Origin of the sequence: Klebsiella oxytoca NBRC 105695, assembly GCF_001598695.1 — a bacterium.
Lineage (GTDB): Bacteria > Pseudomonadota > Gammaproteobacteria > Enterobacterales > Enterobacteriaceae > Klebsiella > Klebsiella oxytoca.
The window spans coordinates 1-115,343 of record NZ_BCZK01000006.1 but is presented as its reverse complement, the minus strand read 5'-3'; the positions used below and the strand labels follow the sequence as shown (position 1 = coordinate 115,343).

The following is a 115,343-nucleotide window of genomic DNA, read 5'->3' as shown; positions in this document are numbered from 1 at the left end:
TAATGCCCCTGTTACGCAGATATTCCACCGCGTTGCGGCCTAATCCGCTGGTCGCACCGGTAACCAGTACCTTCATATCGATCCACTGTTTAACAAAAGAATTTCGTGCGCATTTTTCCGTGATTCTGACTACGATGCAATGAGAATCATGAAAGAATTCTGTACCTATACTCTATTTGATGGTGATTTGCTCCGCCAGGTGCGCGATGCGTCGGGCCATACCGCGAAAAATAAACAGATGCGCCGGGATCATCAGCAACCAGTAGCAGAGTCCCGGCATACCGTGCGGGTGCCACCAGGCGCGGACGTCCAGTTCGCGATGGTCGCCTTTATCGCGCAGGGTAAAGCTCAGGCGGCCAAGGCCGGGCGCTTTCATGCCGAATAACAGCGTCAACTGCTTTTCCGGCTCGACGATAATCACCTTCCAGCTGTCCACCGCATCGCGGGTCTGCAGATATTCATTTTCCGGGCGACCTTTTGCCAGCCGGTGACCGACCAGCAGATCCATCGCCCCGCGAGTTTTCCACAGAGCGTTGCCGAAGAAATAGCCCTCTTTGCCGCCAATTTGGTTGACCACCTTCCACAGCGCAGCAAGGCTGGCGGAAGTGTTAACGGTGCAGCCCGCCTGTTTCGGGTAGTAACCGTACTCTGGGCGCCAGCGGGCAAAGGCCTGCGCATCGTAGCCCCAGTCGCTGGAGTTCACCAGTTGCTCCTCTTCCTTTAGCGTGCGGCGCACCGCTTCATCAAAAGCGATGAGAGGTTGCGGGATGAGCGCCCGCAGGGCGCGGTCGTCGGCGATCAGATCGTGCTTTAGCCCCTGAATTAGCGCCCTGGCCGTGGTTGACGGCACTGAAGTAATGATGTTGAGAAACCACACCGAAATCCAACGGGTCGGAAAAGGAATGGGGATCAACGGCCGACGTTTGCCGCTGACTGCCATAAAGCGGATAAACTGCTGCTGATAGCTCAAAATTTCCGGCCCGGCGGCTTCAAAAATGCGATGCTCTGCCGCAGGATGGTTCAGCAGCAGCAGCAGATAATAGAGTAAGTTTTCCAGCGCAATCGGCGTGGTGCGCGAGCGCACCCAGCGCGGCGGCGTCAGTACCGGCAGGTTGTAAACCATATCGCGCATCACTTCGAACGCGGCGGAACCGGCGCCGACGATAATGCCGGCGCGAACTTCCGCTACCGGTACGCCCGATTCGCGCAGCAGATCGCCGGTGATCTGGCGGGCGCGCAGATGATCGGATTGCTCCTCTTCTGCAACCTGTAACGAACTGAGAAAAATGACTTCGTTCACCGGCGTCTTGCGCAGCGCGTCGCGGACGTTAAGGGCGACCTGCCGCTCGTGGCGGATAAAGTCGCCGCCTTCGCCCATCCCGTGTACCAGATAATAAACGGTGTCAACCTGCGCCAGCAGGGCGGGTAGCGCGTCAGGCTGGTTTAAATCGAGCGAATAGCACTCGACGCCGGGGAGATGCTGCTTCTTGAGTCTGTCGATCTGGCGTGCCGCCGCCAGCACGGTGAAGCCCTGCTCGCTGAGCCTTGTCACCAGATGCTGGCCGATATAACCGCTGGCGCCAAGCACCAGAATTCGCTGCGACACGCCGGACTCCTTAGCGATTTAAAAATGTCTGCCAGTGGCTAACCACCTCGGCAAGCTGCTGACGGTTCACGTCAATATGCGTCACCAGGCGCACGATGGGCGAGGCGTTGATCAGCACTCCGCGTTCGCGCAGATACTCGCCCAGGGCGGCGGCGCGCGCTTCACCGACGCGAACAAACAGCATATTGGTGTCATGACGCATCACATCCGCGCCGGCGGCGCGCAGCTGTTCTGCCATCCATGCGGCGTTATCATGATCCTCTTTTAAACGCTCGACGTTGTTCTGCAAAGCATACAGGCCCGCCGCGGCCAGAATCCCGGCCTGACGCATCCCGCCGCCGACCATTTTCCGCCAGCGGATGGCGCGGCGAATATACGCTTCGCTCCCCACCAGCAGCGAGCCTACCGGCGCGCCGAGACCTTTAGACAGACAGATGGTGAAAGAGTCGCAGTAGCGGGTGATCTCACCCAGCGCGCAGCCGTATTCCACGACGGCGTTAAAGATACGCGCCCCGTCGACGTGCAGCCCCAGGCCGCGCTGACGCGTAAACTCCCAGGCATCTTTAAGATATTCACGCGGCAGCACTTTGCCGTTGTGGGTGTTTTCCAGCGACAGTAGCCGGGTAGGGGCGAAATGGATATCGTCCGGTTTGATTTTGGCTGCGACTTTATCGAGCGGCAGGGAACCGTCAGCTGCGGCGTCGATAGGCTGCGGCTGGATACTGCCGAGCACCGCCGCGCCGCCGGCTTCGTAGAGATAATTATGCGCGCCCTGGCCGACAATATACTCTTCGCCGCGCTGGCAGTGGCTGAGCAGCGCGACCAGGTTGGCCTGAGTGCCGGTCGGCAAGAAGATAGCGGCCTCTTTGCCCGCCAGGTCGGCGGCAAAGCGCTGGAGTTCGTTAACGGTCGGGTCATCGCCATACACGTCATCCCCGACCGGGGCGGCCATCATCGCTTCCCGCATGGCGCGGCCCGGGCGGGTGACGGTATCACTGCGTAAATCTATCATGACATATCCTTATACACTTCATCCTTCGCGCTGCCTCTGCGTTGGCTGCACCCTCAAACCCCGGTCACATCGTTATTTCTGCTTCCGGGGATTTTCGGGCTTGCCGCCTTAATGCGACACGAATGTTTTTGCGTATGAATTGAAAAGGATATTTTTACCTTAGCCAGTTAGTTTTCGCCAGTTCGATAACCTCATCGCCGCGGCCGCTAATAATCGCGCGCAGCATGTAAAGGCTGAAACCTTTGGCCTGCTCCAGTTTGATCTGCGGCGGCATCGCCAGTTCTTCACTGGCGACCACCACATCCACCAGGACCGGGCCGTCGGTACTGAAGGCGGTTTGCAACGCCTGGTCTACGTCAGCCGCTTTTTCGACACGGATGCCCTTAATGCCGCAGGCCTCGGCGATGCGGGCAAAGTTGGTCGCATGCAGCTCGGTGCCGTCTGTCAGATAGCCGCCGGCCTTCATCTCCATCGCGACAAAGCCCAGGACGCTGTTATTGAAGATAACGATCTTGACCGGCAGCTTCATTTGCGCCAGCGAGAGAAAATCCCCCATCAGCATACTAAAGCCGCCGTCGCCGCACATTGCCACGACCTGACGGTCGGGGGCGGTGGCCTTCGCGCCGATGGCCTGCGGCATGGCGTTAGCCATCGAACCGTGGTTGAACGATCCGATCAGGCGGCGCTTGCCGTTCATCTGTAAATAGCGCGCAGCCCACACGGTTGGCGTTCCGACGTCACAGGTAAAAATGGCGTCGTCGTCGGCAAAGTGGCTGATCCGCTGCGCCAGATACTGCGGATGAAGGGTTTTATCGCTTGGCTTCGCCAGGTCATCGAGCCCCTTGCGCGCGTCGCGATAGTGTTCCAGGGCTTTGTCGAGGAACTTGCGGTCGGTTTTCTCTTCCAGATGCGGCAGCAGCGCGCTGAGGGTGGATTTGATATCGCCGATCAGCGCCATGTCCACTTTACTGTGCGCGCCGATACTGCCGGGGTTGATATCGATCTGAATAATTTTTGCGTCCGTCGGGTAGAAGGCGCGATAGGGGAACTGGGTGCCGAGCAGCACCAGGGTGTCAGCGTTCATCATGGTATGGAAACCGGAGGAGAAGCCTATCAGCCCGGTCATCCCAACATCATAAGGGTTATCGTATTCAACGTGCTCTTTGCCGCGCAGCGCGTGAACGATAGGCGCTTTCAGCTTCGCGGCGAACTCTACCAGCTCTTTATGCGCTCCGGCGCAGCCGCTGCCGCACATCAGCGCGATATTGCTCGAATAGCGCAGCAGCTGGGCCAGTTTTTTCAGTTCTTCTTCTGCCGGCGTCACCTGCGGCAGCGGGGCGTGGTACCAGTGGCTGCTGGCGCTTTCCGGCGCGGGTTTTAGCGCAACGTCGCCGGGGAGCACCACTACCGAGACGCCGCGGTTAATCACCGCTTTGCGCATAGCGATGGCCAGCACCTGCGGGATCTGCTCCGGCGAGGAGACCAGTTCGCAGTAGTGGCTGCATTCGCGAAACAGCTCCTGCGGATGCGTTTCCTGAAAGTAACCGCTGCCGATTTCGCTGGAAGGAATATGGGCGGCGATGGCCAGCACCGGAACATGGTTGCGGTGGCAGTCGAAAAGACCGTTAATAAGATGCAGGTTGCCCGGCCCGCAGGAACCGGCGCACACCGCCAGTTCGCCGGTAAGCTGCGCTTCCGCTCCGGCGGCGAAGGCGGCAACTTCTTCATGGCGCGTGGGCATCCAGTCGATGGTCCCCATGCGGTTCAGGCTGTCGCTTAAGCCATTAAGAGAATCCCCAGTCACGCCCCAAATACGTTTAACGCCAGCCTGTTCTAGAGTTTTGGCAATGTATGCCGCCACGGTCTGTTTCATGGTTTTCCATCTCCTTAAGTGATAACGCTTACAAGCTTAGATGAAAATGACCATTACGCCCGCCGTTTGCCCCTCATTTTCAGCTGCTTTTATTCGTCGGACATTGCGCATACGCTGTGTTGACCTTCGGTGGTAAACAGGAATCATTTCAAATGGTTAAATCTCTGTTAAATGGTGTTAATAAACTGCTGTCGCATGATGATTTTGGCAAACTTTTGTTACGACTTGCCGTTGGCGGCCTGATGCTGTTTCACGGATTACACAAGCTATTCGATGGCGTGGGGGGCATCAGCAGCATGCTGGTGGCGAAAGGTCTGCCAGGCTTTATCGCTTATGGGGTTTTAGCTGGAGAAGTGGTTGCGCCATGTCTGCTGATTGTGGGGATCCTGACGCGCCCTGCGGCGCTGGTGCTGGCATTCACGATGGTTGTGGCCTGGCTAATGGTCGGGACGGGTAAAACCTTCGCGCTGGATGCGGTAGGCGCGTGGGCGATTGAGAGTCTGGTCTATTTCTTTGTTGGCGCGCTGGCGATTGCCTTCCTCGGGGCAGGCCGATATTCCATTGGTGGAAACTCGGCCTTGCGGTAAGTGCACCAGTGTTTTCTGCCTCACCCTGGCCACATCCTGTTTGCCGGGGTGTCGCCGCTCGTTTTTCAGACCCTTTTTTTGGGGGTTATTTTAAGATATTGATTTTTTAAAATTTTTATTCTTGCCTAAAAAAGGGTAAAAGGGCCTTTTATTGATTATTGCATGATAAAACAATAAGGCAGGTGCGCCGGGCTAGTGTTCACTGCCGTACAGGCAGCTTAGAAAGGATGACCGATCGCATCGGCATTTTTGAATTGGTTCACTGCCGTTCCGGCAGTTCAGTAAGAGCCATGCTACCCGACGATTACCGCGTAGCATGGCCAGCAACAACATTAAGCCAGTACCAAATCTCCCTGCGGCTGGCAGGAGCAGGCCAGCACGTAGCCTTCAGCGATTTCCGCATCGGTTAACGTCATGGTGCTGCTGACGGTATATTCACCGGAAACCACTTTCGTTTTGCAGCAGCCGCAAACGCCCGCGCGGCAGGCGACGGTAACCGGCACCTTATTGCTTTCCAGCGCTTCGAGCAGCGTGGTGCCGACCGGGGCATAAAACGTTTTCGCCGGCTGCAGTTTGGTGAACTTCAGACCGCTGGTGGCCGCGACGGCGACTGGCGTAAAGAACTGCTCTTTAAAGAAGCGCGTCGCGCCCAGCGCTTTCACTTCCTGCTCGACGAGATCCATATACGGCGCCGGACCGCAGGTCATCACGGTGCGCGATGCCAGATCCGGCACGCTTTGCAGTAGTTCAGTCGTTAAACGTCCTGCCACGAAACCGTGGGTAGCGTTATTTTCCGCCACCAGCGTCACCGGATACTGACGCCACTCCTCAGCGAAAATCACATCCTGCGGCGAACGAACGTTAAAAATCACCTGCACATCAGCCTGCGGGCGATATTTTGCCAGCCAGCGGCGCATCGACATGATCGGCGTGACGCCGCAGCCTGCGGCCAGCATCAGGAACTTATCGTCCGCTTTATCATCGCAGGTGAAATCCCCCATCGCGTCGGACAGCCAGATATAGTCGCCGCGCTTTACGTCGCGGGTGAGCCACTGTGATCCCGCGCCATCGTCAATACGGCGAACGGTCAACGTAATATATTCGCTGACGCCCGGCGTGGACGAAATAGTGTAAGCGCGCAGGGTCTCTGCCGAATTACGCACGCTCACCAGCGCGTACTGCCCGGCACGGTACGGATAATAGTCATGGCAGAGCAATGAAATGGTCCACACATCCGGCGTTTCCTGATGGATGTGATGCACCTGCATCCGCCACGGGCATTGTGAGGTTGGCATGGTCATGGATAGCTCCTTACGCGCTCAGCAGTTGCTTCATGTCTTCTTCTACGGTGGTCACAGAGCGCAGACCGAATTTCTCATTGAGCACGGCCAGCAGATCCGGGGTGAAGAAGCCTGGCGCGGTCGGGCCGGTTACGATGTTTTTCACGCCCAGTGAGAGCAGGGTCAGCAGAATGACAATCGCTTTCTGCTCGAACCAGGAAAGCACCAGCGATAGCGGCAGATCATTGACGCCGCAGCCCAGTTTTTCCGCCAGGGTCACCGCCAGGATAATCGCCGAGTAAGCGTCGTTGCACTGACCGGCATCGACCAGACGCGGCAGGCCTTCAATATCGCCGAAATCGAGTTTATTGAAGCGGTATTTACCGCAGGCCAGGGTCAGGATCAGGCAGTCGTCCGGTACGCTGGTGGCAAAATCGGTGAAGTAATTACGCTCGCCCCGCGCGCCGTCGCAGCCGCCAACCAGGAAGATGTGGCGCAGTTTTTCCCGGCTCACCAGATCGATAAGGGTATCAGCAGCGCCCAGAAGGGTCTGACGGCCGAAACCTACGGTGATGAGATGCGGGATCTCGCTGTACGGGAAGCCTGCCATCTGCTGCGCCTGGGCGATAACCGGGGCGAAATCTTCGCCTTCCAGATGGTTCACGCCCGGCCAGCCAACGATGCTGCGGGTCCAGATACGATCGTCATAGGCGCCGACGGTTGGGTCGATGATGCAGTTAGAGGTCATGACGATCGGCCCCGGGAAACGGGCGAACTCCACCTGCTGGTTCTGCCAGCCGCTGCCGTAGTTCCCAATCAGGTGTTTGAATTTACGCAGCTCCGGATAGCCGTGCGCCGGCAGCATTTCCCCGTGGGTGTAGACGTTAACGCCGGTGCCTTCGGTCTGCTCCAGCAGGTTATAGAGATCTTTCAGGTCATGGCCGGAGATCAGGATGCACTTGCCCTCGGTCGCTTTAACGTTGACCTGGGTTGGGGTCGGATGACCGTATTTGGTGGTCTCACCGGCGTCCAGAATGCTCATGACTTTGAAGTTCATCTGGCCGATTTCCATTGAGCGCTCCAGCAGAGCGTTCATATCGTCAGGCCAGGTACCCAGCCATGCCATGATTTTATGGTACTGGGCGTAGATGTCGTTGTCGTACTGGCCCAGAACGTGCGCGTGCTCCATATAGGCCGCAGCGCCTTTCAGGCCGTACAGGCACAGCAGGCGCAGGCCGAGAATGTTCTCGCCGATGGCCGCTTTGTCTTTGTTCGGAGTAAATTCCGCCGCCTGACGCTGCAGGTCGCCCAGATCGTCGCTAGCCAGTTGCACAGCGGCCATCGGATTGTTAACCGTCGCGTGGGCATCAATGCTCAGGCACTGGGCTTTAAGCGCTTCACGCATGGCGATAGCCTGACGCGCATAGCCAACGATACGCGGGGAGTCGAAGTTAACGTTAGTCAGCGTAGAGAAAAAAGCGCGCGGCGCAAAGCTATCGACGTCGTGGTCGATGATGCCATATTCACGAGCTTTAAGCGCCCAGGCGGAGAGGCCCTGCAGAGAGGCAATCAGCAGATCCTGCAGATCGGACGTTTCGGCCGTTTTCCCGCACATACCCTGCGCGTAAGAGCAGCCGTTTCCTGCCGGAGTACGGATGGTTTGTTCACATTGCACACAAAACATGGTCACACCTTTTAAAGTTATATTTAATATACATGTTTAAGGTTATGCCCGAGCGCGTGAGGAGAAAAGGTATTTCTGATACAACTTACAGGGAGATTGATTTAGCGCAAAATTGGCGGCAGAGGGCTACCGCCTGAGAGGTATTAAGCGGAGAAAAAGGCCATCAGGATGGGCACCAGCAGGCTGAGAATGAAGCCATGAACAATAGCTGCCGGCACGATCTCCACGCCGCCTGAGCGCTGCAGCACCGGCAGCGTAAAATCCATCGATGTTGCGCCGCACAGGCCTAGCGCCGTTGAACGGCTGCGGCGTACCAGCCCCGGGATCAGCATAATCGCCAGCAGCTCTCGTGCCAGATCGTTAAAGAAGGCGGCGCTACCAATCACCGGGCCATAGGATTCTGTTAACAGGATGCCGGAAAGCGAATACCAGCCAAAGCCGGAGGCCATGGCCAGGCCGGTTTTTAGCGGCAGGTCGAGAATAAAGGCATTAATGATTCCGCCCAGCAGTGAGCTCACCATCACCACCACCGCAACCATCATTCCGCGGCGATTCAGAACGATTTGCCGCAGGGTCATGCCATTATTACGCAGCTGAATACCGATCAGGAACAGCAGGAAAATCAGCGTATATTCACTGGCCTCGGTGGCGTGTTGTAAAAAAGGCAGGCCGCTCAGGCCAATAAGAAAACCAATAAGGACTACGCCGCATAGCTGAAGGGATTCCAGCGCCATTGCCAGACGCGAGGGTAATTTTTCCTGGCGATGATGATTTTGCCAGGGCATTTTCTGCTCAAGCCACATCAGAGCCGCAATATTACACAGCAGGATAATGACGACGCTGACCGCTGCGTAATGAAGTATCGACAACAGGTTGCTGGCCAGATTATCGAGGAACGCCAGGCTAATTCCCATAAAAAAGAGAATAACGTAAACGATCCAGCTCAGAAGTCGTGCGATAAGTTTAAGGGCTGACGGCCGATGGAGAGGAATAAGGTAGCCTGCGATTAACGGCAGCAGAATGATTAATAGTCCCGAAAACATGAACGACGTGGTCCTTGCAGAGTGAAAATAGCGTCCCTGACACTACCCAAATCGCCGGACTGAGTAAAGTAGTCGAAAAAAAGAAAGGCCCGGGAAACCGGGCCTTCAGAGAAGCGAGGGTGCTTAACTGCGTTTTTCCAGCAGAGTACGGTAGAGCACGCCGCCGAGAATACCGCCGATAATCGGCATCACCCAGAATAGCCACAGCTGCTGCAGCGCCCAGCCGCCCTGGAAAATCGCTACCGCGGTGCTACGAGCCGGGTTGACAGAAGTGTTGGTGACCGGAATGCTGATCAGGTGAATAAGGGTCAGCGCCAGGCCAATGGCGATAGGGGCGAAGCCCGCCGGAGCGTTTTTATCGGTGGCGCCGTGGATGACCAACAGGAAGCCGCAGGTCAGGACAATCTCAATCACAATTGCGGAGAGCATGGAGAAACCGCCCGGTGAGTGTTCGCCGTAACCGTTCGACGCGAACCCGCTGGCGGCGGCGTCAAAGCCCGCTTTACCGCTGGCGACGATATACAGAATAGCGGCGGCAATAATACCGCCGACAACCTGGGCGATAATATAGCCAATCACCTCTTTAGCCGGGAAACGACCGCCGGCCCACAGGCCTAAAGTGACTGCCGGGTTAAAGTGGCCGCCGGAAATATGACCGACGGCAAACGCCATGGTTAATACCGTTAAGCCGAAGGCTAACGCGACGCCGGCAAAACCAATACCTAATTCCGGGAAGGCCGCCGCCAGAACGGCGCTGCCGCAACCACCAAACACCAGCCAGAATGTACCAAAGCATTCTGCTGCTAATTTTCTAAACATAACCACCTCAATAAAATAATGTTACGAGCGCGGAAAACCGCGCCGGTCTTTATTTATCGATATAAATAACGACGATAAAAATAAAGCGCCGCTATTTTATGGACGTTCAACATTGTCGCACTAGCAATATAAATCGAGGTAACTTGATTTAGGGCAAGGTGATGTGATTCCTTCAGTAATGTCTACCGAGTTGAAGTGTAGAACAGAACAAATTAAAAAACTGGCAACCCGGTAAGTAATTTGCAAGCTGAATAGTCACCGTGCGGATACATACGCTTAAGATTTATCCTGCAGCGCGGAGTAGCGGGTGTGTCATGTTCCTCCCCACCTCGCTATACTGCTGATAACTGAAGGAGAAAGTAGCCACCGAGCGGAGGGGATATGCATCTTGAGCGCGTCGAAATAGTAGGCTTTCGCGGCATCAACCGGTTATCGTTGATGCTGGAGCAAAATAACGTGCTGATTGGCGAAAATGCATGGGGTAAATCCAGCCTGCTGGATGCCCTGACGCTGCTCCTGTCGCCTGAGTTCGATCTCTATCATTTTGTTCGGGAAGATTTTTGGTTTCCGCCCGGGGATGTTCAGGGGCGCGAGCGTCATCTGCATATTATTCTGACCTTCCGTGAAAATGAACCGGGCCGCCATCGGGTCCGCCGCTATCGGCCGCTCAGCAATTGCTGGGTACCCTGCGACGATGGCTATCAGCGAGTGTTCTACCGCCTGGAGGGGGAGCTTGCCGATGATGATAGCGTGATGACTCTGCGCAGCTTTATTAACGGCGAAGGGGAAGCGCTGGAGGTTGAAAATATTGATGAGCTCGCCCGTCACCTGGTGCGGCTGATGCCGGTGCTGCGCCTGCGCGATGCCCGTTTTATGCGGCGGATCCACAACGGTACCGTGCCGCATTCGCCGCAGATCGAAATTACCGCCCGCCAGCTCGATTTTCTCTCCCGTGAGCTGGTGCACCATCCGCAAAATTTAACCGACGGGCAAATCAGACAGGGGCTGTCGGCCATGGTGCAGCTGTTGGAGCACTATTTTGCCGAGCAGAGCAGCGCGCAATCTCGTCACCGCCTGATGCGCCGCCATTCACATGATGAACAGCGCAGCTGGCGCTATCTGGACATCATCAACCGTATGATCGACAAACCCGGCGGCCGTAGCCATCGGGTGATTTTATTGGGGCTCTTTTCCACGTTGTTGCAGGCGAAAGGGACCGTCAGACTCGATCGCGATGCGCGGCCGCTGCTGTTAATTGAGGATCCGGAAACCCGACTGCACCCCATTATGCTATCCGTGGCCTGGCATTTGCTCAATTTGCTGCCGCTGCAGCGGGTGACGACGACGAACTCCGGCGAGCTGCTGTCGCTAACGCCCGTCGAGCATGTGTGCCGACTGGTGCGTGAATCGTCACGGGTGTCGGCCTGGCGGCTGGGGCCTGGTGGAATGAATGCAGAAGACAGTCGACGCATCGCATTTCATATTCGTTTTAACCGCGCTTCATCGCTGTTTGCCCGCTGCTGGCTGCTGGTGGAAGGCGAGACGGAAACCTGGGTTATCAACGAACTGGCCCGCCAGTGCGGCCATCACTTTGATGCGGAAGGGGTGAAGGTGATCGAGTTTGCCCAGTCGGGTTTAAAACCGCTGATTAAGTTCGCCCGGCGAATGGGCATTGAGTGGCACGTGCTGGTGGATGGCGATGAAGCCGGGAAGAAATACGCCGCCACCGTTCGCAGTTTGTTGAATGACGATAAAATGCTGGAGCGAGACCATCTCACCGCGCTACCGGCGATGGATATGGAACATTTTATGTATCGTCAGGGATTCGATGATGTTTATCATCGGGTCGCGCAGCTGCCGATGAATATTCCTATGAATATGCGGCGGGTGATCACCAAAGCGATTCATCGCTCGTCTAAGCCTGACCTGGCGATTGAAGTGGCGATGGAGGCCGGACGTCGCGGCGTTGACGCCATTCCGACGCTGTTGAAAAAAATGTTTTCTCGCGTGCTATGGCTGGCGCGCGGGCGGGCGGATTAGCGGCGACCAACGTTTATCTCTTCGTGCCGGGAGCGATTCCGGCGCGTCTGCATCTGCACGTCACTCAACCTCAGTTAAACAAAAATTAAGCGCAGCTAAAAATGAACGTTATTCTGTTACCGCATTTAGATAGAATTGACGCGGGTTCTGCGGATTAAAACATCAGGAATGGTTATGAAATTAAATGGAAAGCGCAGGAAAATTTGGTGGCTGCTGGCGATTGTCGTGCTGGCCCTCGCCGTCTGGGGATGGCGAATACTGAATGCGCCGCTGCCGCAATATCAGACGCTGGTGGTGCGTAAAGGGGATCTGCAGCAGAGCGTGCTGGCGACCGGTAAGCTGGATGCGTTAAAAAAAGTGGATGTCGGGGCGCAGGTGAGCGGACAGCTCAAAACGCTGCGCGTCGAGATTGGCGACAAAGTGAAAAAAGACCAGCTGCTGGGGGTTATTGACCCGGAGCAGGCGGAAAACCAGATTAAGGAAGTTGAAGCGACGCTGATGGAGCTGCGGGCGCAGCTCAACCAGGCGCGCGCGGAGCGTAAACTCTCTGCGGCGACTTTAGCTCGCCAGCAGCAGCTGGCGCAGCGTCAGCTGGTCTCCCGGCAGGACCTGGACACCGCCGCGACCGACCTGGCGGTGAAAGAGGCGCAAATCGGCACGATTGAAGCGCAGGTCAAACGCAATCAGGCCACCCTGGATACGGCTAAAACCAACCTCGACTACACCAAAATTCTGGCGCCGATGTCCGGGGAAGTGACGCAAATCACCACCCTGCAGGGGCAGACGGTGATTGCCGCCCAGCAGGCGCCGAATATTTTGACCCTGGCCGATCTCAGCACCATGCTGGTGAAGGCGCAGGTTTCGGAAGCGGACGTCATCCATCTCAAGCCGGGGCAAAAGGCCTGGTTTACGGTGTTGGGCGATCCGCTGACGCGCTATGAAGGGACGCTGAAGGATATTCTACCGACGCCTGAAAAGGTTAACGACGCCATCTTCTACTACGCCCGCTTTGAGGTACCGAACCCGCAGGGCATCCTGCGCCTGGAGATGACCGCCCAGGTGCATATTCAGCTTTCGGAAGTCAAAAACGTCATCACCATCCCGCTGAGCGCGCTGGGGGAGGCCATCGGCGATAACCGCTATCACGTGCGTCTGCTACGTACCGGTGAAGTTAAAGAGCGTGAAATCGTTATCGGTGCGCGGAATGACACCGATGTGGCGGTGGTGAAAGGGCTGGAAGAGGGGGATGAAGTCATTATCGGCGAAGGTGCGGCCGGAGCAGCGAAATGACGGCGTTACTTGAACTGCGTGATATTCGCCGCAGCTACCCCTCCGGCGATGGCAACGTTGAGGTGCTGAAAGGTATTACGTTGAGCATTGCCGCCGGCGAGATGGTGGCTATTGTCGGGGCCTCCGGCTCAGGGAAATCCACGCTGATGAATATTCTCGGCTGTCTGGATAAACCCACCAGCGGCACCTATCGGGTTGCCGGAACCGACGTGGCACGTCTCAACGGCGATGAGCTGGCGCGCCTGCGGCGGGAACATTTCGGTTTTATTTTTCAGCGCTATCATCTGCTATCGCATCTCACCGCGGCGCAGAACGTGGAAGTGCCGGCGGTCTATGCCGGAGCGGAGCGCAAAGCGCGGCTGGCCCGCGCCCATGAGCTGCTGGTACGACTGGGGCTTGGCGACCGGGCAGAATATCAACCTTCACAGCTCTCCGGCGGCCAACAGCAGCGGGTGAGTATCGCCCGCGCCCTGATGAACGGCGGGGAAGTGATTCTGGCGGATGAGCCTACCGGTGCGCTGGACAGCCGCTCCGGCGAAGAGGTCATGGGGATCCTTCACCAGCTGAAAGCGCAGGGACATACGGTCATTATCGTCACCCATGACCCGCAGGTGGCGGCTCAGGCTGAGCGGGTCATTGAGATACACGACGGTGAGATCGTGCGTAACCCGCCCGCGTTGAGCTCCGCGCAAGGCGGCGCGCTGCGCCAGCGCACGGCGGCCGAACCGTCGGCATGGCGTCAGTTCAGTAGCGGTTTTCGCGAGGCGCTGGTCATGGCCTGGCGCGCCATGGCGGCGAATAAAATGCGCACGCTGCTGACGATGCTCGGGATCATTATCGGCATTGCATCGGTGGTGTCGATTGTGGTGGTGGGCGATGCCGCGAAGCAAATGGTGCTGGCCGATATCCGCGCCATCGGCACCAATACCATTGATGTTTATCCCGGTAAGGATTTCGGCGATGACGATCCCCGCTATCAGCAGTCGCTGAAGTACGACGATCTGCTTGCTATTCAGAAACAGCTCTGGGTCAGCTCGGCGACCCCTGCGGTCTCCAAAAGCCTGCGTCTGCGGGCGGATAATATCGACGTTGCCGCTAGCGCTGAGGGCGTGGGGGCGCAGTACTTTAACGTTTACGGTATGACTTTTAGCGAAGGCAACACCTTCAACGAACTCCAGCTAAATAGCCGCGCGCAGGTGGTGGTGCTCGATAGCAACGCGCGTCGACAGCTGTTTCCGCACAAAGCGCGGGTCGTTGGCGAAGTGATTCTTGTCGGCAACATGCCCGCGACGGTCATCGGCGTTGCCGATGAAAAACAGTCGATGTTTGGCAGCAGCAAAATTCTGCGCGTCTGGTTACCCTATACCACGATGGCCGGCCGGGTTATGGGGCAGTCGTGGCTGAACTCCATCACCGTCCGGGTCAATGAAGGTTACGACAGCGCGCTTGCCGAGCAGCAGCTGTTACGTCTCCTGGAACTGCGCCACGGTAAGAAAGATGTTTTCACCTGGAATATGGACAGCATCTTGAAAACGGCGGAACGGACCACACATACACTACAGCTATTTCTGACCCTGGTGGCGGTGATTGCGCTGGTGGTCGGCGGGATTGGCGTGATGAATATTATGCTGGTCTCTGTTACCGAACGCACGCGAGAGATCGGTATCCGTATGGCTGTCGGGGCGCGGGCCAGCGACGTACTGCAGCAGTTTTTGATTGAGGCGGTGCTGGTTTGCCTGGTCGGCGGGGCGCTGGGCGTGACGCTTTCGTTGCTGATTGCCTTCGTGCTGCAGCTGTTTTTGCCCGGCTGGGAAATCGGCTTTTCGCCGCTGGCGCTGCTGACCGCATTTTTATGCTCGACGCTGACCGGAGTGTTGTTTGGCTGGCTCCCGGCGCGCAATGCGGCTCGTCTGGACCCGGTCGACGCCCTGGCACGGGAGTAGCGATAAAAAAATGCCAGTCAGAAGGACTGGCATTTTACTGGCAGGATGTACACAATGAAGCAAAAGAGTTATGCGGCTGTTTCTGTTTCTTCCGCTTCAACAGGGACGATCACGCTGGCGTGATTACCTTTTGGCCCCTGGTGAACATCAAACCGAACCGCTTGTCCGGCTTTTAGCGTTCTGTAACCATCCATCTGGATGGTCGAGTAATGGGCGAAAATGTCTTCGCCGCCGCCCTCAGGGCAGATAAAACCGAACCCTTTGGCATTGTTGAACCACTTAACAGTACCCATTTCCATACTTCGACATCCTTCGTAAATCTTATAAGTAAGATGGAATGAACCGGTAGTGGAGTGACGAGTTGTTCATTTGCTCGCCAACTCTCGCCACTACAATTTAGAGAAATCAGGAAATGCGTCAAGCGATTGACGACCGGGGACGGTGAAAAATGCGTCAAAATTTGAAGCAGTTAACGCTATTGCCGGGGAATGTGACAGACATCGCGGATGGAAGTAATAGATGATAATTATCTATGATCTATTGTAGATTTGTGATGTGCATAGCCTCTGGTCATCGACAGGCCACCGCCTGTTGGCAACAGCAACCGATGATGAACACTGACGATGAGTAAGAGAGACTGGTTGGACTTCGATCAGCTAATCGAGGACGAAGTTAAAGATGCGCTAAAACCGCCATCTATGTATAAAGTGATATTAGTCAATGATGACTACACTCCAATGGAGTTTGTTATTGACGTGTTACAAAAATTCTTTTCTTATGATGTTGAACGTGCAACGCAACTGATGCTGACGGTTCACTATCAAGGTAAAGCGATTTGCGGGGTGTTTACCGCTGAAGTCGCGGAAACCAAAGTATCGATGGTGAACCAATATGCGAGGGAGAACGAACATCCGTTGTTGTGTACGCTAGAAAAAGCCTGAATGCAGGCAATAAACTTGGGGGAGGTGCCTATGCTCAATCAAGAACTGGAACTCAGTTTAAACATGGCTTTCGCCAGAGCGCGCGAGCACCGTCATGAGTTCATGACCGTCGAGCACTTGTTGCTGGCGCTGCTTAGCAACCCTTCGGCCCGCGAAGCGCTTGAAGCGTGTTCAGTGGACCTGGTCGCGCTGCGTCAGGAACTTGAAGCCTTCATCGAACAGACCACACCCGTACTGCCTGCAACGGAAGAAGAGCGCGACACTCAGCCGACGCTGAGCTTCCAGCGCGTGTTGCAACGTGCTGTTTTCCACGTCCAGTCATCCGGTCGCAGCGAAGTGACCGGCGCCAACGTTCTGGTCGCGATTTTCAGCGAACAGGAGTCTCAGGCGGCATACCTGCTGCGTAAACATGAAGTCAGCCGACTTGATGTGGTGAACTTCATCTCTCACGGTACGCGCAAAGACGAGCCGAGCCAGTCTTCCGATAACAGCGGAAGCCAGCCTGGCAGCAGTGAAGAGCAAGCAGGCGGGGAGGATCGTATGGAAAACTTCACCACCAACCTCAACCAGCTTGCCCGCGTAGGCGGTATCGATCCGCTGATCGGCCGCGAGAAAGAGCTGGAACGTGCTATTCAGGTTCTGTGCCGCCGTCGCAAGAACAACCCGCTGCTGGTGGGGGAATCCGGCGTCGGTAAGACCGCAATTGCCGAAGGTCTCGCCTGGCGTATCGTGCAGGGCGACGTACCGGAAGTGATGGCCGACTGCACTATCTATTCACTGGATATTGGCTCGCTGCTGGCTGGCACTAAATACCGCGGCGATTTTGAAAAACGCTTTAAAGCGCTGCTTAAGCAGCTGGAGCAGGATACCAACAGTATTCTGTTCATTGATGAGATCCACACTATCATTGGTGCGGGCGCGGCTTCCGGCGGGCAGGTCGATGCCGCTAACCTGATTAAGCCGCTGCTTTCCAGCGGTAAAATCCGGGTTATCGGTTCGACGACCTACCAGGAGTTCAGCAACATCTTTGAAAAAGATCGCGCGCTGGCGCGTCGTTTCCAGAAAATTGATATCACCGAACCTTCCGTGGAAGAGACGGTGCAGATTATTAACGGTCTGAAGCCGAAGTATGAAGCGCACCACGACGTGCGTTACACCGCGAAAGCGGTACGTGCGGCGGTGGAACTGGCGGTGAAATACATTAACGATCGTCATCTGCCGGATAAGGCGATTGACGTGATTGACGAAGCCGGGGCGCGCGCGCGCTTGATGCCGGTGAGCAAACGTAAGAAAACGGTCAACGTGGCGGATATTGAGTCCGTGGTGGCGCGAATTGCGCGTATTCCTGAGAAGAGCGTTTCCCGCAGCGACCGCGATACGCTGAAGAACCTTGGCGATCGCCTGAAAATGCTGGTCTTTGGCCAGGATAAAGCGATTGAGGCCTTAACCGAAGCGATCAAGATGGCGCGCGCCGGGCTTGGCCATGAGCACAAACCTGTCGGCTCTTTCCTGTTTGCCGGGCCTACCGGGGTGGGTAAAACCGAGGTTACTGTACAGCTGGCGAAGTCGCTGGGTATTGAGCTGCTGCGTTTTGATATGTCCGAATATATGGAACGTCATACCGTCAGCCGCTTAATTGGTGCGCCTCCGGGATACGTCGGTTTCGATCAGGGCGGGCTGCTGACCGATGCGGTTATTAAGCATCCGCACGCGGTACTGCTGCTCGATGAAATTGAAAAAGCGCATCCGGACGTCTTTAACCTGCTGTTGCAGGTAATGGATAACGGTACGCTGACCGATAACAACGGCCGCAAAGCGGATTTCCGCAACGTGGTGCTGGTGATGACCACCAACGCCGGCGTGCGTGAAACCGAGCGTAAATCGATTGGCCTTATCCATCAGGACAACAGTCCGGATGCGATGGATGAGATCAAAAAGATCTTTACGCCGGAGTTCCGTAACCGCCTCGACAACATTATCTGGTTCGATCACCTGTCCACGACGGTTATCCACCAGGTGGTGGATAAGTTTATCGTTGAGCTGCAGGTCCAGCTGGATCAGAAAGGCGTCTCTTTGGAAGTAAGCCAGGAAGCCCGCGATTGGCTGGCCGAGAAAGGCTACGACCGGGCCATGGGCGCGCGTCCGATGGCGAGGGTGATTCAGGACAACCTGAAAAAACCGCTGGCCAACGAGCTGCTGTTTGGCTCACTGGTTGACGGCGGTCAGGTGATCGTTGAGCTGGATAAAGAGAAAAATGCGCTGACCTACGCCTTCCAGAGCGCGCAAAAGCACAAACCGGAAGCGGCACATTAAGTCGCTTACGTGAAACGTCAAAACCGGCCTCAGGGCCGGTTTTTTTATGCCTCTCTTCTGAATCCTTTTATTCGTTTTTTTAACATGTTGATTTTAAATAAAAAAAACCGGTTAAAAATAATATGGCAGAGGAGGTTTATTATTTAATTTCAATAATAACAATATGATGGGGTGCGGTTTGCCCAGTTCACTGCCGTAAAAGCAGCATTCCATCCTTAAATTTCCTGACTTACCGCATAGTCACTCAGCATTTTCACAAAACGCTCAACGGACCACTCTTTGATATCCGATACCTGGCCGTCACCCATCTCGACGAGCCTCAAAGCACCAGCTTCATCATTGATAACATCTATAGAGTAAAAAGGGCTGTTTATACGTGCGGCGATTTCGCTAACCCTGGCAGGAATATCGCCGTTTGCGGCATGAACTTTGCCATCGAGAACAAAGAATCGCCTTTCGCTGGATGTATCAAATTTCTCCACGCGTCTCAGGCAAACTCCTCCTTCAATTTCACCGCGAAACTGTTTAAGCAATGTGATGATTTCATCAATTTCTTGCGCATTGCGAGCGATTGAGCCGCGGGAGGTTGTGAGCGACTTTACATAGTCCTTCACAAAATAAGCAGGCCAACCATATTCCTTAGTGAGGGCAGCAAAGTCAGCATCTTCGCTAGTCACGATGGTTTCTGGCGTGAGATCCCGACAACTTTCATACCAGCCCGGCAAATGGTGGCATTGAAGATATTGCTGGCATGACGTTAATAAGCGAGCGCCTCGCTTTTCCACCGCTCGGGATAAACTTTCGTACTCATCCGGGTGCAGCATCCATCCGCGCCACAGTACCGGCATATTGGCTGAAAAACTGGATGAAAAGCGGTAGTCGCCCAGCGCCACAGCCTCTGATGAGAGTAACAGGCAGGTAATACTGCTTTGGCAGGCATAAGTGTACTCAGCTAAAAACATCTCGTCAGGTTGTGACGGATGAAGCATATCGTTGGGATAGATAATTTGCAGGGCGCTCATTGGGTATCCTTTCTCGCCAGGACAATCCAGCTATTATTTTACGGGCGCAGAGACAGGGCCGTCAAAGCCGAAGAGGGAAACGGCGTGAGAATAAAAGAAATGAAAAGACCGGGAATTATCCCGGCCTTCAGCATCTGGCGCGTTAAGCGCGAAAACGATCAGCGACTACGGAAGACAATGCGGCCTTTGCTCAGGTCGTACGGGGTCAGCTCAACAGTCACTTTGTCGCCCGTCAGAATGCGGATGTAGTTTTTACGCATTTTACCGGAAATATGCGCAGTTACCACGTGACCGTTTTCCAGTTCTACGCGGAACATAGTGTTAGGCAGCGTATCAAGTACGGTGCCCTGCATTTCAATATTGTCTTCTTTGGCCATCTAGTCCTCTGGGGTATCACTACCGTAGTTTTGAACCGGCAAGATAATGCCGAAGTTCAGCAAGTATGTAAAGTTTTACGTCAAATCGCCGAAGTAGTTTTGGCGCATTGCCCGTAATTCACGCGGATAAACCGGGCGACAGGCGCAAACGTAAAGGGGGAGTGACAGAACGATGGGCGTTATCTGACTCTTATTATTCCCAAACGGCGGCGGGGCAACGGGCAGAAGCTACTCTACCGCGCAATTATAACATCCCGACAAAAAATGTGCTGAAAACATTTATGCTTCTCCTGCAAATAGCACCCTTGGCACCCAGAACCGCTCCGGCAGACGATACGTCCGCAGTACGGAGAGATAGTCGAGATAATCGCGGCGAGGAATTTCCACTGCGCCCAACGAAGCCGTATGCTTGTTTAGCACCTGGCAATCGATTAATTTTCCACCATCGTGCATAAACGCCTGGCTAAAGACCAACAGTGCGGTTTTGGAGGCATTTTCGGCTCGGCTGAACATTGATTCTCCGCAAAACAGCGCCCCCTGTGCAACACCGTACATGCCACCCACTAATTCCTCTCCCTGCCACACTTCAACAGAATGAGCGTGCCCCAGCTCATGTAGCTGATGGTATGCCTGAACAATACCCTGCGTTATCCATGTTCCTTCATCACGATGATCGGCGCAGCCTTCAATAACCTGACCGAAGGCGTGATTCAACGTTACGCGATACGGGGAGCGCTGATGAAAACGCTTCATACTGCGGCTGAGATGGAATTTCTCCGGCCACAGTACCGCTCGCGGGTCGGGGGACCACCAGAGAATTGGGTCACCGGGCGAAAACCATGGAAAAATACCGCGCTGATAGGCCATCAGTAACCGCGCCGGGCTAAGATCGCCGCCCAGCGCTAACAGACCATTAGGTTCGCGCAAAGCGCCTTCCGGGGAGGGGAAGGCGATGGAATGATGAGAGAGCTGAACCAGCCGCATTTTTACCTCAACGCATCAGGCAATGATTCAATAGTAGCCTACAGACGCTGCTTAAACTGGTAGTAACGCCCCTGTTCAGCCAGCAATTCTGCGTGACTACCTTGCTCAATAATCTTTCCGTTGTCCATGACTATTATCTGATTAAACCGCGCCAGCCCGCGCAGACGATGAGTTACCATCAGCACGGTTTTTTCACGCATAACTTCAGCAAGTAAATCAAGTATTTGGCTTTCGGTCGTCGCATCAAGGCCTTCAGTAGGTTCGTCCAGCAGCATCAGCGGCGCATCGTGAAGCAGGGCGCGAGCGATAGCCAGCCTGCGCAGCTCGCCGCCGGAAAGCTGACGACCACCTTCTCCCAGCCAGCTATTCAGGCCGCTATCTTCCAGCAACCTGGCTAAACCGACGCGTTTAAGCGTTTCTGCAAGCCGGGCATCGCTGGCCCCCGGGGAAGCCAGCAGCAGGTTGTCGCGCAGGGTCGCGCTGAACAGATGTACGCGCTGTGGCACGACGCTCATCGCCTGGCGCAACGTCGCTTCGTTAAGCTGCGTCAGCGGCTGATCATTGAGTAATATCTCTCCCTCCGCCGGATCCCAGGCACGGGTCAGCAGCTGTAACAGCGTCGATTTACCGCAGCCTGTTCGTCCCAGGATGGCGATATGCTCTCCGGCCTCGATCTGCAATGATATTTTCTCCAGCGCAGGGGAGGGCTGCTGCGGATAGCTGAAGGTAACCTGATTTAAGCTCAACGAAACGCGATCCAGCTTTTGGCTTTCGCCCTGAGTGAAGGCGACTTCCGGCTCTTGTTCGGTAATTTGCGTGATGCGCTTTGCGGAAGCGATCACCTGCCCCAGATGCTGAAATGCGCCGGTTACCGGCGCCAGCGCTTCAAACGCCGCCAGCGCGCAGAAGACAAACAACGCGATCAGCGCGCCCGGTTGAGTATCGCCGCCAACGCCTGCTGAGGCGAGCCACAGCATAGTAATAACCGCCACTCCGCCAATCAGCAGCATCAGCGCCTGGGAGAGGGCCGTCAGTTCCGCCTGGCGACGCTGCGCATCCAGCCAATGCGCTTCGGTTTTTACCATTTGCTGCCGGTAACGATCGCTGGCGTTGAACAGCATCAGCTCCGCCTGCCCCTGCAGCCATGAGGTCAACTGCTGGCGATACTGCCCGCGGAAATGAGTCATGCTTTCACCGGCGGGCTTACCGGCGCGATAGAACAGCGGCGGCATCACCAGCAGGGTAAGTAGCATAATACCGCCCAGGGTCAGAGCCAGAGTAACGTCCAGTACGCTCAGCCCCACGGTGACGACGAGAATTACCACCAGCGCGCCTACCAGCGGCGATATGACGCGCAGATAGAGATGATCCAGGGTATCGACATCTGCAACCACCCGGTTAAGCAGTTCACCCTGACGAAAACGCGCCAGCCCGGCGGGGGAGAGCGGTAGCAGTTTGCTGAAGGTAAATACTCGCAGATGCTGCAGGACGCGAAAGGTTGCGTCATGGCTGACCAGACGCTCAAAATAACGGCCAGCGGTGCGAATGATCGCCGCGCCGCGTACGCCCGCGGCTGGCAACATATAGTTAAAGCTGTAGATGCCCGCTACGCCAACAACGGCCGATGCCGACAGGAACCAGCCGGATAACGTTAATAAGCCAATGCTGGCCAGCAGCGTAACGATCGCCAGCACGATACCGAGCAGCAGCAGCCATTTGTGTCGTTTGTACAGCGCCAGGTAAGGCCATAATGCGCGCATTTAAATCTCCTCCTGACGATGAGCAAGCAGGGTTGCAAAAGGGCCGCCTGCGGTCGCCAGTTGCGAATAACTGCCTTGTTCAACAATTTGACCATCCTGCATCACCCAGATTGCATCCCAGTTCGCAAGGCCTTCCAGCTGGTGGGTAACCATTAGCGTGGTTTGCTGCGTTGATGCATTGGTCAGCGCCTGCATCACGCGCTGCTCACTATGGGCATCCAGGCTGGCTGCGGGTTCGTCCAGCAGCAGCAGGCGGCAGGGTACCAACAGCGCCCGCGCGACGGCGACACGCTGAGCCTGCCCGACCGACAGGCGACCGGCCTGATCGCCGACAGGCGTGTTAATACCCTGCGGCAGAAGGGAGAGGAACTCGCTGACCCACGCTTTATCCAGCGCAAGCTGTAGCTGTGCTTCGGTGGCATCAGGGCAGGACAGCAGGACGTTGTCACGCAGCGTTGCCGCCGGCAGCTGCGGATTTTGCCCTACCCAGCTCAGGAGACGGCGCCAGCGGTCGGCATCCAGACTCTTTAACTCAACGCCATTGACCTTGAGCGAGCCCTCGTAGGGAAGAAAACCCGTTAGCGTATTCAGTAGCGAGCTTTTGCCGGAGCCGCTTTGCCCAACCAGCACCACGCGCTCGCCAGCGCGTAGGGAAAAATTCAGCGGCCCGGCCAGCACTTTACCCTCAGGGGATTTGATCAGCAGGTCGCGGGCTTCGATGCTAATCATTTCATTATCGCTTAATACTTTTTCCCCACGTTCTGGCTGCGCCAGCGGCGTTTCCATAAAGGTCTTCAGGCTATCAGCGGCGCCAATAGCCTGCGCTTTTGCATGATAAAAGGTGCCTAAATCGCGCAGCGGCTGGAAAAACTCGGGGGCCAGAATCAGCGCGAGGAAACCGGCCATCAACGTCACACCGGCGCCGTAGTGGCCAAAGTTGAGCTCTCCCAGATAGGAAAAGCCAAAGTAAACGGCTACCAGCGCAATCGAGAGCGAGGTGAAAAATTCCAGCACGCCGGAGGAGAGAAACGCCAGACGCAGCACTTCCATTGTTCGCTGACGGAAATCCTGAGAAGCCTCGCGTATGTTTTCCGTCTCTGCTTGACCGCGATGAAAAATTCTCAGCGTCTCCATACCGCGCAGGCGGTCGAGAAAATGGCCGCTTAACCGCGCCAGAGCGAGAAAGTTACGTCGGTTGGCATCGGCCGCTCCCATGCCAACCAGCGCCATAAATAGAGGAATAAGCGGCGCTGTGCCCAACAGAATCAGCGCTGCGGCCCAGTTGATGGGGAAAATAGTGATGACGATCAGTAAGGGAATGCTGGCCGCCAGCGTCATCTGCGGTAAATAGCGAGCATAGTAGTCATGCATATCGTCGATCTGCTCAAGGATCAGCGTGGCCCAGCTGCCTGCGGGTTTCCCCTGTATCCAGGCAGGCCCCGCCTGCTGTAAGCGATCCAGAACCTGGCGGCGAATCTCAACGCGGATATGCTGGCCCGCCTGAAAACCCACTCTTTCACGCAACCAGACAACCCAGGCGCGCAGCACAAAGACCAGCACCAGTAACACAAAAGGCAGCAGCAGCGCCGTGGCGGGAATATTTTCCATAATCATGCGATGAAGGATCCGCGCCAGGAACCAGGCCTGAGCAACGATGAGCAGGCCGCTAACGACGCCCAGGAGACGGGAAATCATCAACCAGCGACGGGAGATAATGCTTTGATCTTTTAACCAACGGGTTAAATCTTGTTGACGGGTTTTATTCATTGCGCGCTTAGCAGGTGTAGTTATGAGTTTTTTGGGCACGGCAATGTTACAACGGGGCAAAAATAAAGGCGACTTTTCGTCGCCTTCTTTACCTTTGTTACTGACTTGTAAAGATTATTTGCAAGCGTCGGCTAAACCATCCAGATAACGCTCTGCATCCAGCGCAGCCATACAGCCTGTTCCGGCAGAGGTAATCGCCTGACGATAGATATGGTCCATCACGTCACCCGCAGCGAAGACGCCAGGAATGCTGGTCTGGGTGGCGTTGCCGTGGATGCCGGACTGAACTTTAATGTAGCCGTTTTCCAGCTCCAGTTGACCGGCAAAAATCGCCGTGTTCGGGCTATGCCCGATAGCAACGAACAGCCCGGCAACCTCCAGGGATTCAACATTGTCAGCATTCTGCGTATCGCGCAAGCGCAGGCCGCTCACGCCCATCTGATCGCCGGTTACTTCTTCGAGGGTGCGGTTGGTATGCAGCACGATGTTGCCGCTTTCCACTTTATCCATCAGGCGTTTGATGAGGATTTTTTCCGCGCGGAAGCCGTCACGACGGTGGATCAGATGGACTTCGGAAGCGATGTTGGACAGATACAGCGCCTCTTCAACAGCCGTATTGCCGCCGCCGATGACGGCGACTTTCTGGTTACGATAGAAGAAACCGTCGCAGGTGGCGCAGGCAGAAACGCCGCGGCCTTTAAATGCCTCTTCTGATGGAAGCCCCAGATAACGCGCTGATGCGCCGGTGGCGATAATCAGGGCGTCACAGGTGTATTCACCGCTGTCGCCAGTCAGGCGGAACGGACGGTTTTGTAGATTGACGCTGTTGATATGATCGAAAATAATTTCGGTCTCAAACTTGGTGGCATGTTCGTGCATGCGCTCCATCAGCAGCGGTCCGGTCAGATCGTTAGGATCGCCTGGCCAGTTTTCCACTTCAGTGGTGGTGGTCAGCTGACCGCCTTTTTCCATTCCGGTAATCAGTACCGGCTGCAGATTTGCGCGCGCTGCGTAGACCGCAGCGGTATATCCCGCAGGTCCAGAACCAAGAATAAGCAGTTTACTGTGTTTGGCCGTGCCCATGAGATCCTCGTAATTTATTGGCATACATGCGCTGGATTGTAGGGAATTTGTGGACGTAAAAAAAGAGCGTGGCAGTTTTGTTAACGATATGTGTAATAGAAGCTGCCGATTAATTGGCGATTTAACGAACGAAGAATATAATTAATTCTACTGTCAGGGGGACAATTATAAGAGGAAAACATGAGAATCAACGGGGGAGGATAATGAATATCTGGCATCTTGTACTAAAAATCGATGTTTTGCTTTGACAATCCCCTGTGCTTTTGCGAAAACATTCATGGAAGAAGAAAAGCAGTGTTTAGCGTGTGGCGAATTTTAATGCACGCAAATGCCATTTTTATCCGGGTTAGCGAAATCTACGCATGGTGTGGACAGACGCCATGCGTGATGTCGGTGACTGCCGTCAGGCAACGGGCTTCTCACGTACCCCTGGGTTACCCATCGTCGTAAGGGTAATGACAGGATGGACTCTGGCAGTGAAGGCTCAGAGTCGGAACAGGAGTAGGGAAGGAATACAGAGAGACAATAATAATGGTAGATAGCAAGAAGCGCCCTGGCAAAGATCTCGACCGCATTGATCGTAATATTTTGAATGAATTGCAAAAAGACGGGCGTATTTCCAACGTCGAGCTTTCTAAACGGGTGGGACTTTCTCCGACGCCTTGCCTTGAGCGCGTGCGTCGACTGGAAAGACAGGGTTTTATTCAGGGCTATACAGCGCTGCTCAACCCGCATTATCTGGATGCATCACTTCTGGTATTTGTTGAGATTACTCTGAATCGTGGCGCGCCGGATGTGTTTGAGCAATTTAACTCCGCTGTGCAAAAACTTGAAGAAATTCAAGAGTGTCATCTGGTTTCCGGGGATTTCGATTACCTGTTGAAAACCCGCGTGCCGGATATGTCTGCGTATCGTAAACTACTGGGCGAGACCTTGCTGCGCCTGCCGGGCGTAAACGACACCCGTACCTATGTGGTGATGGAAGAAGTCAAGCAAAGTAATCGTCTGGTAATTAAGACGCGCTAACACGGAACAGGTGCAAAATCGACGTAGTTTGATTACACTCCTGTTAATCCATACAGCAACAGTGCCGGGGAGACCCGGCACTGTTGTCCGTTTTAGCTGAAGGCAGGAAACAGCCTGATACCTGGAGAGCCTTTCTTGAGCCAGGAATACACCGAAGACAAAGAAGTCAAGTTCACAAAGCTGAGTAGCGGGCGCCGTCTCCTTGAGGCATTACTCATTCTTTGCTCCCTTTTTGCCATCTGGTTGATGGCGGCCTTACTCAGCTTTAATCCCTCGGATCCTAGCTGGTCGCAAACGGCGTGGCACGAGCCTATTCATAACATAGGCGGTACGCCCGGAGCATGGCTAGCCGATACGCTATTTTTCATTTTTGGCGTAATGGCTTACACCATTCCGGTCATTATTATCGGCGGCTGCTGGTTTGCCTGGCGTCATCAGGAAAACGACGAGTACATCGATTATTTCGCCGTCTCGCTGCGTTTGATCGGTGCGCTGGCGCTGATTCTCACGTCCTGTGGGCTGGCGGCTATCAACGCTGATGATATCTGGTACTTTGCCTCCGGCGGGGTGATCGGCAGTCTGCTGAGCACCACCCTGCAACCTCTGCTGCACAGCAGCGGCGGCACAATCGCGCTGCTCTGCATCTGGGCGGCCGGATTGACGTTGTTTACCGGCTGGTCCTGGGTCAGCATTGCCGAAAAAATCGGCGGTGTGATTCTCTCTGTTCTCACGTTTGCCAGCAACCGTACCCGTCGTGACGACACCTGGGTTGATGAAGGGGAATATGAAGATGATGAAGAAGAATATGACGATGATGAACCCGCCAGGCCGCAAGGTTCTCGACGCGCGCGGATTCTACGCAGCGCCTTAGCCCGCCGCCAGCGCCTGGCCGAAAAATTCGCTAACCCGATGGGGCGTAAAACTGATGCCGCTCTGTTCTCCGGTAAGCGGATGGATGATGCGGAAGATGAGATTCAGTATAGCGCCAGCGGTGCGCCTGTTGCCGCTGATGATGTGCTCTTTTCTGGTTCCAGCGCAGCGCGTCCGGCCAATGCCGATGACGTTCTGTTCTCCGGAGTCAGCGCGGCACGCCCTGGCGATTTTGACCCATACGATCCGCTGTTGAACGGCCATAGCATTGCCGATCCGGTAGCAGTGGCCGCGCAGGATACCGCTGCTCCACAGGCATGGGCTGAACCACTGCCAGGGTACGACGCTCAGCCAGTCTATCAGCCCGAACCAGTGACACCGCCGCAGCATGCGTACCAGCCGCAGCCGTCTCCGATGCAGCAGCCAGCTTATCAGCCGGAACCGATCGCGCAGCCGCAGCACGTGTATCAGCCGGAGCAGGCTCCGGTGCAGCAGCCAGCTTATCAGCCGGAACCGTTCTCGCAGCCGCAGCATGCGTACCAGCCGGAACAGGCTCCGGTGCAGCAGCCAGCTTATCAGGCGGAACCGGCATGGCAGCCGCAGCACGCGTACCAGCCGGAGCAGGCTCCGGTGCAGCAGCCAGCTTATCAGCCGGAACCGGCATGGCAGCCGCAGCACGCGTACCAGCCGGAACAGGCTCCGGTGCAGCAGCCAGCTTATCATCCGGAGCCGATCGCACAGCCACAGCATGCGTACCATCCGGAGCAGGCTCCGGTGCAGCAGCCAGCTTATCAGCCGGAACCGTTCTCGCAGCCGCAGCATGCGTACCAGCCGGAACAGGCGCCAGTGCACCAGCCCGATCCCTATGCTGCCCCCGTTGAGCCTGAGCCTCCGCAAGAGGAGGTGAAGCCTCAGCGTCCGCCGATGTATTACTTTGAAGAAGTAGAAGAGAAACGCGCGCGTGAACGCGAGCAGCTTGCCGCCTGGTATCAGCCGATTCCTGAACCCGTCAGTCCGGTGGCGACAAAACCCATCACGCCTCCGTCTTCACCGGCGGGAGATGTTGCCGCCGTGAGCGCACTGGCGGCCGGGGTCCATCAGGCAACGGGTGCGGCTGCAGCTAGCGCCGCCGCGGCCTCAACCGCTTCTGCCGCATCCGGCGCTGCGCCGTTATTTAGCCCGGCTTCGGGCGGTCCTCGCGCGCAGGTAAAAGAAGGCATTGGCCCGAAATTGCCTCGTCCAAATCGCGTTCGGGTTCCCACCCGCCGGGAACTTGCCTCCTACGGGATCAAGCTGCCTTCGCAGCGGTTAGCCGAAGAGCGCGCGCGTCAGGCTGAGCATCAGCACTATGATGATTCGCTGTCTGACGAGGAAGTTGCAGAGCTCGAGCAGGGAGAGCTGGCGCGTCAGTTCGCCGCTGCGCAAAATCAGCGCTATGGTGATAGCTACGCTGCCGAAGATGAAACGGCAGATGACGATTCCGCTGCTGAAGCCGAGCTGGCTCGTCAGTTTGCCGCATCTCAACAACAGCGCTACGCAAGCGAGCAGCCGCCGGGATCGCATCCGTTCTCTGCGGCTGACTATGAATTCTCGCCAATGAAAACGTTAGTTGACGATGCGCCGAGCGAGCCTGTCTTCACGCCATTGCCGGAAGTGCAGCAGCCTGCTCCGCAGTATCAGCAGCCGGTCCAGCATTCGCAGCCCGTGCCGCAGCCGATGCCGCATCAGCACGCCCCTCAGCAACCGCAAAATGTGCAGCACCAGGCTTATCAATCCGCGCAGCATCAGCCGGCTCAACATCCGCAGATGCAGCAGCATGCTTCTCAGGGGCACGCCCCGCAGCAGCCGGCCCCACAGCCGCAGGAGAGTCTCATTCATCCGTTGTTGATGCGCAATGGCGACAGTCGCCCGTTGCAGAAGCCGACGACGCTGCTGCCGTCTCTTGACCTGCTTACGCCGCCCCCGGCTGAAGTTGAGCCGATTGATACCTTTGCGCTTGAGCAGATGGCGCGCCTGGTTGAAGCTCGTCTGGCCGATTTCCGCATTAAAGCCGACGTGGTGAACTACTCACCGGGCCCGGTAATCACTCGCTTTGAGCTTAACCTGGCGCCGGGCGTGAAAGCAGCGCGTATTTCCAACCTGTCGCGAGATTTGGCCCGTTCCCTGTCCACAGCGGCGGTGCGCGTAGTCGAAGTTATTCCGGGTAAGCCTTACGTTGGCCTGGAGCTGCCTAATAAAAAACGGCAAACCGTTTACCTGCGCGAAGTGCTGGATAACGCGAAATTCCGCGACAATCCTTCACCGCTCACCGTGGTCCTCGGCAAAGACATCGCGGGCGAACCCGTAACCGCCGACCTGGCGAAGATGCCGCACCTGCTGGTGGCTGGTACTACCGGTTCCGGTAAGTCTGTTGGGGTCAACGCCATGATCCTGAGCATGCTTTACAAAGCGCAGCCGGAAGATGTGAAATTCATCATGATTGACCCGAAAATGCTCGAGCTGTCGGTTTATGAAGGCATACCGCATCTGTTGACCGAGGTGGTGACGGATATGAAAGACGCCGCCAACGCTTTGCGCTGGAGCGTTAACGAGATGGAGCGTCGGTATAAGCTGATGTCTGCGCTGGGCGTGCGTAATCTGGCGGGTTACAACGAGAAAATTGCCGAAGCCGCGCGTATGGGACGGCCAATTCCGGATCCGTACTGGAAGCCTGGCGACAGTATGGATGCAACCCATCCGGTACTGAAAAAAGAGCCTTATATCGTGGTGCTGGTCGATGAATTTGCCGACCTGATGATGACCGTTGGTAAGAAAGTGGAAGAGCTGATCGCCCGTCTGGCGCAGAAAGCGCGCGCCGCGGGTATCCACCTGGTGCTGGCAACTCAGCGCCCTTCGGTTGACGTGATTACCGGCCTCATCAAAGCCAACATCCCGACGCGTATCGCCTTTACCGTCTCGAGTAAAATTGACTCGCGTACCATCCTCGATCAGGGCGGTGCGGAATCTCTGCTGGGGATGGGCGATATGCTCTACTCCGCGCCTAACTCGACGATTCCGGTGCGCGTGCACGGCGCTTTTGTGCGCGACGAGGAAGTTCACGCTGTCGTTCAGGACTGGAAAGCGCGCGGTCGTCCGCAGTATGTCGATGGCATCACCTCCGACAGCGAAAGCGAAGGCGGCGGCGGTGGCTACGATGGCGGGGAAGAGCTCGATCCGCTATTCGATCAGGCCGTGAATTTTGTGACGGAAAAACGCAAAGCCTCCATTTCTGGGGTACAGCGTCAGTTCCGCATTGGCTATAACCGCGCCGCGCGTATTATTGAGCAAATGGAAGCCCAGGGTATTGTGAGCGAGCAGGGTCATAACGGTAACCGTGAAGTGCTGGCTCCGCCGCCCTTCGAGTAACCGCTAAGCTGGGTAAATAAGTGAAAATCAGCCTTTTCTGCTGTTTAGCCGCCGTTAGCGGGTCTAAATTTGGCAGAAGAGGCTCCCGCGTCGGGAGTGACGCACATAAAGGAATGATAATGAAAAAACTCGCAATCACCTGTGCATTACTGTCCGGTCTGGTTGTCAGCCAGGTATGGGCGGATGCCGCCAGCGATTTAAAAAGCCGCCTTGATAAAGTGAGCAGCTTCCACTCCAGTTTTACGCAGAAGGTCACCGACGGCAGCGGTAATGCCGTTCAGGACGGGCAGGGTGATCTCTGGGTCAAGCGGCCAAATCTGTTCAACTGGCACATGACTCAGCCAGATGAAAGCGTGCTGGTTTCTGATGGCAAAACGCTATGGTTTTACAATCCGTTTGTTGAGCAGGCCACCGCCACCTGGTTAAAAGACGCGACCAGCAATACGCCGTTTATGCTGATTGCCCGTAATCAGGCCAGCGACTGGCAAAACTACAACATTAAGCAGAACGGTGACGATTTTGTTCTGACTCCGAAAAACGGCAGCGGTAATCTTAAGCAGTTCACCATCAATGTGGGTCGTGACGGTACGATTCATCAATTCAGCGCCGTGGAACAGGACGATCAACGCAGCAGCTATCAGCTGAAATCGCAACAAAATGGTGCCGTGGATGCATCTAAGTTCACCTTTACGCCGCCGCAAGGGGTTACGGTGGACGATCAACGTAAATAGAGGCGAACGTGAGCAACCTGTCGCTCGATTTTTCCGATAACGCGTTTCAACCTCTGGCCGCCCGTATGCGGCCAGAAAATTTAGCGCAGTACATTGGCCAGCAGCACCTGCTGGCGCCGGGTAAACCCTTACCGAGGGCGATTGAAGCCGGGCACCTGCACTCGATGATCCTCTGGGGGCCGCCGGGGACGGGAAAAACCACCCTCGCTGAGGTCATTGCGCGCTACGCCAGCGCCGATGTTGAACGTATTTCAGCGGTTACCTCCGGAGTGAAAGAGATCCGCGAGGCCATTGAACGCGCGCGTCAAAACCGCAATGCGGGTCGCCGCACGATCCTGTTTGTCGATGAGGTCCATCGGTTTAATAAAAGCCAGCAGGATGCCTTTTTGCCGCATATCGAAGATGGAACTATCACCTTTATCGGCGCGACGACGGAAAACCCTTCCTTTGAACTCAATTCTGCACTGCTATCCCGCGCGCGCGTCTATCTGCTGAAGTCGCTGACCAGCGACGATATCGAACAGGTTCTTAATCAGGCCATGAGCGACAAAACGCGCGGCTACGGTGGGCAAAATATTGTACTACCGGACGAGACGCGCAAGGCCATCGCTGACCTTGTCAACGGTGATGCGCGCCGGGCGCTGAATACGCTGGAAATGATGGCCGATATGGCTGAAACCGACGCCTCCGGCAATCGCGTGTTGCAGGTTGAACTGCTGACCGAAATTGCCGGCGAGCGCAGCGCGCGTTTCGACAACAAAGGCGATCGCTTTTACGATTTAATCTCCGCGCTGCATAAATCGGTCCGCGGAAGCGCGCCGGATGCCGCCCTCTACTGGTACGCGCGGATTATTACCGCCGGCGGCGATCCCCTCTACGTTGCCCGCCGCTGCCTGGCGATTGCCTCTGAAGATGTAGGCAATGCCGATCCGCGCGCGATGCAGGTTGCGATCTCCGCCTGGGACTGCTTTACCCGCGTCGGACCGGCGGAAGGTGAACGCGCCATTGCTCAGGCCATTGTTTATCTTGCCTGTGCGCCCAAAAGCAACGCTGTTTACACCGCCTTTAAAGCGGCAATGGCCGACGCGCGCGAACGTCCCGATTACGACGTCCCGGTGCATTTGCGCAATGCCCCCACGAAGCTGATGAAAGAGATGGGCTACGGGCAGGCGTACCGCTATGCACATGATGAACCTAATGCTTATGCCGCCGGAGAGCAGTACTTCCCGGAGGAAATGGCGCAAACTCGCTATTATCAGCCGACAAACCGGGGGCTGGAGGGCAAAATAGGCGAAAAGCTCGCCTGGTTAACCGAACAGGATCAAAATAGCCCGATAAAACGCTACCGATAATTGAGGCGTTGCGGTAAGGTTGTCACACTATTTCCGTGGTCGCGCTCTGCGGCCATTTTTCTTTATTAATTCGATAAGCACAGGATAAGCATGCTCGATCCCAATCTGCTGCGTACCGAGCCAGACGCAGTCGCAGAAAAACTGGCACGCCGGGGCTTTAAGCTGGATGTAGATAAACTTCGCGCTCTGGAAGAGCGTCGTAAAGTTCTGCAGGTTCAAACTGAAAACCTGCAGGCGGAGCGTAACTCCCGATCGAAATCCATTGGCCAGGCGAAAGCGCGCGGGGAAGATATTGAGCCATTACGCCTGGAAGTGAACAAGCTCGGTGAGCAGCTTGATGCCGCTAAGACCGAGCTGGACGCGCTGCTGGCGGAAATCCGCGATATTGCGCTGGCTATTCCAAACATCCCGCATGATGACGTACCGGCCGGTCGCGATGAAAACGATAACGTTGAAGTCAGCCGCTGGGGAACCCCGCGCGAGTTCGATTTTGACATTCGCGATCACGTCACGCTGGGCGAAATGCACGGAGGGCTGGATTTTGCCGCCGCCGTGAAGCTGACCGGTTCTCGCTTTGTGGTCATGAAGGGCCAGCTGGCACGCCTGCACCGCGCGCTGGCGCAGTTTATGCTGGATCTGCATACTGAACAGCACGGTTACAGCGAAAACTATGTTCCGTATCTGGTTAACCAGGACACGCTGTACGGCACTGGTCAGCTACCAAAATTTGCCGGCGACCTGTTCCATACCCGTCCGCTGGAAGAAGAAGCCGACAGCAGCAACTATGCGCTGATCCCAACGGCGGAAGTCCCGCTGACCAACCTGGTTCGCGATGAAATCATTGATGAAGACGATCTGCCGATCAAAATGACCGCCCATACGCCGTGCTTCCGCTCTGAGGCGGGCTCTTACGGCCGTGATACCCGTGGTCTGATCCGCATGCACCAGTTCGACAAAGTTGAGATGGTGCAGATTGTGCGTCCGGAAGATTCCATGGTCGCGCTGGAAGAGATGACCGGTCACGCCGAGAAAGTGCTGCAGCTGCTGGGTCTGCCGTATCGTAAAGTGGCTCTGTGCACTGGCGACATGGGCTTCAGCGCGTGCAAAACCTACGATCTGGAAGTGTGGGTACCGGCGCAGAATACCTATCGTGAAATCTCTTCCTGCTCCAACGTGTGGGATTTCCAGGCGCGTCGTATGCAGGCGCGCTGCCGCAGCAAGTCTGACAAGAAAACTCGCCTCGTACACACGCTGAACGGTTCTGGCCTGGCGGTTGGGCGTACGCTGGTCGCGGTGATGGAAAACTATCAGCAGGCGGATGGCCGCATTGAAATTCCGGAAGTGCTGCGTCCGTATATGCGCGGCCTTGAATTTATCGGCTGATTTTTCGACTCTTTTCTCAAAAGCGCCTGCGGGCGCTTTTTTTTTACCCCCTTCTTGATACCGGGCAATAATCGACTTCGCGAATACGCAGATACTCCCTTTGGATTAACCAGCATAAAAAACTAATAAAGTCTAATTTCGTTATATATAAAACTATATAGCGGCTTTAAGTTAATTGTGAGCAACCAAAGCGAGTATCTATGAAAACCAAAACCCCCGATGCTTTACTGGCTGCCGAGGTGAGCCGGCGTGGTTTAATGAAAACCACGGCGATTGGCGGGCTGGCAATGGCCAGCAGCGCTTTTACCTTACCCTTCACGCGCATTGCCCACGCTGCGGATAGCCTGAGTCCCACCAGCGAAACCGTTACCTGGAGCGCCTGTACGGTTAACTGCGGTAGCCGCTGTCCGCTGCGGATGCATGTGGTCGATGGTGAGATCAAATATGTTGAAACAGACAATACCGGCGATGATAGCTACGACGGCCTGCATCAGGTTCGCGCCTGTCTGCGTGGCCGCTCGATGCGTCGACGCGTCTACAACCCGGACCGCCTGAAATATCCGATGAAGCGCGTGGGCAAGCGCGGCGAGGGCAAATTCGAGCGCATCAGCTGGGAAGAAGCATTTGATACTATCGCCAGCAATATGCAGCGCCTGATAAAAGAGTACGGTAATGAGTCTATCTATCTGAACTATGGAACGGGTACCCTCGGCGGAACTTTGACTCGCTCATGGCCACCGGGAAAAACCCTGATTGCCCGCCTGATGAACTGCTGCGGCGGCTATCTCAACCATTATGGCGACTACTCCACCGCGCAAATCGCCGCTGGCCTGAACTACACCTACGGTGGCTGGGCCGATGGCAATAGCCCGTCGGATATCGAAAACAGTAAGCTGGTCGTATTGTTTGGCAACAACCCCGGGGAAACCCGAATGAGCGGCGGCGGGGTAACCTATTACCTGGAACAGGCGCGGGAGAAATCCAACGCCAGGCTGATTATTATCGATCCACGCTATACCGACACCGGTGCCGGACGCGAAGACGAGTGGATCCCGATTCGCCCGGGAACCGACGCCGCGCTGGTCTCCGCGCTGGCGTGGGTGATGATTACGGAAGACCTCGTTGATCAACCTTTCCTCGATAAGTACTGCGTAGGCTATGACGAGAAAACGCTGCCGGAAGGAGCGCCAGCCAATGGCCACTATAAGGCCTATATTCTCGGTCAGGGCAAAGACGGTATCGCGAAGACCCCTGACTGGGCGGCGACGATTACCGGCATTCCCCAGGCGCGTATCGTGCAGCTGGCGCGCGAAATCGCCAGCGCTAAACCTGCCTATATTTCTCAGGGCTGGGGCCCGCAGCGTCATGCCAACGGTGAGCTGGTATCCCGTGCAATTTCAATGCTGGCGATCTTAACCGGTAACGTCGGGATTAACGGCGGCAACACCGGCGCGCGTGAAGGTTCTTACTCCCTGCCTTTTGAACGCATGCCGACGCTGGATAATCCTGTGGAAACCAGTATTTCCATGTTTATGTGGACCGATGCGATTGAGCGCGGTACGGAAATGACCGCGCTGCGCGACGGCGTGCGCGGCAAAGATAAGCTTGACGTCCCTATCAAAATGGTCTGGAACTATGCTGGTAACTGTCTTATCAACCAGCACTCAGAAATCAACCGTACCCATGACATCCTGCAGGATGACAAGAAGTGCGAAATGATTGTGGTCATTGATTGCCATATGACCTCCTCAGCAAAATATGCCGATATTCTGCTGCCGGACTGTACGGCCTCGGAGCAGATGGATTTTGCGCTGGATGCTTCCTGCGGCAACATGTCCTACGTGATTTTTGCCGACCAGGCCATCAAGCCGCGCTTTGAGTGCAAAACCATTTATGAAATGACCAGCGAACTGGCGAAGCGCATGGGCGTTGAGCAACGCTTCACCGAAGGTCGCACGCAGGAAGAGTGGCTGCGTCATCTCTATGAGCAATCCCGTAAAGCGATCCCGGCACTGCTGCCGTTTGATGAATTCCGCAAGCAGGGAATCTTCAAGCAGCGCGATCCGGAAGGTCACCACGTTGCCTATAAAGCCTTCCGTGAAGATCCCGCCGCCAATCCGTTAACGACGCCGTCAGGGAAAATTGAAATTTACTCTGCGCAGCTGGCGGAAATTGCGGCGACCTGGGAGCTTAAAGAACAGGATGTCATCGACCCGCTACCGATCTACAGCCCTGGGTTTGAAAACTATGACGATCCGCTGGCTGAAAAGTATCCGCTGCAGCTCACCGGTTTTCACTATAAAGCCCGTACGCACTCCACCTACGGCAACGTTGACGTGCTGAAAGCGGCTTGCCGTCAGGAGATGTGGATCAACCCGCTGGATGCGCAGAAGCGCGGCATCGCTAATGGCGATCGGATCCGCATCTTTAACGATCGTGGTGAAGTCCATATCGAAGCCAAAGTGACCCCGAGAATGATACCTGGCGTGGTCGCGCTGGGTGAGGGGGCCTGGTATAACCCGGACGCAGGCCGCGTGGATCAGGCTGGCAGCATCAACGTGCTGACCACCCAACGCCCGTCGCCGCTGGCGAAAGGCAATCCATCGCATACCAACCTCGTCCAGGTTGAAAAGCTGTAAGGAGTAACCGATGACAACTCAATATGGTTTTTTTATTGATTCCGCCCGTTGCACCGGTTGCAAAACCTGCGAACTGGCTTGTAAAGACTATAAAAACCTTACGCCGGAAGTCAGCTTCCGTCGTATCTACGAATACGCCGGCGGCGACTGGCAGGAGGATAATGGGGTATGGCAGCAAAATGTCTTTGCCTATTACCTCTCTATCGCCTGCAACCATTGTGAGGATCCTGCCTGCACTAAAGTTTGCCCTAGCGGAGCGATGCACAAGCGTGAAGATGGCTTTGTCGTCGTCGATGAAGATGTCTGTATCGGCTGTCGCTACTGTCATATGGCCTGCCCGTACGGCGCACCGCAGTACAATGCGACAAAAGGCCATATGACCAAATGCGATGGCTGCCACGAGCGCGTAGCCGACGGCAAAAAACCGATTTGCGTGGAATCTTGCCCGCTGCGCGCCTTGGATTTCGGCCCGATTGAAGAGCTGCGTAAAAAACACGGTCAGCTGGCTGCCGTCGCGCCGCTGCCTTCGGCGCATTTCACTAAGCCGAGCATTGTGATTAAACCTAATGCCAACAGCCGACCGTGTGGAGATACCACCGGCTACCTGGCTAACCCGAAGGAGGTGTGAGATGGGGAGTGGATGGCATGAATGGCCGCTGATTATTTTCACGGTCTTGGGTCAGTGCGTCGTGGGCGGATTTATTGTACTGGCTCTGGCGCTAATAAAGGGCGATTTAACGCGTGAACAGCAGCAGCGCGTGGTGCGAAGTATGTTTGGCCTGTGGGTGCTGATGGGCGTAGGTTTTATTGCCTCGACTCTGCATCTTGGGTCGCCGATGCGCGCTTTTAACTCGCTTAATCGCGTGGGGGCTTCATCGCTCAGCAACGAAATCGCCAGCGGTGCGCTGTTCTTTGCCGTCGGCGGCATTGGCTGGCTGCTGGCGGTGGTGAATAAGCTACCCGCGGGACTGCGTCACCTCTGGCTGGTTATTACCATGGTGCTCGGGATAATCTTTGTCTGGATGATGGTCCGCGTCTATAACACCATCGATACGGTGCCCACCTGGTACACGGTCTGGACGCCACTGAGCTTCTTCCTGACGATGTTTATCGGCGGTCCGCTGCTGGGATATCTGCTGCTGCGCTTTGCGGACGTCAACGGTTGGGCGATGCGCCTGCTGCCGGCGGTGACTCTGCTGGCGCTGGTGGTGAGCGTGACCGTGGTGCTGATGCAGGGTCAGGAGCTGACAACAATCCATAGCTCTATCCAGCAGGCCTCGGCGCTGGTGCCGAACTATGGTTCGCTGATGGCGTGGCGCGTGGTGGCTCTGGTGCTGGCGCTGGTATGCTGGATTGCTCCGCAGCTCAAAGGCTATCAGCCCGCATTGCCGCTTCTGGGGCTGGCATTTGCGCTGGTGCTGGTTGGCGAAGCGATCGGCCGCGGCGTCTTCTATGGCCTGCATATGACCGTCGGGATGGCAATCGCCAGCTAATCGTCCTTTATCGCGCCAGAATTATGATTTCTGGCGCGATAAAAAGTGCGGTCGATTCATGAAATATTTCTACTGATATTCCCACCGCTTTTTTTTAATAAATTAATAAAAACAATGGAATAATATAAATAACTATTCTGTTGACGATCCGCTGGATAAAAAACTTCAATCGTTCCCCCGCAAACCGCGTCAGGCCTGATTTCAGGTAGATTGACAATGTTTTCAGCAGTGGCATGATGCGCACGAAATCTGAACTCCATCACGGTTTATATCCATGACCATCTACACCCGGCCAGTGCAAATGCTGCTCTGTGGCCTGCTTCTGTTGACTCTGGCGATAGCGGTTTTAAATACGCTCGTCCCGCTTTGGCTCGCCCATGAAAATATGCCGACCTGGCAGGTTGGAATGGTGGGGTCGTCCTATTTTACCGGTAATCTGGTGGGAACGTTGCTCGCCGGATGGGTAATTAAGCGCCTGGGTTTTAACCGCAGCTATTACCTGGCATCGGTTATTTTTGCCGTGGGCTGCGTGGGTCTTGGTATCACTATTGGCTTCTGGAGCTGGTTCAGCTGGCGTTTTATCGCCGGCGTCGGCTGCGCGATGATTTGGGTGGTGGTTGAGAGCGCGCTGGTCTGTAGCGGCACTTCGCGGAGCCGGGGTCGACTGCTGGCGGCCTATATGATGATTTATTATGTCGGCACGGTACTGGGCCAGCTAATGGTCAGCAAACTGCCGACGGATCTGATGAGCGTTCTGCCGTGGGTGACGGCGCTGGCTCTGGCGGCCATCCTGCCGCTGCTGTTTGCTCGCGTGGCGACTCAGGCCGATGAACCGCATGAACCGGCGCGTATCTGGCCAATGCTACGGCTGCGTCAGGCCCGCCATGGGGTCAACGGCTGCATTATTTCCGGCATCGTTCTCGGTTCGCTGTATGGCCTGATGCCGCTATGGCTTAACCACCAGGGCGTTAGCGATTCCGGCATTGGCTTCTGGATGGCGGTAATGGTGAGCGCGGGTATCGTTGGGCAGTGGCCGATTGGCCGTCTTGCCGATCGCTACGGGCGTCTGCTGGTCCTGCGCGTTCAGGTATTTGTGGTGATCCTCGGCTGTCTGGCAATGTTAAGCCAGGCCGCAATGGCGCCGGCGCTGTTCGTGCTGGGGGCATCCGGCTTTACGCTCTATCCGGTGGCTATGGCCTGGGCCTGTGAAAAAGTGGAGCGTCATCAGCTGGTGGCGATGAACCAGGCGCTATTAATGAGCTATACCGTGGGTAGCCTGCTTGGGCCGACCCTTACCGCGATGCTGATGCAGAATTTCTCTGATAATCTGCTGTTTATCATGATCGCCAGCGTGTCATTCATCTATCTGCTGACGCTGCTGCGCAAAGCGGGCCACCATCCTACGCCGGTGGCGCACGCATGATTTATGCAAAACATAGCCAGGGCACGCCCTGGCTATGGTTTAATGCGAAGCAAGAAGCGCGGCAAACTCGGTCTGGCTTTGCACCGCGCTGAATCGCTGAAGTCTCTCCCCTTCATCCAGCCAGCAGACTAACCGCTGGATCGTCTGAATATGCTGTTCGCTATCTGCCGCCGCCAGTATGACTATCAGCCGAATTCCGGGATGATCGGGAAAATCAACGGCTTCGCTACAGCAAAGCAGCGAAAGCGCGCTGTTTTTGCTCAGCACGCCCGCTTCCGGACGCGCATGCGGTAGCGCAAATCCCGGGCTCAGTATATACCAGGGGCCATCCTGCTCTGTGGCGTGGATAATCGCACCGGCATACCCGGCGGTAATTTTCCCCTGTTGCTCTAGCGGGCGGCAGGCGAGCTGAACAGCGCTGCGCCAGTTCAGGCAGTGGCTGGTGAACTGACAGGCGGAAAACAGCGTCTCTTCCATACACATTCCTTTTATGCGCGAGCCGACCGCCATCTGACCGGCTCGCCTGGTGGTTAGCGTAGAGTATTAAACAGCGCTTCTCCCGAAATGCCGTATTTCGCTTTTAGCTGTCTGCTGTTACCCGATTCGGTAAATGTATCCTGCGTTCCCAACCGCGTAAGGCGCGCCGGATGCGCCTTTTGCGCCAGGGTTTCCGCGATCAGCCCACCGAGGCCGCCGTTGACGGTATGATTTTCAAGCGTAGCGATAAGTGGGCAATCATTAACCAGCCGATAAAATTCTTGCTGATTAAAGGGCTTAAGGGTTGCGACGTGAATCAGCTTGCCCTTTTTGCCGCTGGCGACCAACTTTTCATAACCCTCGGTGGCCTGCTCCAGAACCGTCCCTTCAAAAAGAATCGCAAAATCATTGCCGCTGTCGGCGATGGCGGCGATATCGCTCACCCGCGGCACGACGCTTTTGTCGCGAACCGGCATCGGTTCGCGGGCAACGCGGATATAAACGGGCCCCTTTATTTTTGCCGCCTGCTCGAAGGCCTCGGTGATTTCTTCCGCATCTGCTGGCGTCAGGATGGTTAATCCCGGAAGGACGCGGGTCAGCGCTAAGTCCTCCAGCGCATGATGAGAAGCGCCGTCAGGTCCATCATCCATACCGGGATGGCTACCGACGAGTTTTATATTGGCTTTGGCGTAGCAGGCCTGCCGCAGCTGGGTCCAGGCGGTGCCGGTGACGAACATGGCAAAGTTAACATAGAAGGGCATAAAGCCTTCCAGCGCCTGGCCGACCGCGAAACTCATGGCGGAGCCTTCCGCAATGCCCATTTCGAAAAAGGCCTCAGGATAGATGGCCTGAAACTGGTCAGTACGGGTAGAGCTGGCTAAATCACTGTCGATAACAACGACGGGATAGCCTTTTTCTTTTAGCGCAATCAGGGCCTTACCGATCTCATCACGGGGTGCTTTCATCACTGTAACTCCTCCATTGCCTGCTGAAATTGTTCTTTGCTCGGGGTTTTTGAGTGCCAGTCGCCGTTGTTTTCCATATAGCTGACGCCGGAACCTTTCGTCGTGTGCGCCACGATGGCGACCGGCTTGCCTTTCAGATGGCGGGATAGCATCAGGGTATCGGCAACCTGATGCATATCATTGCCATCGTGCAGCTCCAGTACATGCCAGCCAAAGCTGCGGATTTTGTCCGCCAGCGGCTCGAGATTAACGACTTCATTAACGGGGTCGTGGGAAGAGAAGCCGTTGTAATCGAAGATGGCGACCAGATTATCCATTTTCATGTGACCAGCCTGCTGTAAGGTTTCCCAGATTTGGCCTTCATGCATTTCGCCATCGCCAACGATGGCAAAGACCCGGTGCGGATCGTTGCGCCGCTTTTTGGCGGCCGCCATACCAAAAGCAATCGACAGCCCCTGACCCAGCAGACCGGTTGTGGCATCGACCTCCGGTAGTGATTTAATGCTTGGGTGTCCCTGCAGGCGCGAGTTGATCTGCCGGAACGTATGGAACTCGCTGCGATCGATCTTTCCTTTTTGATAGAGCATGGCGTACTGCGCGGCGACGGCGTGGCCTTTACTCATCACCACGCGCGAGCGCGGGGAGGCTTGCAGATCGACTTCCTGATAATAGAGCCAGGTAAGAATGTCGATTATCGACAATGCCCCGCCCGGATGGCCAATCCCGGATTCGTAAATCATGGTGACTATCTCGCGGCGAGCGGCAAGCGCATGGGATTTCAGTTCATCAATGTTCATGTTCTTTCCTTCTTAGGGCAGCATTTTACCGATGTAGTACACGACCAGACCCAGGGCAACGAAGTCAGTTTCCGGGAAGCTGGTGCCTGAAAGACCGACGGACTCCATAATCGGGTAAATCAGCGCAGGGCCAATACCGATCAGGATCCCGGTGATGAAGCTTCCGGCAATCGCGCCTTTCCAGCCGCCGGAGGCATTACCAAATACCGCAGCGGTGGCGCCGATGAAGAAGTAGGGAATAGCTACCGGGATAATGACGGTTTGTCCGAGGATCGCCAGCAAACCCATCACCACCAGCCCGCCGACAAAAGACGAGATAAATCCGAGAACCGTGGCGGTTGGAGCGTAGGGAAAGACGACCGGGCAGTCGAGCGCGGGTTTGGCATTAGGAATAAACTTCTCCGAGATGCCGAGAAAGGCCGGAACAATTTCTGACAGCAGCAGGCGCACGCCGGTAATGATGATGTACAGAGAAGCGGTAAAGGTCAGCGACTGAAAGAGCGGGTAAACCAGCCAGTGCATGCCGCCGGCCGCTGCGGTGACCGCAGCTTTTCCGGCCGCGAGCGCGGCGATGTAATAGAAAATACTCACCGAGATCGATACTGAAACAATGTAATCTTTGAAGATCCCCAGCCAACCGGGGAGATTCAGCTTTTCGGTAGATTGTTTAGGATCGCCGACTTTAGAACCGATCCAGCCGGAGGCGGCATAGGCCAGCGTGACGTAGTGCCCCATGGCGATCTCATCGTTACCGGTAATTTTTCGCATCCACGGTTGCGCAATAGCCGGATAGAGGCAGGCGGCGAGCCCCAGCAGCACCGAGCCGACAATAATGGTTGTCATGTCGCTGTAGCCCAGCGCCTTTAGCGTCACGGTAAGCAGCGCGGAGAGATACAGGTTATGTTGCCCGGTAAGAAAGATGTATTTAAACGGCGTTACGCGGGCAAAGAACAGGTTCCAGGCAAAACCAATCACCATAATCAGCGAAACGCACATGGCGAATTTGGTTTGCGCCAGTCCGGTTAGCGCTTCAGCCAGCGGCATTACGCCCTTCAGGCCAAAACCATCGCTGAATAAGGTCTGAAAGTTACCCAGGGAAGTCACCGCCAGACCAGCGCCGCCGGCGAATACCAGAAAGCCGACGATGGTTTTAAAAGTGCCGGAAAGCACTTTTTCAATCGGCTTGCGTTGGATTAACAGGCCGATTAATGCAATAAAGCCAACTAAAAGTGGGGTTACGCCCAGAATGTCGAATACAATAAATCTGAGGAAATCCATATTGCCTCCGGGAGAGGTTAGTTGCTTTGAACGATGTCGGTGAGCGCAGATTCCATCTCTTCACTGTTCATCAGGTCGGTGATGCCGACAGCTCTGAATCCGGCGGCTTCGACTTCATCGGTGAGATCGCGCATAGTGATGACAAAATCAATATCTCGCCAGGTGCGTAAGCCTGAGAGGACGTCGTGTTCCAGCTCGATATCCCAGCCGTGTTTGTCGATGATTTTTTGTGCTTTTATTTTGAGCATTAAGGAGCTGCCCATACCGGTACGACAGACTATGAGACCTTTCATTCGATGTTCTCCTGTTTGTAAAAATAATTATTTTTATTTGTTTGTGTGAGATAATAATTATTATCTTTGCGGCGGGACGAAAGATGTGACTGTGTTTGCATTTTGAGCAAATAAGGCAAAACATGAGCCAGATAGACAATAACTTGTTGATAAGCATAAGAAATGGAGCTTCAGGGCTAAGCCCGATACTGGAGAAAGTTGGCCGTTTTATTACGGAAAATCCTGACTTTGTGATGCGTCACACGATTTCAGAACTGGCCGACTCCATTGATACCAGTGAAGGGAGTATCACCCGTTTTTGTCGGGCATTCGGATTTAAAGGTTTCTCGGATTTCAGAACCGCGCTGGCGATGGAGCAGGGCGCCGCGCGTTCGGAAGACAACGGTATCAACGAGAACGAAGAGATTGCGCCGGTGCTGGCGAGCATTCGCGACAGTAATGCTATCGTGGATAATCAGGAGCTGAAAGCCGCAGCTGACTGGCTTAACGCCCTGAACAGCATTGCTATCTATGCCGTGGGCACGGCAGTGCCGGTCGCGTTATTCCTGCAAATGAATTTAATCAATATGGGTAAGGCGGCCAGCTTTGTCGATCGCTCTTATCCGGCGGCGATGCCGTTGCTGGCTGATAACCAAAAAACCGGCATTATCGTCGTTCATACTGAACAGGCCTCGGCGGATATGATGCAGTCCCTGTCCCTGGCAAAGCAGCAGGGCGTGAAAATATTGTCGCTGACGCGGGGGACGTTCGCGCCGTTAGCCCGCTTATCTGACTGGAATCTTCAGGCGGCGGTGGCTTTACAGGGGGAGGGGGAGTCAGGATTTGCGGAAATTGCCGGCGCCATGATGGTGGCCGACCGGATCCTCAGCGCGCTGGAAGAGCAGGATGAACGCTATGCGGAATACCGTAAAGCGCATCAGAAGCGCATTTTCTCTATTGAAAGCGTGGCAAATAAGCTGTCGGAATACTTTATGTCCTGATGCTTATCATAGTTTGGCAAAAACCCGGTAGCGCTTGCGCTACCGGGTGGGGAAATTTAGTACATCACTTTATGACCGTACTGTTCCAGAATTCCCTTCACGCGTTCCATGGTCTCTTTTTTAGGCGGATGGACGCCATCCAGCTTGTACTCTTCGCCCATGGCCACCCATTTATGTTTGCCCAGCTCATGATACGGCAGCAGTTCAATTTTCTCGACGTTGCCCATATCGCGGGTAAACTCGCCCAGGCGATGCGCGGAATCATCATCGTCGGACCAGCCAGGGACCACCACGTAGCGGATCCAGACTTTGATGTTTTTGTTTGACAGATAGCGGGCAAATTCCAGCGTTCGATGGTTAGAGACGCCAACCAGGTTCTGGTGAATTTCATCATTCATTTGCTTGAGATCGAGCATCACCAGATCGGTCACTTCAAGCAGTTCATCGATAACCGGATCATAACGGCGCACAAAGCCGTTAGTGTCGAGGCAGGTATGAATACCTTCTTTCTTACAGGCGCGGAACCAGTCGCGAACAAATTCGGCCTGCAGAATGGCTTCGCCGCCGGATGCCGTTACGCCGCCGCCGGAAGCGTTCATAAAGTGGCGATAGGTCACCACCTCTTTCATCAGCTCTTCAACGGTAATCTCTTTACCGCCGTGGGTATCCCAGGTATCGCGGTTGTGGCAATAGAGGCAGCGCATCAGGCAGCCCTGGAAGAAAGTGATAAAGCGGATCCCCGGGCCATCGACGGTGCCACAGGATTCAAAGGAGTGAATGCGACCAATTGTTGACATTGCGGTGATATCTCCAGATTCGGCCCGTCCGGGGCCTGTGCATGCACAGCTCAAACCGGCTGTGTTAAGTCTGTTTTGGCTGTTATCCATAAAGTATAGACAGCGGACAAAAGAGACTGGGACAGGAAGGTATTGCTAAAAAGGCCCCACTTGCGTGGAGCCTTTATTGTACGCTTTTTACAGTACGATTTCAGTCAATACCATTACATGGTCTGAGTGAAGGTACGAGTAATAACGTCCTGCTGCTGTTCTTTAGTCAGGGAGTTAAAACGTACTGCATAACCGGATACGCGGATGGTCAGCTGCGGATATTTTTCCGGGTTTTCCATCGCGTCGAGCAGCATTTCGCGGTTCATGACGTTGACGTTCAGGTGCTGACCGCCTTCGATGGACGCTTCGTGGTGGAAGTAACCATCCATCAGGCCTGCGAGGTTAGTTTTACGAACTTCGTCGTCTTTACCCAGTGCGTTCGGAACGATAGAGAAGGTATAAGAGATACCATCTTTCGCGTAAGCAAACGGCAGTTTAGCAACGGAGGTCAGAGAGGCAACTGCACCTTTCTGGTCACGGCCGTGCATCGGGTTAGCACCTGGACCGAACGGAGCGCCAGCGCGACGACCGTCTGGGGTGTTACCAGTTTTCTTACCATACACAACGTTAGAGGTGATGGTCAGAACGGACTGAGTCGGGATAGCGTTACGGTAGGTGTGCAGTTTCTGAATTTTCTTCATGAAACGTTCAACCAGGTCAACGGCCATATCATCGACGCGGGAGTCGTTGTTACCAAACTGCGGGTATTCGCCTTCGATTTCGAAGTCGACAGCCAGACCGTTTTCATCACGAATCGGTTTAACTTTCGCATATTTGATTGCAGACAGGGAGTCAGCAGCAACGGACAGACCTGCGATACCACATGCCATAGTGCGGATAACATCACGGTCGTGCAGCGCCATCAGGGAGGCTTCGTAGCTGTACTTGTCGTGCATGTAGTGGATGATGTTCAGCGCAGTGACGTACTGTTTAGCCAGCCAGTCCATGAAGTGATCCATGCGGTCCATCACTTCATCGAAGTTCAGAACGTCGCCTTTGATCGGTTCAGATTTAGGACCAACCTGCATTTTCAGTTTTTCATCAACGCCGCCGTTGATTGCGTACAGCATGGTTTTCGCGAGGTTAGCGCGAGCACCGAAGAACTGCATTTGCTTACCAACAACCATCGGGCTTACGCAGCAAGCGATAGCGTAGTCATCGTTGTTGAAGTCTGGGCGCATCAGGTCATCGTTCTCATACTGCAGAGAAGAGGTATCGATGGACACTTTTGCAGCGAATTTTTTGAAGCTCAGCGGCAGTTTTTCAGACCACAGAATGGTGATGTTCGGCTCCGGAGACGGCCCCATGGTGTACAGGGTGTTCAGGAAACGGAAGCTGTTTTTGGTTACCAGAGTACGGCCGTCAACGCCCATACCGCCGATGGATTCAGTTGCCCAAATCGGGTCACCGGAGAACAGTTCATCATATTCTGGAGTACGCAGGAAACGAACCATACGCAGTTTCATGACCAGGTGGTCAATCATTTCCTGAGCGTCTTGCTCGGTGATTTTACCGGCTTTCAGGTCACGTTCGATGAAGATGTCCAGGAAGCTGGAGGTACGACCGAAGGACATTGCCGCGCCGTTCTGAGATTTAACGGCAGCCAGGTAACCAAAGTAGGTCCACTGGATAGCTTCCTGAGCGTTGGTAGCAGGACCAGAGATATCGCAGCCATATTTAGCCGCCATTTCTTTGATCTGACCCAGCGCACGGTGCTGCTCAGAGATTTCTTCACGCAGACGGATGGTTGCTTCCAGATCTTCACCGCTTTCCAGTTTGTCTTGCAGAGAGACGAACTGAGCGTATTTGTCTTTCATCAGGAAGTCGATACCGTACAGCGCAACGCGACGGTAATCACCGATGATACGACCACGACCATAGGCATCCGGCAGACCGGTCAGAACGCCAGATTTACGGCAGTTCAGGATGTCTTTGGTGTAAACGTCAAACACGCCCTGGTTGTGGGTTTTACGGTATTCAGTGAAGATTTTCTTCAGCATTGGGTCCAGCTCGCGATTGTACGCTTTGCAGGAGCCTTCTACCATTTTGATACCACCGAACGGGATAATCGCACGTTTCAGCGGCGCTTCAGTCTGCAGACCAACGATTTTCTCGAGACCTTTCTCGATGTAGCCAGCGTCATGAGAGGTGATGGTGGACGCAAGGGAAGTATCAAAATCAACAGGCGCGTGAGTGCGGTTTTCCTGTTTAACGCCTTCCATTACGGTGTCCCACAGCTTGGTGGTCGCTTCAGTTGCGCCAGCCAGGAAGGACTCGTCACCTTCGTACGGGGTATAGTTTTTCTGGATGAAGTCGCGGACGTTGACTTCGTTCTGCCAGTCACCTTTCGCAAAACCTTCCCAGGCTGTGGCTAACTTTTCATTAAGCTCGGACATGTAACACCTACCTTCTTAAGTGGATTTTTTATTTACTGCCTGAAACAACCCTTAGTGATGGTTGTCGCCACGCAGGTAAATGACCCAGTATGTCAACCCAACCAGCAGACCACCGCCGATGATGTTCCCGATTGTTACCGGAATCAGGTTATCAGTGATGAAGTTCATGACGGTCAGGTGAGAGAAACTTTCCGGAGTTGAACCAACTGCGGTCCAGAATTCCGGGCTCGCAAAGTCGCGAATGACGATACCCAGCGGGATCATAAACATGTTCGCGATACTGTGCTCAAACCCGCTGGCAACAAACATTGCCACCGGTAAAACCATAATCATGGCTTTATCCATCAGGCTACGGCCGGAGTAGCTCATCCATACCGCAAGGCAGACCATCAGGTTTGCCAGGATACCCAGGCACACAGCTTCAATAAAAGTATGGTGCATTTTGTGGTCGGCGGTTTGCAGAACGTTAAGTCCCCATTGACCGTTGGCAGTCATATATTCGCCTGAAAGCCACATCAGCAATACAAAGAGTAAGCAACCAACCAGGTTACCAACATAGACGTTTAGCCAGTTTTTAGCCAGCTGACCCCATGTTATTCTTCCGCTGGCTTTCGCCACAACGATAAGAACGGTTGAAGTAAACAGGTCGGCACCGCATATAACGCAGAGAATCAAACCCAGTGAGAAGCAAATGCCTCCAATCAGTTTGGCAACCCCGAATGGCATCCCGGCCGTGCCGGTTGTCGCGGTAATATAGAAAACAAAAGCGATAGAGATGAAGACACCTGCGGTGATAGCCAGATAAAACGTCTTTATCGGATGTTTTGTCGCTTTATAGACACCTGCTTCTTCGGCGACTTTCGCCATGGCAGCAGGGAGTAAAAGATCAAAAGGGTTGTCAGCTTTCACACTAACTCTCTCTTTATGTAAGTTGGCGGTGAGATACTAACAAAGCATTATAGAAGGGAATTTGATGTAGATCATATCCTACCGGAACTATAGGCCCTTTTAGTGTGTGGAATTGATGTTTTTTATATCTAATCATTTGATTTTTAACGAAAAAATAAATTTTAAATTTTACAAATAATGTTGATTATTTTCATTTTACCCCCGTTTTTCGGTTAATTAAAATGGGGTATTTTTATTAAATATTAACAATATTTGCGGCACCATTTTATTATTTCTCACCACTAATTAACTTTATGGCTACAACCTGGTTGCGGGTTGTGGAAAACATAAAAAAAGGGGGCCTATTTGCCCCCTCATCATACGGTGATTCAGGCAGTAAAGTGAGCTTATTTACCCCAGAATACAGCTTTTGCGCGCTGTAGCTTTTCGTAGGCTTTCAGTAGCGACTGGTGAGCCGGGAAAGCGAGCAGATCGCTGTCTACTGCCTGCAGCCCATAGAACGGTGCTTCTCCGCTAAGCGCGGCGCTGGCGGCTTCAACGGCATCGGCGCCGTACATGCGTACGAAAGCGTTGAGATACTGCAGCGGCTGACGCTCCTCTTCCTGGCTCAGCAGCAGCAGAGTTTGCAGGCAGCGGTAGTAATTAGCGCGTTCGGCGCTAAAGATTGAGGCATTAAATTCCATGGTCCACTCGGTCCAGATCAAGGCCTGCTCGAGATCGCCGCCCGCCAGCGCCAGCATTGCTTTTAGCTCGCCAATGCGCAGCGTATACCAGCCGTTGTCTTTACCGGTCGCCATACCGAGCAGTTCGCGCACGCGGGTGAAATCATCAAGGCCTTCATCATCCATTTGCTCGATAAGCGCCAGATAATCTTCTTTTTCCCATTCGCTTTCCGGCAGAGAAAGAATCGTTTCCCGCAGAGGTGCGCCCATGCTGTTATTCGCCAGCCAGAGGTCTTCCGCCGGATAGATATCAGACATGCCCGGAACAATTATCCGGCAGGCGTAGACGCTAAGGTGTTCGTAATCGGCGATGTAAACTTCTTTATCTTCTTGCTTAAAGATAGCCATCAGGGTGGCGAACTCTTCCTCCGTGGTCCCGGAGAAGCTCCAGTCCACGAACGGGTAGTCGGCATCCTGCTTAAACATATCCCAGGAGATCAGGCCGCTGGAATCGATAAAGTGCGTTTCAAGATTCGCATGTTCGGCGACTTCTTCATCATCAAAGGTTGGCGGCGTGAAGACGTCGAGATCTTTCAGGCTGCGGCCCTGCAGCAGTTCGGTAACGGTACGTTCCAGCGCCACGCCTAAATCAGGATGCGCGCCAAACGAGGCGAAACAGGTACCGTTTGCGGGGTTAAACAGCACAACGCAGATAACCGGATATTTGCCGCCGAGCGAACCGTCATAAGCGAAAATCGGGAAACCTTCGGCCTCCAGCTTGTTGATGGATTCAACCACGCCCGGATAGCGCGCCATCACCTCCGCCGGGATCTCCGGGAGGCTGATACTTTCAGCGATAATGCGGTTTTTAATATGGCGTTCGAACACTTCCGAGAGGCCCTGAACGCGGGCTTCGTTGCGGGTGTTGCCCGCGGACATTCCGTTAGAAACGTACAGGTTGCCGATGATATTCATCGGAATATAGACCGTTTCGCCATCTGACTGACGGGTGAACGGCAAACCGCAGACGCCGCGATCGTCATTACCTGACTGCAGATCGACCAGCATGCTGGCGGTTAACTGATCGTCAGGATCGTAGAATGCGCGCAGGCGGGCATCCAGCAGGCCTTCCGGTACTTCGTCATCGTCGGTTAAAGGGAACCATTTTTCATTCGGATAGTGAACGAAAGGCGCGTTGGCGATGGTCTCGCCCAGCCAGAAGTCGGCAAAAAAATAGTTAGTCGAGAGACGCTCAAAGTACTCTCCAAGGGCCGAGGCCAGCGCGGCTTTTTTGGTGGCGCCTTTGCCGTTGGTGAAGCACAGGGCGCACTCTTTATCGCGGATATGCACTGACCAGACGTGCGGTACCGGGTTGAGCCATGAGGCCTCTTCAATATCAAATCCGAGGTCGTGCAACTTCTGCTGGAAGCGAGCGATGGAATCTTCCAGGGCGGCATCTTTGCCGGGAATAAACGTTTGAGTCATGGCAGTCACTTTTATCGTACGTAAAGCGCGCAATGATACGGGTTTTATATGACAGGTGCTATCTCCATCGTCTGGCTATGCTTATGTCACTCAATAACTGTTCAGGCGTTAACCATGAAGACATTTGACTGGCATCGTATGGCACTGGATAAAGTGCCCGTGGAGTTTCTGGCCGAGGTGGCACTGCGTAGCCTCTATACCTTCGTCCTGGTATTTATTTTTCTTAAGATAACCGGGCGGCGTGGCGTTCGCCAGATGTCTCTTTTCGAAGTCCTCATCATTTTGACCCTCGGTTCGGCGGCAGGGGACGTCGCGTTTTATGATGATGTTCCCATGCTGCCGGTACTGGCGGTATTTATTACCCTGGCTCTGCTGTATCGATTGATTATGTGGCTGATGGGGCATAGCGAAAAACTGGAGGACTTGCTGGAAGGTAAGCCGATTATTGTTGTGGAGAACGGCGAACTGGCCTGGGAGAAACTGCAGGCGGAAAATATGACCGAATTCGAGTTTTTTATGGAACTGAGAATCAGCGGGGTTGAGCAACTGGGTCAGGTACGGCTGGCCATTCTGGAAACCAACGGCCAGATCAGCCTTTATTACTATGAGGATGAAGATGTTAAAGCCGGGCTTTCCATTCTGCCTTCCCGTTTTACCGATCGTTTTATCACCATCCCTCACGATGATGAGTACGCCTGCGTTCGCTGTAGCGCAATCCTTACGCTACGAGCTGGGGATAAACAATTATGCCCTCGCTGCGCAAATGCAGAATGGTCGAAGGTCAGTCGGGCAAAAAGGGTCACCTGACAGCAATTATGTCGGTTTTATGACGTCAAGCTGGCAGATTCTTTTGTGTGACCGAGTCCGCATTTCCCCCAGGCTCAGTTTTAGCCATTGCGGTGCGTGTCACTGAATGATAAAACCGATAGCCACAGGAATAACTTATGCCCGCGACGGTTCGCGGGTAAATAACATAGCAAGTGGTGAGGGGAAATGGCTCAGGTCTATAACTTCAGTTCAGGCCCGGCAATGCTGCCGGCGGATGTCCTCAAACTGGCGCAAAAGGAGCTTTGCGACTGGAACGGTTTGGGGACGTCGGTGATGGAAATCAGCCACCGTGGTAAAGAGTTCATCAAGGTGGCTGAAGAGGCGGAACAGGATTTTCGCTCCCTGCTCAATATTCCTTCCAATTACAAAGTCTTATTTTGTCACGGCGGCGGTCGCGGACAGTTTGCTGGTATCCCGCTGAACCTGCTGGGTGATAAAACCGTTGCCGACTACATTGATGCCGGCTACTGGGCAGCCAGCGCGGTTAAAGAAGCGCATAAATACTGCAAACCGAACGTGATTGACGCCAAAATCACCGTTGACGGCCAGCGCGCGGTTAAACCGATGAGCGAATGGCAGCTGACTCCGGGCGCGGCCTATCTGCACTACTGCCCGAACGAAACTATCGATGGTATTGCCATTGAAGAAACGCCTGATTTTGGCGACGATGTCATCGTGACGGCGGATTTCTCCTCGACTATTTTGTCTCGTGAAATTGACGTAAGCCGTTATGGCGTAATTTACGCAGGCGCGCAGAAAAACATCGGTCCTGCAGGTCTGACGCTGATTATTGTGCGTGAAGATCTGCTGGGTAAAGCCAGCATAGCCTGCCCGTCGATTCTTGATTACTCCATCCTGTCGGCCAATGACTCTATGTTTAACACGCCGCCGACGTTTGCCTGGTACCTCTCCGGCCTGGTGTTTAAGTGGCTGAAAGAGCAGGGCGGCGTTGCCGCTATGGATAAAATCAACCAGCAGAAAGCCGACCTGTTGTATAGCACCATCGATAACAGTGGTTTCTATCGCAACGATGTCGCTGCGGCGAACCGTTCGCGCATGAACGTGCCGTTCCAGTTGGCCGATAGCGCGCTTGATAAACTGTTCCTCGAAGAGTCGTTTGCCGCTGGTCTGCATGCGCTGAAGGGCCACCGCGTAGTGGGCGGCATGCGCGCTTCCATTTATAACGCCATGCCGCTGGCGGGCGTGAAGGCGCTGACCGACTTTATGCAGGACTTCGAACGCCGTCACGGCTAATCGCTGTCGTATTTTTCATCCCCGCAGCTCGTCTGCGGGGTTATTATTCTGTTTGTTTGAGAGTTGAGTTTAATGGAATCCCTGACGTTACAACCCATCGCACGCGTAGATGGCACAATTAACCTGCCCGGGTCCAAGAGTGTTTCTAACCGTGCTTTGCTACTGGCGGCATTGGCCCGCGGCACGACGGTGCTGACCAATTTGCTGGATAGCGACGATGTACGCCACATGCTGAATGCCCTGAGCGCGCTGGGAGTTCATTACACCCTGTCTTCCGACCGTACCCGCTGTGAAGTCACCGGTAACGCCGGCCCACTGCACGCGGCTGAAGCATTAGAACTGTTCCTCGGTAATGCCGGAACGGCCATGCGTCCGCTGGCGGCGGCGTTATGTCTGGGGAGTAACGATATTGTGCTGACCGGCGAGCCGCGAATGAAAGAGCGGCCGATTGGTCACCTGGTTGACGCGCTGCGTCAGGGCGGGGCGCAGATTGATTATCTGGAGCAGGAGAATTACCCGCCGCTGCGCCTGCGCGGTGGTTTCAGCGGTGGACAGGTTGAAGTGGACGGCAGCGTTTCCAGCCAGTTTCTGACCGCGCTCCTGATGACCGCCCCGCTGGCGCCTCAGGATACCGTCATTGCGATTAAAGGCGATCTGGTATCCAAACCTTATATTGATATTACGCTGCACCTGATGAAAACCTTTGGCGTTGAGGTTGAAAATCAGTCTTATCAGCGATTTATCGTGCGCGGCAATCAACACTATCGCTCGCCGGGCGATTATCTGGTTGAAGGCGACGCCTCCTCGGCATCCTACTTCCTCGCCGCCGGAGCCATTAAAGGCGGGACGGTAAAAGTCACCGGTATTGGCCGCGATAGCGTGCAGGGCGACATTCGGTTTGCCGATGTGCTGGAAAAAATGGGCGCAACCATTACCTGGGGCGATGATTATATCGCCTGCACGCGCGGCGAACTGAATGCCATCGATATGGATATGAATCATATCCCGGATGCCGCGATGACTATCGCCACGGCCGCCCTGTTCGCCAAAGGCACCACGACTCTGCGCAATATTTATAACTGGCGCGTCAAGGAGACTGACCGCCTGTTTGCTATGGCCACTGAGCTGCGTAAAGTGGGAGCTGAAGTTGAAGAAGGGGAGGATTTCATCCGCATCACTCCGCCTGCTAAGCTCCAGTTCGCTGAAATCGGCACCTATAACGACCATCGTATGGCAATGTGTTTCTCGCTGGTGGCGCTTTCCGATACGCCGGTCACCATCCTTGATCCGAAGTGTACGGCAAAAACTTTCCCGGACTACTTCGAACAGCTGGCGCGAATCAGTACGCTGGCCTGAATCACGCGAATTTTAGGTGAAAACGCCGACCCTTGGGTCGGCGTTTTTTTATGTCTGCTTGTCGGGCGGAAAACTAAATGCTAGCCTTGGTTGCTTGTAAATACAGGATTTATAAGCATTTAATATGCTAATCAATGGATGATTGATATGAGAAATACAAAAGTAATGCTGGCTTTAGCGGTTTCCGCCACGTTGTTGGCAGGTTGTAAAAATATGCAGGGGGTGGACACCAACGCCCTCGTAAGTTCAGGGATGACGGCCTACAAAGCGGCAACGCTTTCTGACTCTGAAGTCAAAGCGCTTTCCGACGATGCCTGTAAGCAAATGGATAGCGAAAATAAAAAGGCCGGCGCTTCAAGTAAGTACACCAAGCGTCTGAATAAAATTGCCAAAGCGTTAGGTAATAATATCAACGGCACCCCGGTAAACTATAAGGTTTACATGACATCAGACGTCAACGCCTGGGCAATGGCCAACGGCTGCGTCCGCGTCTATAGCGGCCTGATGGACATGATGACCGATAATGAAGTTGAAGCGGTTCTGGGCCATGAGTTGGGCCACGTAGCGCTGGGACATTCGCGCAAAGCGATGCAAACCGCCTATGCGACCATTGCCGCGCGTGATGCAATTTCAGCCACCAGCGGAGCGGCTGCAAGCTTGTCTAAATCTCAGCTGGGCGATATCGCAGAGGGAATGATTAACTCCGCTTTCTCCCGCTCTCAGGAGTCCGATGCTGATGATTTCTCCTACGATCTGCTGAAAAAGCGCAACATTAGCACTCAGGGGCTGGTGGGCAGCTTCGACAAACTGGCCAGCCTTGACGCCGGCCACAGTAAATCTCTGTTCGATTCACACCCGCCTTCAGCTGAACGCGCGCAGCATATCCGCGACCGTATCGCGGAAGATAAAAAGTAAAACTGCCTCATCTTCCGGGCTGATGCTCCATCAGCCCGCTATAATTGCACAATTCTTCCGCATTAGATTTCCAGTTATCCGTAATTTACAACCAATGCTCACTTTCCGTCGAAGAGATGCGTATAATGCGCGGCGTTTATATATTTATGCGCCTTGCTAAAGGAGAAAAAGATGACGGCAACAGTTCCGGTAATCACCATTGATGGGCCTGGCGGTGCGGGCAAAGGCACGTTATGCAAGGCAATGGCAGAAACGCTGGGCTGGCATCTGCTGGATTCTGGGGCGATTTATCGCGTTCTTGCTCTCGCTGCTCTGCATCACCATGTTGATGTTGAATCCGAAGAGGCGCTGGTGCCGCTGGCCGCGCATCTTGATGTCCGTTTTGTCTCCACTGACGGTAGCCTGGAAGTCATTCTGGAGGGGGAGGACGTTAGCGCGGAAATCCGCACTCAGGATGTGGCCAATACGGCCTCTAAAGTCGCCGCTTTTCCGCGCGTGCGCGAGGCATTGCTGCGCCGTCAACGAGCCTTCCGTGAGCTGCCCGGTTTGATCGCTGACGGACGCGATATGGGAACCGTGGTATTCCCCGATGCGCCGGTGAAAATTTTCCTTGACGCTTCCGCGGAAGAACGTGCGCATCGCCGCATGCTTCAGTTGCAGGAGAAGGGCTTTAGTGTTAACTTTGATCGCCTTTTATCCGAGATAAAAGAGCGCGACGACCGCGATCGCAATCGTACAGTGGCGCCGCTTATCCCGGCTGCCGATGCCTTAGTTCTTGATTCCACAGAACTAAACATTGAGCAAGTGATTGAAAAAGCGCTACAATATGCGCGCGAAAAACTGGCTTCCGCTTAATCTTATCGTCGATAAAGCACAATAGCCTGCGAATTATAGCAGTACCCCGCAGCAACGGACTGTTAGCGGGTATGTTAAACAACCCCATCCGGCATGGAGCCTGGTGGACGTTAAATATGAAACCTGAAGATTAAACATGACTGAATCTTTTGCTCAACTATTTGAAGAATCCTTAAAAACAATCGAAACCCGTCCGGGTTCCATCGTTCGTGGTGTTGTTGTTGCTATCGACAAAGACGTAGTACTGGTTGACGCCGGTCTGAAATCTGAGTCTGCCATTCCGGCAGAGCAGTTCAAAAACGCCCAGGGCGAGCTGGAAATCCAGGTTGGTGACGAAGTTGACGTTGCTCTGGATGCAGTAGAAGACGGCTTCGGTGAAACCCTGCTGTCCCGTGAGAAAGCTAAACGTCACGAAGCTTGGATCACGCTGGAAAAAGCTTACGAAGACGCTGAAACTGTAGTCGGTATTATCAACGGCAAAGTTAAAGGTGGCTTCACTGTTGAGCTGAATGGTATTCGTGCGTTCCTGCCGGGCTCCCTGGTAGACGTTCGTCCGGTGCGCGACACGCTGCACCTGGAAGGCAAAGAGCTTGAATTCAAAGTCATCAAGCTGGACCAGAAACGTAACAACGTCGTTGTTTCTCGTCGTGCCGTTATCGAATCCGAAAACAGCGCAGAGCGCGATCAGCTGCTGGAAAACCTGCAGGAAGGCATGGAAGTTAAAGGTATCGTTAAGAACCTCACTGACTACGGTGCATTCGTTGATCTGGGCGGCGTTGACGGCCTGCTGCACATTACCGATATGGCATGGAAACGCGTTAAGCATCCGAGCGAAATCGTAAACGTTGGCGACGAAATCACTGTTAAAGTGCTGAAGTTCGACCGCGAACGTACTCGTGTATCTCTGGGCCTGAAACAGCTGGGCGAAGATCCGTGGGTAGCTATCGCTAAACGTTATCCGGAAGGTACCAAACTGACCGGTCGCGTGACCAACCTGACCGACTACGGCTGCTTCGTTGAAATCGAAGAAGGCGTTGAAGGCCTGGTTCACGTTTCCGAAATGGATTGGACCAACAAAAACATCCACCCGTCCAAAGTTGTTAACGTTGGCGATGTAGTGGAAGTTATGGTTCTGGATATCGACGAAGAACGTCGTCGTATCTCCCTGGGCCTGAAGCAGTGCAAAAACAACCCATGGCAGCAGTTCGCGGAAACCCACAACAAGGGCGACCGTGTTGAAGGTAAAATCAAGTCTATCACTGACTTCGGTATCTTCATCGGCCTGGACGGCGGCATCGATGGCCTGGTTCACCTGTCTGACATCTCCTGGAACGTTGCAGGCGAAGAAGCAGTTCGTGAATACAAAAAAGGCGACGAAATCGCAGCAGTTGTTCTGCAGGTTGACGCAGAGCGCGAGCGTATCTCTCTGGGCGTTAAACAGCTCGCAGAAGATCCGTTCAACAACTGGGTTGCACTGAACAAGAAAGGCGCAATCGTAAACGGTAAAGTGACTGCAGTTGACGCTAAAGGCGCAACCGTAGAACTGGCTGACGGCGTTGAAGGTTACCTGCGCGCTTCTGAAGCTTCCCGTGACCGCGTTGAAGATGCCACCCTGGTTCTGAGCGTAGGCGACGACGTTGAAGCTAAATTCACCGGCGTTGATCGTAAGAACCGTGCAATCAGCCTGTCTGTTCGTGCGAAAGACGAAGCTGATGAGAAAGATGCCATCGCAACTGTTAACAAACAGGAAGATGCAAACTTCTCCAACAACGCAATGGCTGAAGCTTTCAAAGCAGCTAAAGGCGAGTAATCTTAGTCTTTCGGGTTACAACAACCTGAATTATGACGAGTTTACTTGACAGATTGCAGGATTCGTCCTGTAATCAAGCACAAAGGGCGGCTAAGGCCGCCCTTGTTTAAGCTGTTAGCTAATTTTGCCTTGAAGGAAACCGGAGGAATAATGACCAAGTCAGAATTGATAGAAAGACTTGCCAGCCAGCAATCTCACATTCCTGCGAAAGCAGTGGAAGATGCTGTTAAAGAAATGCTGGAGCATATGGCCTCAACGCTTGCTCAAGGCGAGCGCATTGAAATCCGCGGTTTCGGCAGCTTCTCTCTGCATTATCGAGCACCCCGCACCGGGCGTAACCCAAAAACTGGCGATAAAGTTGAACTGGAAGGTAAGTACGTTCCCCACTTTAAGCCGGGCAAAGAATTACGCGACCGCGCCAATATTTACGAAGAGTAAGTTTCGCTGAGCGGCGACAACATACTTAAACGTTAAAAAAGCACCTTTGGGTGCTTTTTTTATGCCTTTAAAGCTGTACTGGAAGTTGCCTCGCAAAACGTCAGTTCTTTTGCGTTAACAGAGAAAGTTCTCTGGATTGCGCAATCCACTTCTTTTCTGTCCTCAAAGACACTTTCTCAATTTAGCGCAACACTCCCTCTGACAGGGAGGTGCTAATGCGTTTACCACAACTTGCTGGCTGTGTGATTATCGGCATTCTGCCGCTGCTCTGGTTGCCCGATTTGCCCGAGCGTTCGGTTACCTGGGGACTGATGCTGCTGGCGCTGCTTATTGCGCAATGTCGCCGTAGAGCTGCGCATTACGCGGCATTGATAACGCTGTTTTTTGTCTGGGGAGTACTCAGCGCCCGCCAGGCCCTGTGGCCGACACAGACGTTAACAAACGGGAATCGTCAGGTTGAGGTTGTGCTGACCGCAACAGATGGTCAGACAACTCATCAGGGCAGAATTGTCCGTCTGGATGGGCGACGGCTATTTCCCGCGCCAGGGGTAAGCCTCTACGGTAATTATTTGCCTGAACCGCCCTGTGCAGGGCAGGTTTGGGCCATGACGCTACGCGCGCGTCCGGTACATGGTCAGCTCAACGAAGGCGGGTTTGACAGCCAGCGCTATGCGCTATCACAGCATCGTCCGTTAACCGGACGCTTTATCAGCGCTGAAGTTCGCGAGCGAAACTGTAGTGTACGAGCGCGTTATCTGGCCTCGCTCAATCAAACCCTGGCGGAACTGCCCTGGCAATCGGTGATGCTGGGGTTAGGCATGGGGGAACGTCTGGCGATCCCTCGCGAGATAAAGATCCTGATGCAGGAAACCGGTACATCGCACCTGATGGCGATCTCAGGGTTACATATCGCGTTAGGAGCCACTCTGGGCTGGTTGCTGCTAAGGGGTTTGCAGTTCTTTCTTCCGTGCCGCTGGCTGGGCTGGCGGGCGCCGCTGCTTACTGGCCTGGCGAGCGCTATTTTTTACGCCTGGCTAACCGGAATGCAGCCGCCCGCGCTGCGCACCTGTGTTGCTCTGATCGTTGGCTGCGCGCTGCGGCTATCCGGGAAACGCTGGTCGCCATGGCAACTATGGCTCTGCTGCATTGGTGCAATACTGTTTGCCGATCCGCTGGCAGCGTTGTCAGAAAGCCTCTGGCTATCAGCGTTTGCCGTTGCGGCGCTTATCTTCTGGTATCAGCTGGCCCCGATGCCTGGCGGTAAAAGGTGCTGGCTGCTGCGCCAAAGCCTCGCGTTATGTCATCTGCAGATCGGCTTGATGTTTTTACTTGCACCTTTACAGATTGCTCTCTTCCACGGCATCAGCTTAACGTCGGTGCTGGCGAATTTGATTGCCGTGCCTCTGGTGACTTTTATCGTTGTTCCGCTGATTCTGACCGCCATGTTTTTACACCTCTGTGCTCCGCTCACCATTGAGATGGTGATATGGCAATCAGCAGACCGTATCCTGGCGGCGCTATTCGGGTTCCTGCGGCAGCTGCCGCCCGGCTGGCTCGAGCTGGATGCTCGCTGGCTTGGGATAAGCCTGCTGCCGTGGCCGGCGTTAATTCTCTGGCGTTTTCATGCGTGGCGCACGTTGCCGGCGTTTTGTTTAGCATGTCTCGGGCTATTAAGCTGGCCATTCTGGCGGAGTACGGCTACCAACGAATGGCGAGTCACCATGCTGGATGTCGGGCAGGGGCTGGCTATGGTGATTGAACGTCAGGGCGCGGCCCTTCTCTACGATACCGGACTCGCCTGGCCTGAGGGTGACAGCGGTGAGCAGATTATCATCCCCTGGCTACGCTGGCATCACTTGCATCTGGAAGGCGTCGTACTCAGCCACGAGCATCTCGATCACCGCGGGGGACTCAACTCGGTGTTAAAAGCATGGCCTCAAATATGGATACGAAGCCCTTTAGGCTGGGCGGGCCATTTAGCATGCCAGCGCGGTGAGATCTGGCAGTGGCGAGGTTTAACCTTTCGTGCGTTCTGGCCGCTGCCCGGCGCGACAAAGCAGGGGAATAATCGCTCATGCGTGGTGCGTGTTGATGACGGCAAGCACAGTATCCTGCTCACCGGGGATATCGAAACGCCAGCGGAGCAAGCGATGATTAGCCACTACTGGCAACATCTTGCGTCTACACTTATCCAGGTTCCCCATCACGGCAGTAATACGTCGTCCGGGACCGCCCTGTTGCGCAGCGTTGGCGGGGAGGCTGCGCTAGCTTCTGCTTCCCGCTATAACGCATGGCGTATGCCCTCAACCAAGGTGAAACAGCGCTATCGAAACCAGAATTATCAGTGGTTCGACACGCCGCATCAGGGGCAAATTACGGTTATTTTTTCCGCGGATGGCTGGCAAATCCATAGCTTACGGGATCAAGTTTTACCGCGATGGTATCATCAGTGGTTTGGCGGGAACGTTCAGAACGGGTAGAATATGCGGCTATTTCAACACAAGCTGGTTTATTGAATGCAGAACGATAAAGATCTTTCCACGTGGCAGACCTTCCGCCGACTCTGGCCGATTATAGCGCCGTTTAAACCCGGGCTAATCGTTGCAGCGGTAGCGTTAGTGCTTAACGCGGCTAGTGATACCTTCATGCTATCGCTTCTTAAACCGTTACTGGATGATGGTTTTGGTAAAACGGATCGCTCGGTGCTGATATGGATGCCGCTGGTGGTGATCGGATTGATGGTTCTGCGCGGCATCACCAGCTACGTTTCGAGCTACTGCATCTCGTGGGTGTCCGGCAAAGTCGTGATGACGATGCGCCGTCGTTTATTCAGCCACATGATGGGAATGCCGGTTGCATTCTTTGACAAGCAGTCCACCGGGACGCTGCTATCACGTATTACCTATGATTCGGAGCAGGTGGCCTCTTCCTCCTCCAGTGCGTTGATTACCGTCGTGCGTGAAGGCGCGTCGATTATTGGCCTGTTTGCGATGATGTTTTATTACAGCTGGCAGCTGTCATTGATTCTGATCGTTCTGGCGCCGATCGTGTCTATTGCTATTCGCGTGGTCTCGAAGCGTTTTCGTAATATCAGCAAGAATATGCAGAACACCATGGGCCAGGTGACGACCAGTGCAGAGCAGATGCTGAAAGGGCATAAAGAAGTGCTGATGTTTGGCGGTCAGGCCGTCGAAACCAAGCGCTTTGATAAAGTCAGCAACAAGATGCGTCTGCAGGGGATGAAAATGGTCTCCGCGTCCTCAATTTCTGACCCTATTATCCAGCTAATCGCCTCCCTGGCTCTGGCTTTCGTACTTTATGCGGCAAGCTTCCCGAGCGTAATGGAGACGTTAACGGCTGGTACAATTACCGTTGTCTTCTCCTCAATGATCGCGCTGATGCGTCCGCTAAAATCGCTGACTAACGTCAACGCGCAGTTCCAGCGCGGGATGGCCGCTTGTCAGACGCTTTTCGCTATTCTTGACTCCGAGCAGGAGAAAGATGAAGGCACGCGGGTTATCGAACGTGCGAAGGGCAACCTCGAATTTAAAAACGTTACCTTCAGATATCCGGGGCGTGAAGTCGCTGCGTTGCGCAATATTGACCTCAATATTCCGGAAGGGAAAACCGTGGCGCTGGTAGGGCGCTCAGGGTCAGGTAAATCTACCATCGCCAGCCTGATTACGCGTTTTTATGATGTTGATGAGGGGCAGATCTTGCTGGACGGCCACGACCTGCGTGAATACACGCTGAGCTCTCTGCGCGATCAGGTTGCGCTGGTGTCGCAAAACGTCCATCTCTTTAACGACACCGTGGCGAATAATATCGCCTATGCCCGAACCGAAGAGTACAGCCGCGAGCAGATTGAAGAAGCGGCCCGCATGGCTTATGCCATGGACTTTATCAATAAAATGGACAATGGCCTGGATACGATTATCGGTGAAAACGGTGTTATGCTTTCCGGCGGCCAGCGCCAGCGCATCGCTATCGCTCGCGCCCTGCTGCGCAACAGCCCGATACTGATCCTTGATGAAGCAACTTCGGCGCTGGATACCGAATCAGAGCGCGCCATTCAGGCGGCGCTGGACGAACTGCAGAAAAACCGCACTTCGCTGGTTATTGCTCACCGTCTCTCGACGATTGAGCAGGCTGACGAAATTGTGGTAGTGGAAGATGGCCAGATCGTTGAACGCGGCAGCCATGCCGATCTGCTTGAACATAAGGGCGTTTACGCTCAGCTGCATAAGATGCAGTTCGGCGCATGATTGCGCGCATCTGGTCCGGCGAATCGCCTTTATGGCGGCTGCTGCTTCCGCTCTCCTGGCTCTATGGCCTGGTGAGCGGATTAATACGGCTAAGCTATAAACTGGGATGGCGAAAAGTGTGGCGAGCGCCGGTGCCGGTAGTGGTGGTTGGCAATCTGACCGCCGGCGGTAATGGCAAAACGCCGGTTGTTGTCTGGCTGGTGGAACAGCTTCAGCAGCGCGGTATTCGCGTCGGCGTGGTGTCACGCGGCTACGGCGGAAAAGCCGCGAGCTATCCGCTGCTGCTTAATGTGGATACGCATACCGGGGAAGCGGGCGATGAGCCGGTGCTGATTTATCAGCGTACCGGCGCGCCGGTTGCCGTCTCGCCGGTACGCAGCGATGCGGTTCAGGCGCTGCTCGCCGCCAACGATCTTCAGCTTATCGTCACGGATGATGGTCTGCAGCACTATAAGCTGGCGCGTGACAAAGAGATTGTGGTGATTGACGGCGTACGTCGTTTTGGTAACGGCTGGTGGTTGCCTGCGGGTCCTATGCGCGAGCGCGCTTCGCGTTTGCGCAGCGTGGATGCGGTTATCGTTAACGGCGGTCTCGCCCGCCCGGGAGAGATACCTATGCAGCTTCGTCCCGGGCTGGCGGTGAATCTGCTGACCGGTGAACGCCGGGATGCGGCGGCGTTGGACAACGTGGTGGCGATGGCAGGAATCGGCCATCCGCCGCGTTTCTTCGCCACCCTCGAGAGCTGCGGCGTACGTCCGGTGAAAACCATCTCCCTGGCCGATCATCAGGCTCTGTCGCAGAGCGATGTCGCCGCGCTGGCGGCGCCGCAGCAAACTCTGCTGATGACCGAAAAAGATGCGGTGAAGTGCCGCGACTTTGCGCAGGCAAACTGGTGGTATCTACCGGTCGACGCGATAATGACTGACCAGCGCGCACAGCGCCTGCTCACGGATTTAGTGACGCTGGCGCAGCGCTAATTTCGCTTATCACCGCCTGCGCCGGAACCTTTTACGGAGAAGCTGCATGCCGGTATTGTCCCTCTCGCTTAAAGAAGCTCGCCATCTTCACCTGGCCGCGCAGGGGCTGCTGAAAAAGCCCCGCCGTCGCGCCAAACCCGAGGATGTTCTGCAAACCATTAAGCAGATGTCCCTGCTGCAAATCGATACCATCAACGTTGTTGCCCGCAGCCCTTATCTGGTGCTTTTCAGCCGCCTTGGCCACTATCCGCAGCGCTGGCTGGATGAGGCGCTTCGCGCCGGTGAACTGATGGAATACTGGGCGCATGAGGCCTGTTTCTTACCGCGCAGCGACTTTTCACTGGTGCGTCACCGTATGCTGACGCCGGATAAAATGGGCTGGAAATACCATACCGCATGGATGACCGAGCACGCTCCGGCCATTCAGGAACTGCTGGCCCATATTGCTGAAAATGGCCCGGTTCGCTCGGCAGACTTTGAACATCCGCGTAAGGGCGCCAGCGGATGGTGGGAGTGGAAACCGCATAAGCGCCATCTTGAAGGTTTATTTACCGCTGGAGAGCTGATGGTTATCGAGCGGCGCAACTTTCAGCGCGTTTACGATCTCACGCAGCGGGTCATGCCGGACTGGGAGGATGAGCGGGATGGCCTCTCTCAGGAGCAGGCCGAAGCCATTATGTTACGCAATAGCGCACGCAGCCTCGGGATCTTCCGTGCGCAGTGGCTGGCGGATTATTATCGTCTACGTCGACCCTCGCTACCCCCGCTGCTGGCGAGCTGGCAGGATGAGGGGCTGGTGAAACCGGTAAACGTTGAAACCCTGGGGGAAATGTGGCTTCACCGTGATGCGCTGAAGCTGCTGGAGTCCTCACCCGGCGGCAGGCTCGCCGCCAGCCACAGCGCGGTGCTCTCGCCTTTCGATCCGGTGGTGTGGGATCGCAAGCGGGCTGAGCAGCTATTTAACTTCACCTATCGCCTGGAGTGCTATACGCCCGCGCCGAAACGTCAGTATGGCTATTTCGTATTACCGCTGCTGTATCAGGGGAAGCTGGTGGGCAGAATGGATAGCAAAATGCATCGTAAAACCGGCGTTCTGGAAATTATCGCTCTGTGGCTGGAGGAGGGGGTCAAGGTGACCTCGGGACTCGAGAGCGGGCTAAAACGCGCCATTGATGATTTTGCCCTCTGGCAGGAGGCGACACGGGTGAGCTGCGGGAAGCTGCCGGCGGAACTTTTTGCCGGGCGGCAACAGGGTTGGGAAATTGACGCCGCCTGAGCCAGCGTATGATATGCTGCTAAAGAATCTATTCGGTCCATCTGGAGGAATCATGGATCACCGTTTACTTGAAATTATCGCCTGTCCGGTTTGTAACGGTAAGCTCTATTACAGCCAGGATAAGCAAGAACTGATCTGCAAACTCGATAGCCTGGCTTTTCCGCTGCGTGAAGGTATCCCCGTACTGCTGGAAACCGAAGCCCGCGCGCTTGCCGTAGAAGAGAGCCAGTCATGAGTTTCGTGGTTATCATCCCCGCGCGCTTCGCTTCTACTCGTCTGCCAGGCAAACCGCTCCAGGATATCAACGGCAAGCCGATGATTGTCCACGTTCTTGAGCGCGCCCGTGAATCCGGGGCCGAGCGTATTATCGTTGCCACCGATCATGCAGACGTAGCCCGAGCGGTTGAAGCCGCCGGCGGTGAAGTCTGCATGACGCGTGAAGATCATCAGTCTGGCACCGAGCGCCTGGCCGAGGTGGTTGAAAAATGCGCTTTCAGCGATGACACCATCATTGTGAATATCCAGGGCGATGAGCCGATGATCCCGCCCGCCATCGTGCGCCAGGTAGCCGAGAATCTGGCTGCCAGCACGAGCGGTATGGCAACCTTAGCGGTGCCAATCCACGATGCGGAAGAGGCGTTTAATCCGAATGCGGTCAAGGTTGTCATGGACGCAGCTGGCTATGCCCTCTATTTTTCTCGCGCCACCATCCCGTGGGATCGCGATCGTTTCGCTAAATCCCGCGAGGCTATCGGCGATTCGCTGCTGCGTCATATCGGGATCTATGGCTATCGCGCCGGTTTTATTCGTCGCTATGTTAGCTGGGCGCCAAGCCCGCTTGAACAGATCGAGATGCTCGAGCAGCTACGCGTGCTGTGGTACGGCGAGAAAATCCATGTCGCGGTGGCGGAAGTGGTTCCCGGTACAGGCGTCGATACGCCGGAAGATCTGGCACGCGTCCGCGCGGAGCTACGTTAATTTCCCTCCATCCCCTCCGCCAGGAGGGGATATCTTCAGGCCGTTTTTCCATACTTTTTTACGTCAATTTTGATCTTACCCGATGACAACCCCGGCACAGGCGCTCATTATGAAACCAGTAGTGTTCATAGGGGTAATCAGAAATGGAACAGTTGCGTACCGAGCTGAGCCACCTGCTGGGTGAAAAACTAAGCCGCGTGGAGTGCGTCAGCGAGAAACCCTCGTCGGCGCTGTGGTCGCTATATGATGCGCAGGGAAACCCAATGCCGCTGCTGGCGCGCAGCTTTACGACGCCGGGCGTGGCGCGTCAGCTGGCGTGGAAGATATCAACCCTCGCGCGAAGCGGTACTGTCCGTATGCCGGTGGTCTACGGCGTAATGACGCACGAAGAGCATCCGGGCCCAGATGTACTGCTGATCGAACGACTGCGCGGCGTTTCGGTAGAAGCCCCCGCCCGTACGCCGGAGCGTTGGGAACAGCTACAGGAGCAGATTGTTGAAGCGCTGCTGGCCTGGCACCGTCAGGATAGCGGCGGCTGCGTCGGGATGGTCGACAGCACTCAGGAAAATCTCTGGCCATACTGGTACCGCCAGCGTGTAGAGGTGCTATGGAGCACGCTGAACCTTTATCAGGATACCGGCCTGACGATGCAGGACAAACGCATTCTGTTCCGCACTCGCGAATGCCTTATGGATTTGTTTAAGGATTTCAATGATAACTGCGTGCTGGTCCACGGTAGCTTCACGCTGCGCAGCATGCTTAAAGATCCGCGCAGCGATCAGCTGCTGGCGATGGTAGGTCCGGGCATGATGCTCTGGGCGCCGCGTGAATATGAGCTATTCCGTCTGGTTGATAGCGGCCAGGAAGAGCAGCTGCTGTGGCACTATCTCCGACGGGCGCCGGTAGCGGAAGCGTTTCTCTGGCGGCGCTGGCTGTATCTGCTGTGGGATGAAGTGGATAATCTGGTCAATACCGGACGCTTTGACCGCGTCCGGTTTGATCTGGCGGCTAAATCAATCCTGCCCTGGCTCGCCTGAAGATCCTTTCAGTCGCTGCCAGATGCGACCTAACGTTTCGTAACCAACCCGATCGCTATGCATTAGCCAGACCGGCGAGGGGATTGCCCGCTCCCATGGGTTGAGCGGTGACTCAATCGCCAGCTGATTGGCCGGGGCGGGCAAGGGCGCCAGCCCGGCGCGGCGAAAGAAAATCATCGCCCGCGGCAGATGTGAAGCGGAAGTGACCAGCAGGAAAGGCGCATCGCCAATCGCCTCTTTCACCGCGGCGGCTTCCTCTTCGGTATCTTTGGGTTTATCGAGAACGATAATTTCGCTGCGCGGTACGCCCAGGGTCTCGGCTACCCGGGCACTGGTTTCCGCAGAACTTACCGGGTTGGTCTTCGCTCTTCCGCCGGTAAAGATCATTTTGGCTCCCGGATTTTCCTGCCACAGGCGGATGCCCTCCGTCAGCCGCGGCAGGCTGTTATTAATGAGATTTGAACTGGGCGCCCAGGCTGGATTCCAGGTGTATCCTCCGCCCAGTACGACGACGTACTGTACGCGCTCTTCTCCCCGCCACGTCGGGTATTTATCTTCAATCGGTTTGAGCAAACTATCGGCCACCGGTTGCAGGCTTAATAGCAGCAACAGCAGCCAGCCGAAGCTGACGCAGAGCTTGCCGGTGCGCTGGAAACGGCTAAACCACAGCAAGGCGATGCCGACCGCCATAAGCAACAGCAGCAGGGGAAGCGGCAGCATCATGCCGCCTAAAACCTTTTTCAGCGTAAAAAGCATGCCCAACGGTTCCTTTTTTAACCATATAACCAAAGATATACCCGGATCTTACAACAGATCGCTTCATTCTCCGCGCGGGTATGACAAAATAGCGGCTTTGTGTTGGCTTGTGGAGTCACCCGTGCAGGATCGTAATTTCGATGATATTGCTGAAAAGTTTTCGCGCAATATATACGGCACCACCAAAGGCCAGCTGCGGCAGGCGATCCTCTGGCAGGATCTACAACCGCTGCTGAACCAGATGGGGCCTGGGCCATTGCGAGTTCTTGACGCGGGCGGCGGCGAAGGGCAAACGGCGATCAAAGTGGCGGAAATGGGCCATCACGTCACGTTATGCGATCTCTCTGGTGAAATGGTGGCTCGCGCCAGGCAGGCGGCTGCCGATAAAGGTGTGATCGACAACATGCATTTTGTACAATGCGCGGCTCAGGATATTGAGCAGCATTTGGAAAGTCCGGTCGATCTGATACTGTTTCATGCGGTGCTGGAATGGGTAGCCGAACCACAGGCGATGTTGCGTACGCTGTGGTCGATGCTGCGCCCCGGCGGCGCGTTATCGCTGATGTTCTACAATGCTAACGGCCTGTTGATGCACAATATGGTCGCCGGCAATCTGGACTATGTGCAAATCGGCATGCCGAAAAAGAAAAAACGCACGCTGTCGCCGGACTATCCGCGCGATCCGCAGCAGGTTTACGGCTGGCTGGAAGAGATTGGCTGGCAGATTACCGGTAAGACCGGCGTGCGGGTGTTTCATGATTATCTGCGTGAAAAACACCAACAGCACGACAAATTTGCGGCGCTGCTGGAGCTGGAAACGCGCTACTGTCGCCAGGAGCCGTATATTAGCTTAGGCCGTTATATTCACGTCACCGCGCTTAAGCCGCAGATGCAAGGATAAACTATGAGTGAATTTTCCCAGACAGTCCCCGAACTGGTTGCCTGGGCCAGGAAAAATGATTTTTCTATTTCGCTGCCGGTCGACAGACTCTCTTTTCTGCTGGCGATTGCCACGCTGAACGGCGAGCGGATGGAAGGGGAAATGACCGAGGGAGAACTGGTGGACGCGTTCCGCCACGTCAGTGATGCGTTTGAGCAGACCAGCGAAACCATCAGCCAGCGCGCCAATAATGCCATTAACGATATGGTGCGCCAGCGTCTGCTGAACCGCTTTACCAGCGAAATCACCGAGGGTAACGCTATTTATCGCCTGACGCCGCTGGGCATCGGGATCACCGATTACTATATTCGTCAGCGCGAGTTCTCCACCCTGCGCCTGTCGATGCAGCTCTCCATCGTTGCCGGCGAACTCAAGCGCGCCGCCGACTCGGCAGAAGAGGGCGGCGATGAGTTCCACTGGCATCGTAACGTTTTCGCTCCCCTGAAGTACTCGGTTGCGGAAATTTTCGACAGTATCGATCTGACCCAGCGGATCATGGATGAGCAGCAACAGCTGGTGAAAGATGATATTGCCCAGCTGCTGAATAAAGACTGGCGGGCGGCGATCTCCAGCTGCGAGCTGCTGCTGTCGGAAACGTCCGGCACCCTGCGCGAGCTGCAGGATACTCTGGATGCGGCGGGCGATAAGCTGCAGGCAAACCTGCTGCGTATCCAGGACTCGACCATGGCGCGCGACGATCTGAATTTTATCGATCGTCTGGTGTTCGACCTGCAAAGCAAGCTGGACCGCATCGTCAGCTGGGGTCAGCAGGCGATAGACCTGTGGATCGGCTACGATCGCCACGTGCATAAATTTATCCGTACCGCTATTGATATGGATAAAAACCGCGTCTTCGCGCAGCGTTTACGCCAGTCGGTCCAGACTTACTTCGACGCACCCTGGGCGCTCACCCATGCGAATGCCGATCGTCTGCTTGATATGCGCGATGAAGAGATGGCGTTGCATGATGAAGAGGTTACCGGAGAACTTCCGGCGGATCTGGAGTACGAAGAGTTTAACGAAATTCGCGAACAGCTGGCAGCGCTGATTGAAGGTCAGCTGGCGGTCTATAAAGAGAAGGGACTGCCGCTGGATCTTGGTCTGGTGGTACGCGAATATCTTTCGCAGTATCCGCGCGCTCGCCACTTTGATGTCGCGCGCATTGTTGTCGACCAGGCGGTACGTTTGGGCGTAGCGCAAGCAGATTTCACCGGACTGCCGGCAAAATGGCAGCCGATTAATGATTACGGAGCCAAGGTACAGGCGCATGTCATCGACAAATATTGAACAAGTGATGCCGGTTAAACTGGCGCAAGCGTTGGCTAATCCGTTATTTCCGGCGCTGGATAGCGCCCTGCGCGCAGGCCGTCATATCGGCCTTGACGAGCTGGATAATCACGCATTTTTAATGGATTTTCAGGATTACCTGGAAGAGTTTTATGCTCGCTACAACGTCGAGCTGATTCGCGCGCCGGAGGGGTTTTTCTATCTACGCCCGCGCTCGACCACGCTGATCCCGCGCTCGGTGCTCTCCGAGCTGGATATGATGGTGGGCAAAATTCTTTGCTATCTCTACCTCAGTCCGGAGCGCCTGGCGAATGAAGGCATCTTCACCCAGCAGGAGCTTTACGACGAGCTGCTGACCCTGGCGGACGAAGCCAAGCTGCTGAAGCTGGTCAATAACCGTTCGACCGGCTCCGACCTTGACCGCCAGAAGCTGCAGGAAAAAATGCGCGCTTCGCTCAACCGGCTGCGCCGCCTCGGCATGGTGTGGTTTATGGGCCACGACAGCAGCAAATTCCGCATCACCGAATCGGTGTTTCGCTTCGGCGCCGACGTGCGCGCCGGTGACGATCCGCGCGAAGCGCAGCTGCGTATGATCCGTGACGGTGAAGCCATGGCGCTGGAAAATCGTCTGCAGCTTAATGATGAGAATGAAGAGAATCAGCCGGATAGCGGGGAGGAAGAGTAATGATTGAACGCGGTAAATTTCGCTCGCTGACGCTGGTTAACTGGAACGGCTTTTTTGCCCGCACCTTTGATCTTGATGAATTAGTGACCACGCTTTCCGGCGGTAACGGCGCCGGTAAATCCACGACCATGGCGGCCTTCGTCACCGCGCTGATCCCCGACCTGACGCTGCTGCATTTCCGTAATACTACGGAAGCCGGGGCCACCAGCGGCTCGCGAGATAAAGGGCTTCACGGTAAGCTGCGCGCAGGCGTCTGTTACTCGGTGCTGGACGTCATTAACTCTCGCCACCAGCGCGTGGTGGTTGGCGTTCGCCTACAGCAGGTCGCCGGTCGCGATCGTAAAGTTGATATCAAGCCTTTTGCGATTCAGGGGTTGCCTACCTCCATCCAGCCGACTCAGCTGCTGACCGAAACCCTTAACGAGCGCCAGGCGCGCGTGGTGACGCTCAACGAGCTGAAAGATAAGCTCGAAGCGATGGAAGGGGTACAGTTCAAGCAGTTTAACTCTATTACCGAGTATCACTCGCTGATGTTCGATCTGGGCGTGGTGGCTCGCCGCCTGCGTTCAGCTTCCGACCGTAGCAAGTACTATCGCCTGATCGAAGCGTCGCTGTACGGCGGCATTTCAAGCACCATTACCCGCTCGCTGCGCGACTACCTGCTGCCGGAAAACAGCGGCGTGCGTAAAGCATTCCAGGATATGGAAGCGGCGCTGCGTGAAAACCGCATGACCCTGGAAGCGATCCGCGTAACGCAGTCGGATCGCGACCTGTTCAAACATCTGATCAGCGAAGCCACCAACTACGTTGCCGCCGACTATATGCGCCACGCAAACGAGCGACGCATTCATCTCGACAAAGCGCTGGAGTATCGCCGCGATCTGTTCAGCTCCCGCGCTCAGCTCGCGGCTGAACAGTATAAGCACGTCGATATGGCCCGCGAGCTGCAGGAACATAACGGCGCGGAAGGCGATCTGGAAGCCGATTATCAGGCCGCCAGCGACCATCTGAACCTGGTGCAGACCGCTCTGCGCCAGCAGGAAAAAATCGAGCGCTATGAGGCGGATCTTGATGAACTGCAGATTCGCCTCGAAGAGCAAAATGAAGTCGTTGCGGAAGCGGTTGACCAGCAGGAAGAGAACGAAGCCCGCGCCGAAGCCGCCGAGCTGGAAGTGGATGAGCTGAAAAACCAGCTTGCCGACTACCAGCAGGCGCTGGACGTGCAGCAGACCCGTGCGATTCAGTACAACCAGGCGCTGCAGGCGCTGGAAAGAGCAAAAGCGCTTTGCCATCTGCCGGATTTAACCCCGGAGAGCGCCGACGAGTGGCTGGAAACTTTCCAGGCGAAAGAGCAGGAAGCGACGGAGAAAATGCTGTCGCTGGAACAGAAAATGAGCGTGGCGCAAACTGCGCATAGCCAGTTTGAACAGGCATACCAGCTGGTGGTGGAGATCAACGGTCCGCTGGCGCGTAATGAAGCCTGGGACGTGGCGCGCGAGCTGCTGCGCGAAGGCGTTAATCAACGCCACCAGGCAGAGCAGGCGCATGGGTTGCGCAGTCGCCTGACGGAACTTGAACAGCGTCTGCGTGAACAGCAGGATGCTGAACGCCAGCTGAACGAATTCTGTAAGCGTCAGGGCAAACGTTACGATATCGACGAACTGGAAGCTCTGCATCAGGAGCTGGAAGCCCGCATAGCCTCGCTTTCCGACAGCGTTTCCTCCGCCAGCGAACGGCGGATGACCCTGCGTCAGGAGCTGGAACAGCTGCAGACGCGGACGCAAACGCTGATGCGCCGCGCGCCCATCTGGCTGGCGGCGCAGAACAGCCTCAATCAGCTGTGCGAACAGAGCGGCGAGCAGTTTGAGTCGAGCCAGGAAGTCACCGAATATCTCCAGCAACTGCTGGAGCGTGAACGCGAAGCTATCGTAGAGCGCGACGAAGTTGGCGCCCGCAAGCGCGCAATCGATGATGAAATCGAGCGCCTTAGCCAGCCGGGTGGTTCAGAAGATCAGCGCCTGAACGCGCTGGCGGAACGCTTTGGCGGCGTACTGCTGTCGGAAATCTATGATGACGTTAGCCTCGATGATGCGCCGTATTACTCGGCGCTGTACGGCCCTTCCCGCCACGCTATTGTGGTACCGGATCTGTCGCTGATTGCCGAGCAGCTGGAAGGCCTTGAAGATTGCCCCGAAGATCTCTACCTGATCGAGGGCGATCCGCAGTCGTTTGATGACAGCGTATTTAGCGTCGATGAGCTGGAAAAAGCCGTTGTCGTTAAGATTGCCGATCGTCAGTGGCGCTATTCACGCTTCCCGACGCTGCCGCTGTTTGGCCGCGCCGCGCGTGAAAGCCGCGTTGAAACGCTGCACGCCGAGCGTGAAAGCCTCTCCGAGCGTTTTGCGACCCTGTCGTTTGATGTGCAGAAAACCCAGCGCCTCCATCAGGCGTTCAGCCGCTTTATCGGTAACCATCTGGCGGTGGCCTTTGAGGACGACCCGGAAGAAGAAATCCGTAAACTGAATACTCGTCGCGGCGAGCTGGAGCGGGCGCTGACCGCCCATGAGAGCGATAACCAGCAGAACCGGGTGCAGTATGAGCAGGCGAAAGAGGGTGTATCCGCGCTCAACCGCTTGTTGCCACGTCTGAATCTGCTGGCCGACGACTCGCTGGCCGATCGCGTCGATGAAATCCAGGAGCGGCTCGACGAAGCGCAGGAGGCCGCGCGCTTTGTGCAGCAGTATGGTAACCAGCTGGCTAAGCTGGAACCGATCGTTTCCGTTCTGCAGAGCGACCCGGAGCAGTTTGAACAGCTAAAAGAAGATTACGCGTACTCGCAGCAGACTCAGCGCGATGCGCGTCAGCAGGCGTTTGCGCTGACCGAAGTCGTGCAGCGCCGCGCCCACTTTAGCTACTCTGATTCCGCAGAGATGCTCAGCGGTAATAGCGATCTGAACGAGAAGCTGCGCCAGCGCCTGGAGCAGGCGGAAGCGGAGCGCGCCCGCACCCGCGAAGCGCTGCGTACCCACGCCGCGCAGCTCAATCAGTACAACCAGGTGCTGGCATCGCTGAAAAGCTCCTACGACACCAAAAAAGAGCTGCTCAACGATCTGCATAAAGAGCTACAGGATATTGGCGTACGCGCCGACGCCGGCGCCGAAGAGCGCGCCCGTTTGCGTCGCGATGAGCTTCATGCTCAGCTCAGCAACAACCGCGCGCGGCGTAACCAGCTTGAAAAAGCCTTGACCTTCTGCGAAGCGGAAATGGATAACCTGACCCGCAGGCTGCGCAAGCTGGAGCGTGATTACTGCGAAATGCGCGAACAGGTGGTCAGCGCCAAAGCCGGCTGGTGCGCGGTCATGCGCCTGGTGAAAGACAACGGCGTGGAGCGTCGTCTGCATCGCCGCGAGCTGGCCTACCTTTCGGCTGATGAGCTGCGCTCAATGTCGGATAAAGCGCTCGGGGCGCTGCGTCTGGCGGTCTCTGATAACGAACACCTGCGCGATGTGCTGCGTATTTCGGAAGATCCGAAACGCCCGGAACGCAAAATCCAGTTCTTTGTCGCCGTTTATCAGCATCTGCGCGAGCGTATCCGCCAGGATATTATCCGTACCGACGATCCGGTGGAAGCGATTGAGCAGATGGAGATTGAACTCAGTCGACTGACGGAAGAGCTGACCAACCGCGAGCAGAAGCTGGCCATCAGCTCTCGCAGCGTGGCCAACATCATCCGCAAGACAATCCAGCGCGAGCAGAACCGTATTCGCATGCTCAACCAGGGGCTGCAGAGCGTCTCCTTCGGCCAGGTCAACAGCGTGCGGCTGAACGTCAACGTGCGGGAAACCCACTCGATGCTGCTGGACGTGCTGTCCGAGCAGCATGAACAGCATCAGGATTTGTTCAACAGCAATCGTCTGACCTTCTCGGAAGCGCTGGCGAAGCTGTATCAGCGCCTGAATCCGCAAATTGATATGGGGCAGCGTACGCCGCAGACCATTGGTGAAGAGCTGCTGGACTACCGCAACTATCTGGAGATGGAAGTGGAAGTTAACCGCGGTTCCGACGGCTGGCTGCGCGCTGAATCCGGTGCGCTATCGACCGGTGAGGCTATCGGTACCGGGATGTCGATTCTGGTTATGGTGGTGCAGAGCTGGGAAGATGAATCCATGCGCCTGCGCGGCAAGGATATTTCGCCGTGCCGCCTGCTGTTCCTCGATGAAGCCGCGCGTCTGGATGCCCGTTCTATCGCCACGCTGTTCGAACTGTGCGATCGACTGGAGATGCAGCTAATTATCGCAGCGCCGGAAAATATCAGCCCGGAAAAAGGCACCACCTACAAACTGGTGCGTAAAGTGGTGAACAATCACGAGCATGTGCATGTAGTAGGTCTGCGTGGCTTCGCGCCGCAGCTGCCTGAAACGCTGCCGGGAACGGCTAATGCTTCATAAGATTGTACAATAAGTAGCCAAAGGGCGACATGATGTCGCCCTTTTTGTTATCCGTACCTGTATTTTAGGATTGTATAATCTTTTAACTTCTTTACATTTGGGAAGGCAAAAGCGTTTTCGTCTTCATATACTGAAAGTAAGCCCCATTTTAGCGGGCAGCAATGTGTTAACAGGGGGCAAGGGATGTTGCTTAAGAAACGGTATGGTCGTCAATTGTCAGCGCTCAGTCTGGGCTTGGCTTTTGCATTCGCTCCACTGTTCAATGTCCAGGCCGAAGAGCCTGAAATTGTACCATCGGATAGCTCAGCCACCATCAGCGAGCTCTCTTCCGCGCTCAGCCAAAGCGTAAACCAGTCTGCGGCGGTTGCCAAAATGGCTGGCGAGCAGGCGCTTCCTGCCGATGCGGCGGCGAAAAGCCGTGCCGATATTCAGGCGGTGCTGCCGTCCGGTTATCAACCCGTCTTTATGAATCCGCTGGTCTCGCTGTATGCGGCCAGGGATATGAAGCCGATGTGGGATAACCGTGAGGCGGTGCAGGCGTTTCAGCAGCAGCTGGCTGAAGTCGCTATTGCCGGTTTTCAGCCGCAGTTCACTACCTGGGTTGAGCTGTTAACCGACCCGGCGGTGAACGGTCTGGCGCGGGATGTTGTTTTGTCTGACGCCATGATGGGCTATCTGCATTTTATTAGTGGTATTCCCACTCAGGGCAACCGCTGGCTGTATGGCACCAAACCGTATGCCATGTCGACGCCGCCGCTATCGGTGGTTAATCAGTGGCAGGTGGCGCTGGATAGCGGTTCGCTGCCGCAGTTCATTGCGGGCCTGGCGCCGCAGCATCCGCAGTATGCCGCAATGCATCAGGCGCTACTGGCGCAGGTTGCCGATTCGCGTCCGTGGCCGCAGCTCACCGGTAAGACCTCGCTACGTCCCGGGGAGTGGAGCAATGATGCCGGTGCGCTCAGGGAAATTTTACAGCGCACCGGTATGCTCGATGACTCGGCGAAAATTGCCCTGCCGGGCGATGACGTGGTGAGCCCATCCGCCGGGAAAAAGGCTAAAAACAGCGGCCGCGGCGTTTACGATCGCCAGTTGGTTGAAGGCGTTAAGCGCTTTCAGGCGTGGCAGGGGCTGGGCGCTGATGGCGTGATCGGTCAGGCGACCCGCGACTGGCTCAACGTCTCTCCCGCGCAGCGCGCCGGCGTGCTGGCCTTAAATATCCAGCGTTTGCGTCTGCTGCCGGGTAATCTTGCGACCGGTATTATGGTTAATATTCCAGCCTTTTCGCTGGTTTATTACCAGGATGGCAGCGAGGTGCTGGCATCACGAGTTATCGTTGGCCGCCCGGACCGCAAAACGCCGATGATGAGCAGTGCCCTAAACAATGTGGTGGTCAACCCGCCGTGGAACGTGCCGCCGACGCTGGCGCGCAAAGATATCCTGCCGAAGGTGCGCAATAACCCCGGCTATCTTGAACAACACGGCTATACGATGATGCGCGGCTGGAACAGCAAAGAGGCCATCGATCCTTATCAGGTGGACTGGGAGACGATAACCGCATCGAATCTGCCGTTCCGCTTCCAGCAGGCTCCCGGCGCGCGTAATTCGCTGGGGCGCTATAAATTTAATATGCCAAGCTCAGATGCCATATATTTGCACGACACGCCAAATCACACTCTGTTCCAACGGGATGGGCGAGCGCTGAGCTCTGGATGTGTGCGGGTGAATAAAGCTTCAGAGCTGGCGAATATGCTGTTGCAGGACGCGGGCTGGAACGACGCGCGTATTTCGGATGCCCTCAAGCAGGGAAATACCCGCTATGTGAATATTCGTCAGAATATCCCGGTTAATCTCTATTATTTGACCGCCTTTGTCGGGGCTGATGGACGTACACAATATCGAACAGATATTTACAATTACGATCTCACCGCGCGATCCAGCGCACAAATCCTGCCTAAAGCTGAACAATTAATCAGATAAATGAAGTAGTTCAACGGATTCGGTTGTCCTATCTGTGTGTGAAAACGGGTCTTGCAGTCTGCAAGGCCCGAGTTTACTGGGGGGAGGCTGCCTTGACGTTGGCAATAATGCCCGGTAAGGTGCCTTTCGTGCGCCAGAAGTGCATATACATATAATCCTGCAAAAGCGTAATGGTGGTGAGCAAGCCAGGTCTTCGTCGCTGATATCGATTAGCCGCCGGAGAACGAGCGTATGCTGGCGGCTAACGGGCGGATTGCGGGAAAAGTATATTACGATTCATTTACCTGTAGACCTGATTATCATGGACAAATTTGACGCTAATCGCCGCAAACTGCTGGCGTTAGGTGGAGCCGCGCTCGGTGCTGCTGCCATTCTGCCTGCGCCGGCATTTGCCACCCTCTCGACCCCACGACCGCGTATTTTGACGCTGAACAACCTGCATACTGGTGAATCACTCAAGGCGGAGTTTTTCGATGGCAGAGGCTATATTCAGGATGAATTAGCAAGACTTAATCATTTTTTCCGCGACTATCGCGCGAATAAGATTAAGTCCATCGATCCCGGTTTGTTCGATCAACTCTATCGTCTGCAGGGATTACTTGGTACGAACAAGCCTGTCCAGCTTATTTCCGGTTATCGCTCTGTTGATACCAATAATGAGCTTCGCGCGCGCAGCCGGGGAGTAGCGAAACACAGCTACCACACCAAAGGCCAGGCCATGGATTTCCATATTGAAGGCATTTCGTTAAGCAATGTTCGCAAAGCCGCGTTATCTATGCGTTCAGGTGGTGTAGGATACTACCCACGTAGCAACTTTGTGCATATTGATACCGGGCCGGTACGGCACTGGTAACGAAAGGAGCGTCATGAACTATCGTATTATTCCGGTTACCGCGTTCGCGCAGAACTGTTCTTTAATCTGGTGCGAACAAACCAGGCTGGCGGCGCTGGTGGATCCCGGCGGTGATGCTGAGCGAATCAAACAGGAAGTCACCGCGGCAGGCGTCAGCCTGATGCAAATTCTGCTGACGCATGGCCATCTCGATCACGTTGGTGCGGCGGCGGAGCTGGCGCAACATTATGGCGTGCCGATTATCGGGCCGGAAAAAGAAGATGAGTTCTGGCTGGAAGGATTACCGGCACAGAGCCGGATGTTTGGTCTGGAAGATTGCCAGCCGCTTCAGCCGGATCGCTGGTTGAACGAAGGCGATGTAGTCAGCGTGGGGAACGTCTCTCTGCAGGTGTTGCACTGTCCCGGTCATACTCCAGGGCACGTGGTCTTCTTCGATGCCGCTTCCCGACTGCTGATTTCTGGCGATGTCATATTCAAAGGTGGGGTGGGGCGTAGCGATTTCCCTCGTGGCGACCATAGCCAGCTGATCGATGCGATTAAACGCAAACTCTTGCCGTTGGGCGATGACGTATCGTTTATTCCTGGCCATGGCCCTATGTCGACGCTTGGCTATGAGCGTCTGCATAACCCATTCCTGCAGGATGAGATGCCTGTCTGGTAAATTTGCCGGAAGAAAATAGATGAAAAGGCCGCGAATGCGGCCTTTTGCTTTTGCTACAGAGCGGGCTTACAGTACGGCAACAATCGCTTCGCACAGCGGCGCCATATTGTCTGGCGTCATGCCCGCGACGTTAATACGCCCGGATGCCACAGCGTAAATCGCAAACTCTTCGCGTAACCGCAGGACCTGCTCTTTGGTCAGGCCGCTAAACGAGAACATCCCGTTTTGCTGAATGATGAAAGAGAAATCACGGCTGGCGCCTTTTTCCTGCAGGGTATTAACGAACAGCAGACGCATGCGCTGGATGCGTTGGCGCATGTCGGTTAACTCTTGTTCCCAGATGGCGCGCAGCGCGTCATTGCTGAGAATGGTCGCCACTACCGAGGCGCCGTGAGCCGGCGGGTTAGAGTAGTTTGCGCGGATAACGGACTTCATCTGGCTGAAGGCGCGGTCTACCGTTTCCTGGTCAGCGGCAACCAGCGTGCAGGCGCCTACGCGTTCGTTATACAGGCCGAAGTTTTTCGAGTAGGAGCTGGCTACCAGCAGCTCTTTATGCAGCGCGGCGAAAGCGCGCAGGCCTTCAGCGTCCTCTTCCAGGCCCCGGGCAAAGCCCTGGTAGGCAAAGTCAAACAGCGGCAGCCAGCCTTTCTCTACGGAGAGCTGCGCCAGCTGTTGCCACTGTTCCAGCGTTGGATCGATACCGGTTGGGTTGTGGCAGCAGCCGTGGAACAGAACCACGTCACCGGCCTGCGCTTCGTTCAGGCTGGCCAGCAGTCCATCGAAGTCGAGTTTGTGGTTTGCGGCATCGTAGTAGGTATATTCGCGAACGTCGAGTCCGGCTGAATTGAATACGCTTTTATGGTTCGGCCAGCTTGGGTTGCTCACCCAAATACGTTTAACGTCGGTATTCTTCGCCAGAAAATCAGCGGCGACGCGCAGGCCGCCTGTACCACCGGGAGTCTGGGCGGTACGAGCGCGTTTATCATTGATAATCGCGCTGCCTTTCCCAAACAGCAGCTCCTGAGTGCAGCGACCAAACTCTGGAATACCATCAATACCCAGGTAATTTTTGGTGGTTTCATTTTCCAGCAGATACTGTTCTGCTTTCTTCACGCTAGTCAGGACCGGTGTTTTACCCGTTTCATCTTTATAAACACCAATTCCAAGATTAATTTTTGTTGGGCGGTCATCGGCACGAAACAGATCGGCCAGGCCCAGAATTGGGTCGGCAGGGGCGGCGGTAATGTTCTCAAACATGACGAGGTTCCATTGTGATTACTGAAGGGAAATCCGCTATCAGGTTAACGGGAGTTATGTTAATTGCCAACCGTTTGCGACAAAAAGCGAGAAGGTTTTTAAAAGTTACGATCTTCCTCTCAGGAACGCAGAAAAGCAGGACCGAAGTCCTGCTTTTTAGGCATATCACGAAGGGGTGTACTGCAAATTAGAACTGGTAAACGATACCAACCGCTGCCTGATCGTCGGTCGCGACTTTCGCAGCACGGGTGTAGTCGTTGTCGTCCAGCTGGTTGAATTTATACGCAGCGTAGACGTTCATGTTTTTGTTGAAGTAGTACCAGGTACCCACTTCGACGTATTTAACCAGGTCAGCATCGCCGCCGGAGAAGCCAGCGCGGGAGCGCAGGTCTTTACCTTTAGTCTGTACGTAGCCGATGGACGGACGCAGGCCGAAGTCGAACTGATACTGAACAACGGCTTCAAAGTTCTGAGTTTTGTTAGCGAAATAGTTGCCTTCGTTTTCCGGAGTCATGTTGTAGGTCTGAGAGTACATGACTGCAGCGTAGATGTTGTTCGCATCATACTTAGCGGAGGTTGCCCATGCTTCAGCTTTTTCGCCCTGACGGTCTGCTTTCTGGTCGCCGCTGCGGCTGGAGTTAGCATAACCAGCGGACAGCGCTACACCGTTGTCAAACGCGTAGGTAGCCGCGGTGCTGAAGCCGTCGCCGTTTTGTTTCTTCACAGCGCGTTCTTTGTTTTTACCCTGGTACTGCAGCGCAAAGCTCAGGCCATCAACCAGACCGAAGAAATCAGAGTTACGGTAGGTCGCAACGCCGTTGGTACGCGCGGTCATGAAGTTGTCGGTGTTGGTCCAGCCGTCGCCGCCCCATTCAACCAGCATATCGGTCGCCGCTTCAACGTCGTAGATGGCGCCGTAGTTACGACCGTAGTCGAATGAACCGTATTCACCGGCTTTTAAGCCAGCGAAAGCCAGACGGGTTTTCGTGGTCTGGGAGCCTTCAACGTTGGACGCATCCATGTTGTATTCCCACTGGCCGTAACCGGTCAGCTGATCGTTGATCTGGGTTTCGCCTTTCAGGCCGATACGGGCGTAGGTGGTGTCGTCGCTGCTGGTGTCACCGTTAGTGGTCCAGACGTGCTCGCCAACCATTTTTCCGTAAAAGTCGAGTTTGTTGCCGTTTTTGTTATAGATTTCTGCAGCGTTAGCTGCACCGGCTACCAGCAGGGCAGGAATTACCGCTGCCAGAATTTTGCGCTTCATCATTATTTATTACCCTCATTTATATTTTTTTATGAACACTTGCCACTGCCGCCAATACGTTTCGTCAATAAAAATTTACGGAACTATTGATGATAGTTTGGTGTCTGGAGGCATCTTTCCATTCAGAACAACGTTTCGCTAGCCTGAAAATGCTACCAATATCTCATATGAGTAACAAAAGGAAATTCTATGTAACTAAATGTGTATTTTTGGGAACTTTGTGAACTCTATCAACATTCCGTCCCTGTTCGCTGACAAAATCAGCTCTCTTTATATATCTATATGAATTAATTATGATTAATTTAGATAACAGAGGGGTTGTGCATTTTACAGCTGCTTTTTGCTTTTTTTTTATTCAGATCTTGTCGTTGCAAGATGTGCGGTGGTTGATTAAATAGTGAGCAATATAATCAGCAGGTTTGACGATTTTTGGGCATTAAGTGCGATTTGTAACTTCAGGTATGAGCGAAATAGTGCGTAACATATTTATGAATTTCGCGGGTTGATGTTTAAATTTCCTGAAATTCGTTAACGTAAATTGACATAAAAAAAGGCCGGCTTGCGCCGACCTTTGCGTGAGATAACAAAAAAATCAGAATGTGGCGTTACGTGGAGTGCGCGGGAACGGAATCACGTCACGAACGTTCTGTACGCCGGTCACGTAGGCAATCAGACGCTCGAAGCCCAGACCAAAACCGGAGTGCGGCACGGTGCCGTAACGGCGCAGGTCGCGGTACCACCAGTAGTCTTCTTTATTAAGACCCATTTCCGCCATGCGCGCGTCAAGTACGTCCAGGCGTTCTTCACGCTGGGAGCCGCCGATAATTTCACCGATACCCGGCGCCAGAACGTCCATTGCGGCGACGGTCTTCCCGTCTTCGTTAAGGCGCATATAGAACGCCTTGATCTCTTTCGGGTAGTTTTTTACGACTACCGGCGCTTTAAAATGCTCTTCCGCCAGATAGCGTTCGTGCTCGGAGGAGAGATCCACGCCCCAGTACACCGGGTTTTCGAACTGCTTACCGCAATTTTCCAGAATGGTGACCGCGTCAGTATAATCCACCTGAGCGAAATCCGCGGAAACGAAACGTTGCAGACGATCGATCGCATCTTTATCAACGCGTTCGGCAAAGAACTGCATGTCATCTGCCCGCTCTTCCAGAACGGCTTTGAAAACGTACTTCAGCATCGCTTCCGCCAGACCTGCCACATCGTTCAGATTAGCAAAGGCGACTTCCGGCTCCAGCATCCAGAACTCTGCCAGGTGGCGGGTGGTGTTGGAGTTTTCCGCACGGAAGGTTGGGCCGAAGGTGTAGATTTTGGATAGCGCGCAGGCGTAGGTTTCGCCGTTCAGCTGGCCAGAAACGGTCAGGAATGACTCTTTACCAAAGAAGTCCTTATCGAAATCGACTTTGCCCTGATCGTTGCGCGGCAGGTTTTCCAGATCCAACGTGGAAACGCGGAACATCTCGCCCGCGCCTTCGGTATCGGAAGCGGTAATCAGCGGGGTAGAAACCCAGAAGAAACCCTGTTCGTCAAAGAAGCGGTGCAGCGCCTGCGCCAGGGTATGGCGAACGCGCGCCACGGCGCCAATCAGGTTGGTGCGCGGGCGCAGGTGGGCAACTTCACGCAGGTATTCAATGCTATGGCGTTTAGCCGCCATCGGATAAGTTTCCGGATCGTCTACCCAGCCGCTTACTTCAACATGACTGGCCTGAATCTCAAAGCTCTGGCCCTGACCCTGGGATTCCACGACTTTACCGGTCACGATGACTGAACAGCCGGTGGTCAGGCGCAGCACTTCCTGATTGTAATTGGGAAGAGAATTACTAATAACGGCCTGTACAGGATCAAAGCAGGAACCGTCATAGACGGCGAGGAAAGAAAAGCCAGCTTTAGAATCTCGGCGGGTACGCACCCATCCGCGCACGGTGACTTCGCTGTCAACGGCAACGCGGCCCTGGAGTACGTCGGCTACAGGCACAACGCTCATAATAGTCTCTCTTGTTAGTCCAATAGAAAAATCTGTATACCCCTTCGACAGGGGGATATCTATGTTACCTGTCATCTTCCATCAGACAAGTAGATTTCGCGCAAGAAAGGGGTGTTTTAGGAAATAAATAAGGAGATTGTCTCCTTTACGACGGGAGAGCCTGATATTAAGAGAGTTTTGAGCATTGCCTTTATCCCGCGCAGGGCATTTCGCAATGAAAACAGGGCGGTGAATATGAAACACTTTTCTGAACGGAAAGGGGGATGATAATAAAAATGCGTCCGGTTTTACGGACGCATTTTTTCGCACAGTGTTAGCTGGCTTTTTTGACCGGCGGCAGATCGAAGGCTTTACGCAGGGCGCGCACGAAGGCTTTATCGTGGCAAATCGTTTTACCCGGGCTATCGGAAAGTTTCGCTACCGGCTTGCCGTTGCACTCCACCAGCTTAATAACAATATTCAGCGGCTTAACCTGGGGAATATCGCAGGTTAAACGTGTGCCGATACCGAAGCTCAGATTGACCCGTGAGGAGAAGTGGCGATAAAGATCGACCGCTTTCGCCAGGTCGAGATTATCAGAAAATACCAGCACTTTGCTCAGCGGATCGATGCCCAGCTTCTTGTAATGGGCAATAGCCTTCTCGCCCCATTCTACCGGGTCGCCGGAGTCGTGGCGCAGCCCCTGATAGCGGGTTGCAAATTCCGGCCCGAAATCGCGCAGGAAAGCGTCCATCGTGATGCAGTCAGTCAGTGCGATACCTAACCGATCGGGATACTCTTCCAGCCAGGCCGCGAGGGCCGCGCGCTGGCTGCTGGCCAGGTTCGGGCTGATCTGCTGGTGCGCCTGGAACCATTCGTGCGCCTGGGTTCCCATTGGCGTCAGGTTAAGCCGACGCGCCAGATCGTAGTTGCTGGTGCCGGTGAACCACGGCTCCTGCTGCAGACGCTGAACAATGGCCTGCTGCACCTCGCGTGAGAAGCGGCGGCGAGTACCGAAATCCATCAGGCGGAAGCCGGACATATCGACATCAGCGGTGAGACGGTTAAAGTCGGACAGCTTATGTTCAAGGGTATTCAGCGCTGTCGTCACGGTGATTTCCGGCGAGCGGTAGTGGTGCACCAGCTCGCTTATCACCGCCAGCAGCGGAACCTCCCACATGATGACTTCAAGCCATGGCCCGGACAGGCGAATATTCAGCTTACCGTTGTCATTAGTGACGGTAACCTGGCGCGGATCGTAGCGGAAGCCGCGTAGCCAGTCGAGATAATCTGGCGCAAAGAAGGGCAGGCTCGACAACCAGTGATATTCATCGTCCTGCAGCCTCAGGTCGCGCATCGTCTCAACCTGCTCGCGAATCGCATCGGCGTAGATGCCGAGCAGATCGTCCCCGCGGCAGCGGAACTCCGCCGCAACCTGTACATCATTGTAGCGGTGGAAGACAGCCTGCTGCATATGCAGCTTGTAGGCATCCGTATCAAGCAGCGAATGCAGTACAGGAGAAGTGAATTGGGTCATGGTGCGCAGTAGCATCCTCTCACTGGAGCGTTTCCATCAAAACCAAAGCGGTAAAAGGAGGCGGAGTATACCTGTAATACCCGACTCTGTCCCGCGGCGACGGCTGATGGCGACGCTAACGGTCATTTGCGAGGCCTAGTTTAATATATTGAACACGCATCACACCACAAGCTTTGCGCCTGGTCGAGCGCATTTCGTGCCTCTAGTGTTATCAGAATGTAGCAATTTTCATGTTTAGCATTGAAAAGATGAAGATTCTGCATAGCGAGATTTGCGCAACAGGAATAGACTGAGTCGACACTTTACAGGACATGCTAAAGGTTTTTTATGACACAACAGCCCCAAGCCAAATACCGCCACGACTATCGTGCGCCGGAGTATCTGATTAGCGATATCGATTTGACCTTTGACCTGGATGCCGCGAAAACCGTTGTTACGGCTGAGAGTAAGGTCTCCCGCCACGCGGCTGCGTCTGATGTGCCATTGCGTCTGGATGGCGAAGACCTGACGTTGGTTTCTCTGCTGGTTAATGGTCAGCCGTGGAGCGACTATAAGGAAGAAAATAACCAGCTGGCGATCGGCGGATTGCCGGAACATTTCACCCTTACTATCGTCAACGAAATCAGCCCGGCGGCCAATACCGCGCTGGAAGGGCTGTATCAGTCCGGCGAAGCGCTGTGTACCCAATGCGAAGCGGAAGGTTTTCGCCATATTACCTGGTACCTTGACCGTCCGGACGTGCTGGCGCGCTTCACTACCAAAATTATCGCCGACAAGGCCAAATACCCGTTCCTGCTCTCCAACGGTAACCGCGTAGCCCAGGGGGAGCTGGAGAATGGTCGCCACTGGGTTCAGTGGCAGGATCCGTTCCCCAAACCGTGCTACCTGTTTGCGCTGGTGGCCGGTGATTTCGACGTCCTGCGCGATACTTTCAAAACTCGTTCGGGACGTGAGGTTGCGCTGGAGCTGTATGTAGACCGCGGCAACCTCGATCGCGCTCCATGGGCGATGACTTCGCTGCAAAACTCAATGAAGTGGGACGAAACCCGCTTTGGCCTCGAGTACGATCTTGATATCTATATGATTGTCGCCATTGACTTCTTCAACATGGGCGCCATGGAGAACAAAGGGCTTAACGTCTTTAACTCTAAATACGTGCTGGCGCGCACCGATACCGCGACCGATAAAGACTATCTGGATATCGAGCGCGTCATTGGCCACGAATATTTCCATAACTGGACGGGTAACCGCGTAACCTGTCGCGACTGGTTCCAGCTCAGCCTGAAAGAAGGCCTGACCGTTTTCCGCGATCAGGAGTTCAGTTCCGATCTCGGCTCACGTGCGGTCAACCGCATCAATAACGTGCGTACTATGCGCGGTCTGCAGTTCGCCGAAGATGCCAGCCCGATGGCGCATCCGATTCGGCCGGATAAGGTTATCGAGATGAACAACTTCTACACCCTGACGGTGTATGAGAAGGGCGCTGAGGTGATCCGCATGCTGCATACGCTGCTGGGCGAAGAGAATTTCCAGAAAGGAATGCAGCTGTACTTTGAACGCCATGACGGCAGCGCCGCGACCTGCGATGATTTTGTCCAGGCGATGGAAGACGCTTCGAACGTTGATCTATCCCACTTCCGCCGCTGGTATAGTCAGTCCGGGACGCCGATCGTTACCGTCCATGATGACTACAATCCAGAAACGGAGCAGTACACGCTGACCATCAGCCAGCGCACGCCGCCGACCGCTGAGCAGGCTGAGAAGCTGCCGTTGCATATTCCGTTCGATATCGAACTCTACGACAACGAAGGCAAAGTCATCCCGCTGCAGAAGGGCGGTCACCCGGTGCATCATGTGCTGAACGTGACCCAGGCGGAGCAGACTTTTGTTTTCGATAATGTCTACTTCCAGCCGGTACCGGCGCTGCTATGCGAGTTCTCTGCCCCGGTGAAGCTGGAGTACAAATGGAGCGATCAGCAGCTGACTTTCCTGATGCGCCACGCGCGTAATGATTTTTCCCGCTGGGACGCGGCGCAGAGCCTGCTGGCAACCTATATCAAACTCAACGTTAACCGCCACCAGCAGGGGCAACCGCTGTCGCTGCCGATCCACGTAGCCGATGCTTTCCGCGCCATCCTGCTGGATGAGAAGATCGATCCGGCGCTGGCGGCGGAAATCCTGACGCTGCCTTCGGCGAATGAAATTGCTGAGCTGTTTGCGATTATCGATCCGCTAGCTATCGCCGCGGTGCGTGAAGCGCTGACCCGTACGCTGGCGAAAGAGCTGGCAGACGAGTTCCTGGTGATTTACAACGCCAACAAGCTTGACAGCTACCGCGTTGAGCATGCCGATATCGGCAAGCGTTCTCTGCGTAACACCTGCCTGCGCTATCTGGCGTTTGGCGACGCGGAGCTGGCGGATAAACTGGTTAGCGCGCAGTATCACCATGCGGACAACATGACCGACGCGCTGGCGGCGCTGGCGGCGGCAGTCGCTGCCCAGCTGCCGTGCCGTGATGCATTGATGCAGGAGTATGATGATAAATGGCATCAGGACGGCCTGGTGATGGATAAATGGTTTATCCTGCAGTCAACTAGCCCGGCCGATAACGTCCTGCAGACGGTTCGCGGCCTGCTGAATCATCGTTCGTTCAGCATGAGTAACCCGAACCGCGTCCGTTCTCTAATCGGCGCTTTTGCCGGCAGCAACCCGGCGGCGTTCCATGCCGAAGACGGCAGCGGCTATCAGTTCCTGGTGGAAATGCTCACTGAACTGAACAGCCGTAATCCACAGGTTGCGTCGCGTCTGATTGAACCGCTGATTCGTCTGAAACGCTATGATAACAAGCGTCAGGCGCTGATGCGCGGGGCGCTTGAGCAGCTGAAAGGTCTGGAGAATCTTTCCGGGGATCTGTTCGAGAAAATCAGTAAAGCGCTGGCATAACGCCAGCACGAGTCCAAACCTGTCGCCCCGCTCGCGCTGCGCGAGCGGGGGAACGTCGCAGTCGTTAACCGTGACTCACTAAGCGTGGCGAGGATTCGTTCTTGCCGCGCTGCATCACCCGATGCAGCACTTCCGCTTCCAGTTCGGCCAGCTTCGCCGAGCCGGTGCGCCGCGGACGAGGGATGTCCACCAGCAGATCCAGACCTATTTTTCCCTCTTCTATCAGCAATACGCGATCGGCCATCGCCACCGCCTCGCTGACGTCGTGGGTGACCAGCAGGACGGTAAAGCCATGATCCTGCCACAGAGAAACGATCAGATCCTGCATTTCCAGACGAGTCAGCGCGTCGAGTGCGCCGAGCGGCTCATCAAGCAGCAATAATCCAGGACGATGAATTAACGCACGCGCCAGCGCTACGCGCTGCTTTTGCCCGCCGGAAAGCGCTGCAGGCCATTCACCGGCGCGGTCTTCAAGGCCAACGCTCGCCAGGGCATTAAGCGCCGCCTCACGCCACTGGCCTTTCAGCCCCAGTCCGACGTTGTCGATCACCGTTTTCCACGGCAGCAGGCGGGCATCCTGGAACATCATCCGGGTATCGTCCTGGATTTGTGCCAGCGGCGTCGAGCCCGCCAGCAGCTGGCCGCCGTTGGGCTTTTCCAGCCCAGCCAGCAGCCGCAGCAGCGTACTTTTACCGCCGCCGCTGCGACCGACCACCGCGACGAATTGCCCGGTGGGGATATGCAGATCGAGTTCATTCAGAATCGTCTTGCTGCCGTAACGCTTGCTTACGCCGTTTAACAGCAGCGGAATTCCGGGATTAAGACGCGCGGTTGTCATGCGCTGGCCTCCTGAAGGTGATAAGCCGGATTCCAGCGCAGCCAGACGCGTTCAAGGAGCTGTGCGCTGAAATCGGCCAGTTTGCCGAGAATAGCGTAAAGAATAATGGCGACGACTACGACATCGGTCTGCAGAAATTCGCGAGCGTTCATTGCCAGATAGCCAATACCGGCGTTAGCAGAAATGGTTTCCGCAACAATCAGCGTTAACCACATCAGGCCGAGCGCAAAGCGGATACCGACCATAATTGAGGGCAGGGCGCCGGGCAGGATCACGTGACGGAACAGCGCAAAGCCCGATAAGCCATAGCTGCGAGCCATCTCTACCAGTCCTCGGTCAATGTTGCGGATGCCGTGCCAGGTGTTGATATAAATCGGGAACATCGTCCCCAGCGCCACGAGGAAAATTTTGGCGCTTTCATCAATGCCAAACCATAAAATGACCAGTGGAATCAGGGCGAGGTGCGGCACGTTACGTAGCATCTGAATAGAGGTATCCAGCAGGCGTTCTCCCCAGCGCGAGAGGCCGCTGATAAGCCCGAGAACCAGACCAATGGAGCCACCAATACTGAAACCAATAAGTGCCCGCCACGAGCTAATGGCCAGATGCTGCCATAGTTCGCCGCTGGCGGAGAGCGTCCAGAAGGCTTTGAGAATGCCTTCCGGCGACGGTAAAATCCGGGTGGAAAGCCAGCCGATGGAGGAGGCGAATTGCCAAATAATCACGCTGCCCACCGGTAAAAGCCAGGGAGCTATGCGGATGAGAAATTTTTGCGAAAGCGTCGCCATGGAGTATTCCTTATTCGCTAGCGTATTGCCCTGTTAAGGGTAATACGCTGGTCGTTAAACGTGCTCAACCCGCTGTAAGGTTTTCAGCGCCGGCGCGCGGCTGCTGGGGCGATGCAGCGCCTGCCAGAAAGTTTCCAGCGCCAGGTCGAGGCGACCCTGCAGATTCGGCGTAAACTGCGGTTTATGCTGATAATCCGTGACCTGGCTATCGTCAGCAAAAACGCCGTGGAGGATCTCCTGAGCTTTCAGCGCATTGAGTACCGGTTTTAAGGCGTAATCCACCGCCAGCATATGCGCGATGGTCCCGCCGGTAGCCAGCGGCAGAACGATTTTGCCTTCCAGCGCGCGTTCCGGCAGCAGATCAAGCAGCGTCTTGAGTGCGCCTGAAAAAGAAGCCTTATAGACCGGCGTGGCAATAATCAGCCCGTCCGCGCCGGCAAGCTGTTCATTAAGCGCGTGAAGAGCGGGGTTATCGAAGCGAGCATAGAGCAGGTCTTCCGGGGCAAAATTCTGCAGGTGCCAGTGGCAAACCTCGATATCCGCCGCGGAGAGGGTCTCTCTGGCGTATTCCAGGAGTGCGCTGGAGCGGGAAGGGTAACGCGGGCTACCCGCAAGTGTTATGACTCGCATATTCTCTCCTTATAACCAAATATTTTCATTTATCTATAATTGATAACATTTAGCCGCAGTGTGACAGAGCGCTTATCTTTCCCTAAATGATTTATCCGGCGTTGGATTGTCAGAAAGCGCATAACGAAGGGGGAAAAGTAAACGTTTGCGTCGGAGATAAGATTTTTTGTCGTAGGTCAATTCCCTTTCCGGGGTGGATCGCACATAATACGCCCCCGGTTTGCACACCGGGAATCCAGGAGAGTTCATGTACTACCCCTTCGTTCGTAAAGCCCTTTTTCAGCTCGATCCTGAGCGCGCTCATGAAGTCACTTTTCAACAATTACGCCGTGTTTCGGGTACCCCGCTGGAAATGTTGGTTCGCCAGAAGGTGCCGGCTAAGCCGGTGACCTGCATGGGACTCACATTCAAGAACCCGCTGGGCCTGGCCGCCGGGCTGGACAAAAACGGCGAATGCATCGATGCCCTTGGCGCAATGGGCTTTGGTTCCATTGAAATTGGTACCGTAACGCCTCGTCCGCAGCCGGGCAACGATAAGCCAAGGATCTTCCGCCTGGTTGATGCCGAAGGTTTGATCAACCGCATGGGCTTTAATAACCATGGCGTGGATAACCTGGTAGAGAACGTAAAAAAAGCGCATTTTGACGGCATTCTGGGGATTAATATCGGTAAGAATAAAGATACCCCGGTAGAGCAAGGCAAAGATGATTACCTGATTTGTATGGAAAAAATCTACGCTTACGCCGGATATATCGCCATTAATATCTCCTCGCCGAATACTCCGGGCTTGCGTACGTTACAATACGGAGAAGCTCTCGACGATCTGCTCTCTGGTATTAAAAATAAGCAGCGTGAACTCCAGGAAAAACATCAAAAATATGTTCCGCTGGCAGTAAAGATCGCTCCGGATCTTTCCGTCGAGGAATTGATCCAGGTTGCGGACAGTTTAGTCCGACATAATATCGATGGGGTCATTGCCACCAATACCACTTTGGATCGTTCACTGGTGCAGGGAATGAAACATTGCGATGAAACCGGTGGGCTTAGCGGGCGTCCGCTGCAGCTGAAAAGTACCGAAATCATCCGTATGCTATCTGAGGAATTAAATGGCCGTCTGCCAATTATCGGCGTCGGCGGTATTGACTCAGTGATTGCCGCTCGTGAAAAGATAGCCGCCGGTGCGACTCTGGTGCAGATTTATTCCGGATTTATTTTTAAAGGTCCGCCGCTGATTAAAGAAATTGTTACCCATATCTAATCTTTTCCCCTTCTGATACTCCACCAGGGCTTTATTTATAGCCCTGGTTGTTTTATATTCCTTCATTGTTGCTTATTTAGACATTTTAGTCTTTTCTTAATTTTTGAAATATTCTGTAGCAGTTTTGCTGTTTATTGCAGATGGATGTGAAAGAGGACGGGGGTAGAAATGCGGATTAAACCTGACGATAACTGGCGCTGGTATTACGATGAAGAGCATGACCGCATGATGCTCGATCTGGCTAATGGTATGTTATTCCGATCCCGTTTTCCCCGCCGGATGCTGACGCCAGATGCCTTCGCCCCTTCCGGATTTTGCGTTGATGACGCCGCACTCTATTTTTCATTTGAAGAAAAATGCCGCGACCTTGAATTATCCAAAGAACAGCGCGCTGAATTAGTGCTCAATGCGCTGGTCGCCATTCGTTTCCTTAAGCCGCAGATGCCGAAAAGCTGGCATTTCACTACTCATCAACAGAGCTGGCAGCCCGGTACCGGTGATGCCGCTAGCGCATGGCTGAGCGATACCGGTCAGCAGGTTAATCTGCTGGTGGTTGAGCCCGGCGAAAACGCTGCGCTGTGCCTGCTAGCGCAGCCGGGACTGACGCTTGCCGGGCGAGTGATGCAGTTGGGGGACGTGATTAAAATTATGAACGACCGACTGCAGCCAGCGACCGCCGTCGCCAGCTACAGCCTGGGCCAGGCGGTTTAAGGCGCCAGCCTTACCGCGGTTTTCGGTACGCAGCTGCAGCACAAAATGGTGCCATCGGCGGCGACCGCATTTTTCTTCAGCGCGCTGACTTCCCCTTCTTCCAGACGGATGCGACAGCTGCCGCAAATCCCTGCCCGGCAGGAGTAAGGAATGCGAATTCCCTGCTGTTCCAGCTGCTCCAGCAAGATCTGCTGATTATTACCGGTAAAGCTCAGTCCCTGCCACTCAATTTCCACCGTTGCGTTCTGCTGAGTCTCAGGCGCCAGCGAATTGTCGCTTTCCCCGGCGCCGTAGGCCTTCGCCGGGCCGCGGGCCAGCACTTCTAACTCATCGCCGACGCGGATCGTGCCGCTATTTCGCGCGATCAAATTCTGGCCAAAATCAACATCGCCATTATCCAGCGCCGTGCGGAATCCCTGTAGGGTGGTTAATGGCTCACCGCCAGGGTGCTTTTGCCCACGTTCCGCGCTGACGGTTGTCAACACGCAGCGGCTGCAGGGTTTCGCGACATCAAAAACGACCTCGCCAATACGCACCACTTTCCAGGTATCTTCCTCCCAGGCGGCCGCGCCGGTCACCAGCAGATTCGGGCGAAATTGTTCTATGCTTACGCTGGCCGGACAGCGATTTTGCAGGTCCCGCAGCGAGGCCTCATTGGCCAGCAGATAGGGAAAGCCGTCGGCAAAGGAGAGGGGGACGGCATCGTGACGTTTTACCCGACGGCTAAGCTCTGGCCCCAGCCAGCGCAGCTGAACGCTGCGGTTGAAAAAACCGCTTAGCCACTGGTTCACCCCGGCCGGGGCAATCAGGGCGGTAAAATGGTTGCCCCAGACTTCGGTCGGCTCCTGCTGCACGGAGAAATCGCTGAAGCGCACGATCGCGCTACTGCCGTCCGGAGCGGTCAGATGCAGACCATCATGGAGCGGCGCGGGAGTAAACTTGACCATTTGCGGGAACTGACGAGCGGTGATAAAGGTGCCATCGGTTTCCGTCACCATAAATATACGATCGAAGGCCAGCCCGCTGATGTCTGCATAAGCGTGGCTCAGGCCAATTCCCCGCATCGATTTGACGGGATGAATAAAAAGTCGCGAAAGGGTTACCATACGCTGCCCCTGGCTTTAAAAATAAGCCTTTAACTTTATGACATGGGGCGCATATTGGCTATAATGCGCACCAATTTTCTTTTAGTAAAAGTGACGATATGAATTCTCTGTTTGCCAGTACGGCTCGTGGGCTGGAAGAGCTGTTAAAAACTGAACTGGAAGGGCTGGGCGCGGTGGACTGCCAGTTGGTCCAGGGCGGGGTCCATTTTCAGGGAGATACGCGACTGCTGTATCAAAGCCTGATGTGGAGCCGACTGGCTTCGCGGATTATGCTGCCGCTGGGGCAGTGCAGCGTATACAGCGACCTGGATCTGTATCTTGGCGTGCAGGCCATTCCATGGACGGAGATTTTCAGCCAGGATGCCACTTTTGCCGTGCATTTTAGCGGGCTGAACGAAGAGATCCGCAACAGCCAGTATGGGGCGCTGAAGGTTAAAGATGCCATCGTCGACAGCTTTACGCGTAAGAATTTGCCGCGTCCCAACGTCGATCGCGAAAACCCCGATCTGCGCATTAACGTCTGGTTGAATAAAGAGACCGCTCATATATCTCTGGATCTCAGCGGCGAGGGCCTGCACCTGCGCGGCTACCGCGACGGTACCGGTATGGCGCCAATCAAAGAAAACCTGGCCGCGGCGATAGTGATGCGTTCCGGCTGGGCTACCGGTACGCCGCTGCTCGATCCCATGTGCGGTTCCGGTACGCTGTTGATTGAAGCGGCGATGCTGGCGACCGATCGGGCGCCGGGTTTACACCGCGGCCATTGGGGTTTCGGCGGCTGGGCGCAGCATGATGATGCTATCTGGAAAGAGGTGAAGTCCGAAGCGCAAACCCGCGCCCGTCAGGGGCTGGCGGCGTATGAGTCGCGCTTTTACGGTTCCGACGTTGACGCCCGGGTTATCGAACGCGCGCAGCGTAACGCCCGCCGTGCCGGTATTGGCGAGCTGGTTACCTTCGAAGTGAAAGATGTCGCCCAGCTGAGCAACCCGTTGCCGAAGGGCCCTTACGGGACAGTGATTAGCAACCCTCCATACGGCGAGCGTCTGGAGAGCGAGCCGGCGCTGATTGCCCTGCATAGCCTGCTGGGGCGGATTATGAAAAACCAGTTTGGCGGCTGGAACCTGTCGCTGTTTAGCGCCTCGCCGGATCTGCTGAGCTGCCTGCAGCTGCGCGCCGATAAGCAGTTCAAAGCGAAAAACGGCCCGCTCGACTGTGTACAGAAGAATTACCACCTTGCGGAAAACGAAGGCGGCAAAACCGCGATGCTGGCGGAAGATTTCGCCAACCGCCTGCGTAAAAACCTGAAAAAATATGAGAAGTGGGCGCGCCAGGAGGGTATTGAATGCTATCGCCTGTATGATGCCGACCTCCCGGAATACAACGTCGCTATTGACCGTTACGCCGATTGGGTTGTGGTGCAGGAGTATGCGCCGCCGAAAACCGTTGACGCGCATAAAGCCCGTCAGCGTCTGTTCGATATTATTGCTGCCACCATTGCCGTGCTTGGGATTGCGCCGAATAAGCTGGTGTTGAAAACCCGCGAGCGGCAGAAAGGTAAAAATCAGTACCAGAAAATGGGCGAAAAAGGTGAATTCATTGAGGTGCAGGAGTATAACGCGCGTCTGTGGGTTAATCTGACCGACTATCTGGATACCGGGCTGTTCCTCGACCACCGTATCGCTCGCCGCATGCTGGGGCAGATGAGTAAAGGTAAAGACTTCCTCAATCTGTTCTCCTATACCGGCAGCGCCAGCGTTCACGCCGGCCTTGGCGGCGCGCGATCCACGACCACGGTTGATATGTCGCGTACCTACCTCGAATGGGCTGAGCGTAACCTGCGCCTCAATGGTTTAACCGGTCGCGCGCATCGCCTGATGCAGGCCGATGTGCTGGGCTGGCTGCGGGAGACGACCGAACAGTTCGACCTGATCTTTATCGATCCGCCCACCTTCTCCAACTCGAAGCGTATGGATGACGCCTTTGACGTTCAGCGCGACCATTTGCGCCTGATGACCGATTTAAAACGTCTGCTGCGTAAAGGCGGCACGATTATGTTCTCAAACAACAAACGCGGTTTCCGTATGGATCATGACGGGCTGGCGCAGCTGGGCCTGAAGGCGCAGGAGATTACGCAAAAAACGCTGTCTCAGGACTTTGCCCGCAACCGTCAGATTCACAACTGCTGGCTGATTACCGCAGCCTGAAAGGAATAAAGAATGTCTTTAATTAGTATGCACGGCGCCTGGCTCTCTTTCAGCGATGCGCCGCTGCTGGATAATGCTGAACTGCATATCGAAGATAACGAACGCGTCTGCCTGGTGGGGCGCAACGGCGCGGGTAAATCGACCCTGATGAAGATCCTCAACCGCGAACAGGGTCTTGATGATGGGCGCATTATCTATGAGCTGGATCTGGTTGTGGCGCGTTTGCAGCAAGATCCGCCGCGTGACGTCACCGGAACCGTGTATGACTTTGTGGCGGAAGGGATTGCTGAGCAAGCAGCATACCTCAAGAGTTATCACGATGTTTCGCAGCTGGTGATGACCGATCCGAGCGACAAGAATCTCAATGAGCTGGCGCGTCTGCAGGAACAGTTGGACAATTTAGGGCTGTGGCAGCTCGACAGTCGTATTAATGAAGTGCTGGAACAGCTGAATCTGGATCCTAACGCCGAGCTATCATCGCTCTCCGGCGGCTGGCTGCGTAAAGCGGCCCTCGGTCGCGCGCTGGTCAGCGGGCCGCGGGTGCTGCTGCTCGATGAACCGACCAACCACCTCGATATTGAAACCATCGACTGGCTGGAAGGTTTCCTGAAGATGTTTAAAGGCACCATCATCTTTATTTCGCATGACCGTTCCTTCATTCGCAATATGGCGACGCGTATTGTCGATCTCGATCGCGGCAAGCTGGTGACCTATCCGGGTAACTACGATCAGTATCTGCTGGATAAAGAAGAAGCGCTGCGCGTGGAAGAGCTACAGAACGCGGAGTTCGATCGCAAGCTGGCGCAGGAAGAAGTGTGGATCCGACAGGGGATCAAAGCGCGCCGCACCCGTAACGAAGGGCGCGTGCGGGCGTTAAAGGCCATGCGTCGCGAACGCGGCGAGCGTCGTGAAGTGATGGGCAGCGCGAAGATGCAGGTGGAAGAGGCCGCGCGTTCGGGCAAGATTGTGTTCGAAATGGAGAACGTCAACTACCAGGTTGATGGCAAGGTGCTGGTTAAAGACTTCACCGCCCAAATCCAGCGCGGCGACAAAATTGCGCTGATTGGCCCGAACGGCTGCGGCAAAACTACGCTGCTGAAGCTGATGCTCGGTCAGCTGCAGGCGGATAGCGGGCGTATTCATGTAGGCACCAAGCTGGAAGTGGCCTACTTCGACCAGCACCGCGCGGAACTTGATCCGGATAAAACGGTGATGGACAACCTCGCGGAAGGTAAACAGGAAGTGATGGTGAACGGCAAGCCGCGCCACGTCCTGGGCTATCTGCAGGATTTTATGTTCCATCCGAAACGCGCGATGACGCCGGTGCGTGCGCTATCGGGCGGCGAGCGCAACCGTCTGCTATTGGCGCGTCTGTTCCTTAAGCCCAGTAACCTGTTGATTCTCGACGAACCGACAAACGATCTGGATGTCGAAACCCTGGAGCTGCTGGAAGAGCTTGTCGACGGCTATCAGGGAACCGTGATGCTGGTTAGCCACGACCGTCAGTTTGTCGATAATACGGTAACAGAGTGTTGGATCTTTGAAGGCGCAGGGCAAATTGGCCAATACGTTGGCGGCTATCATGACGCCCGCGGTCAGCAAGCGCAGTACCTCGCGCGTAAGCAGCCGGTTTCCAAAAAGAGTGTTGAAGTTGCTCAACCGAAAGCAGAAAGTGTCAAACGTGCTGCCAGCAAACTAAGCTATAACCTGCAGCGCGAGCTGGAACAGCTGCCGCAGAAGCTGGAAGAACTGGAAGCCCAGCTGCAGAATTTGCAAGAGCAGGTTGCCGACCCTTCTTTCTTTGGTCAGTCGCATGACCATACGCAGCAGGTACTGGCGCAGCTGAGTGAAGCGGAGCAGGCGCTGGAAGCCGCCTTCGAACGCTGGGAATATCTTGAAGGGCTAAAAAACGGCGCATAAGCTGAGGAGTTTTCATGTGCGATCATCATCATGCTGCGCGGCATATTCTGTGCCGACAATGTGATCTGCTGGTGGCTTTGCCGCAGCTGGAGCATCGCCAGAAAGCTGCATGTCCGCGCTGCGGAACGACATTGACAACGTCATGGGACGCGCCACGGCAGCGTCCTACCGCGTATGCGCTGGTCGCGTTGTTCATGTTGCTGCTGGCCAATTTGTTTCCCTTCATCTATATGAAGGTCGGGGGGATTAGCAGCGAAATTGAATTGCTGGAAATCCCGAACGTCCTCTTCACCGAGGACTATGCCAGCCTCGGTACGTTCTTTTTGCTTTTCGTCCAGCTGGTGCCGGCTTTCTGTCTGGTCACTATACTCCTGCTGGTCAACCGGGTGCGCATGCCATCCGGGCTGAAAGCGTTTCTGGCGCGTATCCTGTTTCATCTTAAAACCTGGGGAATGGCGGAAATCTTTCTCGCCGGGGTACTGGTCAGCTTCGTTAAGCTGATGGCCTATGGCGATATTGGCGTTGGCCTGAGCTTTGTCCCGTGGTGTATGTTCTGCGTATTACAGCTGCGGACGTTCCAGTGCGTAGATCGCCGCTGGCTGTGGGATGATATTGCGCCAATGCCGGCTATCAAGCAGCCGCTGAAAGTTGGCGTGTCTGGACTGCGTCAGGGGCTGCGTTCATGCTCATGCTGTACAGCGGTGTTGCCGATTGATGAGGCCGTCTGTCCGCGCTGTCATACAAAGGGGACTGCCCGGCGTAAAAACAGCCTGCAGTGGACGCTGGCGCTGTTAATGACTTCGCTAATCCTTTATATGCCCGCCAATATTCTGCCGATCATGATTACCGATCTGCTTGGCGATAAAATGCCTTCCACCATTATGGCGGGGGTGATCCTGCTGTGGAGCGAAGGATCTTATCCAGTGGCGATGGTGATATTCATCGCCAGTATTATGGTGCCAACCTTAAAAATGATCGCCATTGGCTGGCTCTGCTGGAACGCCAGCGGCAGGGGAGATCGCGACTCAGAGCGCATGCATCTGATTTATGAAGTCGTCGAGTTTGTTGGCCGCTGGTCAATGATTGATGTGTTTGTCATCGCAGTCCTCTCCGCTCTGGTGCGCATAGGTGGGTTAATGAATATCTATCCGGCGATAGGGGCGGTGATGTTTGCGCTGGTGGTAGTGATGACAATGTTTTCGGCCATGACCTTTGACCCGCGTTTGTTGTGGGATCGTGAGCCAGATTCAAGCCATGAGGAAAGACTGCAGCATGGAAAATAAGAGCGGAGAAGCGAAGGTGCAAAAGGTGAAGAACTGGTCACCGGTGTGGATCTTCCCGATAGTGACGGCGCTAATTGGCGCCTGGATTCTTTTTTATCACTATAGCCACCAGGGGCCGGAAGTGACCCTGATCACAACCAATGCCGAAGGCATTGAAGGGGGAAAGACCCGCATTAAAAGCCGCAGCGTTGACGTCGGCGTGATTGAAAGCGCAACGCTGACGGACGACCTGACTCACGTGGAGGTTAAAGCCCGACTGAATTCTGGCATGGAAAAACTGCTTCATCAGGATTCGGTTTTTTGGGTGGTTAAGCCGCAGGTTGGTCGTGAAGGTATCAGCGGCCTCGGCACGCTATTGTCCGGCGCCTATATCGAACTGCAGCCGGGGACCAAAGGCTCTGTCCCTGCGCAGTATCCGCTGCTGGATTCACCGCCGCTGGCCTCACCCGATGCGAAAGGCATTCGTATTCTATTGGAAAGTAGCAAAGCAGGTCAGCTGTCACCCGGCGACCCGGTGCTTTTCCGCGGCTATCGTGTAGGTTCGGTGGAAACCAGCACCTTCGATGCGCAAAAACGCAATATCACCTATCAGCTGTTTATTAGCGCGCCTAACGATCGGCTGGTCACTAATAACGTGCGTTTCTGGAAGGATAGCGGTATTGCGGTGGATCTGACCGCGGCCGGCATGCGCGTTGAGATGGGATCGCTGTCGACGCTGTTTGGCGGCGGCGTCAGCTTTGATATCCCTGAAGGACTCCCGCTAGGGGAACCGGTGGCGAATAAAACCGAATATCATCTGTTTGACGATCAACGCAGCATTCAGGACTCTGTGTTCACTCAACACATTGACTACGTGATGTTCTTTAAAGATTCTATTCGCGGTCTGCAGCCCGGCGCGCCGGTTGAATTCCGCGGTATCCGTCTTGGGACCGTAGGCAAGGTACCATTCTTTATCCCAGGCCTGAAGCAGAACATAAACGACGATTACCGTATCCCGGTAGAAGTGCGAATTGAGCCGGAACGCCTGATCAATCAGTTAGGCGCCGATCCTGATATTCGTAAGCATATCGATGATCTAATGAATCGCGGGCTGCGCGGTTCGCTTAAAACCGGCAATCTGGTGACCGGCGCGCTGTATATCGATCTCGACTTCTATCCGAAAGCCCCTGCGCGCGGCAAGATGCAGGAATTTGGCGGTTATCCGATTATTCCGACCGTAAGCGGTGGTCTGGCGCAGATCCAGCAGCGCCTGATGGATGCGCTGGATAAGATTAATAATCTGCCAATTAATCCACTGCTGGAGCAGGCAACCAGTACGCTGGCGCAAAGTGAAAAAACCATGCAGCACGTACAGGCGACGCTCGACAGTCTGAATAAGATCACCTCAAGTCAGTCTATGCAGCAGCTGCCGGGTGATATGCAGAGTACGCTACGTGAACTTAATCGTAGTATGCAGGGCTTCCAGCCTGGCTCCGCGGCTTACAATAAGATGGTTGCGGATATGCAGCGTCTCGACCAGGTGCTGCGCGAACTGCAGCCGGTACTGAAAACGCTTAATGATAAGAGCAATGCGCTGGTATTTGAGGCGAAGGATAAAAAAGATCCGCAGCCGAAGGGAGCGAAATAATGAAGAAATGGCTAATAGCGGCGGCGGTATGCGCGTTGACGGCATGCAGCAGCGGCGGTGAGAGTAAAACTTACTACCAGCTTCCCGTGGCTCAGGGCGGCGCGCAAAGCGCCGCACACCAGAGCAAAAATTTGCTTTGGGTCGAGCAGGTCAGTATTCCGGATTATCTTGCCGGTAACGGGGTGGTCTATCAGACCACCGATGTTCAGTATGTGATTGCAAATAACAATCTGTGGGCGAGCCCGCTCGATCAGCAGCTAAGAACGACGCTGGTGGCGAACCTTAGCAATCAGCTTCCCGGCTGGGTCGTGGCTTCTCAACCGCTGGGTAGCGAGCAGGATACCCTAAACGTATCCGTCAGCGGTTTTCACGGTCGTTACGATGGTCGGGTTATCGTTAGCGGTGAGTGGTTACTGAAGCATCAGGGACAGCTGATTAAGCGGCCATTCCATATCGAGCTCAAGCAACAAGAAGATGGCTACGATGCGATGGTGAAAACGCTAGCTCAGGCCTGGACTCAGGAAGCGGCGGTGATTGCCAGCGAGATTAACCGCTTGCCATAAGTAAAATTAATAAGAAAAAAAGCCGCAGCGAAAATGAAAATCGCAGCGGCTTTTTTATTTGTCTCATCAGATTGTTACTTGTGCTGGTTCACAGTTTTTGTACAAATGAAGTTTCATGTAGCTCACAAATATGACAATGGCGTGAATTTTGCGCATTGACGCTATCCCCGATTCGCGGTATTCGTTAACCGTGGTTGCGTATTTAGTGACCATTGTTTTCTTTTCCACCAGATCAAAGAATGAGGGAAACGAGGCATGAAGAGACAAAAACGAGATCGCCTGGAACGGGCACATCAGCGTGGGTACCAGGCCGGTATTACCGGAAGGTCGAAGGAAATGTGTCCTTACCAGACCTTAAACCAGAGGTCTTATTGGCTGGGAGGCTGGCGAGAGGCCATGGAGGACAGGGTACAAATTGCCTGACTGTCTCTTTAAAAAGAAGCCTCCGCTGCGCGGGGGCTTCGCCGTCTATAAGCGTGACTGCTTATATCAGAATGAGGAAGTGTCCTGGAACAGGCCCACTTTCAGATCGGTTGCGGTGTAGATCAGACGATCGTCAACCAGCACTTCACCATCCGCCAGGCCCATAATCAAACGACGATTTATCACGCGTTTGAAATGAATGCGGTAGGTTACTTTCTTCGCCGTTGGCAGTACCTGGCCGGTGAGCTTGACTTCACCTACGCCTAACGCACGACCTTTACCCTCGCCACCTAACCAGCCCAGGTAGAAGCCCACCAGCTGCCACATGGCATCCAGACCCAGACAGCCCGGCATTACCGGGTCACCAATGAAGTGGCAACCGAAGAACCACAGATCCGGGTTAATATCGAGTTCTGCCTCGACATAACCTTTGTCATAGTTACCACCGGTTTCGGTCATTTTGATGACGCGGTCCATCATCAGCATATTTGGCGCCGGCAGTTGAGGGCCTTTCGCGCCAAATAGTTCACCACGACCGGAGGCAAGAAGGTCTTCTTTTGTATAGGATTCGCGTTTATCTACCATGTTTTCAGTAAGCCTTATTTTGAGTTCGGGACGCAGGATAGCTAACACGTGTAAGCTGAACAAGTCCGATCAGTTCGAACCTGAACCGCCTAACCAGCGTAGCGGCCACGGAAAGCGATGACGACTCTCTTGCTGTGTCGCCTGCGCAATCCGCTCCTGTATGGTTTGCCGTAAAGTTTGTCCTTCGCCGTCCCAGAGTAACTGGGTCAGAATGGGCAGCGCTTCGGTTACGTCATCGACCGCCCAGATAAAGAACTGTTCATCCGCAACCGCCTGTTGCAGCTCCTGCGCAAGGCTCAGATGACGAACGTTGGCGGAAGGAATAATGACGCCTTGTTTACCGGTTAGCCCACGCTGCTGACAAATAGCAAAGAAGCCTTCAATTTTCTCATTGAGCCCGCCTACCGGCTGTACGCGACCAAACTGATCGACTGAGCCGGTAATGGCGATACTTTGATTAATCGGCACATTGGCCAGAGAACTGATCAGCGCGCACAGTTCGGCCATGGATGCACTGTCGCCATCCACTTCACTGTATGACTGCTCGAAGGTCAAAGATGCGGTGAAGGGGAGCTGTTGTTCAAGCTCCAGCTCGGACATCAGGAATGCCTGCATAATCATCATGCCTTTCGCATGAATATTGCCACCCAGTTCCGCCTTGCGCTCAACATCAATAAATTCACCGTCGCCAATATGCACAACGCAGCTGATACGAGAAGGCTCGCCAAACGCGCGCGGATGGCCCGGAAACTCGATGACTGAGAGGGCGTTGATCTGCCCTACGCATTCGCCTTCCGTCTCGATCAGGATTTGCTCCTGCAGGATTTCATCCTGGATGCGTTCGGCAAGATAGCCTTCGCGCCACAGACGACGCTCAAGCATGGTTTGCATCTCTTCGGCGCTAATCTCGTCACCTTCACAGAAGGCGGTGGCTTCGCGAAGCTGGCGGGCGATCCACAGTATGCACAGGGGCAAGGTTTCCTGGTCACCGGTATAGCGAGCGCCTTCCTGAATCAACAGCGGCCAGGCGGTAGCGGACAGCCCCGGAAGTTCGAGCCGCTGGGCATTTTGCCAGACCCATTGACACCACTGCTTAAGCGTCTCTGCATCAGCGATTTGCAGGTTATCTTCATATTCGCTGTAGATAGCCTGAGCAGAAAGCTCGGGCTCCATCTCCTGAAAATCAGCAAGAGATTCCCGCTCGCCGACCAGGATCACTTTCAGGCTCAAAGGCATAGAGGGAATGCTCACCGGAAGAGGGCGAGACTCATCAAATGACAGCCAGTCAAAACGCTGGCGAGCCACCATATTTTTTAGCCGCATCCATAGCAGAGGCTGAGCCAGTAAGGCCCGCAAGGAGAGGATCAGTACGCCGCCATTAGCCCGATGGACAAGACCCGGTTGTAAAGCGATCTCGCCGTTAAACTGGCGCACGCAGCCAAATAGCTGCTCCGCTTCGACCCAATCTGCCGCTTCGACCGGCACGACGCTTGCGAAATTATCTTCAGCGGTTTGCGCCGGCGAGAGCGAGATTTTTCCGCCATCAATCTGATAGCGTACTCCGCAGAGGGATTCCGGCGGTTGATGTAAAGTACGAGTTTCGTTAGCGAGCCATTGCAGGTACTCCGGCTCTTCCGGAATTTTAACCAGCATAAATGGCGAAATGGCTGGAGTGACCAGAAGCTGCTCCAGGGCATAGAATAAACGGGGTTGCAGTTCGCCTGAGAGGGATGCCTCTGCGTGAGCTAAGTCGGCTTGTGCAAACAGCGCCTGATAACTTTCCGTATCAGGAGCGAGGTCGTTTCGGGTAAGTTTCGTAATGGTCAAAGTCGCTGTTTTTTAGTCAGATGTAAAACGCGCGATTATACATTATGCGGCGTCTGAGCACACGGGGGATTGCGATTGTCACGGCGATCGGCCATCTACCAACATCACGAAAGATGATTTATTCTCAGCACATCGAGAAAAAACTGATATCCTGAAATGAGTTACACGGTCACATTGAGATCGCAATGAAATATCAACAACTGGAAAATCTCGAAAGCGGCTGGAAATGGACATATCTGGTAAAAAAGCATCGGGAAGGTGAGCTTATTACCCGCTACATTGAAGCCAGCGCTGCGCAAGCGGCGGTCGATCTATTACTGACGCTTGAAAATGAACCCGTGCTGGTGAATACCTGGATTGAGCATCATATCAACCCAGAGCTGGTTAACCGCATGAAGCAGACGATCCGCGCGCGACGCAAACGTCATTTTAACGCGGAGCATCAGCATACGCGTAAAAAGTCTATCGATCTGGAGTTTATGGTCTGGCAACGCCTCGCCGGTCTGGCTCAAAGACGGGGTAAAACGCTGTCGGAAACCATTGTGCAGTTGATTGAGGATGCTGAGCATAAAGAGAAGTATGCCAGCAAGATGTCGAGCCTGAAGCATGATTTGCAGGTTCTGCTAGGTAAAGAATAGCAATTGGGGCGAGGGTATAAGCGCCTCAACGTTCTGCAGCTTTGACTTTGATGACAGCAGTTGAAGCAAAAAAAACCCCGCATCGCGGGGTTTTTTATTAACGAGATAACTTAAGCCTGCGGCTGAGTTACAACGTCTTTGTAGCCTTTAACTTCGATTTCTACACGACGGTCCGGCGCCAGGCAGTCGATCAGAGCTGCGCGTGCTTTCACGTTGTCACAGGTGTTGCCAGTAACCGGGTTGGATTCACCCATACCGCGAGCGGAGATTTTGCTGGCCGGGATACCTTTAGATACCAGGTAATCAACAACGGACTGAGCACGTTTCTCAGACAGCTGCTGGTTGTAGGCATCGGAACCGATACGGTCGGTGTAGCCCAGAACAACTGCGGAACCGTCTTTCGGATCCATGTTGCTCAGCTGGGTGTACAGCTGATCCAGAGCCTGCTGACCTTCTGGTTTCAGAGTAGATTTGTTGAAGTTGAACAGAACGTCAGACTTCAGGGTGAAGTGCTTGGTAGTCACTTCCGGAGCCGGAGCCGGAGCCGGAGCTACAACCGGAGCAACATCTTCCTGACCGAAACGGTAGGAAACACCCAGGCTCAGCATGCCGTTATCAGGACGGGTACCAACGGTGCCTGCGTCGCCGATATTGTTAACCCACTGGTATTCCAGACGGGTTGCGATGTCACGAGTAACAGCCCACTCTAAGCCACCCGCGAATACCGGGGATACGCCAGTGTCGTGTTCGCTACGGGAAACACCGGTAGAAGCGTAGTTACCTTTGGAGTCAGCGCGCCAAACCATGCCGCCCAGACGGGTATAGATGTCCAGATCGTCAGTGATTGGGTAACCCAGTTTAGCAGTCAGCTGAACGCCCTGAGCTTTGAAAGCGCCGTTGTCTACGCTGCCTTTATAAGCCATGCGGCCCAGCCAGTCGTAACCCATTTCGAAACCGAGGTACGGGTTAACCTGGTAACCACCGAACGCACCAGCACCCAGCTGATCGTTACGAACTGGACCATTGTTACCTTTGAAACCGTTACCGTAGAAACCGGTATCGTGATACTGGGACCAGCCCAGCTTACCACCTGCATACCAGGTGTTATCTTTCGGAGCGGCCTGCGCTACGGTAGCGAAGCCAGCCAGTGCCACTGCAATCGCGATAGCTGTCTTTTTCATTTTTTGCGCCTCATTATCATCCAAAATTCGCCATGAAGGTTCAGAAGACCTCACGGTTAAATCCTTCACCCGGGGCGTGACTTGTTGTTAACTGTGCTGATACATGCAGCGTAAGCCGATCACCCCTGGCGATGTAAAGTCTACAACTTAGTTAGAAACTTACAAGTGTGAACTCCGTCAGGCATATGAAAAAAAAGGGTTGTGTACACTATGTTTAACAAATAGGGTTGGCTTCAATCGAGGCAAAAAAAGTCGCGAACCCGCATCAGACAAGCATTTTAACAAAAACGCCCGCGATGAAAGCCAATCTCAGTCGCGGGCAAAAAAAATTCCAGGATTAATCCTAAACTCAGTTAATGATACAGGTTTGAGTGAATTTTTAGCCCGGAATGTTGTCTGCCAGGCTGAGCGGTATTTCTTACCGGACGCATGATAAAGCCCATCGCGTGACCTTCTTCTGCAGCGGCAACCAGTCGTTCATGTTCCTCAACGGTGAGTTCTTCCGACAGCCAGCCAATGACCACGCTATAGTTTCCCGTGCGCAGTGAGCGAACCATTGATTCGAGCGTATTAGCAGGGGAGAGCTGACTGATTTGCATCACCTTGGATAGCGGTAAACCGGATGACTGCACCCATTCGCGACTCAGCTTCTGCTGTGGTGTCAGCCAGAGCTGCCAGCGCGACTGCTGACCAAGCTGTTGTAATAAAGGAAGCAGTAGCAGTTGCGTCATCATGGGCTGATCTTCTCGATAGACTATTTCACTGATCAGCCCGTTAGCTGGCTGTTCGGCAGCGTCATGAGAGCGACGACGTACTGAAGTAGAAGTCAGTGGTGAACGATTTGCGTGAGCTGATGTAAACATAGTCTATCCCGCCTGTGGGTTACTGTATGCATATACAGTATATGCGACAGGATGAAAGATCAACTCTATTTTCTCGTTTTCTGGATGAAATTTGTACATCTTTGGCAATGAAGACAAGCTGACAGCGTTGAGTGATGGGGTGTACAGAATGTGAATTCATCGTTGTGGTCATTTCTTCTTTAAAAAATTCCTCCCACAAATTATGACGTTAACCATTTACAAATCGCGGGTGACGCCATGCTTTATGTTCTCCGGGTTGATTAATATTAATTAAGCATTTTACCTTTCCTGCTTTTTACTTCATCAAAAGGCTATTTTCGGAAAGCTGCTCGCAAAAAAACAAGCTGAGTAAAATAAAGAGATAATTCATGTTGCTGCATAAAGGGAACTCCCTTATTTTCTTATTAGCGGATCCGTTAGCAAATTTATGTCTTATTTACATGATTAACAAAGGAATAATCATGAAGAAACTCGTATGTCTTAGGATCCATCAGTTTCGGGCATGTTTGTCTCCATTAGGAAAAATAAGCTGTCGGCCCTTATTTGGTGGCTATAGCCTGGCGATAGATAATACCGTGTTTGCCATGATGGCTGAGGGGGAGATCTATCTTCGGGTTTGTGAGCAGAGTGCGCAGTATCGCGTGGCGCATAAAAACCCGCTGTTGAAGATGCAGAAGAATGGCCGTCTGGTTGCGCTTAAGTACTATCATATAGATGAAGGGCTTTGGCGTGACAGCAAAATGCTTTTTCATTTATCAGCGCTATCATTACAGACCGCTCGTAATGAAAAACATCGGCAGCGACATTCCGGAAGATTAAAGAATCTTCCAAATATTAGTTTTCACATGGAGCTCCAGTTGATTAATTCAGGTATCAAAGATGAATTAACGCTGCGAAAAATTGGCGCTAAAGAAGCCTGGCTCAGACTACGAAAAATGAATAAAGCGCTAACGGTAAACGTCCTTTATTCATTAGAGGGAGCTATTGCGGGCGTGCATGCGGCCACGCTCCCGACGCAACAGCGTCAGGAGCTTGAGGAGTGGGCGGCGGTACAGGTACAGGAGATGGAGGCCTACTCAGGTTGAATCTCAACCTGTCGCTGTAGCCGACAAATTTCTGGCAGTAGCGCCAGCAGCAGTCCAATTTGCTGCAGAACTAAAGGCTCTTTGCTGTCGGCGCGAGGGTCAAGATGGTGGATCCGGGTCTGCAGGCTTGCTAAAGCCTGCTGTACCCGTAGTTCATCGGTTGGCGAATGGTGCAGCGCGTCATCCACATAACACACGGCATCGTCCAGCAGCGCCAGAATATCTGGTGTTGTCAGCTTTTCCCTGTGGGCTCCCAGAGCAGAGATGTAGCTGGTAAAGGTATGGTTCAGGCAGAGCAAACGAAAAGCAGTTTCCCGCATTTGTGAGCCCGCTTTGGGTTCTGTTGATAAGTTCGATACGACAGAGGCCAGTTCGCTATCCCGGTTATGCGCGGCTCTGCGTGCAACACGATAGGCCAGGCGGTTGTCGCGCCCCTGGTGATATTGCTCAAGAATGGCATCTAAATATCGGCAGTTGGCATTGATTGCTTGCTCGAGCACTCGAGGGAGATTGCGGAATTTCCAGTCCGGCCAAATAAAACTCACTGCGGCCCAGGCGATAGCGCAGCCAATCAGAGTGTCGAATATGCGCGGTAGGGCAACTTCAAAACCTTCTCCCAGGAGGTTAAAACAGAGCAAGACAAGGAGCGTAATGAACATTGTCGCGTGGGCGTACTGCACATTACGGAAAGCGAAGAACAGCACGCCGGTCAGGACAATCAAAAGCAGCTGGCCTTCAACGGACGGGACGAGGAGCAGTACCGGCAGGCCGATGGCCACACCAATCAAGGTCCCGATTATCCTTAACGCCAGCCGATGGCGAGTGGCGTTATAGTTTGGCTGACAAACAAACAGGCTGGTCAGTAATATCCAGTAGCCATGGTTCAGTCCGGTCAATTGGATAAAGGCATAACCAGCGCACAGGACTATCGACATTCGAACTGCATGACGAAACAGGGCTGACTCAGGAGACATATTACTGCGCAAGCGCAGCCAGATATCGCTAAATCCGTTAGGCTGGTCGTCGGCTAACAGGTTTTCCGTACTGTGAATGGACTGTTCGGTGGTCTGGACTGATTCAATTGTCGCCAGCTGGGCGTCAATAGCCCGTAAGTTATTCAGCAAAAAACCCAGCGCTTTAATCTGTTCCGCTGGCGCGCCGCTGGCCTTAACGCGATCGAGCGCTGCGTCAAGATGCATAAAAGCGCGCTCAAAATGAGTGTCGTGCAGGTAGGGCTCGCGCAGCAGAATGGCACGCGACAGTTTCTGGCAGGCCTGCGCCTGCATTGATAGCATACGCTGAAAGCGGAACATCACATCGCTATAACGAAAATGTTCGCGTAGCGTTTGGTACTGAATATGCGATGAACTCGCACGTTCATGGATATCCTGCGCCACGAAATAGTACTGTAACGTGCGGCGAGTACCGCGCTGGCCGCGATCTCCGCGCAGACGAGTCAGCAGGGAAACTTTGGTCTGGTTCAGCGTAGTCACCAGCTGGCCGTTGGCTATTGCCAGGTCATAGAGCGGGGCCTGGCTTTCATCTTCTATATCCGGATCGAATAGCCGGGATTTAAGCTCCAGATAGCGGGCGAGCTGCTCATAGCTACGTGCCAGATTGTCCTGAAGGGGACGGATAGGGAAAATCAGATGCCCGGCGAGGGTGAGCAGGTTGTACCACACCGCGCCAGCCAGCAAAAACAGCGGCTGGAGATACCATTGGCTGTAAAGCGTTACCCCCAACATGGTGTAGATGGCAATTAATAGCGCGCCAAAGGCGATGGTGGCGTAGCGTTGTCCCAGACCACCAAGCAAAATAAAGCCGATAGTGGAAACGGTTAATCCTGCCGCGAATAACCAGGGCCAGGGGAAGAGAAGCTCCACCGAGGCCGAAGCGATAAAGAAGCATACAAGGGTAATGGCCAGATTACGCAGACGTCCTGCCAGACGATCGTCCAGGTCAGTCAGCGCCGCGGCCACGACGCCAAGCGTTAAAGGGATGGTGAGTTTTACTTCGCCGAGCCACCAGGGAAATGCGGTCGTACCGCAGAGTGCGATGAATATCCTGATGTAATATAACCAGGCACTGTTCCAGGTATAGCGGCGTAGCAGGGGGCTGAGCATTTCTCTGTTCCATTCAATTACTGAAAGCGGCGACGCGCGTTGGCTTCACGCGCAGCACGAGCGGTCTCAACGGAAACGACTCGCCGGCCTACCGGCCACAAAGCAATCGCGGCGATTTTAAAATTGGCGATGCCTACCGGAATGCCGATGATGGTCAGACACTGGGCGATCCCACAAAAGATATGCATCAGGCACAACCACCAGCCGAAGAAAATAAACCATAAAATATTCAACAACGTTCCGCCCGCGTTAAGCAGGCTATTCTTTCCCTGAGGGTCGAGTTCATCAACATGAATGGCTTCATTACCATAGGGAAGGAGAGAGAGTTTTGTTATCTCCCAGCAGGAGCGGGTGAGAGGCAGCGTAAAAATCAGTACTATGCTGACCAGCGTCGCCAGAAGCCAGCCGAGCGTGGTGGCGAATCCGCCAAGGATAAAGTTTAAAATATTCAGAACGGTACGCATAAACCCTCGGTTTAATTCTGTAGATAATAAGGTCCGGCCATTGTAGCGTTTTTTACGCTGGAGCACCCGGTCGCTGGCGGTTAAACTTAAAAACATCCAACCTGATTGAAATTCGACATTATATGGAACTCAGAGCGACAACATTGGGCAAACGCATGGCTCAACACCCTTATGACAGGGTGCAACTTCTTAATGCCGGAGTAAAGGTTTCCGGTGATAGCCATGAATATCTTATACCTTTCAATCAGTTATTATCTATTCATTGCAAGCGTGGGCTAGTGTGGGGAGAGCTGGAATTTATCCTACCGGGCGAGAAAGTTGTGCGATTGCATGGTACCGAATGGACCGAAACTCAGCGTTTTTACCATCATCTGAATGCTCTCTGGCAGCAGTGGAGCGCGGAAATGAGCGAGATTTCCGCCGATCTGCTGCGCCAGCAGTTGGCTGATGTGGCGCGTTCAAGCGCCGAGGGTAAATGGTTGACGCGTCAGCAGGTGTCCGATATTCAGCAGAAAATTCGCCATGCCCTTAGCGGCCTCCCCGTGCCGACAAGCCGCCTTGAGGGATTTGAAAACTGCCGTGAATTATGGCGGCAGTGCCAGAGTTGGTTGGGGGATACGGAAAAGGCCAGGCTTGAGCATAACCAAAAATTTACTGAATCAATGCTGGAACAATATCGGGGATTTTTTGCTGCAGTTGAATCATCGCCGCTGAATCCGGCTCAGGCGCGCGCCGTGGTGAACGGCGAGCGTTCATTGCTGGTACTGGCAGGGGCCGGAAGCGGTAAAACCTCTGTTTTAGTGGCGCGAGCAGGTTGGCTATTGACCCGGGGCGAAGCGGCAGCTGAGCAAATTTTGCTGCTGGCTTTTGGTCGACAGGCCGCGCAGGAGATGGATGAGCGCATTCGCGAACGCCTCGGAACCGACGAGATCTCCGCGCGCACTTTTCATGCTCTGGCTTTGCATATTATTCAGCAGGGCAGTAAAAAAGCGCCGATGATTAGCAAGCTGGAAAACGACAGCGCTGCGCGGCAAAAACTTCTGCTCGAAAGCTGGCAGCAGCAGTGTCAGGAGAAAAAAGCGCAGGCGAAAGGCTGGCGACTGTGGCTGGAGGAAGAAATGGGCTGGCCGATCCCTGAAGGGGATTTCTGGCAGGATAAAAAGCTGCAGCGCCGTATCGCCAGCCGCCTCGATCGCTGGGTAAGCCTGATGCGCATGCATGGCGGCTCGCAGGCTGAGATGATTGCCGGGGCGCCTGAGGAGGTACGCGATCTTTTTAGTAAACGCGTCAAGCTGATGGCCCCTTTACTAAAAGCCTGGAAAACGGCGTTAAAAGATGAAAATGCCGTCGACTTCTCCGGTCTGATTCATCAGGCGATAAATATTCTCGATAAAGGCCGCTTTGTCAGTCCGTGGAAGCATATTCTGGTGGATGAATTTCAGGATATCTCTCCGCAGCGGGCGTCACTACTCGCCGCGTTACGTCGACAAAATACGCAGACCACGCTGTTTGCCGTTGGCGATGACTGGCAGGCTATCTATCGTTTTAGCGGTGCTCAACTCTCTTTGACGACGGCTTTTAATCACTATTTTGGCGAAGGGGATTGTTGCGCGCTGGATACGACCTACCGATTTAATAGCCGGATAGGCGAGGTCGCAAACGGATTTATCCAACAGAACCCGCATCAGTTGACGAAACCACTCAACAGTCTGATTGCAGGCGACAAAAAAGCGGTGACGTTGTTAGCGGAGGATAAACTCGACGATCTGCTCGATAAAATGAGCGGTTACGTCAAGCGAGAACAGCGGATCTTGCTGTTAGCGCGTTACCATCATTTGAAGCCAGCGGCGCTGGAAAAGGCTGCAACACGCTGGCCCCATCTTCAGCTCGATTTCATGACTATTCATGCCAGCAAAGGGCAGCAAGCAGATTACGTCATTATCCTTGGTCTTCAGGACGGTGATGATGCGTTTCCGGCTTCGGCGCGTGAGTCGATTATGGAGCAGGCACTGCTACCACAACCGGAGGATTTTGCCGATGCAGAAGAGAGACGTTTGCTGTATGTCGCACTTACGCGCGCGCGTCTGCGGGTCTGGTTGTTGTTTAATAAAGAGCAGCCGTCACCGTTTGTTGATATGTTGAAGGCGCTGGACGTGCCGGTTGCGAGAAAGCCGTAATGACTGGCGGCGAGGCCGCCAGCGTGGTTTATTTCAGACGCTCAGCGAGATAACGCTGGTAATCAGGAATCAAAATATCGACCGGATCGCTAAAGTGGGGAGACTGGATGATAAAGTCGGCGGTCGAGACATTCGTTGCAACGGGAATATTCCACACGGTTGCCAGACGGAGTAACGCTTTAACATCAGGGTCATGCGGCACCGCATTCAGCGGGTCCCAGAAAAAAATCAAAACATCAATTTTACCTTCTGATATCAGGGCTCCTACCTGCTGGTCGCCGCCCATTGGGCCGCTCAGCATAGCGTGCACCTCCAGCCCGGTTGCGCGTGATACCAGATTACCGGTTGTACCTGTTGCCGATAGCGTATGTTGTGCCAGAAGCTGCTGGTGGCGCTCTACCCATTTCATCAGCATATCTTTACAGTGATCGTGAGCAACCAGCGCAATATGTTTACGTGCTGGCAGTGTACGTGTTGTTAGTTCCATCATTTCATTCCACATTTTGACCTGCAGACAGATTACTGGAAGTGTCTGCTGCTGCAAGCATCGGGATGAAAAAATTTGACGCATCTGCGGGTTAGCACTAATGCTGGTTTATTCGGATTAGCATACACTTGGGCTAAATAGCAGGAGGATGATGATGAAAGAGAACGATATCGCAGGTATTCTGACCTCGACCCGGACTATCGCCCTGGTGGGGGCAAGCGACAAACCCGATCGCCCAAGCTATCGGGTGATGAAGTACCTTCTGGAGCAGGGATATCACGTCATTCCGGTTTCTCCTAAGGTTGCGGGTACTACGCTGCTGGGGCAAAAAGGATATGCCACGCTGGCCGAGGTGCCGGAAAAAGTGGACATGGTTGATGTCTTCCGCAACTCAGAAGCAGCCTGGGGCGTTGCCCAGGAAGCGGTGGCTATCGGTGCTAAAACTTTGTGGCTACAGCTAGGGGTCATCAATGAACAAGCGGCAGTGCTCGCCCGAGATGCTGGTCTAAACGTGGTGATGGATCGCTGTCCGGCGATAGAAATTCCGCGATTAGGATTAGCCCGCTAAACCTAAAACCCCGCTTGACGCTGAGGAATCCCCAGTAATGGGCGGGTGAAAAAAGACAGGCATAGAGTTTTGTGATCTACTGATTGTGCTATCAATTCAATGAGATCACCTCTATTCCTGCCTGCCGAGTATGTCAGAATTTCTTCCGGGATGCTTTAGCTCCGTTTCACAAATACCGACAAAATGCCCTTCTTGACGCCACGCTTGCCTTAATCAACGGCGCGTCACTGACGCTGACCAGTATCGGACGTTATTTACCCGGCGCTGCTCAGGTCAAAAACAAAATCAAACGAGTTGATCGTCTACTGGGCAATAAATCACTCCATCAGGATATTCCTCTGATTTTCAATGGCATTATCACCATGCTGACACGGAAATTATCGCTGTGTGTTATTGCGGTTGACTGGAGTGGCTATCCGTCTCAGGAATATCATGTGCTCCGCGCCAGTCTGCTTTGCGATGGGCGTTCGCTTCCGCTGTTAAGCTGGATAGTCCCGTCAGAAAAGCAGCAGAATGGACAGATACAAAAGGCCTTCCTTGATGCCCTTGCCGGGGCGGTGAACCCGACGGCCAGAGTCATCATCGTTACCGATGCGGGCTTCCAGAATGCCTGGTTCCGGCATATCCGGTCGCTCGGATGGGATTTTATTGGCCGTGTCAGGGGTAATATCCAGATGCGCCTGAACAGCAAAGGTGAATACTGGTTCAGACGTCAGGAATTACAGGCCAGCAGTAAACCAGAATATCCGGGGCCAGGCACGCTTGCACGGGCGGAGTATGCCCGGTGTGAGGGACATTTTTATCTGCACAGGAAAGAACCAAAAGGCCGGAAACACCGGCACTCAAGGTATCGTATAAAACGCAAACCTCAGGTTTGCGACGGGCGCTCTTCAGCAAAAGAGCCGTGGCTCATCTTCAGCAGCACAGACGACTTTAAGCCACGTGAAATCATGAAGTTATACAGTCGCCGAATGCAGATAGAGCAGAACTTCCGCGATGAGAAAAGCGAACGGTTCGGGTTCGGTCTGCGGGCCAGTTACAGCCGTTCAGCGGGAAGAATGCTGGTGCTGAGCCTGCTGGCAACGCTGAGCACAATAGTCCTGTGGCTTATTGGTTATCATGCAGAAAGTAAAGGATTACATGTAAGGTATCAGGCCAACAGTGTTAAATCGCGGCGGGTAATCTCTTATCTGACGTTAGCGGAGAATGTCCTGCGACACTCCCCGCTAATATTAAGGCGAACGGTGCTGAGCACCGTTCTTAACCACCTCGCCAGAGCCTACCGAAGTATGGTGCTGGTTTATTAGCGCTGTTTTATGGGGATCCCTCAGCGGCAGGCCGGGGTTTTTTATTATGCATATGCATTAAATTATTTGTGGGTAGTATTTTAATTAAAACTACATCGAAACGTTTCTTTAATTTCCGATAACTCACATTAACTTTGTGGGTTTAAAAGACTCTCTCTGAATTCCCTCTTGCTTATTTATAAATTTCCCCATTCACAAACAATTTATTTTTATAAGTAAACCATTATAAATATAATGGATATTGCTTAAAATTTACTTTAAACTTTAAATTATTTTTTGCTTTTTCTTGCATGATTTTTTTGAGAGATATCACAGATATTTTTCTATTATCATAAAAATGGCGGTTTAACGCTATTAGAAAAGTATTATCCATGACTTTATCTTTATTGTAATAACCGTGAGTAACCGTTTTAATTATCTCTCTTATTAACATCTCAAAATGTAAGCTCATTATTTTAACGTTATGTAATATATGGGGTTTGTGTTATTTCAGGATGTGAATGGAATGTTTTCCCTCTCCTTGCGGGACTGCAAGTTCTGGTATATCTAATAAGATGCCTAATTAAGAATTATCTCATACCTCTGACTGCGTCTTCATTTCAAGGGTGTAACCTGATGAAAAATATAAATGTGACAGTGAAAGAAACGGGTGTTGAATACACCGTTGATGGCAATCTAATTAATCTCAATACGCAGTCAGTGGTTCTCCTGCACGTTAAGCGTGAAGATATTAGTTCGTATACCCGGCAAGGTAATGATCTGGTTCTAAAACTCCACAACGGCGATACCGTTACTATTAAAAACTTTTTCGTTGTGGATGAGCATGGACAGCACAGTGATTTGGTGCTCATGGATGATGAAACCGGCGCACTATGGTGGCTGGAAGGTGCGGGTACCGATGGGGCCCACTATTCGCTGATTAGCGATCTCTCAGAAGTCATCGCCTCCGGAGGCGCAGGGCAAAGTATTGCCGGATGGGTAATGGCGGGCGCGGCTTTGCTGGGTATTGCGGCAATGTTTGCTGGTACCTCAAATAAAGATCACCACTCTTCGATTTCAGAAACTGACTCAGATGCGGACAGTGATTCGGACTCCGATAGTGACTCGGATGCTGACAGCGACTCGGATAGCGACAGCGATTCTGATTCCGACAGCGATTCCGATTCAGACAGTGACTCGGACTCTGACAGCGATTCCGATTCTGATAGTGACTCAGATTCTGATAGTGACTCGGATTCTGACA

General features: G+C 54.4%; 93 protein-coding genes (1 of these 93 running past the window's edge). 52 read left to right on the top strand and 41 right to left on the bottom strand.

Translation table 11 applies throughout. The annotated features are described in order from the left end of the window. From KO1_RS12200 to poxB, 4 genes are all read right to left on the bottom strand, one after another. Positions 1-76: the 5' end (the start) of a 3-beta-hydroxysteroid dehydrogenase gene (locus KO1_RS12200; protein ID WP_004100611.1), read on the bottom strand. The gene continues 938 nt to the left of window position 1, outside the view; the window shows 76 of its 1,014 coding nt (coding positions 1-76); the start codon lies at positions 74-76; its stop codon lies beyond the left edge, outside the window. Between the two features lie 96 nt (positions 77-172). Then, the gene (locus KO1_RS12195; protein ID WP_047720082.1) at positions 173-1,606 is read right to left on the bottom strand and encodes a DUF2867 domain-containing protein; all 1,434 of its coding nucleotides are present in this window, start codon (positions 1,604-1,606) and stop codon (positions 173-175) included. A 10-nt stretch (positions 1,607-1,616) separates the two neighbouring features. Then, positions 1,617-2,618 (bottom strand): low-specificity L-threonine aldolase, encoded by a 1,002-nt coding sequence (gene ltaE / locus KO1_RS12190; RefSeq protein WP_047720081.1) that lies wholly within the window; start codon positions 2,616-2,618, stop codon positions 1,617-1,619. A gap of 154 nt (positions 2,619-2,772) precedes the next feature. Beyond that, positions 2,773-4,491: a ubiquinone-dependent pyruvate dehydrogenase gene (poxB, locus tag KO1_RS12185; RefSeq protein ID WP_004100616.1), complete on the bottom strand. Its 1,719-nt coding sequence runs from the start codon at positions 4,489-4,491 to the stop codon at positions 2,773-2,775. Positions 4,492-4,643: 152 nt separating this feature from the next. Here poxB and KO1_RS12180 point away from each other — a divergent pair, with 152 nt between their 5' ends. Next, positions 4,644-5,078 carry a DoxX family protein gene (locus KO1_RS12180; protein ID WP_024273966.1) on the top strand — a complete coding sequence of 145 codons (435 nt, stop codon included), beginning with the start codon at positions 4,644-4,646 and terminating at the stop codon, positions 5,076-5,078. A gap of 332 nt (positions 5,079-5,410) precedes the next feature. Here the strand turns inward: KO1_RS12180 and hcr are convergent, their stop codons facing one another. The 4 genes from hcr to aqpZ form a co-directional block, all read right to left on the bottom strand. Beyond that, positions 5,411-6,379, bottom strand: a complete 969-nt coding sequence (gene hcr, locus KO1_RS12175) for an NADH oxidoreductase (protein ID WP_016808077.1) — start codon at positions 6,377-6,379, stop codon at positions 5,411-5,413. Positions 6,380-6,389: 10 nt separating this feature from the next. After that, positions 6,390-8,042, bottom strand: coding sequence for a hydroxylamine reductase (gene hcp, locus KO1_RS12170; protein WP_024273967.1), 1,653 nt, complete (start codon positions 8,040-8,042; stop codon positions 6,390-6,392). A gap of 143 nt (positions 8,043-8,185) precedes the next feature. Then, positions 8,186-9,085: a LysO family transporter gene (locus tag KO1_RS12165; protein ID WP_004100620.1), complete on the bottom strand. Its 900-nt coding sequence runs from the start codon at positions 9,083-9,085 to the stop codon at positions 8,186-8,188. Positions 9,086-9,208: 123 nt separating this feature from the next. Further along, on the bottom strand, positions 9,209-9,904 hold the full coding sequence (gene aqpZ, locus KO1_RS12160; protein WP_004100621.1) for an aquaporin Z: 696 nt from the start codon (positions 9,902-9,904) through the stop codon (positions 9,209-9,211). 381 nt (positions 9,905-10,285) lie between these two features. Here aqpZ and KO1_RS12155 point away from each other — a divergent pair, with 381 nt between their 5' ends. From KO1_RS12155 to macB, 3 genes are all read left to right on the top strand, one after another. After that, on the top strand, positions 10,286-11,944 hold the full coding sequence (locus tag KO1_RS12155) for an ATP-dependent endonuclease (RefSeq protein WP_024273968.1): 1,659 nt from the start codon (positions 10,286-10,288) through the stop codon (positions 11,942-11,944). 174 nt (positions 11,945-12,118) lie between these two features. Continuing rightward, positions 12,119-13,234, top strand: a complete 1,116-nt coding sequence (gene macA / locus KO1_RS12150) for a macrolide transporter subunit MacA (RefSeq protein WP_004100624.1) — start codon at positions 12,119-12,121, stop codon at positions 13,232-13,234. Beyond that, a complete protein-coding gene (macB, locus tag KO1_RS12145; protein WP_016808074.1) occupies positions 13,231-15,177 on the top strand; it encodes a macrolide ABC transporter ATP-binding protein/permease MacB in 1,947 nt (648 codons plus the stop codon). The genes macA and macB overlap by 4 nt, the downstream gene beginning before the upstream one ends. A gap of 68 nt (positions 15,178-15,245) precedes the next feature. Here macB and cspD read toward each other — a convergent pair whose 3' ends face one another. Next, positions 15,246-15,476 (bottom strand): cold shock-like protein CspD, encoded by a 231-nt coding sequence (cspD, locus tag KO1_RS12140; protein WP_004100627.1) that lies wholly within the window; start codon positions 15,474-15,476, stop codon positions 15,246-15,248. Positions 15,477-15,800: 324 nt separating this feature from the next. Here cspD and clpS point away from each other — a divergent pair, with 324 nt between their 5' ends. Continuing rightward, on the top strand, positions 15,801-16,118 hold the full coding sequence (gene clpS, locus KO1_RS12135) for an ATP-dependent Clp protease adapter ClpS (RefSeq protein ID WP_004100628.1): 318 nt from the start codon (positions 15,801-15,803) through the stop codon (positions 16,116-16,118). A 30-nt stretch (positions 16,119-16,148) separates the two neighbouring features. Then, positions 16,149-18,431: an ATP-dependent Clp protease ATP-binding subunit ClpA gene (gene clpA, locus KO1_RS12130; RefSeq protein ID WP_004100629.1), complete on the top strand. Its 2,283-nt coding sequence runs from the start codon at positions 16,149-16,151 to the stop codon at positions 18,429-18,431. Between the two features lie 215 nt (positions 18,432-18,646). On the opposite strand, the gene KO1_RS12125 is transcribed toward clpA, so the two are convergent. The 6 genes from KO1_RS12125 to trxB all read right to left on the bottom strand — a co-directional run bounded on the left by KO1_RS12125 (position 18,647) and on the right by trxB (position 25,424). After that, positions 18,647-19,453, bottom strand: a complete 807-nt coding sequence (locus KO1_RS12125; protein WP_049090837.1) for an ATP-grasp domain-containing protein — start codon at positions 19,451-19,453, stop codon at positions 18,647-18,649. A gap of 158 nt (positions 19,454-19,611) precedes the next feature. Further along, positions 19,612-19,830, bottom strand: a complete 219-nt coding sequence (gene infA, locus KO1_RS12120) for a translation initiation factor IF-1 (RefSeq protein WP_002211347.1) — start codon at positions 19,828-19,830, stop codon at positions 19,612-19,614. Between the two features lie 279 nt (positions 19,831-20,109). Then, a complete protein-coding gene (aat, locus tag KO1_RS12115; RefSeq protein ID WP_004111858.1) occupies positions 20,110-20,814 on the bottom strand; it encodes a leucyl/phenylalanyl-tRNA--protein transferase in 705 nt (234 codons plus the stop codon). A gap of 38 nt (positions 20,815-20,852) precedes the next feature. Further along, positions 20,853-22,574 (bottom strand): heme ABC transporter ATP-binding protein/permease CydC, encoded by a 1,722-nt coding sequence (gene cydC, locus KO1_RS12110; protein WP_024273971.1) that lies wholly within the window; start codon positions 22,572-22,574, stop codon positions 20,853-20,855. After that, on the bottom strand, positions 22,575-24,341 hold the full coding sequence (cydD, locus tag KO1_RS12105) for a heme ABC transporter permease/ATP-binding protein CydD (protein ID WP_004100633.1): 1,767 nt from the start codon (positions 24,339-24,341) through the stop codon (positions 22,575-22,577). Between the two features lie 114 nt (positions 24,342-24,455). After that, the gene (trxB, locus tag KO1_RS12100; RefSeq protein ID WP_047720080.1) at positions 24,456-25,424 is read right to left on the bottom strand and encodes a thioredoxin-disulfide reductase; all 969 of its coding nucleotides are present in this window, start codon (positions 25,422-25,424) and stop codon (positions 24,456-24,458) included. A gap of 531 nt (positions 25,425-25,955) precedes the next feature. Between trxB and lrp the strand changes: the two genes are divergently transcribed. The 8 genes from lrp (at position 25,956) to KO1_RS12060 (ending at position 38,323) form a co-directional block, all read left to right on the top strand. After that, positions 25,956-26,450, top strand: coding sequence for a leucine-responsive transcriptional regulator Lrp (gene lrp, locus KO1_RS12095; RefSeq protein WP_002439523.1), 495 nt, complete (start codon positions 25,956-25,958; stop codon positions 26,448-26,450). Positions 26,451-26,585: 135 nt separating this feature from the next. Next, the gene (gene ftsK / locus KO1_RS12090) at positions 26,586-30,725 is read left to right on the top strand and encodes a DNA translocase FtsK (RefSeq protein ID WP_024273972.1); all 4,140 of its coding nucleotides are present in this window, start codon (positions 26,586-26,588) and stop codon (positions 30,723-30,725) included. A 119-nt stretch (positions 30,726-30,844) separates the two neighbouring features. Further along, positions 30,845-31,456 carry an outer membrane lipoprotein periplasmic chaperone LolA gene (lolA, locus tag KO1_RS12085; RefSeq protein ID WP_004100642.1) on the top strand — a complete coding sequence of 204 codons (612 nt, stop codon included), beginning with the start codon at positions 30,845-30,847 and terminating at the stop codon, positions 31,454-31,456. Between the two features lie 8 nt (positions 31,457-31,464). After that, positions 31,465-32,808, top strand: coding sequence for a replication-associated recombination protein RarA (gene rarA, locus KO1_RS12080; RefSeq protein ID WP_004100647.1), 1,344 nt, complete (start codon positions 31,465-31,467; stop codon positions 32,806-32,808). 90 nt (positions 32,809-32,898) lie between these two features. Beyond that, positions 32,899-34,191: a serine--tRNA ligase gene (gene serS / locus KO1_RS12075; RefSeq protein ID WP_004100649.1), complete on the top strand. Its 1,293-nt coding sequence runs from the start codon at positions 32,899-32,901 to the stop codon at positions 34,189-34,191. 200 nt (positions 34,192-34,391) lie between these two features. Then, positions 34,392-36,830 (top strand): dimethylsulfoxide reductase subunit A, encoded by a 2,439-nt coding sequence (gene dmsA / locus KO1_RS12070; protein ID WP_017146205.1) that lies wholly within the window; start codon positions 34,392-34,394, stop codon positions 36,828-36,830. Positions 36,831-36,840: 10 nt separating this feature from the next. Next, a complete protein-coding gene (locus tag KO1_RS12065; protein ID WP_004111868.1) occupies positions 36,841-37,458 on the top strand; it encodes a DMSO/selenate family reductase complex B subunit in 618 nt (205 codons plus the stop codon). A gap of 1 nt (position 37,459) precedes the next feature. Further along, entirely contained in the window at positions 37,460-38,323 is an 864-nt protein-coding gene (locus KO1_RS12060; protein ID WP_004100660.1) for a dimethyl sulfoxide reductase anchor subunit family protein, read from the top strand. A gap of 56 nt (positions 38,324-38,379) precedes the next feature. Here the strand turns inward: KO1_RS12060 and KO1_RS28175 are convergent, their stop codons facing one another. Continuing rightward, positions 38,380-38,586 carry a hypothetical protein gene (locus KO1_RS28175; RefSeq protein WP_123830269.1) on the bottom strand — a complete coding sequence of 69 codons (207 nt, stop codon included), beginning with the start codon at positions 38,584-38,586 and terminating at the stop codon, positions 38,380-38,382. 11 nt (positions 38,587-38,597) lie between these two features. Here KO1_RS28175 and KO1_RS12055 point away from each other — a divergent pair, with 11 nt between their 5' ends. Further along, entirely contained in the window at positions 38,598-39,746 is a 1,149-nt protein-coding gene (locus KO1_RS12055) for an MFS transporter (RefSeq protein WP_004111869.1), read from the top strand. 39 nt (positions 39,747-39,785) lie between these two features. On the opposite strand, the gene KO1_RS12050 is transcribed toward KO1_RS12055, so the two are convergent. Genes KO1_RS12050 through KO1_RS12030 form a run of 5 tightly spaced genes read right to left on the bottom strand, consistent with a single transcriptional unit; the run spans position 39,786 to position 43,556 of the window. Continuing rightward, entirely contained in the window at positions 39,786-40,223 is a 438-nt protein-coding gene (locus KO1_RS12050; RefSeq protein ID WP_004100664.1) for a PTS sugar transporter subunit IIA, read from the bottom strand. 53 nt (positions 40,224-40,276) lie between these two features. Continuing rightward, positions 40,277-41,188, bottom strand: coding sequence for a transketolase family protein (locus tag KO1_RS12045; RefSeq protein WP_032727992.1), 912 nt, complete (start codon positions 41,186-41,188; stop codon positions 40,277-40,279). After that, a complete protein-coding gene (locus KO1_RS12040; protein ID WP_016808068.1) occupies positions 41,188-41,985 on the bottom strand; it encodes a transketolase in 798 nt (265 codons plus the stop codon). Before KO1_RS12040 ends, KO1_RS12045 begins: the two co-directional genes overlap by 1 nt. Positions 41,986-41,997: 12 nt before the next feature. Continuing rightward, positions 41,998-43,263: a PTS ascorbate transporter subunit IIC gene (gene ulaA, locus KO1_RS12035; protein WP_004100670.1), complete on the bottom strand. Its 1,266-nt coding sequence runs from the start codon at positions 43,261-43,263 to the stop codon at positions 41,998-42,000. A 17-nt stretch (positions 43,264-43,280) separates the two neighbouring features. Continuing rightward, positions 43,281-43,556, bottom strand: a complete 276-nt coding sequence (locus KO1_RS12030; protein WP_004100672.1) for a PTS sugar transporter subunit IIB — start codon at positions 43,554-43,556, stop codon at positions 43,281-43,283. A gap of 122 nt (positions 43,557-43,678) precedes the next feature. Between KO1_RS12030 and KO1_RS12025 the strand changes: the two genes are divergently transcribed. After that, on the top strand, positions 43,679-44,536 hold the full coding sequence (locus KO1_RS12025; RefSeq protein WP_004111873.1) for a MurR/RpiR family transcriptional regulator: 858 nt from the start codon (positions 43,679-43,681) through the stop codon (positions 44,534-44,536). Between the two features lie 56 nt (positions 44,537-44,592). Here the strand turns inward: KO1_RS12025 and pflA are convergent, their stop codons facing one another. From pflA to ycaO, 4 genes are all read right to left on the bottom strand, one after another. After that, a complete protein-coding gene (gene pflA, locus KO1_RS12020; protein WP_004100682.1) occupies positions 44,593-45,333 on the bottom strand; it encodes a pyruvate formate lyase 1-activating protein in 741 nt (246 codons plus the stop codon). A gap of 203 nt (positions 45,334-45,536) precedes the next feature. Beyond that, positions 45,537-47,819 (bottom strand): formate C-acetyltransferase, encoded by a 2,283-nt coding sequence (gene pflB, locus KO1_RS12015; RefSeq protein ID WP_016808066.1) that lies wholly within the window; start codon positions 47,817-47,819, stop codon positions 45,537-45,539. Positions 47,820-47,870: 51 nt separating this feature from the next. Beyond that, a complete protein-coding gene (gene focA, locus KO1_RS12010) occupies positions 47,871-48,728 on the bottom strand; it encodes a formate transporter FocA (protein WP_004100685.1) in 858 nt (285 codons plus the stop codon). A gap of 386 nt (positions 48,729-49,114) precedes the next feature. Continuing rightward, positions 49,115-50,875 carry a 30S ribosomal protein S12 methylthiotransferase accessory factor YcaO gene (ycaO, locus tag KO1_RS12005; protein WP_032728666.1) on the bottom strand — a complete coding sequence of 587 codons (1,761 nt, stop codon included), beginning with the start codon at positions 50,873-50,875 and terminating at the stop codon, positions 49,115-49,117. A gap of 114 nt (positions 50,876-50,989) precedes the next feature. Between ycaO and KO1_RS12000 the strand changes: the two genes are divergently transcribed. The 14 genes from KO1_RS12000 (at position 50,990) to KO1_RS11935 (ending at position 66,864) form a co-directional block, all read left to right on the top strand. Beyond that, positions 50,990-51,682, top strand: a complete 693-nt coding sequence (locus KO1_RS12000; protein WP_004100689.1) for a DUF421 domain-containing protein — start codon at positions 50,990-50,992, stop codon at positions 51,680-51,682. Positions 51,683-51,868: 186 nt separating this feature from the next. After that, complete coding sequence (gene serC, locus KO1_RS11995; protein WP_032727993.1) at positions 51,869-52,957, top strand: 3-phosphoserine/phosphohydroxythreonine transaminase; 1,089 nt, start codon at positions 51,869-51,871, stop codon at positions 52,955-52,957. Between the two features lie 72 nt (positions 52,958-53,029). Beyond that, positions 53,030-54,313 carry a 3-phosphoshikimate 1-carboxyvinyltransferase gene (gene aroA / locus KO1_RS11990; RefSeq protein ID WP_004100699.1) on the top strand — a complete coding sequence of 428 codons (1,284 nt, stop codon included), beginning with the start codon at positions 53,030-53,032 and terminating at the stop codon, positions 54,311-54,313. Between the two features lie 147 nt (positions 54,314-54,460). Continuing rightward, positions 54,461-55,228 carry a metalloprotease LoiP gene (gene loiP / locus KO1_RS11985; RefSeq protein ID WP_004100700.1) on the top strand — a complete coding sequence of 256 codons (768 nt, stop codon included), beginning with the start codon at positions 54,461-54,463 and terminating at the stop codon, positions 55,226-55,228. A gap of 171 nt (positions 55,229-55,399) precedes the next feature. Next, a complete protein-coding gene (gene cmk / locus KO1_RS11980; RefSeq protein WP_004100701.1) occupies positions 55,400-56,083 on the top strand; it encodes a (d)CMP kinase in 684 nt (227 codons plus the stop codon). A 136-nt stretch (positions 56,084-56,219) separates the two neighbouring features. Continuing rightward, positions 56,220-57,893: a 30S ribosomal protein S1 gene (rpsA, locus tag KO1_RS11975; RefSeq protein ID WP_004100702.1), complete on the top strand. Its 1,674-nt coding sequence runs from the start codon at positions 56,220-56,222 to the stop codon at positions 57,891-57,893. A 150-nt stretch (positions 57,894-58,043) separates the two neighbouring features. Beyond that, a complete protein-coding gene (ihfB, locus tag KO1_RS11970; RefSeq protein WP_004100704.1) occupies positions 58,044-58,331 on the top strand; it encodes an integration host factor subunit beta in 288 nt (95 codons plus the stop codon). Between the two features lie 215 nt (positions 58,332-58,546). Continuing rightward, positions 58,547-60,811 (top strand): ComEC family protein, encoded by a 2,265-nt coding sequence (locus KO1_RS11965; RefSeq protein WP_047720073.1) that lies wholly within the window; start codon positions 58,547-58,549, stop codon positions 60,809-60,811. A gap of 36 nt (positions 60,812-60,847) precedes the next feature. Next, positions 60,848-62,596, top strand: a complete 1,749-nt coding sequence (gene msbA / locus KO1_RS11960) for a lipid A ABC transporter ATP-binding protein/permease MsbA (RefSeq protein ID WP_004100709.1) — start codon at positions 60,848-60,850, stop codon at positions 62,594-62,596. After that, a complete protein-coding gene (lpxK, locus tag KO1_RS11955; protein ID WP_004100710.1) occupies positions 62,593-63,573 on the top strand; it encodes a tetraacyldisaccharide 4'-kinase in 981 nt (326 codons plus the stop codon). Before msbA ends, lpxK begins: the two co-directional genes overlap by 4 nt. Positions 63,574-63,619: 46 nt before the next feature. Beyond that, a complete protein-coding gene (locus KO1_RS11950) occupies positions 63,620-64,849 on the top strand; it encodes a winged helix-turn-helix domain-containing protein (protein ID WP_024273974.1) in 1,230 nt (409 codons plus the stop codon). A 52-nt stretch (positions 64,850-64,901) separates the two neighbouring features. Further along, positions 64,902-65,084 carry a protein YcaR gene (gene ycaR / locus KO1_RS11945; protein WP_004100713.1) on the top strand — a complete coding sequence of 61 codons (183 nt, stop codon included), beginning with the start codon at positions 64,902-64,904 and terminating at the stop codon, positions 65,082-65,084. Further along, a complete protein-coding gene (gene kdsB / locus KO1_RS11940; protein WP_032727996.1) occupies positions 65,081-65,827 on the top strand; it encodes a 3-deoxy-manno-octulosonate cytidylyltransferase in 747 nt (248 codons plus the stop codon). Before ycaR ends, kdsB begins: the two co-directional genes overlap by 4 nt. A gap of 143 nt (positions 65,828-65,970) precedes the next feature. Next, entirely contained in the window at positions 65,971-66,864 is an 894-nt protein-coding gene (locus KO1_RS11935) for a YcbJ family phosphotransferase (protein WP_004100717.1), read from the top strand. Here KO1_RS11935 and elyC read toward each other — a convergent pair. Then, positions 66,841-67,620, bottom strand: coding sequence for an envelope biogenesis factor ElyC (elyC, locus tag KO1_RS11930; RefSeq protein WP_016808060.1), 780 nt, complete (start codon positions 67,618-67,620; stop codon positions 66,841-66,843). The two genes, KO1_RS11935 and elyC, sit on opposite strands and share 24 nt — an antisense overlap. Before the next feature lie 121 nt (positions 67,621-67,741). On the opposite strand from elyC, the gene cmoM reads away from it, so the two are divergent. The 7 genes from cmoM (at position 67,742) to KO1_RS11895 (ending at position 78,471) form a co-directional block, all read left to right on the top strand. After that, complete coding sequence (cmoM, locus tag KO1_RS11925; protein WP_004100721.1) at positions 67,742-68,521, top strand: tRNA uridine 5-oxyacetic acid(34) methyltransferase CmoM; 780 nt, start codon at positions 67,742-67,744, stop codon at positions 68,519-68,521. A 3-nt stretch (positions 68,522-68,524) separates the two neighbouring features. Then, the gene (gene mukF / locus KO1_RS11920; protein WP_004111885.1) at positions 68,525-69,847 is read left to right on the top strand and encodes a chromosome partition protein MukF; all 1,323 of its coding nucleotides are present in this window, start codon (positions 68,525-68,527) and stop codon (positions 69,845-69,847) included. Continuing rightward, on the top strand, positions 69,828-70,532 hold the full coding sequence (gene mukE, locus KO1_RS11915) for a chromosome partition protein MukE (protein WP_004100725.1): 705 nt from the start codon (positions 69,828-69,830) through the stop codon (positions 70,530-70,532). Before mukF ends, mukE begins: the two co-directional genes overlap by 20 nt. Next, entirely contained in the window at positions 70,532-74,980 is a 4,449-nt protein-coding gene (gene mukB / locus KO1_RS11910) for a chromosome partition protein MukB (RefSeq protein WP_016808059.1), read from the top strand. The genes mukE and mukB overlap by 1 nt, the downstream gene beginning before the upstream one ends. Before the next feature lie 183 nt (positions 74,981-75,163). Next, on the top strand, positions 75,164-76,957 hold the full coding sequence (ldtD, locus tag KO1_RS11905) for a L,D-transpeptidase (protein ID WP_024273976.1): 1,794 nt from the start codon (positions 75,164-75,166) through the stop codon (positions 76,955-76,957). A 301-nt stretch (positions 76,958-77,258) separates the two neighbouring features. Continuing rightward, positions 77,259-77,810: a peptidoglycan L,D-endopeptidase MepK gene (gene mepK, locus KO1_RS11900; protein WP_004100731.1), complete on the top strand. Its 552-nt coding sequence runs from the start codon at positions 77,259-77,261 to the stop codon at positions 77,808-77,810. Between the two features lie 13 nt (positions 77,811-77,823). Then, positions 77,824-78,471: an MBL fold metallo-hydrolase gene (locus KO1_RS11895; protein ID WP_004100733.1), complete on the top strand. Its 648-nt coding sequence runs from the start codon at positions 77,824-77,826 to the stop codon at positions 78,469-78,471. 66 nt (positions 78,472-78,537) lie between these two features. On the opposite strand, the gene KO1_RS11890 is transcribed toward KO1_RS11895, so the two are convergent. From KO1_RS11890 to pncB, 4 genes are all read right to left on the bottom strand, one after another. Further along, a complete protein-coding gene (locus tag KO1_RS11890) occupies positions 78,538-79,728 on the bottom strand; it encodes an amino acid aminotransferase (protein WP_004100734.1) in 1,191 nt (396 codons plus the stop codon). Positions 79,729-79,915: 187 nt separating this feature from the next. Next, the gene (locus tag KO1_RS11885; RefSeq protein WP_004100735.1) at positions 79,916-80,995 is read right to left on the bottom strand and encodes a porin; all 1,080 of its coding nucleotides are present in this window, start codon (positions 80,993-80,995) and stop codon (positions 79,916-79,918) included. A gap of 589 nt (positions 80,996-81,584) precedes the next feature. Further along, the gene (gene asnS, locus KO1_RS11880) at positions 81,585-82,985 is read right to left on the bottom strand and encodes an asparagine--tRNA ligase (RefSeq protein ID WP_004100736.1); all 1,401 of its coding nucleotides are present in this window, start codon (positions 82,983-82,985) and stop codon (positions 81,585-81,587) included. A gap of 313 nt (positions 82,986-83,298) precedes the next feature. Then, a complete protein-coding gene (pncB, locus tag KO1_RS11875; RefSeq protein WP_004100738.1) occupies positions 83,299-84,501 on the bottom strand; it encodes a nicotinate phosphoribosyltransferase in 1,203 nt (400 codons plus the stop codon). A gap of 327 nt (positions 84,502-84,828) precedes the next feature. Between pncB and pepN the strand changes: the two genes are divergently transcribed. Continuing rightward, a complete protein-coding gene (gene pepN / locus KO1_RS11870) occupies positions 84,829-87,444 on the top strand; it encodes an aminopeptidase N (protein ID WP_064406933.1) in 2,616 nt (871 codons plus the stop codon). 64 nt (positions 87,445-87,508) lie between these two features. Here pepN and ssuB read toward each other — a convergent pair whose 3' ends face one another. The 3 genes from ssuB to ssuE are packed head-to-tail and all read right to left on the bottom strand — an operon-like array spanning position 87,509 to position 89,700. Beyond that, complete coding sequence (gene ssuB, locus KO1_RS11865) at positions 87,509-88,282, bottom strand: aliphatic sulfonates ABC transporter ATP-binding protein (RefSeq protein ID WP_004100741.1); 774 nt, start codon at positions 88,280-88,282, stop codon at positions 87,509-87,511. Next, a complete protein-coding gene (gene ssuC, locus KO1_RS11860) occupies positions 88,279-89,070 on the bottom strand; it encodes an aliphatic sulfonate ABC transporter permease SsuC (RefSeq protein WP_023320653.1) in 792 nt (263 codons plus the stop codon). Before ssuC ends, ssuB begins: the two co-directional genes overlap by 4 nt. Positions 89,071-89,124: 54 nt before the next feature. Continuing rightward, a complete protein-coding gene (ssuE, locus tag KO1_RS11855; RefSeq protein ID WP_004100743.1) occupies positions 89,125-89,700 on the bottom strand; it encodes an NADPH-dependent FMN reductase in 576 nt (191 codons plus the stop codon). A 247-nt stretch (positions 89,701-89,947) separates the two neighbouring features. Between ssuE and pyrD the strand changes: the two genes are divergently transcribed. Then, on the top strand, positions 89,948-90,958 hold the full coding sequence (gene pyrD / locus KO1_RS11850; protein ID WP_004100745.1) for a quinone-dependent dihydroorotate dehydrogenase: 1,011 nt from the start codon (positions 89,948-89,950) through the stop codon (positions 90,956-90,958). A gap of 168 nt (positions 90,959-91,126) precedes the next feature. Further along, a complete protein-coding gene (gene zapC, locus KO1_RS11845) occupies positions 91,127-91,669 on the top strand; it encodes a cell division protein ZapC (RefSeq protein ID WP_004100747.1) in 543 nt (180 codons plus the stop codon). Here the strand turns inward: zapC and KO1_RS11840 are convergent. Beyond that, positions 91,666-92,775 carry a YcbX family protein gene (locus tag KO1_RS11840; RefSeq protein WP_016808052.1) on the bottom strand — a complete coding sequence of 370 codons (1,110 nt, stop codon included), beginning with the start codon at positions 92,773-92,775 and terminating at the stop codon, positions 91,666-91,668. The two genes, zapC and KO1_RS11840, sit on opposite strands and share 4 nt — an antisense overlap. A gap of 98 nt (positions 92,776-92,873) precedes the next feature. Here KO1_RS11840 and rlmKL point away from each other — a divergent pair, with 98 nt between their 5' ends. From rlmKL to rmf, 6 genes are all read left to right on the top strand, one after another. Then, positions 92,874-94,979 carry a bifunctional 23S rRNA (guanine(2069)-N(7))-methyltransferase RlmK/23S rRNA (guanine(2445)-N(2))-methyltransferase RlmL gene (rlmKL, locus tag KO1_RS11835; RefSeq protein WP_004100749.1) on the top strand — a complete coding sequence of 702 codons (2,106 nt, stop codon included), beginning with the start codon at positions 92,874-92,876 and terminating at the stop codon, positions 94,977-94,979. A gap of 12 nt (positions 94,980-94,991) precedes the next feature. Then, positions 94,992-96,899 carry an ABC transporter ATP-binding protein gene (locus KO1_RS11830; RefSeq protein ID WP_024273979.1) on the top strand — a complete coding sequence of 636 codons (1,908 nt, stop codon included), beginning with the start codon at positions 94,992-94,994 and terminating at the stop codon, positions 96,897-96,899. Between the two features lie 14 nt (positions 96,900-96,913). After that, positions 96,914-98,182 carry a membrane integrity-associated transporter subunit PqiA gene (pqiA, locus tag KO1_RS11825; RefSeq protein WP_004100751.1) on the top strand — a complete coding sequence of 423 codons (1,269 nt, stop codon included), beginning with the start codon at positions 96,914-96,916 and terminating at the stop codon, positions 98,180-98,182. Next, a complete protein-coding gene (pqiB, locus tag KO1_RS11820; RefSeq protein WP_004100756.1) occupies positions 98,172-99,809 on the top strand; it encodes an intermembrane transport protein PqiB in 1,638 nt (545 codons plus the stop codon). Before pqiA ends, pqiB begins: the two co-directional genes overlap by 11 nt. Further along, positions 99,809-100,372 carry a membrane integrity-associated transporter subunit PqiC gene (gene pqiC / locus KO1_RS11815; protein WP_017146191.1) on the top strand — a complete coding sequence of 188 codons (564 nt, stop codon included), beginning with the start codon at positions 99,809-99,811 and terminating at the stop codon, positions 100,370-100,372. The genes pqiB and pqiC overlap by 1 nt, the downstream gene beginning before the upstream one ends. A 255-nt stretch (positions 100,373-100,627) precedes the next feature. Then, entirely contained in the window at positions 100,628-100,795 is a 168-nt protein-coding gene (rmf, locus tag KO1_RS27205; protein ID WP_004100764.1) for a ribosome modulation factor, read from the top strand. Positions 100,796-100,861: 66 nt separating this feature from the next. On the opposite strand, the gene fabA is transcribed toward rmf, so the two are convergent. Both fabA and KO1_RS11800 read right to left on the bottom strand, forming a co-directional pair. Then, positions 100,862-101,380, bottom strand: a complete 519-nt coding sequence (gene fabA / locus KO1_RS11805) for a bifunctional 3-hydroxydecanoyl-ACP dehydratase/trans-2-decenoyl-ACP isomerase (protein ID WP_004100765.1) — start codon at positions 101,378-101,380, stop codon at positions 100,862-100,864. A 69-nt stretch (positions 101,381-101,449) separates the two neighbouring features. Beyond that, positions 101,450-103,207: an AAA family ATPase gene (locus tag KO1_RS11800; RefSeq protein WP_017146190.1), complete on the bottom strand. Its 1,758-nt coding sequence runs from the start codon at positions 103,205-103,207 to the stop codon at positions 101,450-101,452. A 185-nt stretch (positions 103,208-103,392) separates the two neighbouring features. Here KO1_RS11800 and matP point away from each other — a divergent pair, with 185 nt between their 5' ends. Then, on the top strand, positions 103,393-103,845 hold the full coding sequence (gene matP, locus KO1_RS11795) for a macrodomain Ter protein MatP (RefSeq protein WP_004100768.1): 453 nt from the start codon (positions 103,393-103,395) through the stop codon (positions 103,843-103,845). Between the two features lie 110 nt (positions 103,846-103,955). Here the strand turns inward: matP and ompA are convergent, their stop codons facing one another. Both ompA and sulA read right to left on the bottom strand, forming a co-directional pair. Further along, positions 103,956-105,026 (bottom strand): porin OmpA, encoded by a 1,071-nt coding sequence (ompA, locus tag KO1_RS11790; RefSeq protein ID WP_004100770.1) that lies wholly within the window; start codon positions 105,024-105,026, stop codon positions 103,956-103,958. A gap of 353 nt (positions 105,027-105,379) precedes the next feature. Beyond that, positions 105,380-105,889 (bottom strand): SOS-induced cell division inhibitor SulA, encoded by a 510-nt coding sequence (sulA, locus tag KO1_RS11785; RefSeq protein WP_024273980.1) that lies wholly within the window; start codon positions 105,887-105,889, stop codon positions 105,380-105,382. 461 nt (positions 105,890-106,350) lie between these two features. On the opposite strand from sulA, the gene KO1_RS11780 reads away from it, so the two are divergent. Next, positions 106,351-106,974, top strand: a complete 624-nt coding sequence (locus KO1_RS11780) for a TfoX/Sxy family DNA transformation protein (RefSeq protein WP_004100775.1) — start codon at positions 106,351-106,353, stop codon at positions 106,972-106,974. On the opposite strand, the gene yccS is transcribed toward KO1_RS11780, so the two are convergent. Together yccS and KO1_RS11770 are read right to left on the bottom strand one after the other, a co-directional pair. Next, positions 106,962-109,097 (bottom strand): YccS family putative transporter, encoded by a 2,136-nt coding sequence (gene yccS / locus KO1_RS11775; RefSeq protein WP_004100780.1) that lies wholly within the window; start codon positions 109,095-109,097, stop codon positions 106,962-106,964. The two genes, KO1_RS11780 and yccS, sit on opposite strands and share 13 nt — an antisense overlap. Before the next feature lie 17 nt (positions 109,098-109,114). Continuing rightward, positions 109,115-109,561 (bottom strand): YccF domain-containing protein, encoded by a 447-nt coding sequence (locus KO1_RS11770; RefSeq protein WP_004100782.1) that lies wholly within the window; start codon positions 109,559-109,561, stop codon positions 109,115-109,117. Positions 109,562-109,683: 122 nt separating this feature from the next. Between KO1_RS11770 and helD the strand changes: the two genes are divergently transcribed. After that, on the top strand, positions 109,684-111,738 hold the full coding sequence (helD, locus tag KO1_RS11765) for a DNA helicase IV (protein ID WP_016808043.1): 2,055 nt from the start codon (positions 109,684-109,686) through the stop codon (positions 111,736-111,738). 28 nt (positions 111,739-111,766) lie between these two features. Here the strand turns inward: helD and mgsA are convergent, their stop codons facing one another. Beyond that, positions 111,767-112,225 (bottom strand): methylglyoxal synthase, encoded by a 459-nt coding sequence (gene mgsA, locus KO1_RS11760; RefSeq protein WP_017146187.1) that lies wholly within the window; start codon positions 112,223-112,225, stop codon positions 111,767-111,769. A gap of 154 nt (positions 112,226-112,379) precedes the next feature. Here mgsA and KO1_RS11755 point away from each other — a divergent pair, with 154 nt between their 5' ends. The 3 genes from KO1_RS11755 to KO1_RS11745 all read left to right on the top strand — a co-directional run. Next, positions 112,380-112,793 carry a CoA-binding protein gene (locus KO1_RS11755; RefSeq protein ID WP_004100789.1) on the top strand — a complete coding sequence of 138 codons (414 nt, stop codon included), beginning with the start codon at positions 112,380-112,382 and terminating at the stop codon, positions 112,791-112,793. A gap of 113 nt (positions 112,794-112,906) precedes the next feature. Beyond that, a complete protein-coding gene (locus KO1_RS11750) occupies positions 112,907-114,100 on the top strand; it encodes an IS4 family transposase (protein ID WP_032728001.1) in 1,194 nt (397 codons plus the stop codon). A gap of 615 nt (positions 114,101-114,715) precedes the next feature. Continuing rightward, positions 114,716-115,343, top strand: a 628-nt coding sequence (locus KO1_RS11745) for a BapA/Bap/LapF family prefix-like domain-containing protein (RefSeq protein ID WP_073971808.1), incomplete at its 3' end; no start/stop codon positions are given.

What these genes read in the sequence shown, in the direction of transcription:
- KO1_RS12125 (WP_049090837.1), bottom strand. Translation starts at nt 19,453, where the DNA reads ATGAGCGCCCTGCAAATTATCTATCCCAACGATATGCTTCATCCGTCA.
- rlmKL (WP_004100749.1), top strand. Translation starts at nt 92,874, where the DNA reads ATGAATTCTCTGTTTGCCAGTACGGCTCGTGGGCTGGAAGAGCTGTTA.
- ycaR (WP_004100713.1), top strand. Translation starts at nt 64,902, where the DNA reads ATGGATCACCGTTTACTTGAAATTATCGCCTGTCCGGTTTGTAACGGT.
- msbA (WP_004100709.1), top strand. Translation starts at nt 60,848, where the DNA reads ATGCAGAACGATAAAGATCTTTCCACGTGGCAGACCTTCCGCCGACTC.
- mukB (WP_016808059.1), top strand. Translation starts at nt 70,532, where the DNA reads ATGATTGAACGCGGTAAATTTCGCTCGCTGACGCTGGTTAACTGGAAC.
- kdsB (WP_032727996.1), top strand. Translation starts at nt 65,081, where the DNA reads ATGAGTTTCGTGGTTATCATCCCCGCGCGCTTCGCTTCTACTCGTCTG.
- ssuB (WP_004100741.1), bottom strand. Translation starts at nt 88,282, where the DNA reads ATGACAACCGCGCGTCTTAATCCCGGAATTCCGCTGCTGTTAAACGGC.
- hcr (WP_016808077.1), bottom strand. Translation starts at nt 6,379, where the DNA reads ATGACCATGCCAACCTCACAATGCCCGTGGCGGATGCAGGTGCATCAC.
- KO1_RS12050 (WP_004100664.1), bottom strand. Translation starts at nt 40,223, where the DNA reads ATGGAAGAGACGCTGTTTTCCGCCTGTCAGTTCACCAGCCACTGCCTG.
- ompA (WP_004100770.1), bottom strand. Translation starts at nt 105,026, where the DNA reads ATGAAAAAGACAGCTATCGCGATTGCAGTGGCACTGGCTGGCTTCGCT.
- poxB (WP_004100616.1), bottom strand. Translation starts at nt 4,491, where the DNA reads ATGAAACAGACCGTGGCGGCATACATTGCCAAAACTCTAGAACAGGCT.
- ssuE (WP_004100743.1), bottom strand. Translation starts at nt 89,700, where the DNA reads ATGCGAGTCATAACACTTGCGGGTAGCCCGCGTTACCCTTCCCGCTCC.
- KO1_RS12165 (WP_004100620.1), bottom strand. Translation starts at nt 9,085, where the DNA reads ATGTTTTCGGGACTATTAATCATTCTGCTGCCGTTAATCGCAGGCTAC.
- cmk (WP_004100701.1), top strand. Translation starts at nt 55,400, where the DNA reads ATGACGGCAACAGTTCCGGTAATCACCATTGATGGGCCTGGCGGTGCG.
- helD (WP_016808043.1), top strand. Translation starts at nt 109,684, where the DNA reads ATGGAACTCAGAGCGACAACATTGGGCAAACGCATGGCTCAACACCCT.
- ldtD (WP_024273976.1), top strand. Translation starts at nt 75,164, where the DNA reads ATGTTGCTTAAGAAACGGTATGGTCGTCAATTGTCAGCGCTCAGTCTG.
- mukE (WP_004100725.1), top strand. Translation starts at nt 69,828, where the DNA reads ATGTCATCGACAAATATTGAACAAGTGATGCCGGTTAAACTGGCGCAA.
- pqiB (WP_004100756.1), top strand. Translation starts at nt 98,172, where the DNA reads ATGGAAAATAAGAGCGGAGAAGCGAAGGTGCAAAAGGTGAAGAACTGG.
- KO1_RS11830 (WP_024273979.1), top strand. Translation starts at nt 94,992, where the DNA reads ATGTCTTTAATTAGTATGCACGGCGCCTGGCTCTCTTTCAGCGATGCG.
- KO1_RS11770 (WP_004100782.1), bottom strand. Translation starts at nt 109,561, where the DNA reads ATGCGTACCGTTCTGAATATTTTAAACTTTATCCTTGGCGGATTCGCC.
- KO1_RS12180 (WP_024273966.1), top strand. Translation starts at nt 4,644, where the DNA reads ATGGTTAAATCTCTGTTAAATGGTGTTAATAAACTGCTGTCGCATGAT.
- dmsA (WP_017146205.1), top strand. Translation starts at nt 34,392, where the DNA reads ATGAAAACCAAAACCCCCGATGCTTTACTGGCTGCCGAGGTGAGCCGG.
- pyrD (WP_004100745.1), top strand. Translation starts at nt 89,948, where the DNA reads ATGTACTACCCCTTCGTTCGTAAAGCCCTTTTTCAGCTCGATCCTGAG.
- aroA (WP_004100699.1), top strand. Translation starts at nt 53,030, where the DNA reads ATGGAATCCCTGACGTTACAACCCATCGCACGCGTAGATGGCACAATT.
- serS (WP_004100649.1), top strand. Translation starts at nt 32,899, where the DNA reads ATGCTCGATCCCAATCTGCTGCGTACCGAGCCAGACGCAGTCGCAGAA.
- KO1_RS12025 (WP_004111873.1), top strand. Translation starts at nt 43,679, where the DNA reads ATGAGCCAGATAGACAATAACTTGTTGATAAGCATAAGAAATGGAGCT.
- clpA (WP_004100629.1), top strand. Translation starts at nt 16,149, where the DNA reads ATGCTCAATCAAGAACTGGAACTCAGTTTAAACATGGCTTTCGCCAGA.
- pqiA (WP_004100751.1), top strand. Translation starts at nt 96,914, where the DNA reads ATGTGCGATCATCATCATGCTGCGCGGCATATTCTGTGCCGACAATGT.
- aqpZ (WP_004100621.1), bottom strand. Translation starts at nt 9,904, where the DNA reads ATGTTTAGAAAATTAGCAGCAGAATGCTTTGGTACATTCTGGCTGGTG.
- KO1_RS11895 (WP_004100733.1), top strand. Translation starts at nt 77,824, where the DNA reads ATGAACTATCGTATTATTCCGGTTACCGCGTTCGCGCAGAACTGTTCT.
- trxB (WP_047720080.1), bottom strand. Translation starts at nt 25,424, where the DNA reads ATGGGCACGGCCAAACACAGTAAACTGCTTATTCTTGGTTCTGGACCT.
- yccS (WP_004100780.1), bottom strand. Translation starts at nt 109,097, where the DNA reads ATGCTCAGCCCCCTGCTACGCCGCTATACCTGGAACAGTGCCTGGTTA.
- KO1_RS12055 (WP_004111869.1), top strand. Translation starts at nt 38,598, where the DNA reads ATGACCATCTACACCCGGCCAGTGCAAATGCTGCTCTGTGGCCTGCTT.
- cydC (WP_024273971.1), bottom strand. Translation starts at nt 22,574, where the DNA reads ATGCGCGCATTATGGCCTTACCTGGCGCTGTACAAACGACACAAATGG.
- ycaO (WP_032728666.1), bottom strand. Translation starts at nt 50,875, where the DNA reads ATGACTCAAACGTTTATTCCCGGCAAAGATGCCGCCCTGGAAGATTCC.
- KO1_RS12155 (WP_024273968.1), top strand. Translation starts at nt 10,286, where the DNA reads ATGCATCTTGAGCGCGTCGAAATAGTAGGCTTTCGCGGCATCAACCGG.
- ltaE (WP_047720081.1), bottom strand. Translation starts at nt 2,618, where the DNA reads ATGATAGATTTACGCAGTGATACCGTCACCCGCCCGGGCCGCGCCATG.
- serC (WP_032727993.1), top strand. Translation starts at nt 51,869, where the DNA reads ATGGCTCAGGTCTATAACTTCAGTTCAGGCCCGGCAATGCTGCCGGCG.
- KO1_RS11840 (WP_016808052.1), bottom strand. Translation starts at nt 92,775, where the DNA reads ATGGTAACCCTTTCGCGACTTTTTATTCATCCCGTCAAATCGATGCGG.
- cspD (WP_004100627.1), bottom strand. Translation starts at nt 15,476, where the DNA reads ATGGAAATGGGTACTGTTAAGTGGTTCAACAATGCCAAAGGGTTCGGT.
- KO1_RS11755 (WP_004100789.1), top strand. Translation starts at nt 112,380, where the DNA reads ATGAAAGAGAACGATATCGCAGGTATTCTGACCTCGACCCGGACTATC.
- KO1_RS11950 (WP_024273974.1), top strand. Translation starts at nt 63,620, where the DNA reads ATGCCGGTATTGTCCCTCTCGCTTAAAGAAGCTCGCCATCTTCACCTG.
- rmf (WP_004100764.1), top strand. Translation starts at nt 100,628, where the DNA reads ATGAAGAGACAAAAACGAGATCGCCTGGAACGGGCACATCAGCGTGGG.
- fabA (WP_004100765.1), bottom strand. Translation starts at nt 101,380, where the DNA reads ATGGTAGATAAACGCGAATCCTATACAAAAGAAGACCTTCTTGCCTCC.
- ihfB (WP_004100704.1), top strand. Translation starts at nt 58,044, where the DNA reads ATGACCAAGTCAGAATTGATAGAAAGACTTGCCAGCCAGCAATCTCAC.
- ssuC (WP_023320653.1), bottom strand. Translation starts at nt 89,070, where the DNA reads ATGGCGACGCTTTCGCAAAAATTTCTCATCCGCATAGCTCCCTGGCTT.
- KO1_RS11890 (WP_004100734.1), bottom strand. Translation starts at nt 79,728, where the DNA reads ATGTTTGAGAACATTACCGCCGCCCCTGCCGACCCAATTCTGGGCCTG.
- KO1_RS12030 (WP_004100672.1), bottom strand. Translation starts at nt 43,556, where the DNA reads ATGAAAGGTCTCATAGTCTGTCGTACCGGTATGGGCAGCTCCTTAATG.
- KO1_RS12065 (WP_004111868.1), top strand. Translation starts at nt 36,841, where the DNA reads ATGACAACTCAATATGGTTTTTTTATTGATTCCGCCCGTTGCACCGGT.
- aat (WP_004111858.1), bottom strand. Translation starts at nt 20,814, where the DNA reads ATGCGGCTGGTTCAGCTCTCTCATCATTCCATCGCCTTCCCCTCCCCG.
- lolA (WP_004100642.1), top strand. Translation starts at nt 30,845, where the DNA reads ATGAAAAAACTCGCAATCACCTGTGCATTACTGTCCGGTCTGGTTGTC.
- mgsA (WP_017146187.1), bottom strand. Translation starts at nt 112,225, where the DNA reads ATGGAACTAACAACACGTACACTGCCAGCACGTAAACATATTGCGCTG.
- loiP (WP_004100700.1), top strand. Translation starts at nt 54,461, where the DNA reads ATGAGAAATACAAAAGTAATGCTGGCTTTAGCGGTTTCCGCCACGTTG.
- pqiC (WP_017146191.1), top strand. Translation starts at nt 99,809, where the DNA reads ATGAAGAAATGGCTAATAGCGGCGGCGGTATGCGCGTTGACGGCATGC.
- pflB (WP_016808066.1), bottom strand. Translation starts at nt 47,819, where the DNA reads ATGTCCGAGCTTAATGAAAAGTTAGCCACAGCCTGGGAAGGTTTTGCG.
- clpS (WP_004100628.1), top strand. Translation starts at nt 15,801, where the DNA reads ATGAGTAAGAGAGACTGGTTGGACTTCGATCAGCTAATCGAGGACGAA.
- ulaA (WP_004100670.1), bottom strand. Translation starts at nt 43,263, where the DNA reads ATGGATTTCCTCAGATTTATTGTATTCGACATTCTGGGCGTAACCCCA.
- pncB (WP_004100738.1), bottom strand. Translation starts at nt 84,501, where the DNA reads ATGACCCAATTCACTTCTCCTGTACTGCATTCGCTGCTTGATACGGAT.
- lpxK (WP_004100710.1), top strand. Translation starts at nt 62,593, where the DNA reads ATGATTGCGCGCATCTGGTCCGGCGAATCGCCTTTATGGCGGCTGCTG.
- sulA (WP_024273980.1), bottom strand. Translation starts at nt 105,889, where the DNA reads ATGTTTACATCAGCTCACGCAAATCGTTCACCACTGACTTCTACTTCA.
- rpsA (WP_004100702.1), top strand. Translation starts at nt 56,220, where the DNA reads ATGACTGAATCTTTTGCTCAACTATTTGAAGAATCCTTAAAAACAATC.
- KO1_RS11780 (WP_004100775.1), top strand. Translation starts at nt 106,351, where the DNA reads ATGAAGAAACTCGTATGTCTTAGGATCCATCAGTTTCGGGCATGTTTG.
- macA (WP_004100624.1), top strand. Translation starts at nt 12,119, where the DNA reads ATGAAATTAAATGGAAAGCGCAGGAAAATTTGGTGGCTGCTGGCGATT.
- KO1_RS12045 (WP_032727992.1), bottom strand. Translation starts at nt 41,188, where the DNA reads ATGAAAGCACCCCGTGATGAGATCGGTAAGGCCCTGATTGCGCTAAAA.
- matP (WP_004100768.1), top strand. Translation starts at nt 103,393, where the DNA reads ATGAAATATCAACAACTGGAAAATCTCGAAAGCGGCTGGAAATGGACA.
- KO1_RS11885 (WP_004100735.1), bottom strand. Translation starts at nt 80,995, where the DNA reads ATGATGAAGCGCAAAATTCTGGCAGCGGTAATTCCTGCCCTGCTGGTA.
- mepK (WP_004100731.1), top strand. Translation starts at nt 77,259, where the DNA reads ATGGACAAATTTGACGCTAATCGCCGCAAACTGCTGGCGTTAGGTGGA.
- cydD (WP_004100633.1), bottom strand. Translation starts at nt 24,341, where the DNA reads ATGAATAAAACCCGTCAACAAGATTTAACCCGTTGGTTAAAAGATCAA.
- pflA (WP_004100682.1), bottom strand. Translation starts at nt 45,333, where the DNA reads ATGTCAACAATTGGTCGCATTCACTCCTTTGAATCCTGTGGCACCGTC.
- macB (WP_016808074.1), top strand. Translation starts at nt 13,231, where the DNA reads ATGACGGCGTTACTTGAACTGCGTGATATTCGCCGCAGCTACCCCTCC.
- lrp (WP_002439523.1), top strand. Translation starts at nt 25,956, where the DNA reads ATGGTAGATAGCAAGAAGCGCCCTGGCAAAGATCTCGACCGCATTGAT.
- KO1_RS11965 (WP_047720073.1), top strand. Translation starts at nt 58,547, where the DNA reads ATGCGTTTACCACAACTTGCTGGCTGTGTGATTATCGGCATTCTGCCG.
- hcp (WP_024273967.1), bottom strand. Translation starts at nt 8,042, where the DNA reads ATGTTTTGTGTGCAATGTGAACAAACCATCCGTACTCCGGCAGGAAAC.
- asnS (WP_004100736.1), bottom strand. Translation starts at nt 82,985, where the DNA reads ATGAGCGTTGTGCCTGTAGCCGACGTACTCCAGGGCCGCGTTGCCGTT.
- pepN (WP_064406933.1), top strand. Translation starts at nt 84,829, where the DNA reads ATGACACAACAGCCCCAAGCCAAATACCGCCACGACTATCGTGCGCCG.
- zapC (WP_004100747.1), top strand. Translation starts at nt 91,127, where the DNA reads ATGCGGATTAAACCTGACGATAACTGGCGCTGGTATTACGATGAAGAG.
- KO1_RS12000 (WP_004100689.1), top strand. Translation starts at nt 50,990, where the DNA reads ATGAAGACATTTGACTGGCATCGTATGGCACTGGATAAAGTGCCCGTG.
- elyC (WP_016808060.1), bottom strand. Translation starts at nt 67,620, where the DNA reads ATGCTTTTTACGCTGAAAAAGGTTTTAGGCGGCATGATGCTGCCGCTT.
- KO1_RS12060 (WP_004100660.1), top strand. Translation starts at nt 37,460, where the DNA reads ATGGGGAGTGGATGGCATGAATGGCCGCTGATTATTTTCACGGTCTTG.
- KO1_RS12040 (WP_016808068.1), bottom strand. Translation starts at nt 41,985, where the DNA reads ATGAACATTGATGAACTGAAATCCCATGCGCTTGCCGCTCGCCGCGAG.
- mukF (WP_004111885.1), top strand. Translation starts at nt 68,525, where the DNA reads ATGAGTGAATTTTCCCAGACAGTCCCCGAACTGGTTGCCTGGGCCAGG.
- KO1_RS11935 (WP_004100717.1), top strand. Translation starts at nt 65,971, where the DNA reads ATGGAACAGTTGCGTACCGAGCTGAGCCACCTGCTGGGTGAAAAACTA.
- infA (WP_002211347.1), bottom strand. Translation starts at nt 19,830, where the DNA reads ATGGCCAAAGAAGACAATATTGAAATGCAGGGCACCGTACTTGATACG.